We start from the raw sequence: 111,322 nt of genomic DNA on the forward strand, positions 1-111,322 counted from the left end.
TGGTGGACGTTCTCGCCCGCGGAATCGACCGCGACCGTCACCGGGAAATCGCTGACCTCGAACTCATAGATCGCTTCCATGCCGAGATCGGCAAAGCCAACGACCTTCGATCCCTTGATCGCGCGCGCGACCAGATACGCCGCCCCGCCGACCGCCATCAGATACGCGGACTTGGCCTCTGCGATCGCCTTGGTCGCATCGCCCCCGCGCTCCGCCTTGCCGACCATCGCCAGCAGGCCCTGGTCCAGCATCATCCGCGTGAACTTGTCCATCCGCGTCGCCGTGGTGGGCCCCGCAGGTCCGACGACTTCCTCGCCGACCGGATCGACCGGGCCAACGTAATAGATCACGCGACCCTTGAAATCGACCGGCAGCGGCTCGCCCGCATCGAGCATATCCTTGATCCGCTTGTGCGCCGCATCGCGCCCGGTCAGCATCTTGCCGTTGAGCAGCAGGCGGTCGCCGTGCTTCCAGGTCTGCACGATTTCGGGCGTCAGCGTGTCGAGATCGACGCGGATCGCGGCCTTGTCGGGCGTCCAGTTGACGTCGGGCCATTCCTCCAGCTTCGGCGCTTCCAGATACACCGGGCCCGAGCCGTCGAGCACGAAATGCGCGTGGCGGGTGGCGGCGCAGTTCGGGATCATCGCCACCGGCTTCGACGCGGCATGCGTCGGCCAGTCGAAGATCTTCACGTCGAGGATAGTCGAAAGCCCACCAAGCCCCTGCGCGCCGATGCCGAGCGCGTTGACCTTGTCGTAGATCTCGATCCGCAGCGCCTCGATATCGTTTTTCGGCCCGCGCGCCTTCAGCTGCGCCATGTCGATCGAGCCCATCAGCGACTGCTTGGCGAGGATCATCGACTTCTCGGCAGTGCCGCCGATGCCGATCCCGAGCATGCCGGGCGGGCACCAGCCCGCACCCATCTGCGGAATCATCTCGAGCACCCAATCGACGATCGAGTCGCTGGGGTTCATCATCTTGAACTTCGACTTGTTCTCGCTGCCGCCGCCCTTCGCCGCGACGTCGATCGAGACGGTGTTGCCGGGCACCATCTCGACATGCATCACGCTTGGCGTGTTGTCCTTGGTGTTGCGACGCGTAAAGGCGGGGTCGGCGAGGATCGACGCACGCAGCTTGTTCTCGGGGTTGAGATAGGCTTTCCGCACGCCCTCATCGACGACCTCCTGCAAGCTGCGGGTCGACTCGAGGCGACAATCCTGGCCCCATTTGACGAAGATCGTGACGATGCCGGTGTCCTGGCAGATCGGGCGGTGGCCCTCGGCGCACATCCGGCTGTTGGTCAGGATCTGCGCGATCGCATCCTTGGCGGCGGGGCTCTGTTCGGCCTCGTACGCGACGCCCAGCGCGCGGATGTAATCCATCGGGTGGTAGTAGCTGATGAACTGGAGTGCGTCGGCGACGCTTTCGATCAGGTCGGCTTCGGTGATGACGGTCATGCAGCGCCTTTACGGATACAGGTTTGCAAGCGTCTTAGCGGCGATCGCGTGATTTTTGAAGACGGGGTCGTCGCGGTGATCGGGGCGCAAACGGCCAAAGGTTACGACAAGGTCACGCCTACGTGCCCTCGCGTATCCGGTGCCGCCAAACGGAAAAGGCCGGGATGGCCTTCGCGCCACCCCGACTTTTTCTAATTATCTCAAAGTATTAGTGGGATTACATCGGTGGCGTCAGGCCGTCCTTGCCGACGGCGACCGACTTGGCGCCCTTGGAGTCGGTCGCAACGATCGCGAACAGCTTCTGGCCCTTGGCGAGGACCGTGCGCTGGGCCGGCTCGAACCGGACGATCGGCGTGCCGACGGGAACGACGACCTGTGCCTTGCCGCCCTTGTACGAGATGCTCAGCTTGGTCTCGCCGGGCTTGCCTGCCCCGCCGGTAACGGTGCCGTTAGTCATGCCGCTCTGCTGCGCGACCGTGCCGTTCGTCATCGCGCTCTGGCCATCGACGGTGCCGTTGGTCATCGCGCTCTGCCCGTCGACGGTGCCGTTGGTCATTGCGCTCGACCCGCTCGTGCCGCCGCCCGCAGCCGCGACCGCGCCGGGGACGTCCCAGGGATAATGACCCTCGCCGGTGCCGCGCATCGCCTCGGGGAAGATGACCAGTTCGACCGCGCGCAGCGCGTTGTCGGGACCAGTCGTCGCCGTACCGATGAAATCGCCGTCCTTCAGCGTCGACAGGTCGGACTTCACCACCCAGGCGAACTTGGTGTTGGCGTCGAGCGGCACGGTGGCCGACTTGCCGTCATAGGTCTGGACGGTCAGCGCGTCGGTGCCGATCGCGGTGATGACGCCGCGGACGCGGTTTACGGCCGGGGTCGCACTCGTCGCGGCGCTGGTGTTGCCCATGGCGATGTTTGCGGTCGTGGTGTTGGAGTCCGTCGAAGTCGTCTGACCACAGCCGCCAAGGACCGCAACCACACCGCTCAGCAGCATCAGCTTTTTCGTCAACATCGCATCGAATCCTTCGAGTATCGGAGCGCGCGATGCCGCAACGGCCTCGGCGATCGGGTTTTCAGCGGCCAAGGTGGCTTGGTCGGTGTAGCTCAACGCTGGGAGACGGCAACCGGGCGCATCGCGCTATCCCGTACGCAGATGGACGGAATCTCGACGCAACGGCCACTATCCGGACCACGACGCACGGCGTAGATCGTCGCGATGCAGGATATCAGGAATATCGTCGTTCTGACCGGGGCGGGCATTTCAGCGGAAAGCGGGATCGCGACGTTTCGCGGACCGGGTGGCTTGTGGGAAGGGCACCGTGTCGAAGACGTCTGCACACCCGAGGCGCTCGCGGCGGATCCGGAACTGGTGCACCGGTTCTACGATCTGCGGCGCGCGGCTCTGGCGACGGTCGAGCCAAACGCCGCGCATCGGGCGCTTGCGCGGTTGGATGCGGCTTGGGAGGGCGAGTTGCTGATCGTCACGCAGAATGTCGATAACCTGCACGAGCGGGCGGGCGCGACGCGGATGCTGCACATGCATGGGGAATTACTGTCGGCCTTGTGTGCCGTTTGCGGTGCGCGTGAGGCTTGGACGGGGGCTTTGCCGGAGGGATCGGTTTGCGGCGCGTGCGGGGCTGCGGCGTTGCGGCCGGACATCGTGTTCTTTGGCGAGATGCCGTACCAGATAGAGCGGATCGAGGCCGCGCTGGCGAAGGCGGATCTGTTCGTGTCGATCGGGACTTCGGGGGCGGTTTATCCGGCGGCGGGGTTCGTGCAGACCGCGGCGTATCACGGGGCGCGGACGCTGGAGCTGAACCTCGACCCTTCGATGGGGAGCGTGTTCTTCGAGCAGACGCGGATCGGTGCGGCGGGGGTGCTGGTGCCGGCCTGGGTCGAGGAGGTTCTGTCCTAAGCTTGTTCCCCCGCGAAGGCGGGGGCCCAGGCTGGCCCCCGCCTTCGTGGGGGAACATGCTTCTCTTAAGCGGACGCTACGCCACATCGCCCCCCCGGCGAAGGCCGGGGTCCAATTGGAGAGGTCGCAGTAACTACGCACTGCCCACCGTTATGGGCGTCCCCCAATTGGGCCCCGGCCTTCGCCGGGGTGGTGGTGGGTTGGCGACTTCAGCGCGCCTCGTGAGCGACGGAAGATTTGTTCTCCCGCGAAGGCGGGAGTCCAGTCTGGGCCCCCGCCTTCGCGGGGGAACATCCTCCCGATTGAGGTCAGTCGACCCAGTCTAGGCCCATGTCGCGGTAGACTTCGCGGTCTTCGTCCCAGCCGGGTTTGACCTTTACGTGCAGGTATAGGTGGACGGGCTTGCCGGTGATCGAGGCGAGTTCGATGCGGGAGCGGGCGCCGATTTCCTTGATGCGGACGCCGCCCTTGCCGAGCACGATCGCGCGCTGGGTGGGGCGTTCGACGAGGATCTGCTGGTGGATCTCCAACGAGCCGTCCTGGCGTTCGATATACTGCTCGGTCTCGATCGTGCTCGCATAGGGCAGTTCGGCGTGGAGCTGGAGATAGAGCTGCTCGCGCGTGACTTCGGAGGCCAGTGCGCGCTCGGTCGAGTCGGAGACCTGGTCCTCGGGATAGTGCCACGGGCCTTCGGGCATCGCCTTCGCCAGCTGCGTCTTGAAGTGAGCGAGGCCGTCGCCGGTGCCGGCGCTGATGAAGAACGTTTCGGCGAAGGGTAGCAGTGCGTTGAGTTTTTCGGCGTGGATCAACAACTTGGTCTTGTCAGCGAGGTCGACCTTGTTGAGGATCAGCCAGATCGGCTCGGTGCGGCCGACCAGCGATTCGACGATCGTGGTGACCTTGCCGCCGATCCCGCCCTTGGCATCGACCACCAGCGCGATGATGTCGGAGCCCTCCGCGCCACCCCAGGCGGCGGCGACCATCGCGCGGTCGAAGCGGCGCTTGGGCTCGAAGATGCCGGGGGTGTCGACGAGCAGGATCTGCGTGTCGCCCTCGATCGCGACGCCCATCAGCTTCGCGCGCGTCGTTTGTGCCTTGGGGCTGACGATCGCGACCTTCTGGCCGACGAGCGCGTTGACGAGCGTCGACTTGCCCGCGTTCGGCGCGCCGACGATGGCGACTAGGCCGCAATGCTTCGGGGCAGGGATTTCAGGGGTGGTAGGTTCGGTCACTTAGGCTCTTTTCGGCATCGGGATATTTGGAGGCGGTCATACAGACAAAACGCCCTCGCGTCATTCCCGCCGAACTGCGGCCCTGCCCGTCGTTGCGCGGTTCACAGTTTAAGAAAGAGAAGTTGGTTCACGCGGAGACGCGGAGCCGCGGAGATGGTGTGCATGGGGCTAGCGCCGTCTGCGATCATGCGCCGCCGATTATCTCGGAGGCGTTCGGGCACGACCGGAGTTCCAACCGCATCACCTCCGCGGCTCCGCGGCTCCGCGTGAACCATTCTTCTTAGCCGAGCTTCTCGAGCAGCGCCTTGGCCGCGGCGGTTTCGGCTTCTTGTTTGCTGGAGCCCGTCGCGGTGGCTTCGGCAAGCTTGCCGACCGAGACCAGCATCGTGAATTTGGGGGCGTGGCCGGGGCCGGTGCGTTCGACGATGGTGTATTCGGGGGGCTTGCGGTTGTGGGCGGCGGCCCATTCCTGGAGTGCGGACTTAGGGTGCTGTGGGGCTTTCGCACCGGCTTGGACACGGTCCCCCCAGGCGCCGCGGACGAAGGCGCGGGCGGCGTCGAGGCCGGCTTCCTGGTACCAGGCGCCGATCAGTGCCTCCATCACGTCGCCGAGCACGTTGTCGCTGTCGCTGGCGCCGTCGTCGCGCGCCTGTTTGCCGAGTTTGAGATGCGCGCGGACGCCGAGTTCTCGCGCGACGTCGGCGCAGACCGGGCCGGTGACGAGTGCGTTGAGGCGCTTCGACAGCGAGCCCTCGGGGTCGGTGGCGAATAGCTCGTAGAGCCACTCGGCGATGATCAGGCCGAGGACGCGGTCGCCCAAGAACTCGAGACGCTCGTAGTTCGCTGCGGCCTGGCTACCGTGCGTCAGCGCGCGCTCATAGGGGGCGAGGTTGGTCGGTGCGCGGCCGAAGAGCGTCTTCAGCCAGCCGGCGAGGTCGCTCAAAAGCCTTCCCCGATACGGCTCCAGCGCGCGGCACTGACCCAGGTCCACGGCTTCAGCCATTCGGCATCGCCGTCGGTCGAGAAGAAGTTGACGACCGCCTTGCCCTCGACGTTTTCGAGCGGGACGTAGCCCATGCCCTGCGGTGCGGGGAAGCGGCTGTCGCCACTGTCGTCGCGGTTGTCGCCCATCACGAAGATGTGGCCGGCGGGGATCGTGTAGAGCCCGGTGTCGTCGCGGTCGGGGAGTTCGGCCTGGTCGAGGACTTCGTAGCTGCGGCCGCCCGGAAGCGTTTCACGGAAGCGGGGGTAGCGGCAGATCTGGACGTTTGCGACGACGTCAACGAACGGCGCGCCGCATTTCTCGGCGTTGAAGTTCTCGGTCAGCGGGATCGTGAAGTCGGCGATGCGGAGCTTCGGGATTGCCTTGCCGTTGAGGTAGACGGTGCCCTGGCGCATCTGGACGGTCTCGCCGGGGAGGCCAATGACGCGCTTGATGACGTCGTGGTCGAGCACTTCGGGCGCGCGGAAGACGACGACGTCGCCGCGGGTCGGCGTGCTGCCGAAGATGCGGCCGGGGATTAGCGGCACGCCGGCGGGGAGCGACCAGCGCGAATAGCCGTAGTTCCACTTCGAGACGAAGAGATAGTCGCCGATCAGCAGCCGGGGGAGCATCGATTCGGACGGGATGCTGAACGGCGCGAAGATGAAGCTGCGCAGGATCAGCACGACCAGAGCGAGCTTCAGCAGGAAGCGGAACGTTTCGCCCATTTCAGAACGGGGCGTCTCAGAGCGCTTGGGTTTGGTCTTAACGTCATTTGCCATGTGCGCGGGTTTGCGCAGACCGCGCCTATCGTCAAGCGTGTGCGGGATACGTGTCACCGAAAGAGCGTTGTCGCGGTCTCGCGCTTGCAGCATGACCGGCGCGCACGTCTATTCGGAGAAGTAGCATGACCGCCGACTGGTCCAAGATCGAAGCCCTGCCCGCCACCAAGCTGACCGACCTGTTCGCAGCGGACTCGGAGCGCCTCTCGAAGCTGAGCCTCGATGTCGCGGGGATCCACTTCGACTGGTCGAAGACGCATCTGACGACGGACATGGTCACCGCGTTCGAGGAGATGACGAAGGTGCAGGACCTGTCGGGCAAGCGCCAGGCGCTGTTCTCGGGCGAGGTCGTCAACGTCACTGAGGGCCGCGCTGTCGAGCACACTGCCGAGCGCGGCGAGGGCAAGCCCGAGAGCGTCGCGATCGCGCAGGCGAGCCACGCGCGGATGCGGACGCTGATCGATGCGATCGAGGCCGAGGCGCTAGGTCCGGTGCGGCATATCCTGCACGTCGGGATTGGTGGCTCGGCGCTGGGGCCGCAGTTGCTGGTCGATGCGCTGGGGCGTGACGACAAAAGGTACGACGTGGCGATCGTCGCCAATGTCGATGGCGTTGCGCTGGAGGACGTGTTCGCGAAGTTCGATCCGGCGGCGACGTTGCTCGTGGTCGCGTCGAAGACCTTCACCACGACCGAGACGCTGATGAACGCCGAAAGCGTGCTGCAGTGGATGACCGAGCATAATGTCGAGGACCCGTATGGCCGCGTGATCGCGCTGACCGCGTCCCCTGAGAAGGCGATGGAATGGGGCGTCGACGAGACGCGCATCCTGCCGTTCGCGGAGAGCGTCGGTGGGCGGTATTCGCTGTGGTCGACGATCGGGTTTCCGGCAGCGATCGCGCTGGGCTGGGACCGGTTCGAGGAACTACTCGAGGGTGCGGCCGAGATGGATCGGCATTTCCGGCTTTCGGCGCTGCATGAGAACGCGCCGGCGCTCGCGGCGTTCGCCGACCTGTATTACACGCAGATCCGCCATGCCGAGACGCGTGCGCCGTTCGCGTATGACGAGCGGTTGCGGTTGCTGCCGAGCTATCTTCAGCAGCTTGAGATGGAGTCGAACGGCAAGTCGGTGACGGTCGACGGGCAGCCGCTCGGGCGTCCTTCGGCGGCGATCACCTGGGGTGGGGTTGGCACCGAGGCGCAGCACGCGGTGTTCCAGTTGCTCCACCAGGGCACGCATCTCGTGCCGGTCGAGTTCATCGCGGTGATCGAGCCGGGCGATACGCTGCCCGAGGAGCATCACCGGGCGCTGTTGCTGAATGCATTTGCGCAGGGTGCTGCGTTGATGGCGGGCAAGCAGGTCGAGGATCCGGCGCGGAGCTATTCGGGCGATCGGCCGTCGTCGACGTTGCTGCTCGACGATTTGGATGCGCGGACGCTGGGCGCGTTGATCGCGTTCTACGAGCACCGGGTGTTCGTGAACGGGGTACTGCTGGGGATCAACTCGTTCGACCAGTTCGGGGTGGAGCTGGGGAAGGAAATGGCGAAGGCCGCGGAGAAGGGCGGGCAGACGTTCGATCCCTCGACGGACGACCTGATCAAGCGCGCTTTTGGGTAATTCCGAGAGGAAACCTCTTTCTTGTTCCCCCGCGAAGGCGGGGGCCCAGGATACCACGCACAGCGTTTGTGATCCTGGGCTCCCGCCTTCGCGGGAGAACTAGAGGGCGCGGGAGAACTAAAGGGCGCGGGAGAACTGGAGAGGCTGAGGCGTTACATTCTCATGCCTCTACTTCTTGCCATCGCGCTCGCAGCCTCTCCTACCGTTGCACAGATGAAGTGGGAACGGCGGATATTGATTGTCTCCGCCGCAACCGCGGGAGACGCGGAGCTTGCCGAACAACGCCGCATCCTTGCTGCGTGGAAAACCAACGCCTCCGCCCGCGATCTCACTATCGTGGAAATCGTTGGGGACACGGTTCGCGGCGCAGGCGACCCAGCCGCAGCGCTCCGCCGCAAATACCACCTCCCAGCTACCTTCACCGCCATCCTCATTGGCAAGGACGGCGGCGAGAAACTGCGTAGCGCCAAGCCCTTCCCCGCCGCCGCGCTGGAGGCGACGATAGACGCGATGCCGATGCGCAAGGCGGGGCAGCGATAGGCTCAGCCGATCAGCGTGATCGCCGCGCCGGGGTTGCCGCCTCGCGCCCCCTGCCCCAGATGGCATGCAAAGCCGCTCGCCAGCGGCACGCGACCTGCGAGGACTGCCCGTGACCGAGACCACATCCGTGACCGACACCCAATTCGACTATGACCTGTTCGTCATCGGCGCAGGCTCGGGTGGCACGCGTGCATCGCGCGTCGCCGCCGCGCACGGCGCGCGCGTCGCGGTCGCCGAGGAATACCGGGTCGGCGGGACCTGCGTCATCCGCGGGTGCGTGCCGAAGAAGCTGCTGATCTACGGCGCGCATTTCGCCGAGGACCTGAAGGACGCGAAACGCTTCGGCTGGCAGGTGCCCGACGATTGTGCGTTCAGTTGGCCGACGCTGCGCGACAACGTCATGGAGGAGGTAGACCGGATCAACGGCGCCTACACGACCACGCTCCAGAACAATCACGTCGACATCATCCACCAGCGTGCGGTCGTCTCCGGCCGCAACGAAGTCACGCTCGCTGACGGCACCACGAAGACCGCCGCGAAGATCCTGATCGCGGTCGGCGCGCATCCGCTGGTGCCCAAGTTCCCCGGTGCCGAGCACGGCATCACCTCGAACGAGGTCTTCCACCTCGACGACGTGCCGAAGCGCGTGCTGATCGCGGGCGCGGGCTATATCGCCAACGAGTTCGCCGGGATCTTCCACCAGTTCGGGTCGCACGTGACGCTGGTCAACCGGACCGATGTGATCCTGCGCGGCTATGACGAGTCGATCCGCGACCGGCTGCTTCAGATATCGATGAGCAAGGGCATCGACTTTCGCTTCAACGCCACTTTCGAGAGCATTGAGAAGGATTCGGACGGCTGCCTGACGGTCAAAATGAGCGGGCACGAGCCGATCGTCGTCGACCTCGTGATGTTCGCGACCGGTCGTTTGCCTAATACGAAGGGCTTGGGGCTCGATACCGCGAACGTAGAGATGGACGCGGCTGGCGCGGTGATCGTCGACGAGGACAACAGGTCGAACTGCGACTCGATCTTCGCGGTCGGCGACGTCACCAATCGGATCCAGCTGACCCCGGTCGCGATCCGCGAGGGGCAGGCGTTTGCCGACACGTTCTTCGGCGGTAAGCCAACCCGCGTTGATTACGCTAACGTGCCCGCCGCGGTGTTCAGCCATCCGCCGATGGCTGGTGTCGGGATGACAGAGTCGCAGGCGCGCGAAGCACTAGGCTCGGTACGGGTGTATTCTAGCGACTTCCGGCCGATGAAGAACGTGCTGGCGGGCCGCAACGAGCGGTCGCTGTACAAGATGATCTGCGATGGCGAGACCGACCGGGTGGTCGGCATCCACATGATCGGGCCGGATTGTCCGGAGATCCTGCAATCGGCTGCGGTGGCGGTGAAGGCCGGGCTTACAAAGGCCGATTTCGACGCGACGGTCGCGCTGCATCCAACGATGGCGGAAGAGCTTGTCTTGATGAAGTAAGGGCGGTTCCGCTTCGAGCTTGTTCTACCGCGAAGGCAGTAACCCAGTCTGGGCCCCCGCCTTCGCGGGGGAACAATCAGGTGCCGGTAAAATTGCCCGGACGGCGCTCGCTGACCGCACGGACGCCTTCAGCGAAGTCGTCGGTCTTCTGCAACCAGGCTTGTTCGGCGAGTTCGTGATCGGTCTGTGACTGGACCAACGCGAACAAGTCTCCGCGCATCGTCTTGCGTGTCGAGCCGACCGCCAGTGGCGCGCCTGCCGCTATTTCCTTTGCGAGCGACAGCGCTTCAGCGCGCAACTGGTCCGCAGGTACTACCGCGTCCGCCAGCCCCCAGGACTCCGCTTGCTCGGCTCGGATACGACGCGCGGTCAGGGCCATCAGCAGCGCGCGCTGGCGACCGATGACGCGTTCCAGTACCGCGGAGATCCCGAAACCGGGGTGGAAACCGATCTGGACGAAGTTGGCGACGAACTTCGCGTCGGGCGAAGTCACGCGGAAATCGGCGACGAGCGCGAGGCCGAGCCCTGCCCCGACCGCTGCACCCTGGATCGCGGCGACGACCGGCGTCTCGACGGCGAACAGCTTCGCGGCGGCGACGTAGAACGGGTTGCGCTCGCCCCCCGCCCGGTCCGCAGCGACCGGATTGGCGTTGACGAGGTCCGCTCCCGCGCAAAACACTCTGCCCTCGGATTGCAGGATGATCGCGCGCACGTCGCGGTCGGCATCCGCGGCGGCGAACGCAGCCCCGGTCGCCTCGATCAGCGCGAGATCGGCGAAGTTGTACGGCGGCCGCGCGAACGTGACGATCGCGACGTGCCCGTCGCGGGTGACGTCGACGCCGTTTGTGCGAGCCTGATCGATCATTGCATTCTCCTCGAAGCGGCCTCGATATCCGCCCGCGTGCGCGCCGGATAGCGTCAAAGCACTTTCAAACGATCGTGCCACCGCCTAGATCATCTGCATACCCGACCCTCGAAAGGTTCCAGCATGCGTGAAGCCGCCATCGTCTCGACCGCCCGTACCGCTATCGGCAAGGCGTATCGCGGCGCGTTCAATGCGACCGAGGCACCGGTGCTGGCGGGGCACGTGATGAACGCGGTGGTCGAGCGCGCCGGGATCGATCCGACGCGGATCGACGAGGTGTTCTGGGGTGTCGGCAATCAATGGGGCACGCAAGGGGGGAATGCCGGGCGGATGGCGATATTCGCGGGCGGGCTGCCGGAGTCGGTGCCGGCGTTTACGCTCGATCGGAAGTGCGGATCGGGCCTGACCGCGGTGGCGCTCGCGGCGCGGACGATCATGTGCGACGAGGCGGATGTTGCGCTGGCGGGCGGGATGGAGTCGATCAGCTACACCGTGACGAAGGACGCGCCGCGGTTCGTCAACGCCAGCGTCGTGGCGAAGGAGCCTGCGGCGTATATCCCGATGATCGAGACCGCCGAGATCGTCGCGGAGAAATACGGTATCAGCCGTGAAGCGCAGGACGAGTATGCCGCGATGAGCCAGCAGCGTGCCGCTGCCGGACTGGCGAGCGGAGCGTTTGCCGAGGAAATCGTGCCGATCACGGTCGAGAAGGCGCTCTACGACAAGCAGGGCGCGCATGCCGGAAGCGAGAGCGTCACCCTGTCGCAGGACGAGGGCATTCGCGCGGGGACGACGCTGGAAGGATTGCGCGGGCTGAAGACGGTGTGGCCGGGCGGCGAGTTCTCGGGGCCGGGATCCAGCGTGACTGCGGGTAATGCGAGCCAGTTGTCAGACGGGGCATCTGCGCAACTACTGATGGATCGCAAGACCGCGGAGGCCGAGGGCAAGGACATCCTCGGCATCTACCGCGGGTTTCAGGCGGCGGGGTGCAGCCCGGCGGAGATGGGAATCGGGCCGATCTTTGCGATCCCGAAACTGCTCGAGCGGGCGGGGTTGTCGGTCGGTGACATCGGCCTGTGGGAGCTGAACGAGGCGTTCGCGTCGCAGTGCCTGTATTGCCGCGATTTTCTCGGGATCGATCCGGAGAAGTATAACGTCAACGGCGGCGCGATCGCGGTCGGGCATCCGTTCGGGATGACGGGCTCGCGGCTGGTCGGGCATGCGCTGATCGAGGGACGCAAACGCGGGGTGCGCTATGTTGTCGTGTCGATGTGCACTGCGGGGGGCATGGGCGCGGCGGGGTTGTTCGAGATCGTTTGACGCGCCCGCCAACGTGGCGTGCCCTCACCCTTCCCACGGCGAAGACGCCGCGGGCCCCTTCCCTCTCCCCCGACGGGAGAGGGGGTTGTTGCCAAGACCTTGGCGGCGGCGCAGGTTCGCGGCTTCTCGGATGGGGATGCGGGCTATGACGACGGCATTGATCACCGGCGCATCGGCGGGGTTGGGCGAAGGCTTTGCGCGGGCGCTTGCGGCCGAGGGCAATGCGCTGATCCTGACGGCGCGTCGGGTCGATCGGTTGGAGGCGCTGGCGGCCGAACTGCGTGCGGCGCACGGCGTCACGGTGCATGTATTTGCTGCCGACCTTGCGGATCAGGCTGGTCCGGACACGCTCATTGCTGCCATCGCAGCCGCCGCGTTGCCGATCGACATACTCGTCAACAATGCCGGGTTCGGTGCGCGGGGTGATTTCGCGGAGCTCGATAGCGCGCTGCAACTGGGCATGATCGACCTCAATTGCCGTGCGCTGGTGGCGCTGACGCATGCCGTGCTGCCGCAGATGATCGCGCGTGGATCGGGCGGGATCCTCAACCTTGCCTCGGTCGCGTCGTTCCAGCCGGGGCCGTGGATGGCGGTCTATTATGCGAGCAAGGCGTTCGTGCTGAGCTTTTCCGAAGCGCTGCACGAGGAGGTGAAGGGCAAGGGCGTGCGTGTGGCGGCGCTGTGCCCCGGGCCGACGCGGACCGAGTTCGCCGATGTGGCGGGGCTTGGCGATACCGCGCTGTTCGAGCGATTGGCGAGCGATCCGGCGGCGGTGGTGCGTGACGGGTTGGCGGCGCTGGCCGCAAACCGCGCGGTGAAGGTGTCGGGTGCGCTGAACTTCGCGATGGCCGAGGGGATACGGTTTACGCCACGGAGTCTTGCGCGACGGATCGCGGGGTCTTTGCAGAAGGCTCGCGGGTGACTCGGGTTGAGGGGGCCTGAACATCGGCCTCGCTTGCCGCCCCCTCCGTCAGGCTTTGCCTGCCACCTCCCCCTGGCGGGGGAGGATTGTGTTGGCACTTCACTTGTAGGGTGTGGGCTCTCAGCGGTTAGCGGCTGACCATGCCGGTTACGGTTATCTGCCCGCCACGATCGACGATCTCGCCGTCGACCATGCCGCTGATCAGCACCGTCGCGCCAGGTTCGACGATCAGCGTACCGTCGATCATCCCGGCGATCTCGGCGGTGGCGCCGGCCGGGACGACCGCGGTGCCGTCGAGCATGCCCTCGAATTTACCCTCGATCGTCAGGTCTCCGCGGTGCATGCCCTTCATGCTCGCTCAGTCGGCGAAGAGCAGGACGGGGGTCTCGAGGTACTTCTTGAGACCCTGGACGAAGCTTGCCGCGTCCCAGCCGTCGACAACGCGGTGGTCGCAGCTGATCGACAGGTTCATCAGCTTGGCGCGAACCACCTCGTCGCCTTTGAAGACCGGACGCTCGACGATCTTGTTGGGGCCGATGATCGCGACTTCGGGGCGGTTGATCACCGGGGTCGTCGCGATGCCGCCGAGCGGGCCGAGCGAGGTTACCGTGATCGTGCCGCCGCCCATCTCGCTGGGCGCGAGCTTGCCGGCGCGCGCGGCTTCGGCAAGGCGCGTGATCTCGGTCGCGAGCTGCCAGACGTTGCGGTCCTGTGCGTCGCGGATCACGGGGACAGTTAGGCCGGCGTCGGTCTGCGCGGCCATGCCGAGGTGGATTGCGCCGTGGCGGGTAACCACGCCCGCTTCGTCGTCGTAGCGCGCGTTGAGCATCGGGAAGTCGGGGATCGTCTTGCAGATCGCGACGATCATCAGCGGCAGCATGGTGAGCTTGGGGCGGCCGCCGCGGTTGGCGTTGAGGTCGGCGCGCATCGCCTCCAAAGCGGTGACGTCGATCTCGTCGACATAGGTGAAGTGCGGGATCGCGCGCTTCGACGCGGCCATGTTCTCGGCGATGCGACGGCGCATGCCGATGACCTTGATGGGCTGGTCTTGGCGAGCGCGTGAGGCGTGCGGGGGGTGGTAGCCTTCGCCCGAGCCGTAGCGGAGGTAGGCGTCGAGGTCGGCGTGGCGGACGCGGTCGGAGTCGGTCTTTACCGAGGCGAGGTCGATGCCGAGATCGCGTGCGCGGGCGCGGACTGCGGGGGATGCGAGCGCGTGCGCCACGGATGCAGCGGTCTGCGGCTCATTCCCCCCCGGCGAAGGCCGGGGTCCAAGTGGAGAGGTCGTCGTAACGTCGGACTGCGCTTCGTTACCGACACCTCCCAATTGGACCCCGGCCTCCGCCGGGGGGGTGGATGTAGCTGCGTCGACTACCTCTTCGACGCCGGGGTTCTCGGCTTCGTATTGTTCGGCGGTTTCGGCCTGGGCCGACGTCGGCGGCGCGGCGACGACTTCGTCCGCGGCATCCACTGCGTCCGTCTCGATCACCACCAGCGCGGCGCCGATCGACACCTGGTCGCCGACTTCGCCCGCGAGTTCGACGACGACACCGGTCACCGGCGATTCCATCTCGACGGTGGCCTTGTCGGTCATCATGTCGGCGATCGGCGAATCCTCTTCGACTCGGTCGCCGATGGCGACGTGCCATGCGACGATCTCGGCCTCGGAGATGCCTTCGCCGATGTCCGGCAGCTTGAAGGTGAAGCGGGCCATTATGCGTCCTTCATGATCTTTTTCAGGGCTTCGCCGATGCGGACCGGCCCCGGGAAATACGCCCATTCGAGGCTGTGCGGGTACGGCGTGTCGAACCCGGTCACGCGCTCGATCGGCGCCTCGAGATGGTAGAAACAGCGTTCCTGGACGATCGCCGACAGCTCAGCGCCGAAGCCGCTGGTGCGAGTCGCCTCGTGGACGATCATGCAGCGGCCGGTCTTCTTCACCGACGCCTCGATCGTCTCGATATCGAGCGGCACGAGCGTCCGCAGGTCGACGATCTCGGCGTCGATTCCGGCCTCGGCGACGACGGCCGCGCAGACATGGACCATCGTGCCATAGGCGAGGATGGTGAGCGCCTCGCCCGCGCGGACGATCTTCGCCTTGCCGAGCTCGATCTTGTAATAGCCGGTCGGGACTTCGCCGGCCGGATGCTTCGACCAGTTCTGCGAGGGGCGATCCCAATAGCCGTCGAACGGGCCGTTATAGATGCGCTTGGGTTCGAAGAAGAGCGTCGGATCATTGTCCTCGATCGCGGCGATCAGCAGGCCCTTCGCGTCATAGGGCGTCGACGGGATCACCGTCTTGATGCCCGACATGTGGGTGAAGAGCCCCTCCGGCGACTGGCTGTGCGTCTGGCCGCCGAAGATGCCGCCGCCGAACGGCGAGCGCACCGTGATCGGCGAAGTGAACTCGCCGGCGGAGCGGTAGCGCAGGCGTGCGGCTTCGGACACGAGCTGGTCGAGCGCGGGGTAGATGTAGTCGGCGAACTGGATCTCGGGGACGGGGCGCAGGCCGTACGCGCCCATGCCGACGGCGACGCCGATGATGCCGCATTCGGTGATCGGGGTGTCGAACACGCGGGTCTTGCCGTGCTTGGCCTGGAGCCCGGCGGTCGCGCGGAAGACGCCACCGAAATAGCCGACGTCCTCGCCCATGACGATCACGTCGGGGTCGCGCTCCATCATGATGTCCATGGCGGAGTTGATCGCCTGGATCATGTTCATGCGGGTGGTGGGTTCGGCGTCCGTTGCCTCGGACTCGGGTGCTTGCGTCATGTCGCTCATGCCTTGCGATCCCATGGACGGCCGCTGGCCGTTTCCTCGTCGAGCATCTGCTGACGCTGCTCCTTCAGATGCCACGGCAGTTCCTCGAACACGCCGTCGAACAGCGACTCGAGCGGCTGGTGGAGGCCGTGGCCGAGGATGCCGTTCTTCTCGGCCTCCTTCTGCGCGGCCTTCACCTGCTCGGCGAGTTCCTTGTCTTGCGCGGCGTGACGCTCGTCGTCCCATTCACCAATCGCGATGAGGTGGTCCTTCAAGCGCTTGATCGGATCGCCGAGCGGCCAGGCGTTGGGCTCGCCCTCACTGCGGTACTGGCCGGGATCGTCCGAGGTTGAATGGCCTTCCGCGCGGTAGGTGAAGTGCTCGATCAACGTCGGCCCCTGGTTGGTCCGCGCGCGTTCGGCGGCCCATTCGGTCGCGGCGTAGACGGCGAGCGCGTCGTTGCCGTCGACCCGCAGCCCGGCGATCCCGTAGCCGACCGCGCGTGCCGCAAAGGTCGTCGCCTCGGCGCCGGCGAACCCGGAAAAGCTGGAAATCGCCCACTGGTTGTTGACGACGTTGAAGATCACCGGCGCGCGGTAGACCGCGGCGAAGGTGCATGCCGAGTGAAAGTCGCCCTCCGCGGTCGAGCCCTCGCCGCACCAGGTCGCGGCGATCCGCGTGTCGCCCTTGGCCGCCGACGCCATCGCCCAGCCCACCGCTTGCGGATACTGCGTGGTGAGGTTGCCCGAGATCGAGAAGAACCCGGCTTCCTTGACCGAGTACATGATCGGCAACTGCTTGCCGCCGAGCCGATCAGCCGTGTTCGAATAGATCTGGTTCATCATGTCGACGAGGCTCCAGCCCCGCGCGATCAGCAGCCCCTGCTGGCGGTACGAGGGGAAGCACATGTCCTCGTAATCGAGCGCGTACGCCGCCGCGACTGCGACCGCCTCCTCACCAAGCGCCTTCATGTAGAAGCTGGTCTTGCCCTGACGCTGGGCGCGGAACATGCGTTCGTCGAATGCGCGGAGCAGCGCCATGCTGCGCAACATGCGGCGCATCACGTCGGGCGACAGCTTTGGGTCCCAAGGGCCGACCGCGTTGCCTTCGTCGTCGAGTACGCGAACTAGCGTGTATGCCAGATCGGTGAAGTCGGAGGCTTTATCGGCGGTGTCGGGGCGGCGCGCTTCGCCGGCGAGCGGCACGTCGACTTCGGCGAAGTCCACCGCGTCGCCGGGGCGGAACTTCGGCTCGGGGATATGCAGCGTAAGTGGCTGCAAATTGGCGCGCGGATGCTCGCTTGCCATCGTCATTCCATCTCCATGAGGCCGCTGTGACCGCGGAACACTCTTACCGAGGCTTGTTATTAAATTTCAACGCAGATTGCGAGGGGGAGTTGCGCATTCACGATGTGCCGCACGGATTTTTCTCCCCCTGTGCTGGAATTAGCCGCCGACAGTCTGCTCGATCACGCCAAAGATCGGATGGCGCTTGTCGTCCTCTGCCCAGATCCGGACGACGTCACCTTGTTTGAGGAACGGCGTGACGGGCTTGCCACCTTGGATCGTCTCGATCGTCCGCACTTCGGCGAGACAGGAATAGCCGACGCCGCCCTCCGCGACCGCCTTGCCGGGGCCACCATCGGGGCCGCGGTTCGAGACGGTGCCCGAACCGACGATCGTTCCCGCGCCGAGCTTCCGTGTCTTGGCGGCGTGCGCGACAAGCGTACCGAAGTCGAACGTCATGTCCTCGCCGGCCTCGGCGCGACCGAGTGGCTGGCCGTTGAGGTCGACCATCAGCTTGCGGTGCAGCTTGCCGTCCTTCCACCAGTCGCCAAGCGAGTCAGGGGTGACGAAGACCGGCGAGAACGCGCTGGCCGGCTTAGACTGGAAGAAGCCGAAGCCCTTGCCGAGTTCGCCGGGAATCAGGTTGCGCAAGCTCACGTCGTTGGTCAGCCCGACCAGCAGGATCGCCGCCAGCGCCTCATCGCGACTCGCGCCCATCGGCACGTCGCCGGTGACGACGACGATCTCGCCTTCCATGTCGCAGCCCCAGGCTTCGTCGGCGAGCGGGATCGGATCGCGGGGCCCGAGGAACCCGTCCGAGCCGCCCTGGTACATCAGCGGGTCGTGCCAGAAGCTGTCGGGCATCTCCGCCGCGCGCGCCTGTCGCACGAGCGCAACATGATTCACGTAAGCCGAGCCATCCGCCCACTGATACGCACGCGGCAACGGCGACTCGGCGTCGTGCTCGTGAAAACGCCGCATCGGAATCATCTCGTGCTCGAGATCGGTCGACAGATTCTTCAGGTCGACCGACACCCGCTCCCAGTCATCCAGTGCGGATTGCAGCGTCGGCGCGATATGCCCCGCGTCCGCGTACCAAGCGAGATCGTTCGAGACCACGACGAGCGTGCCGTCTCGTCCCCGCGTCGCATCGGGATGCTTCAGACTGGCCAGTTTCATATGCTGATCCTCTCCATATTTTCCTGACTCCTACGCCTTAGTCCCGACGCAAGTCGAGCATTCAGGTTGCACAGCCCAGATGATCAAGGGGCGACCCCAAAGCTGATTTTAGTAAGGGCGGAAGCTGCGCCCCCGCAGTATGCACGATGCCACCCCCGGATCGAGGATATCAAGCATGCCCAGATACTTCTTCGATATCGACAACCATGAGCGTTATGTCGACGACGAGGGCACGGTGCTGACAAACGCCGACGAGGCCCGTGTGCAGGCGGTGATATTCGCAGGAGACTATCTCCGCGAACATCCAGACCTCGTCCGCAACGGAAGCCGTTTCAGCGTCGCCGTCCGGGACGAGAGCGGCACGATCCTGTTGAACGTGGTGGTGACGGCTAGCGAGCCCGTTGACGCAGGCTTCTCACCGCCCTGAAAGCTGAGATCCGCGCATTTCATATCGCGTATATGCAGTTTTCATAACAACATGGGTTTTGTCCGCGAACTCAATCCTGGGATAAGGCCGAGTCCGATCCTTCGCGCTATCTCAATGGGGGTGACAGCGAGGGGAATGCTCCTGCCCGGGATGCGGAGCGTGCACGTGGATATCTCCACCGTGAGTGATCAGTTGGTTCGAAAGTTCGCGTCGCGGGTGGCGATGAGTGCTGCCGATTGCGCATTGGTAGCCGGTTTGCCGTTCAAGGTGCGGACGATCGATGCGTCGACCTACATGCTGCGCGAGGGTCAGCGTCCGACGCGGTGCGCGTTCATCATCGAAGGGCTTGCCTATCGCCAGAAGCTCACGCCCAACGGCGAGCGCGAGATCGTGTCGATCATCATGCCCGGCGAATTCGTCGACCTGCAGAACCTGTTTCTGGAGGAATCGGATCATGACATCCAGGCGCTGACGCGACTGACTCTGGCCGAAGTGCCGATTAGCACGTTGCGCGAACTGATCGTGTCCTGCCCCGCCGCCGGTCATGCCTTGTGGGTCGACGCGCTGATCGAATCGTCGATCCACCGCGAGTGGCTGTTGAACGTCGGTCGTCGCAACGCGCGGACCCGGCTTGCGCATCTGCTCTGCGAGTTTTCCGTGCGGTTCCGTAAATCGGCGGGTAACGACATGGCGTATGAGTTGCCGATGACTCAGGAACAGCTCGGCGATGCGCTCGGGCTGACGCCGGTCCACGTCAACCGCGTGCTGAAGTCGCTCGAATCAGCGGGCTTGATAGCCCGCAAAAAGCGGCAGGTCAGTGTGATCGACTGGCCCGGCCTGCGCGACACCGCGGAGTTCAACGAACGCTATCTGCATCTGAACCAGACGCGGATCTGACCCCGAACCGGGAACGCGACCGAAACGGGCGCTCGCGCACGTTGACTTTTGGCGCGCTTTGCTGCAGGTGCGCTCTATCGAGGCGTAATGCAGCGTGATTGGACCCTAGCCGGTCTTAGCTCCGCCTCGGTCGTTTCCAACGGGCTTCCCTTTTCACGCGGGGTGTCAAAACACCACCGCCCCTCGCGCGTCCTTGTGTGGATTCGCGAGCCCGGCATCTATTTGAGAGACTATTCATGTCATTTGCAAACCTCGGCCTTGCCGAGCCGCTCGTCCGTGCGCTCGAAGCCAAGGGCTATACCGAGCCGACGCCGATCCAGGCACAGTCGATCCCGATCCTGCTCGAGGGCGGCGATCTGCTCGGCATCGCGCAGACCGGCACCGGCAAGACCGCGGCATTCGTGCTGCCGTCGATCCAGCGCCTGACCGAAAACCAGAAGCGCGTCCTGCCGACGCATTGCCGCATGCTGGTGCTCGCGCCGACGCGCGAACTCGCCAGCCAGATCGCCGACAGCGCCCGCGCGTACGGTCAGTTCAGCAAGATGTCGGTGACGACCGTGTTCGGCGGCACCAGCATCAACAAGAACCGCCAGGACATGAGCCGCGGCGTCGACATCCTAGTCGCCACGCCTGGCCGCCTGATCGACCTGATCGAGCAGGGCTTCGTGAACCTGTCGATGATCGAGATCCTCGTGCTCGACGAAGCCGACCAGATGATGGACCTCGGCTTCATCCACGCGCTCAAGAAGATCGTCCGCATGCTGCCGAAGAAGCGCCAGACGCTGTTCTTCTCCGCGACCATGCCGGTCGCGATCCGTGAGCTTGCCAGCCAGTTCCTGCTCGACCCGAAGACGGTGTCGGTGAAGCCGGCCGCGACGACCGCCGAGCGCGTCGACCAGTATGTGACCTTCTGCAACCAGTCGGAAAAGCAGGCGCTGCTGACGATCACGCTGGCCGATCCTGCGATCGACCGCGCGCTCGTGTTCACGCGTACCAAGCATGGCGCCGACCGCGTCGTGAAGCTGCTCGCGGGCAACGGCATCGCGTCGAACGCGATCCACGGCAACAAGAGCCAGGGCCAGCGCGAGCGGGCGCTGGGCGAGTTCAAGCAGGGCAAGGTCAAGGTCCTGATCGCGACCGACATCGCCGCGCGCGGCATCGACGTCTCGGGCGTTTCGCACGTCATCAACTTCGAACTGCCGAACGTCGCCGAGCAGTATGTCCACCGCATCGGCCGTACCGCGCGTGCGGGCGCGAGCGGCATCGCTGTCGCGTTCTGCGCGGATGACGAGAAGGCGTACCTGCGCGACATCGAGCGGATCACCCGCCAGAAGGTCCAGGTCCGGTCGCTGCCGGACGATTTCGTCAACCTGTCGAACCAGATCAAGCAGACGCGCGTGAAGACGATGGGTGCCGATCCCGAGGTCCGGATCGACCGTCCGCGCGATCCGGCACGGCCGCGCGCGACGCATTCGCCGCGGGCTACCGGGACGACCGGGCGCAACTATGCGGGTGCTAGCCGTGGTGGCCAGGGTGGCGGCCAAGGCGGCGGCGGTCGTCCCCAGGGCGGTGGTCGTCCCGGTGGCCAGGGCGGCGGTGGTCGTCCGGCTGGTGGCGGCCGTGGTCCGAGCCGCGGCGCGGGCCCGAGCTCGGCACGCTAAGGAGCATTCGTTCGCCTCGCGGGTTTGGTGTAGACCAGCCCCGCGAGGAGAATGCTCATGGACGTTTCCACTACACCTGTCGCCGAACGTGTCGCGCGCGTGCTGGCAGGACAGCGGATCAGCGCGAATGCCGGTGGCGATGCCGAATCGGCGTCGCGGCTGATCGACGCGGCTTGGGCGGATTATCTGCCGGATGCGCTGGCGGTGCTGAAGACGTTGCGCGAGCCGGACAAGGCGATGGCCGCGGCGGGTGACCCTGCGGTCTGGGAAGCCATGATTCTGGCTGGGATCAAGGGCGCGAAGCCGGTGACGGTGGTTCTCTAAATCTTGTTTCCCCGCGTTGCGACCGAAGACCACGAGCGCGTGCACTACCCCGGCGGAGGCCGGGGCCCAATTGGCAAGGCCGACGTAACGGGGCTCGCGCCATATCAAAGCGTCCCCCAATTGGGCCCCGGCCTTTGCCGGGGTGGTGGCTTGATTTTGAGATAACTGCGTAGGTTAGCGGATCGTCGTCAGCCATTCCGCTTCGTCTGCGCGCTCCGTGCGCAGAGCGTTGGCAGGCGCGCTCTTGTCCTCGTAGCCGATCGCCATGCCGCAAAAGAGTATGCGGTCTTCGGGCATGTTTAAGACCCTCCCGACCGTTTCCGGATACATCGCCCAGCATTCCTGGGGGCAGGTCGCGAGGCCGGCTTCGACCGCCAACAGCATCAGATTTTGCAAATACATGCCGAGGTCCGACCATTGCGGCGGGCCCATTCGCTTGTCGACTGTGCAGAAATAGGCGGCGTGGGCTCCGAAGAATTCGAAGTTTCGGGCGAACCAGTCTCGGCGGGCAGCCTTGTCGTCGCGGGGGATGCCGATGTGGGCGTACATTTCTTCGCCGACCGCATAGCGGCGGTCCCGGTAGGGGGCGACTAGCTCCTTCGGGTAAATGTCGTAGGCTAACTTTTCGGTCGCCCCGGTGGCGATCTTGTCGGCCATGATGGCCTTGAGGCGGGCCAGGGGTTCGCCTTGGACTATGGCGATGTGCCAGGGCTGGAGATTGCCGCCGGTTGCGGCTCGGGATGCTTTTACGGCTAGGTCGTGGAGCAGGGTCGGGTCGACGGGGGTGTCAAGGAAACCTCGGACGGAGCGGCGAGCGGCGATGGCTTCGGTCACGTCCATGGTGTTCTCCTAAATACCCCCCACTCCGTTCGCCCTGAGCGAAGTCGAAGGGCATGAGACTCAGGTGCTTCGACTTCGCTCAGCACGAACGGGGGGTGGTGGCCCCCGCCCTATGATCAGAGCACGAACCGGCTCAGGTCGGTATTGCGGGCGATTTCCTTCAGCTGGCTGTCGACGTACGCGCCGTCGATGACGAGGTTCGAGCCGCCGCGGTCTTCGGCGTTGTAGCTTACTTCCTCGAGCAGCTTTTCCATCACCGTCTGCAGACGCCGGGCGCCGATGTTTTCGATCTCCGAGTTCACCTCGGCGGCGATGCGCGCAATTGCGGCGATGCCGTCTTCGGTGAATTCGATGCCGACGCCTTCGGTGGCGATCAGCGCCTTGTATTGCAGCGGCAGCGACGCCTTGGTGTCCGAGAGGATCGCGACGAAATCGGCTTCGGTAAGGCCCTTCAACTCGACGCGGATCGGCAGTCGGCCCTGCAATTCGGGGAGCAGGTCGCTTGGCTTGGCAACGTGGAACGCGCCCGACGCGATGAAGAGGATGTGGTCGGTCTTCATTGGGCCGTACTTGGTGGCCACGGTGGTGCCTTCGATCAACGGCAACAGGTCGCGCTGGACGCCTTCGCGGCTGATCGAACCGCCGCGGCCGTCCGAGACCGCGATCTTGTCGATCTCGTCGAGGAAGACGATGCCGTTGGCTTCCGCGTCGGCCAAGGCTGCGCGGCTGACCTCGTCCTGGTCGAGGCGCTTGTCGGCCTCTTCCTCGACGAGCTTGTCCCACGCCGCGTGGACGGTCAGCTTGCGGCGCTTCAACTGCTGGCCGCCGCCGAACGACTTCATCATCTCGCCGAGATTGATCATCTGCGGCGCGCCGCCGGGGATTTCGAACGGCGTTGTCGGCGCCTGCTCGACCTCGATCTCGACTTCGGCCGAGTTCAAATGGCCGTCGAGGAAGCGCTGCTTGAAGCTTTCGCGCGTCGCGGTGCTCGAATCCTTGCCGACCAGCGCGTCGAGCAGGCGACCCATCGCCGCCTCTTCCGCCTTGTCCTTGACGGCGATACGACGCCGTTCCTTTTCGAGGCGGATCGCTTCCTCGACGAGGTCGCGGGCGATCTGTTCGACGTCGCGGCCGACATAGCCGACCTCGGTGAACTTGGTCGCCTCGACCTTCACGAACGGTGCGTCGGCGAGCTTGGCGAGGCGGCGGCTGATCTCGGTCTTGCCGCAGCCGGTCGGTCCGATCATCAGGATGTTCTTGGGCGTGACCTCGTCGCGGAGGTCTTCGCTGAGTTGCTGGCGGCGCCAGCGGTTACGCATCGCGACGGCGACGGCGCGCTTGGCAGCGGCCTGGCCGATGATGTGGGCGTCGAGCGCGGCGACGATTGCCTTAGGGGTGAGCTGGTCGTTCATGGTTTTCTCGCTCCCCTCCCGCAGGCGGGAGGGGTTGGGGGTGGGCTCGCGCTTCCCTCGAAGGTTGGCGCTGGAGGTGAGCGGGCGCCCACCCCCTGCCCCCTCCCGCTTGCGGGAGGGGGAGAAGGAATTACGTGGTCGAATCCATCGTTTCGACCGTGAGGCGGTCGTTGGTGTAGACGCAGAGTTCGGACGCTATGCCCATTGCCTTGCGGCACAACACCTCGGCGTCGGTCTCGTATTCGACCAGCGCTCGGGCCGCTGCGAGTGCGTAGTTGCCGCCGGAGCCGATCGCGGCGACGCCGTTCTCGGGTTCCAGCACGTCGCCGTTGCCGGTTAGGATCAGCGTCACGTCCTTGTCGGCGACGATCATCATCGCTTCGAGGTTGCGGAGGAACTTGTCCGTCCGCCAGTCCTTGGCGAGTTCGACCGCGGCGCGGAGGAGTTGGCCCTGGTGCGCTTCGAGCTTGCGTTCGAGGCGTTCGAACAGCGTGAAAGCGTCCGCCGTGGCGCCGGCGAATCCGCCGATGACGCTGCCGTCACCGAGCCGGCGCACCTTGCGCGCGTTGGGTTTCATGACGGTCTGGCCCATCGAGACCTGGCCGTCGCCGATCACGACGACCTTGCCGCCGCGGCGGACCGAGAGGATCGTGGTGCCGTGCCATGTCGGCATGGCGTGGGGGTCGTTGCTCATAGGCGCGATGTAGGGTTTGGTTTTGGGGGTGCAACGCCTCTGCCCGAACGCGCGCCGTTCGTGTCGGCGGACCTCCCGTTCGTGTCGACCATCCCACTTCCGTTCGTCCCGAGTAGCAATCGAGCTTGTCGAGAGCGCGTATCGAGGGATTGGGGTTGCGCGTGTCACCTGTACCTCGATACGCGCCCTCGATACGCCCAAGGGGGCTACTCGGTCGCTACTCGGCACGAACGGTTGGGGGGGCGGTAGGCGCGCGGTTGCGGGAGTGGCGGTGAGGGGTGCGCGTCATCGCCCCTTCCCCCATTCCCTTGCCACCGTGTAGCCGAGATAGCCTGTGCCGAAGAGCGCGTACAGCGGTTCGGGGATCGCGTTCAAGTACGCGGACATACCGGCGGCGATCGCCTGTGCCGTTTGCGGGCGGACGGCGGCGATCAGGCCTGCGGGGATCGCGCCGAGCAGCAAGGTGTACATCACGTAGAGGAACGTCGGGCGGGCTCGCGTGATCCAGGGATCTGGTGCTGGATCAAGGGGTTGCGGGGTCATTGGCTGCCTCCGGCAAAAGTGAAGTATAGGAAGTGCAGACGCTGGGAGCGTTTCGTCGCGAGCATCATGTGCGGTTGGCGAGCCAGCCGTAGAGGAAGGCTTCGTTGGCGGGACGCGTCTCGGCGAGCGCGACGTAGCGTTCGCCCTGGAGCGCTTCGATCGCTTTCAGCAGCACGGTTTCGCCACCGGGTTTGCGGCGGGCGAGGAAGGCTTCGAGTGCGGTGAGGGTTGCGGGGCCGATGCGGCCGTCGAGGGTCATATCGGAATAGTCGGTGGCGCCTCGGTTGAGTGCGTTGAGCGCGCGTTGGAGGAAGGTGGCGGCGACTGCGGGGCCCATGTTGACGCCGGTGTCGAAGAGTTCTTCGGCGATCTTGGGGGCTCGCGTGGCGATCTGGTCGAAGGCGGGACGGGTCCAGTAGAGGCGGTGGTAGATGGTTTCCGCCTGGTCGCGGGGGAAGTTGCGCATGTCTCCGGGGTAGCCGTTGGTGCGGGCTACGGCTTGCGTGATGCCGTATCTGGTGGGGCCGCCTCGGTCTGCGGGGTGGTTGGTGTAGCCGCCTTCGCGGTCGATGACTGCGTCGATTAGGTGGTCGATGGTCATGGTGTGGGTCCCGCCCTGTTTGGGGGCTGGAGCGAACCATATTGGTTCGCTGTAGGACAGGGGAAATTGGTCGCCTCTCCCGCTGCGCGCTCACCGTGGTCGCCGAGGCACAACCTGCCCCCTCCCTGAAAGGGAGGGGTTGGGGGTGGGTCGGCCTGCTTGGGTCTCGACGGGTTTGTATGCGGAAGCCGACCCACCCCCTGCCCCTCCCTTCCAGGGAGGGGGGTGAGAAGTGCTCCCCTCCTCTGCACCTCCCCGGCGGAGGCCGGGGTCCAATTGGGGGACGACGATGACGGAGGACCGCGCTTCGTCATGTCCGACGTTCCAATTGGGCCCCGGCCTGCGCCGGGGTGGTGCCGTTGCGGGGTGGTGCCGTTGCTGGATGGGGGTTGGGCATCAAGTCCCCCGCCCCACCCAAACCGACGCTACGTCCGCGCGGGGTTGGCGGATCGGTGCCCCTGCGGCTATGCGCTCCCTTGAACATGCGCCGCGGGGCTGCCCGTGTGCCCCACCCGGTCGCCGCCGCGGCCGACAGGTTAGGAAGACCATGGAAGACGATTTCCGCAAAGCCGCGCTCGATTATCATCGCTATCCCAAGCCCGGTAAGCTCTCGGTCGAGGCGACCAAGCGGATGGCGACGCAGCGCGATCTGGCGCTCGCGTACTCGCCGGGCGTGGCTGCCGCGTGCGAGGAAATCGCTGCCGATCCGGACAAGGCGCGGGATTACACGGCCCGCGGAAATCTCGTTGCGGTGATCACCAACGGTACCGCGGTGCTTGGACTCGGCGCGATCGGTGCGCTGGCCTCGAAGCCGGTGATGGAGGGCAAGGCGGTGCTCTTCAAGAAATTCGCGGGGATCGACTGTTTCGACATCGAAATCGACCAGCTCGACCCGCAGGCGTTCATCGAGGCGGTCCGCGTGCTCGAGCCGACGTTCGGCGGAATCAATCTCGAGGACATCAAGGCGCCCGAATGCTTCGAGATCGAGACGAAGCTGCGCGAGGTCATGAACATCCCGGTGTTCCACGACGACCAGCACGGCACCGCGATCGTGTGTGCCGCCGCGGTCCGCAATGTGCTCGAACTGCGCGGCAAGCGGCTCGACCAGATGAAGCTGGTGACGTCGGGCGCAGGCGCGGCGGCGCTGGCGACGGTCGACCTGCTGGTGTCGATGGGGCTCAACCCCGAGAACGTCACGCTGACCGATATCGCCGGCGTGGTGCACAAGGATCGCGGTGACGCGATGCCGCCGAACATGGCGCGGTACGCGCGCACCACGAACGCGCGGACCCTGCCGGACGTGCTGGAGGGGGCGGACATCTTCCTCGGGCTGTCGGCGCCGCGCGTGCTGAAGCAGGAATGGCTGCATCTGCTCGCGCCCGATCCGCTGATCCTGGCGCTGGCGAACCCCGAGCCGGAGATCCAGCCGGCGCTGGTGCATGCGACCCGGCCCGATGCGATCATTGCCACTGGCCGCTCGGATTTTCCGAACCAGGTCAACAACGTGCTGTGCTTCCCGTTCATCTTCCGCGGCGCGCTCGACGTCGGCGCGACCGAGATCAACGAGGCGATGAAGGTGGCGGCGGTCGATGCGATCGCGGCCCTGGCTCGGGCGACCGCGTCCGATGTGGTGGTGACCGCTTACGGCGGCGCGACGCCGGTGTTCGGGCCGACCTACATCATCCCCAAGCCGTTCGATCCGCGGCTGATCCTGCACGTCGCGCCGGCGGTGGCGAAGGCGGCGATGGATTCGGGCGTGGCGACGCGGCCGATCGAGGATTTCGACGCGTACCTGCGTGACCTCGAAGTGTTCGTGTATCGCTCGGGCCAGCTGATGCGGCCGATCTTCGCGCGCGCCAAGCAGGCGGGACGCTCGATCGCGTATGGCGAGGGCGAGGACGACCGCACGCTGCGCGCGGTGCAGACGGTGATCGACGAGGGAATCGGGCGGCCCGTGCTGATCGGGCGGCGCGAGGTGATCGCCGAGAAGATCCAGTCGAGCGGGTTGCGGATGGCGATCGGCACCGACGTCGAGGTGCTCGACCCAGGTACGGACCGCGAAGTGTTCGATCCGTTGCTTGCCGGGTACAACGCGCTGGTCGGCCGTCGCGGATCGCCGCCCGATAGTGCCGAGCGGGCGCTGCGGACTCGGCCGAGCGTGGCGGCGGCGATGCTGCTGCGCGAGGGGCGCGTCGATGCGGCCTTGTGTGGTGGCATCGGCGACTGGTGGACGCAGATGACGTACGTCATGCCGCTGATTCCGCGGATGCCGGGCGTCTCGCGGCTGTATGCGATGTCGGCGGTGATCCTGCGCACTGGGAGCCTGTTCTTCTGCGATACGCATGTGACGGTCGATCCGACCGCCGAGCAGATTGCCGAGATGACGTTGCTGGCGGCCGAGGCTGTGCGCGCGTTCGCGATCGAGCCGAAGGCGGCGTTGCTGTCGCATTCGAGCTTCGGTGCGTCGCGCTCGCCCTCGGCGCAGAAGATGCGCGCGGGGCATGCGTTGTTGAAGGAGTTCGCGCCGGAGTTCGAGTTCGACGGCGAGATGCACGGCGATGCGGCGCTGTCGGAGGCGCTGCGGCGGCGGTTGGTCGCGGACAGCCCTTTGACCGGGTCGGCGAATCTGCTGGTCATGCCGAACATCGATGCGGCGAACATCGCGGTGTCGCTGTTGTCGGCGTCGACCGAGTCGCTGCCGCTGGGGCCGATGCTGCTGGGGCTCGCCAAGCCGTTGCAGATGATGGTGCCTAGCGTGACGGCGCGGGGGATCGTGAACCTTAGCGCGGTGGCCGTGGGTCATGCGGCGACGGTGAGCGAGACGGCGTAAGATCACCGGACGGGGCCGGCATCAGAGTCGGCCCCATTCCAAGTTCCGTCATCCCCGCGCAGGCGGGGATCCATACGGGCTGGCGTTGCTAGTGACAGGCAACGTTCGAGTTTATGGGTCCCTGCCTCCGCGGGGATGACGACGCGTGTAACGGAATGCGCTCCCACAAGAGCTACACGAGTTCACCGTTCATCGATGTAAGAAAATGGTCGGAGCGACAGGATTCGAACCTGCGACCCCCACACCCCCAGTGTGGTGCGCTACCAGGCTGCGCTACGCTCCGACCGAACGGGCCGCAAGGCGACCCGAGGGGGGCGCACTACGCGGGGTCTGCGCCTGATGCAAGCCCGAACACGGCAGCGAACATTGGAGCCGTGTCGGATGCGCCCGGTCGCATGACGCCCACGTCTCATCCTGTGGCGATCTGTTGCGCGAGGTTCCAAGCGATGATAGCGGGCGGACCAATGCGGGCGCGACGCGCGACGTCCGGCCCGACCCATCCTTGCGCCTTCCACGGCCCAGCCAGATACGGACCTTCATGTTCATCTCACCAGCATACGCCCAGGCCGCAGACGGCGCCGCTACGACGGCGGGAGGCGGGATCGCCTCGTTCCTGAGCCTCGCGCCGCTCTTCCTCGTGTTCGTCGTGTTCTATTTCCTGATGATCCGTCCGCAGCAAAAGCGCATGAAGGCGCTGCAGGCGTCGGTCGCCGCGGTGAAGAAGAACGACAGCGTCGTCACCTCGGGCGGAATCCTGGGCAAGGTGACCAAGGTCGAGGATAATGTCGTCGAGGTCGAGATCGCGCCGAATGTCCGCGTGCGCGTCGTCAAGGCGACGCTGACCGACATCACCAGCCCGAACACGAAGCCGGCGAACGACTGATGCTCGACTTCCCGCGCTGGAAAATCGGGTCGATCATCGGGTTGCTGGCGGCATTGTGCCTACTGGCGATCCCGAGTTTCCTCCCCGAGAGCACCACGAGCCAATGGGGGCGGATTCCGCATCCGCACATCAACCTCGGGCTCGATCTCGCCGGCGGCAGCTACCTGCTGCTCGAGGCGGACACCGCTGACCTCGCCGCGACGCGGATCGAGGCGATGCGCGACAGCGTCGCGGGGACGATGCGCAACGGGACGCCGCGGATCGAGATCGGCGACATCTCCACGCGGGGCGGCCAGCTGAGCTTCCTGCTGCGTGATCCTAGCCAGGTCGATGCGGCGCGCGAGCGTCTGCTCGCGATCACCGGCGGTGGCGCCGGGATGAGCGGCCAGCGCGAATGGGACATCAACGTCGTCGACACGAGCCGGTTCGTGCTCAAGCCGACCGAGGCCGGCCTGACCCAGGCGGTCGACACGGCGATGAAGGACGCGACCGAAGTCGTCCGCCGCCGCATCGACGAACTCGGCACGAAGGAGCCGACGATCGTTCGCCAGGGCGCGACCCGGATCGTCGTCCAGGTGCCGGGCCTGAAGAACCCGCAGGCGCTGAAGGACCTGCTCGGCAAGACCGCCAAGCTCGAATTCAAGCTGGTCGACGAGACTGCGAACCCGGCCGATCTGGTCAAGGGTATCGCACCGATCGGCAGCCAGGTTCTCCCTTATCCGGGCAACCCACGCGGCGTGCCGTTCATCGCGGTCAAGCGCTCGGTGATCATCTCGGGCGACCAGCTCGCGGATGCACGCCAGGAGTTCGAACCGCAGACCAACGCGCCGCAGGTGGCGATCACGTTCAACGCGGTCGGCGGGCGTCGCTTTGCCAAGGTGACGACGGATAACACCGGCAAGCCGTTCGCGATCATCCTCGACAACCAGGTGATCTCGGCCCCGAACATCAACGAGCCGATCCTTGGTGGTCGCGCGTCGATCTCGGGCAACTTCACCGTCGAGTCGGCGAACGCGCTGGCGATCACGCTGCGCTCGGGCAAGTTGCCGGTCGCGCTGAAGACGATCGCCGAGAGCACCGTCAGCCCCGATCTGGGCAAGGATTCGATCCGTGCCGGCGTGCTCGCGTCGATCATCGCGGCGCTCGCGGTGATCGTGTTCATGTTCGTCACCTACGGTCGGTTCGGCCTGTATGCGAACCTCGCGGTGGTCATCAACATCCTGGTCATCGTTGCCGTCATGGCGATGCTGAACGCGACGCTGACGCTGCCCGGTATCGCCGGGTTCGTGTTGACGATCGGTACCGCGGTGGATGCCAACGTGCTGATCAACGAGCGTATTCGCGAAGAGCGACGGCGCGGGCGTAGCGTGATCCAGTCGGTCGAGCTCGGCTATAAGGAAGCCTCGCGGACGATCTTCGAGGCCAACGTGACCCACGCCATCACCGGCGTGATCATGCTGTTGCTCGGCTCGGGTCCGGTGAAGGGCTTCGCGGTCGTGCTGCTGATCGGGATCTGCACGTCGGTATTCACCGCCGTCACGTTCACGCGGATGATGGTCGCGCTGTGGCTGCGGAAAAACCGCCCCACCACGATCAATATTTGAGGCGGGAGATAACCATGCGCCTGCTGAAACTCGTTCCCGACAACACGAACCTGAAGTTCGTCTCGCTCCGCAAATGGGCGTTCGGCCTGACCCTGCTACTGTCCCTGCTCGCGGTCGGGCTGGTCGTCACGAAGGGCCTCAACATGGGCGTCGACTTCGTCGGCGGCGTCCTGATCGAAGAGAAGTTCGCGACCCCGCCGTCGATCGACGCGGTTCGCACCGAAGTCGACCGGCTCGGCGTCGGCGAGGCCTCGATCCAGTCGTTCAGCGATCCCAAGACTCTGTCGATTCGCCTGCCCGTCCCCGCCGGTGACGAAGGTGCGACCAACCGCCTCGTCAAGAAGGTGTCGGACGACCTCGCGGTGAAGTTCCCCGGCGCGACGTTCTCGAAGTACGATACGATCTCGGGCAAGGTCTCGGACGAGCTGATCAGCAAGGGTCTGCTCGCGGTCGGCCTCGCGATCCTCGGCATCGCGCTATTCGCGGTGGTGCGGTTCGAGTGGCAGTTCGGCGTGTCGACCGTCGTCGCGATCGTCCACGATCTGTTGATGACGCTCGGCTTCTTCGCGCTGACGCAGTTCGAGTTCGACCTGAACATCGTCGCGGCGGTGCTGACGATCATCTCGTATTCCATCAACGACAAGATCGTGATCGACGACCGTATCCGCGAGAACATGCGCCGGTATCGGAAGATGGACATGCGCGAGATTATCGACCTGTCGGTGAACGAGACGCTGCCGCGTACGGTGATGACGTCGGTGACGATCCTTCTCGCGCTGGTCGCGATGCTGGTGCTCGGCGGCCACGTGCTGCGCGGGTTCACCGCCGCGATGATCCTGGGTATCGTCGTGGGCACGTATTCGTCGATCTACGTGTCGTCGTCGCTGCTGATCACGCTGGGGCTGCGGGCCGATCCTGCGCCGCGCAAGGGCGGCGTGCAGGACGGTGCCGAGCGGGTTGGTCCGAAGGTCGAGCGTTAAATGAGGATGGACCGCGAGAAGACCGATGGGCCGATGATCTCGGCGATCGGTCGGGCCGGGTTCAAGGTCGACGACGGCTATTATACCGCGTTGTCGATCAGCCCCGAGCGCGCGGATGGCTGGGAGCCGCCGGCGTTCGAGGCGCTCGGCGAGGCGGACGTGGCGGCATTGCTTGCGCTCGATCCGCCGCCGGAGTTCCTGTTGCTGGGTACCGGCTCCGTGCTGCGTCAGCCGCCGCTTGCGTTCAAGCGTGCTGTCGAGGCACGGGGGTTCGGGATCGAGGCTATGGACAGCCGTGCCGCCGCTCGGGCCTGGGCAGTTCTGCGCGGCGAGGGCCGCTGGATCGTGGCGGCGCTCTACCCTCTCGAAGGATAACCCGCCGCCAGCGCCGTGAGATGCGCGTAGAGCGTCGCTGTATTTCTTTGCCAAGTGAAGCCGGCTGCCATCGCCCGCGTGGCTTCGCAAGATGGAGGATCGGCCAGAAGATCGCTGATCGCCGCGGCGAACGCCAGCGGATCGCCGATCGTCACGCGACCGGCGTCGGGCGATGTGACGACCTCGCGCGCGCCGCCGGCGTCGGTAATGACGACCGGCGTACCGCAGGCGAGCGACTCGACCCAGACGTTGGCAAGCCCTTCGGACTCCGACGCCAACGCGCTGACATCGGCCGCAGCCATCAGCGCGGGCAAGTCGGCGTGCGGCAACGCGCCGAGCAGGCGAACGCGGTCGCCGACGCCGAGCCGGGCGATCAGCGCCTTCAGGTCGGCGCGAGCGGGACCATGCCCTGCGATCAGGAGCGAAACTCCGGGCAGCGCCGCAACCGCCTCGATAACGACATCATGCCCCTTGCCCGACAATAGCCCGCCGATCGCAACGACGAGCGGACCTCGCACGCCGAGTTTCGCCTTGGCCGATGCGCGATCGTCGATGGGGCGGAAGCGGCCCTGATCGACCCCGGTGTGATGCACTGATATGCGGTCGGCCGGCATGCCGAGCGCCACCATGTCCGCCTTCATCGCCGCGCTCACCGCCAGCAGTCCGGCTGCCCCCTGCCCGGCCTCGCGCACCTGTGCTGCGGTCGCGGGCGCTTCGCCCCAATAGTGGATATCGGAGCCCCGCGCCTTGATCGAGACGGGGACGCCGTAGCGCTTGCCGAGCGCGACTGCGGCGGGGCCTTCGGGGAAAAAATACGACACGTCGATCACGTCGAACGCGAAGTCCGCGCGGATTGTGTCGAGAATGGGAACGAGGGCGCGTTCCAGTGCAGCGGCATGGTGGCGCCCTTGCGTGAACGGGAGCGCGGTAAAGCGAGGACGGTGGACGTCGACGCCCTTCCAGCTTTCGCGGTGCGGCAGTTTCGCAAGCGGCGCGTAATGGCGGAAATTGCTGAGAATGCCGGGCGGGAGGCCAATCGGCGCGACTACTTTCAGGTCGACGTCTGGATGTGCCGCCAGGCTCAGCGTCTGCCGCTCGACGAAGCCACCGAAGTTCGGGCGGGTAGCGTCGGGAAACAGGGTGGAGAGGGTGAGAACGCGGAGCATTGCGCGGGGGGTATAGCGCGGACGTTAATGGGTGGTGAGTGCGAAGCGGCGGCTACCCGTCACTCCACCCCGGCGGAGGCCGGGGCCCAATTGGAGAGGTGGCAATAATAGCGTGCCACGTTTCGTTAGCAACGTTCCCCAATTGGACCCCGCCCTTCGCCGGGGTGGTGGCGATTTGGGCTGGTAACGACCTTCGATTACCCTGTTTCCCCCGCGAAGGCGGGGACCCAGACTAGGCTCCCGCCTTCGCGGGAGAACAGGGGCAGGAAGCGATCTTCTCGCCCAGCTTGATCAGATCCGCTTCGCCAACGGATACGCGAACAGCAGGTCCGCATCCGCGCTGGTCGACACGGTCTCGCTGCCCGTCATCGTCGCGCATCCGCCGGCCTTGAACGCGACGCCGGCGACTTCGCCCGAGCCGGCGATCGGGATCACCCAGCCTGTCGTGCCTTCGGGCAGGTTGACGACGTGGTCGCCGCCCTTCCAGCGCTCGAGCACGAACTTCGGCCCTTCGACCATGATCGTCCGGCCCGTCTCGATCTCGATCGGCGGCGCGACCGGCACGTACGGCGTGGGATCGGCGACCTCGATGCCGTCCTTCAGATGCAACTCACGATCGCTGCCGTAATCGTACAGGCGATAGGTGGTCTCGGAGTTCTGCTGGACCTCGATCACCGTCACGCCGCCGCCGATCGCGTGGATCGTATCCGACGCGCAGTACATGAAGTCGCCGGGCTTGACTGGCTTCCAGTCGAGCTTGTCCTCGATCGTGCCGTCGATCGCCGACTGGCGAAGTTCGTCCTTCGAGATCGGCTCCTTGGTGCCGACCGCGATCGTCGAATCGGGTTCGGCCGCGAGGATCGTCCAGCATTCGTCCTTGCCGCGCGGCAGGCCGCGCGCGTGCGCCTGATCGTCGTTCGGATGAACCTGTACCGACAGCTTCTGGCTCGTGAACAGATACTTGATTAGCAGGTCGGGCGTGGTGTTGCCGGGCTCCTGGAACCAGACTTCGCCGATCGGCGGCGAGCCGGCAGCGGGGTCCTCGAAACCGGGCCAGAGCGTGTCGCGACCCCAAGGCTTTTCGACGCGGTGGGTGTGCAACAGTGTAGCTGGCATGACATGATCCTCGACGTGAATGGCACTTGCTATGGCGGGTACCAACGCATGGCTAATGCCGTGCGATCCGGGCGGCGTGAAGGGGCAAGCGCGGCCCGGCGAAAAGGATTGTTCGCGGCTATCCGCTTACGCTAAGGATCACGCCAATGCGTATCACCCAGTCACGTGCCCTCGCGGTCACGCTCATCGCCGCGCTTGCGCTCCCCATTGCCGGTTGCGCGAGCGGTCGCGCGTCCAAGGGCGACCTGCCCTATGTCGCGCGCGATGTGGGAACGCTGTATTCGACCGCGAAGCAGCGGCTCGACCAGGGTCGCTACAAGGAGGCTGCGCAGCTGTTCGACGAAGTCGAACGCCAGCATCCCTATTCGATCTGGGCGCGCCGTGCGCAGATCATGTCGGCGTTCAGCTATTACCTCGCCAAGGACTATACCGCGTCGATCAGCTCGGCGCAGCGCTTCCTCGCGGTGCATCCGGGCAACCGCGACGCGCCCTACGCCTATTACCTGATCGCGCTCGGCTATTACGAGCAGATCACCGACGTCACGCGCGACCAGAAGATCACGCGCCAGGCGCTCGATTCGCTGGGCGAACTGATGCGCCGCTATCCGAACACGCGCTATGCGTCGGATGCGCGCCTCAAGATCGATCTGGTCAACGACCATCTCGCGGGCAAGGAGATGGAGATCGGGCGGTTCTACGAGACGCGCGGCCAATGGCTCGCGGCGAACGGCCGGTTCCGCACCGTCATCGACAAGTTCCAGCAGACCACGCACACCCCCGAAGCGCTGATGCGACTCACCGAGACGTATCTGGCGCTCGGCGTGCCCGTCGAGGCCGAGAAGGCCGGCGCGGTGCTCGGACGCAACTATCCCGGTACCGACTGGTATCAGCATGCCTACGATCTGCTGAAGAAGAACCAGGTTCCGGCCGTGCCGCCGCTGCCCGCGGGCGAGCAGGTCGTTCCGGTCGGAACCAAGGGTACGCCGTCGGTGATGGTCGAGCTCGACGAGCCCGGCTCGACACCGACCGGGCCTTCGATGCGCGCGCCCGAGAAGCCGCGCTCCGCCGGCCAGCCGTCCAACACGGGCAGCTGAGCTACGCAGCAGGAACATAGGGGGATCGCTTTGCGTGGTCGTTCGTCTATGGCGGACATACTATGCTGACCGAACTTTCCATTCGCGACGTGGTGCTGATCGAAGCGCTGGATCTGGGATTCGGCGAAGGGCTTGGCGTGCTGACCGGCGAGACCGGCGCGGGCAAGTCGATCCTGCTCGATGCGCTGGGCCTAGCGCTGGGTGGGCGCGGCGACAGCGGCCTGGTGCGGCACGGTGCCGCGCAGGCCGTCGTCACCGCGACGTTCGATGCCCCCGCCCCCGAGTCGCCGCTCGCGCTACTGTTCGAGGAGAACGGAGTGGAGATCGAGCGCGGCGAACCTCTGATCGTGAAGCGGATCGTCAAGGCGGACGGCGGCAGTCGCGGATTCGTCAACGATCAGCCGGCCTCGGCAGGACTGTTGCGCGAGATGGCGCCGCATCTGGTCGAGATCCACGGACAGCATGATGAGCGCGGGCTGCTCAACGCGCGCGGCCATCGCGCGCTGCTCGACATCTTCGGGCGGACCGAGCCGGGGGCGACGGGCAAGGCTTACGCCGCGTTTCGTGCTGCCGAGGCTGAACTTGCTGCGGCGCGCGCGGACATCGAGACGGCGGCGCGGGATCGTGAGTGGCTGGAGCATACGGTTGCCGAACTGACCGCGCTGGCGCCTGTCGCTGGCGAGGAAGAGACGCTGGCGGATACGCGGCGGTCGATGCAGCGCGCGGAAAAGATCGCGGACGACCTGGCGGCGATCGACGATTTCCTCGAGGGCAAGGACGGCGGGATGGCAAAGCTTCGCCAGGCCGCACGAGTGCTCGAGCGGATCGCGGAAGATCATGTCGCGCTCGGCAATGCGCTGGCGGCGGTCGATCGTGCGGTGATCGAGGCTTCGGTCGCGGAAGAGAGCCTGCGCGATGCGCGGGCCGAGATGGCGTATGATCCGCGCGCGCTGGAAGATGACGAGGCGCGGCTGTTCGAGCTTAGGGCGATGGCGCGCAAACACCGCGTGCAGCCGGACGACCTGGCGGCGCTGGCGGACGAGATGCGCGCACGGCTGGAGCGGCTCGATGCGGGCGAAGGCGGGATCGCGAAGATCGAGGCGCGTGTCGCAGCGGCGCGGAAGGCGTTCGACGCGGCGTCGGATGCTTTGACGAAGCGGCGGCTGGCGGCTGCCAAGCGACTCGACGTGGCGGTGGCGGGCGAGTTGGCTCCGTTGAAGCTGGATGCGGCTCGGTTCCAGACCGTCGTTGCGCCGCTGGGTGAAGAGGGCTGGTCGGCGGCGGGGAAGGACCGGGTGGAGTTCGAGATCTCGACCAATCCCGGTGCGCCGTTCGCGGCGCTGACTAAGATCGCATCGGGCGGCGAATTGTCGCGCTTCATCCTCGCGCTGAAGGTCGCGCTGGCGGAGGAAGGCGGCGCATCGACGATGGTGTTCGACGAGATCGACCGCGGCGTCGGCGGCGCGGTAGCCAGCGCGATCGGTGAGCGACTCGCGCGGCTGGCGCTGAGCACGCAGCTGCTGGTGGTGACGCACAGCCCGCAGGTCGCCGCCCGGGGTGCGAAGCATCTGCTGATCGCCAAGAGCAGCGACGGCACGGTCACGCGGACCGGCGTGCGGGCCTTGTCCGAGGACGAGCGGCGGGAGGAGATCGCGCGGATGCTTTCCGGCGCGCAGATTACGGATGAAGCGCGGGCTCAGGCGGAGCGGTTGCTCGAGCGGGCTTAAGGGTTGCGATCGCTCGAAGATTGAAGAGAAGCGCCACTCTGTTCCCCGCGAAAGGCGGGGCCCAGGATACCACCCGCAGCACCTGTAACCCTGGACTGCCGCGTTCGCGGGAGAACGTAACCCTGGACTGCCGCGAAACAGCGATTTTACGGCATCGCCTGCCGCGGATGGCCAAGGTGTATCTTCAGCACCGGCACGACAATGTAATCGCCGCCGACTTTGCGCAAACCGTGGAGAGCCCGACTGCCGAACGCGCCGTCTTCGTGGATCGCGGCGTGGACCGGTGCCTGTTCGGTGTGGATCATGTCGTCGAGCCCGGCAGCACTCGCGTCCGATCGCGGCCATAGCGATTGCTGGACCCGGTCGTCCGCGGACGAGTCGTCGTTCCAGTCGTATTCGATCGCCGGGGCCGGCTTAGGGGAGACGTGAGTCTGCTGGGCGGCGGCGGGGACCGCGCAGAGGATGGCGATGATCATAGCGGCTGTTTTCATCGCATCCCCGATTCCACCCCGGCGAAGGCCGGGGCCCAGTTGGAAAGTTTAGTTGGTGAACACGGTGCTCTCTTCCAACGACCTTGCCAACTCGGCCCGGCCTTCGCCGGGGTGATGGGCGAATTCAGGACGCGCCGGTGCCGCCGTTCGCGCCGAAGAAGCTGCCGGTGGTGTAGCTGTCGTTCGGGTCCGCCAGCGCAACATAGAGGCCCGCCAGTTCGGCCGGCTGGCCGGCGCGACCGAGTGGCGTATCCTGCCCGAACTCACCCATCTTGCCCGGCAATTGCCCGCCCGCAACCTGCAGAGGCGTCCAGATCGGGCCCGGCCCTACCGCGTTGACGCGAATACCCTGCTTGGCAAGCTGCTTGGCCAGCGCCTTGGTGAAGATCAGGATCGCGCCCTTGGTCGAGGCATAGTCGAGCAATTCCTTTTCGGGGCTGACCGAGTTGACCGACGCGGTGTTGATGATTGCCGCCCCGGGCTTCATCAGCGGGATCGCCGCCTTGCACAGGTGGAACATCGCGTAGACGTTGGTCTTCATCGTCCGGTCGAACTGTTCGAAGCTGATCTCGGCGATCGAGTCCTTCGACTGCTGGTAGGCGGCGTTGTTGACGAGGATATCGAGCCCGCCGAGTTCGCGATTGGCGCGCGCGATCAGGTCGTTGCAGAATTTCGCATCGGTCAGGTCGCCGGGGATCAGCACGACTTTGCGCCCTTCTGCGCGGAGCAGCTTGGCGACGTCCTGCGCGTCGGGTTCCTCGGTCGGGTAATAGTTGATCGCGACGTCGGCGCCTTCGCGCGAGAACGCGATCACCGCCGCGCGACCGATGCCCGAGTCGCCGCCGGTGACCAGCGCCTTGCGACCGGCCAGGCGTCCGGACCCGCGATAGCTCGCCTCGCCGCAATCGGGAACGGGGTGCATGTTGCGCTGAAGTGCAGGCCATTTCTGGCGCTGTTCGGGGAAGGGTTGCGAAGGATATTTGGTCTTCGGATCGGCGAGTGGCGCAGCACCTTGCGCGAAGGCGGGGGCGGCTGCGGCGGCGAGGCCGGTGACGGCGGCGCCCTTGAAGAGGTCTCGACGGCTGGTGTCGGTCATGATGGCGTGTCCTGCGCAAAATTGTCTTGGGATGTCAGCGCGCAAGTCGGACGAATGTTCACGCGATGTTGATCGAGGTCTTGTCGAAAGGTGGCCCCCTCCCCTAACCCGGCGCGATGCCCGACCTTCCCGCGACCGAGACCGAAGCCGCCGCCGAGCTGGAGACGCTCGCCGCGCAGATCGCGTATCATAACGCACGCTATCACACCGACGACGCGCCCGAGATCAGCGATGCCGACTATGATGCGCTGGTGCGGCGCAATGCGGCGCTGGAAGCGGCGTTTCCGGCGGCGGTTCGGAGCGATTCGCCAAGCCGGACGGTCGGCGCGGCACCGGCTGGGCACCTGGCAAAGGTCGCGCATGCCAAGGCGATGATGAGCCTCGACAATGCGTTCGCGGACGAGGAGGTCGAGGAGTTCGTAGCTCGCGTCCGCCGGTTCCTGAAGCTGGCGGACGACGCGCCGGTGGCGTTGACCGCGGAGCCGAAGATCGACGGGCTTTCGTGTTCGCTGCGGTACGAGCACGGGCGGCTGGTCCAGGCCCTCACGCGCGGCGATGGCCAGGTCGGCGAGGACGTAACCGCCAATGTCCGCACCATAAATGACATCCCGCAGCAGTTGCACGGCGAAGCGCCCGAGATCTTTGAGGTCCGCGGCGAGGTGTATATGGCGAAGGAGGACTTCGCCGCGCTCAACGCGCGGCTGCTCGCTGAGGCGGAAGAAACCGGCAGGTACGCGCGGCAATTCGCCAATCCGCGCAATGCCGCCGCGGGATCGCTCCGCCAGAAGGACGCGAGCGTCACCGCGAGCCGGACGCTCAGGTTCCTCGCGCATGGTTGGGGCGAGGCGAGCGTCGTGCCGGGCGAGACGCAGGCGGAGGTCGTCGACACCCTGCGCGGCTGGGGCTTTCCGATCGCGGAGGGGTTCGCGCGGGTCGAGGGCACCGACGCTGCACTTGCTGTGTATCGGAAGATCGAAGCCGAGCGCGCGGACCTGCCGTTCGACATCGATGGCGTGGTCTACAAGGTCGATCGGCTCGACTGGCAGGCGCGGCTCGGCCAGGTCGCCAAGGCACCGCGCTGGGCGATCGCGCACAAGTTTCCCGCCGAGCGCGCGCAGACGCTGCTGGAGCGGATCGACATCCAGGTCGGCCGGACCGGCGCGATGACTCCGGTCGCGCGGCTGTCTCCCGTGACAGTCGGCGGCGTCGTCGTGACCAACGCGACGCTGCACAATGCCGACGAGATCGAGCGCCTTGGCGTGCGGCCCGGCGACCGCGTGCTCGTCCAGCGCGCCGGCGACGTGATCCCGCAGATCGTCGAGAACCTCACCCCGGACGTCGAGCGCGAGGCTTACGTCTTTCCCCACACCTGCCCGGAATGCGGGTCGGCGGCCGAGCGCGAGGAAGGCGAGGTCGTCTATCGCTGCACCGGCGGGCTGATCTGCCCGGCGCAGCGAGTCGAGCGGCTGATCCACTTCGCCTCGCGCCACGCGTTCGACATCGGCGGGCTCGGCCAGACGCTGATCGAGGCGTTCTTCCGCGACGGGTTGATCGAGTCGCCCGCCGACATCTTCCGCCTGACCGAGGAGCAGCTCGCCGCGCGGAAGAAGGACGGGCGCGTCTGGGCGGCCAAGGTCATAGCGGCGATCGCGACCAAGCGGACGATCCTACTCGACCGCTTCTTGTTCTCGCTCGGCATCCGCCACATCGGCGAGATCACCGCGCGCGACCTTGCGCGACGCTATGTGTCGGCGCGCGCCTTGGGGTCGGTGTTGCGTCACGCCGTGTTCCTGCGCAGCCAGATCAAACCGGTCATCGGCGAAACCGAGCGGAAATTCGTGCTCCGTCGTGACAAGTTGCTGGTCGGCGCTATCGAAACCGCCGGCATCGGCCCCGAAGTGGCGAGCGCGCTGATCGGCTTCTGCGCCGAGCCGCACAATCGCCGAGTCGTGTTCGACCTGCTCCGCGAAGTGAAGCCCGCGGATGTCGTCCACGAAACCCGCGAATCGCCGGTGACCGGCCAAATTCTCGTCTTTACCGGCAGCCTCGAAACGCTCAGCCGCGACGAAGCCAAGGCACAGGCGGAAGCGCTCGGCGCGCGCGTCGCGGCGTCGGTATCGAGCAAGACCGGATTGGTGATCGCCGGACCGGGAGCAGGCTCCAAACTGAAAAAGGCGACCGACCTAGGCATCCGAGTCATCACCGAAGCCGAATGGGCGGCGATCGTCACCGCCAGCTGACCGGCGAAACGAACTGTCGGAACAGTTCCATCATGACCGAAACGGTTCGACTGCGTGGCTTTTTTGCAACGCGGTATGACCGAGTGCGGATGTGACAACTGACGACTCGCTAATGTCACATATCCGAAATATTCCGCGTGCAGGGCCGGATTAACACGACATGAAGTCGCGAAATCCAGAGCCAAAGGCTCAAAAGGGGTAATTACTGATGCGGAACAACCTATTCCTGGGTGTGGCAGCGATTGCGCTCGTTGCGCCGATGGCCGCTTCGGCACAGGAGACGACCTCGTCCATTCGCGGCACCGTGACCTCGGCTGGCATGCCTGTCGCGGGCGCGACCGTGACGATCCTGCACGTTCCATCGGGTACGCGCAGCACGATCACGACCAACGAGACTGGCGCATACACCGCGCAGGGCCTGCGCATTGGCGGCCCATTCAGCGTCAGCGTCACGGCGCCGGGCTATCCCGACACGCAGATCACCGACATCAACACGAACTTCGGCCAGCCCTACGATCTGCCGATCGAACTCGCTGCTGCCGGTGCCGGCGCCGGTGAAGAGATCGTCGTCAACGCATCACGCGTGACCAGCGCGCGGTCCGTAAGCCAGGGCCCGGTGACCGTTCTCGGCGCCGAGCAGATCAGCCGCATCGCCAGCGTCAACCGCGACATTCGCGATCTGATGAAGCGCGATCCGTTCGCCACGCTCGACACGAGCAGCACTACGGGCCGCAACGTCAGCTTCGCCGGCCAGAACTCGCGCTTCAACCGCTTCACCGTCGACGGCGTCGCGGTCAACGATAGCTTCGGCCTGAACCCGGACGGCCTGCCATCGCGTCGCGGCCCTGTGCCGCTCGATGCGATCGGCCAGTTCCAGACCAAGGTCGCGCCGTACGACATCCGCGAAGGCTTCTTCCAGGGCGGCGTGGTCAACGCGATCCTGCGCTCGGGTACCAACAATTTCCAGGGCACCGGCTTCTATACCTACAGCAGCGACAAGCTGGTCGGCGATCGTACCAAGTCGTTCATCTCGAACGTCAGCGGCAACATCCCGCAGCCCAAATTCAAGAGCGAGGATTACGGCATCCAGCTGTCCGGTCCGATCATCAAGGACAAGCTGTTCTTCATGATCGCGGCAGAGCGCGTTCGCGCCAACAACCCGGTCACGTTCGGCACGACCGAGACGAACTCGGGCACCCCGGTGGTCGGCTTGACCGACGCCATCCTTGCCAAGACGCTGGCAGCCTACAATGTTCGGTACAGCGACCGCGATCCCGGCGGCATCCTGTCGAACAACCAGGACAAGGACGATCGCATCGTCGGCAAGCTCGACGCGAATATCTCGGACACGCAGCGCCTCGCGCTGACCGGCATCTACACCAAGGATTCGCTCGCGACTCCGTCGACTAGCGGCAACACCTCGCTCGGCTTGTCGTCGAACGCCTATACCAAGCCGAACCGCGTCTATGCCGGCATCGTCCAGCTGAACTCGGACTGGTCCGACACCTTCTCGACCGAAGTCCGCGGCGTGTATCGCAACTACAAAAGCGGTCAGTTCCCGCTTAGCGAGAACAGCTCGTCCTTCTCGATCTGTACCGCTGACACCTCCGACCGATCGAACAACGGCACGGCAGTGACGACGAGCCAGTCGCAGGTCTGCCCGACCAACACCGCACAGGTCGTCATCGGACCCGGCGGCCCGAGTCAGGCGAACATCCTGAAGGTCGAGGCTTTCGGCGGATCGTTCGTCGGACGTCTGGCGATGAACAACCACAATATCCGCATCCTTGCCGAGGGCAACGACACCAAGGTTTTCAACCAGTTCGTCAACAACTTCCGCGGCACCTATTATTTCGACTCGCTGGCCGATCTTCGCGCTGGCAACGCGCAGCAGCTGACCTACCAGAACGCACCGTCGCTCAATCCGAACGACGCTGCCGCCCGGTTCCGGTATCAGACCTTCACCTTCGGCGTTCAGGACGATATCCGCGTCACCGACACGTTGAACGTTTCGGCCGGCGTGCGTTACGACCTGTTTGGCGGTAACAGCCGTCCAGCCGGGAACCCCAACTTCCTGAACCGCTACGGCTTCACCAACACCAGCTACGTTTCGGGTCGCGGCCTGTTCCAGCCGCGCGCCGGCTTCGACTTCACGCCGGTACCCCGCCTGTCGATCCGCGGCGGTGGCGGTATCTTCGGTGGCGGCACGCCGGACGTGTATGTCGGCAACAGCTTCTCGGTCTCGGGCGTACTGTCGAGCACCATCACCGCGCGTGTGACCGATGGTGGCCTTTACCAGCTCAACGGCAGCAACACCGCCGCCAATGCAGCGATCGCCCGGCAGATTCTGAACGGCGTGAACATCAACGCGGTCAACACTGCCGCCAACACGGTGATTGCGGGCAGCGACCCGACGGTCGCTTCGACGACGTCCGTCAACGCACTGGATCCGAACTTCAAGATCCCGTCGCAGTGGCGTTCGACCCTGTCGGCTACCTATCGTGCCAATCTTGGCCCGCTCGGTGACGGCTGGAACTTCGGCGTCGACGGCTTTTTCTCGAAGGTCCGCGATCAGGTCCTCGTGGTCGACATCCGCTCGATCCCGCTGACCGGCGTAGGCTCGCTCACCCCGGACGGCCGCCAGCGCTATCGCGGCTTGCTCGGCAACAACGACAACTTCCAGGATCTGATCGTCACCAACACCAGCCGGGGTCGCAGCCTCGTCGGCGTCGCACGGTTCGACAAGCAGTTCGACACGGGTATCGGCCTAGCCGGCAGCTTCACCTACCAGCATGTCAAGGATCAGTCCCCGCTGACCTCGTCGCAGGCAGGCTCGCTGTATGGCAACTCGGCCAATCTCGATCCCAACCTGCCCGCCTACGGGACCGCCAACGAGCAGGTAAAATACTCGATCCGCTACAACGTCAGCTTCGATCACGCGTTCTTCGGCGACTACAAGACGCGCTTCGACCTGTTCGGCGAGACGCGTATCGGCTCGCCCTACAGCTACACGTTCCAGGATCTGGCGGGTGGCCGTAACGGCGCGTTCGGCACCGCCGGCACGGCCGGACGCTACCTGTTCTACGTCCCCACCGGTCCCAGCGATCCGTTGGTCGCATACGACAGCGCGGTCACGCGCGATCGGATCGAGGCGATCGTCGCCGGATCAGGCCTGAAGGACTACCGTGGCAAGACGGCGCCGCGCAACGGCTTTACCTCGAAATGGTTCACCAAGCTCGACATGCACATTGAACAGCAGATCCCGGCGTTCATGGGGTCGCGTATCTCGGTGTTCGCCGACGTCGAGAACGTGCTGAACCTGGTCGATCACGACTGGGGCCAGCAGCTGCGCTCGTTCTTCCCGTACAACAAGATCGTGACGCGGGTTTCGTGCCAGGCGACGGCAGCGACGGCCACCGCGCCGGCCAACCCGTGCGGGCAGTATCTCTACTCGCAGCCGTCGAACGACCTGACGCTTGCCGACCAGCTGGTTACTGCCAACGGCTCGTCGCTCTACTCGGTTCGTGTCGGTGCGCGCTTCAGCTTCTGATGCACGCCTGACCTGATCGGTCGAACCAGGCCGCCGTTCCTTTCTGGAGCGGCGGCCTTTTTCGTTTCAGGCCGATGCTTCAAACAAAGCGGGAGCGGAGGCGATCGACTGTGAGGACCGCGAGGAGCGTTGCGCCGAACAGCGGCATGGCGATGGCGAATGTCGTGATCGCGGCGATCAGGCTCCAGCGGTAGCGGGGGCGGGTCAGCCTGACCGGCGCGCCGAGGGTGCCCGGTTTGCGGCGGCGCCACCACATCACAGTGCCGGATATGGCCAGGGTGGCGAGCAGCGTTGTGACCAGCGTGCCGAGGATCTGGTTGGTGAGACCGAAGTACGCGCCTTCGTGGATGGCTATGCCGTAGCCGACGGCGCGGTCGATCCATTGGCGCTGGGCGAAATCGCGACGGTCGAGGATCTGGCCAGTGGCGCCGTCAAGCGTCAGGCGGGTTCGCTCGGGGCGATTGGCCGCTTCCGACCCGATCGTCCACTCGGGGGAGCCGGGCTTGGGCGCGATCAGGACCGGGGCGGCCAGCGGGAGCCGCTCGGCGATCGCCACCATGCGGTTCAGTGCGCCCGGCCGCGCGGTCGGCATAGCGGACGGCCCGGGCATCGTCATGCCGCGGTGCTCGGCATGTTCATCGGTCTTTGCCTTCGGCTTGCCGGCGATCATCCAGTCGACCGGGCCGTCGGTGGTGCCGGTCGCGGTGCGGACTGCGCCGAGATAGCTGCCCCACGCATTCGCCCAAGGCAGGCCGGTGGCGATCAGAAAGACCGCGGCCAGGCTTACCCAGATGCCCGCGACTGCGTGCGTGTCGCGCCAGAACAGTCGGCGGCCGCTTCGCCAGCGGGGATAGAGGACACCGGCGAGCCCCCTCCTGCCCCTCGGCCACCAGAGATACAGGCCGGTCAGCAACATCGTGATCGTCCAGCAGGCGGCGGTCTCGACGAGCCAGCTGCCGACCTTGCCCGCGAGCAGCGTCCCGTGGAGCGCGGAGATGGTCTTCATCAGGCGCGCGTCTTCGCGGACACTGCCGAGGACCTTGGCGCGGTAGGGATCGATGTAGACGCGCGTCTCGACGCCGTCCTTGGCGATCAGGACGCGGACCGCCTGGGTCGGCGTCTCGGGGCGTTCGTATTTGCTCAGGCGCGCGCCAGGGTTCGCTGCGAGTGCGGTGGCGACGATCTGCTCGGGAGTTGCGCGTGCGCGGGTAACCGGAAGGCTGTCATAGGCACGCTCCTGCCAGGCCTCGATCTGTGGCTTCCACAGATAGATCGTGCCGGTCACCGACAGCCACAGGATGAACGGCAGGCAGAACATCCCGGCGTAGAAATGCCAGCGCCAGACCGCGTTGTACCAGGAAGTGCCCGGCGGCCTGCTCGTCACAGTTTCCATGTGAGGTCCGCCTGAACGCTGCGCTGCGGGAAGGGGTGGAACAGAAAATAGCGGTCATTGCCGACATTATCCACGCCAAGCCCGAGCGTGTAGTGATCGCCGACGCGGAACTGCGCGCGGAGATCGACGACGAGGTATTTGTAAAAGCCCTGATAGGTGTTGCCGACGACGTCGCTGTTGTCTAGCGCGCCGTACAGGCGGCTGGCGTAGCGGCCGGCGGCGGTGAGCGCGATACCGTCGGCGGGGCGCCAGGTGCCGACCAAAGTCGCCTTCCATGCGGGGACTTGCGGCAGGCGCTTGCCGACCGAGGCGGGAAACGCTGTGTTCGCGCGCGTGGTCGCGTCGGCATAGGTGACGCTGGCGGAGAGATCGAACCGGTCGATAATGTCCGTGCGCTGGACCACGGCCTCGACGCCTCTAGCGCGCGTCCGGTCGACGTTCTGGACGAAGGTGGCGAGCGTGGTCGTGCCGTTGAGCGGACCGGTCTGCGAGATCAGCGCGTCCTTCACCGATTCGTTGAACAGCGCGACGCGGACGAGGCCGTGGTCGTCGTGATGCTCAAGGCTGAGTTCCTCCGACAGCGCACGTTCGGGGCGCAGGTTCGGGTTGGGGACTGCGGCGACGGGCGTGGTGACGATCTGGTAGAGTTCGCCGACGGTCGGGAAGCGCCATGCCGTTCCGAACGAGGCGCGGGCGGTCCAGCTGGGGCTCGCGGTCCAGGCCAGCGACGCCTTGGGAGAGAAGCGCGCGGCGGTCAGTTCAGGTTGAATCGGGGCGATCGCGGGGGTCAGCGAAAAATTGCGGCCATCATAGGCGCGCCACCATTCGTAGCGGCCGCCGAGCGTCAGCGTGATGTCGGCGGTCGGCGTCCAGGCATCCTGCGCCCACACTGCAGCGGTGCGGGTCTTGCCCTTGGACTGGAGGTTCAGCACGCCGTCGCCACCCGCAGTCCAGTCGGTGGTCGTGTACCGGTCGCTGTTCAGGACGAACCGATCGAAGTGCGCGCCGGCGCTGACGACGTGGTTGCCGCCATGCCATGCGGCCTTGGCATCGAGCGTCGTCCAGCCGGTGCCGTCGAGCCGCGCGATCGTCCCTGCCCCGCCGGTCCGTGCGGCAGGTAACGCGGTGGTCGGGACGCGCTGGACGTCATGGACATAGTCGTAGAGCGTGCCGATGACCTGCCAGTCGATCGCTTTCGACGTACCGGTGGCGGAGAGCGAGTGGCTCCAGTGGCGCTGGTCCTGCGCGTAGGTGCCGCCCGAGAAGGCGCTTGGCGCGACGGTGTAGGCGCGACCGTCGATGTTGAACGACCCGGCATAGGCTGGCTGGCCGGTGGTGGCGTCAGTTAGATAGGTCTGCGCGACCGCGTCAGTGTCGTTGAGGAACAGCGCGCCGACATAGGTGAGGCGGATCGCAGACGTGACGTCGAGCGCGGCCTTCAGCTTGAAGCGATCCTGTTGCTGGTGCTCGATGCCGCTCGCGCCGAGCACGCGGATCGGGGCGTTGGTGCGGTTGACGTCGTTATAGCCGCCGGTGACGGGCGTACCGGTCGCACTGGTCCCGGTCGGGCGGGAGGCGGTGACATAGAGCAGCGGCTGGCTGTTGCTCGTGACGTGGTCGTAGCTCGCGAACAGGCTGAGCGGGCCGAACCGGTCGCCGAGCGTCGCGCCGATCTGATACGCCGGAAGCGTGTCGCGCGTGCCGTATTGATCGTAGCGCTGGACGTTGGTGCCGGCGGTCACGGTCGCCTCCAGCGTGTCCGGCAGGCGCGTGGTGATGTTGACGACGGCGCCGATCGCGTTGCCGGGATAGGCCGCCGAGAACGGTCCGTAGAGCACGTCGACGCGCGCGATCTCCTGCGGGCTGACGAGGCCCCAGCGCGGGGAGGCGTTGGTGTTGTTGTTGCCGATTAGGGCGGAGAGCAGCGCACCGTCTGCGTAGACGAGGCTGCGGGCGCTGGCGCCGACGCCATTGGTGCGGGTGGCGAGCGGCGCCTGCGTGTCGCCGATGTGGCGTTTGCGGACGAGCAGGCTCGGCAGGTACTTCAGGCTGTCCTCGGCGTTGATCGCGTTCGTGGTGGTGGCGATCGTCGCGCCATCGACGCTGGCCTGGGTAGCGGGGGCGTTCTCGATCGACTGCGATTGCTTGCGCGCGAGGATCAGGATGTCGGTCTGTTTCTTGGGGGCGTCTTCGGCGAGCTGGGCGGCCGCCGGGGTGGCGAGCGCGATCAGCGAGGCGCAGGCGAACCCACGGGTTCGCGCGTTGGGCGTAGGCATGGAATGTCCTTCGATTCTGGGCGTGGCAGCGCTTCTGGGAAGCGGCGTGCGGCGTCAGGCGAAGGTGGGCGGACCAGTCTGCGGTGGCGGCGGCGCGGCGAGGCCGTGGCCGATCGTGACGAGCGAGCGCGCCAGAACAGGCGTTGCGCGGATGCGGGCGGGGGGCAGCGGCACGGCGAGCGTCGGCGTGTCGATCGCCGGGGTGACGCCGGCGAACGCGCACGGATGCTCGGGGCCCTGGCTATGGTGCTCGGAAGATTTCGGGTGATGCATGCCGGCCATGGCATGATCCATCGGCGCCTTGGCCGATGGTATCGCCGGCCCAATGCCCGAGCAGAGTACGATACGGAAGCCCTGCGCATCGGCGACCGGCATCCACCCGGTCGGAATCAGCGCACGCACGAGCATGGCGCAGGCGAACACCAGCAGCAGCCAGCGGCGATGCGTCGCGGTCAGGGTGCGGAGGGCGGCCATGCTCGCGGCGGTTTGCGCCGGGTGGGAGGGCGCTGCAAGTGGGCGTTTGGTCCGGGGGCGGCGTGAGATGCGGTGGTGCGCTGGAGGCTGTGTTCGTCGTCGGGCCTGGGCACGGGAGAACCTGCCCTTTCCTGGGAGGGAGGGGTTGGGGATGGGTTGGTCGGCTTGGGTCACGGAGGGTGGGATGTGCGGAAGCCGACCCACCCCCTGCCCTCCCTTCCAGGGAGGGGAGCAGAAGGAAGGCGGTGTCCGTTGGATTTGCGCGCTGTCGGGAGATTCATGCCCGTGCACGCTCCTCACCTCGCTGCAGCTTTTGCGTGTCCTCGCCGCCGCGTGTAAGACCGCGGGCCAATGGCTACCTCTTCTGCCTCTTCCGGCTCGTCCGCCCTCAACTCCGCCCGGCGCCTGCCCTTCACCGCGCGGCCGTTCTTCGAGAACAAGGCGCGGGCGTTCTGGATCCTGCAGGCGGTTGGGTGGAGCGGATACCTGCTGTTGCGCGGCGTTGTTTCTATCTCGAACGGGCTGTCGCTCGACGGGGTGATCCCTGTGATCGTCGAGGCGATCGTCGGATACTGCATCACGCTGCTGCTCTCGACGATGTACGGCCAGTATCGCCGGATGAACCGGCTGGTCGGCATCTTCCTGACGATCGCGACGCTGGCCGCGGCGACGTTCCTGTATGCGGTGCTCGACGCGTTCACCTTCTCGTTCATCGCCACCGCGACGCCGGGGGTGACGCTCACGCGACTGCTGGGGTCGGTGTATGTTACCTTCACGGTGCTGTTCGGGTGGTCGGCGCTGTATTTCGGGATCAATTTCTACCTGATCGTCGAGCAGCAGATCGACCAGATGGAGCATCTAGAGAACCAGGCGTCGTCGGCGCAGCTGGCGATGCTGCGCTATCAGCTCAATCCGCATTTCCTGTTCAACACGCTGAACTCGATCTCGACTTTGGTGTTGCTCAAGCAGACCGAGCGGGCGAATGCGATGCTCAGCCGGCTGTCGTCATTCCTGCGCTATACGCTGGCGAACGAGCCGACCGCGCACGTTACCGTCGCGCAGGAGGTGGACCAGCTGAAGCTGTATCTGGAGATCGAGAAGATGCGCTTCGAGGACCGCATGCGGCCGAAGTTCGATATCGATCCGCGTGCCGAACGGGCGAGATTGCCGTCGCTGCTGCTGCAACCGCTGGTCGAAAACGCGATCAAATATGCCGTCACGCCGCAGGAGGAAGGCGCCGAAATCTGCGTCGAAGTGCGGCTCGCCGGGGAACGCGTGCAGATCGCCGTATCCGATACCGGTCCGGGCTTGATCGAGGGCCGGATCGGTTCAAGCCAATCCACAGGCGTGGGGCTCGCTAATATTAGAGACAGGTTGGCTCAGGCATATGGGCCCGACCACCGTTTCGAAACCCGCTCCACGCCCACTGGCGGATTCTCGGTCGAGATCGAGATTCCGTATCAGCTTGAAGACGTGAACAGAGAGGCCGCATGACCATCCGTACCATTCTCGTCGACGACGAGCCGCTGGCGATCCAGGGGCTGGAACTCCGACTCCAGGCCCATGAAGACGTCGAGATCATCGAAAAATGCTCGAACGGCCGCGAGGCGATTCGCGCGATCAAGACGCACAAGCCCGACCTGGTCTTCCTCGACATCCAGATGCCGGGGTTCGACGGGTTCTCCGTCGTGCAGGGACTGATGGAAGTCGAGCCGCCCTTGTTCGTGTTCGTGACCGCGTATTCGGACCATGCGTTGCGCGCGTTCGAGGCTCAAGCGGTCGATTATTTGATGAAGCCGGTCGAGGAATCGCGGCTGGCCGATACGATCGAGCGGGTTCGGCAGCGTCTGTCCGAGAAGCGCGGCGTCGAAGAAGTCGATCGGTTGCGCGAAGTGCTCGCCGATGTCGCGCCGGATGCGGCGGCGGATATGCCGGACGGCGATGCCGTGTCGGCGAACCGGTTCGAGAAGCTCATCAACATCAAGGATCGCGGGCAGATCTTCCGCGTCGATGTGGACACGATCGAGCGAATCGATGCGGCTGGTGACTATATGTGCATTTATACCGGCGATAACACGCTGATCTTGCGCGAGACTATGAAGGATCTGGAGAAGCGGTTGGATCCGCGGCGGTTCCAGCGGGTGCATCGGTCGACGATCGTGAACCTGGATCTAGTGAAGCAGGTCAAGCCGCATACTAACGGGGAATGCTTCCTGGTGCTGAATTCTGGTGCGAGCGTGAAGGTTTCTCGGTCGTATCGCGATGTGGTGGCGCGATTCGTTCACTGAGTTCGAGCCCGTCGTCCTAGCCGCGCGTCCGTCATCCTGACGAAAGTCAGGATCACGGACGTGGGGGGTGTGGTCGGGGCGAGCTTTCGGGAGCGCGCCGTTCCACGTCCGTCCCTGCCGATCGAGGTCCCGACTTTCGTCGGGATGACGTGGGTGCGCTCCCTTAGCGGGCGCTTCCCCCGTTTCCCGTGGCCATTAACCAGTCCCTAAACCCCGCGGCCTAGAGCGGGGGGATGAAGACGTCGGGTTACGGCCTTTACCGCCACGCGCTGATCAGCCTGCCCGCGTTGGTGATGGCGACGTCGTGCGTGCCGGCGGATCGGCCGGCGCCGATCGCCCGGGTCCAGCCGGAGCGGAACTCGCGAGCCTTGCTGAGCCGGATGTCGTTGCATGTGCCCGATGACATTTCGGCGAAGATCGCGACGGCGGCCCCCGATGCGCCGTTTGCGGCTGCGGCGCCGTTCGTTGCTCCGCCGTTTCTGACTTCGAACTCCGTTGATGATGCTAGCCGTGCAGCCGACTGCCTGACTGCGGCGGTGTATTACGAGGCGCGGTCGCAGTCCGAGGATGGGCAGCGGGCGGTGGCGCAGGTGGTGTTGAACCGGGTGCGCGACCGGGCCTTTCCGAACAGCGTTTGTGGGGTGGTGTATCAGGGGGCCGAGCGGCGGACCGGGTGCCAGTTCAGCTTTACGTGCGACGGTTCGATGAACCGGGCGCGCGAGCCAGGGGCTTGGGATCGGGCGCGGGCGGTGGCGAGCGCGGCGCTGGGCGGGAGCGTGTACGCGCCGGTTGGGGCGGCGACGTCGTTTCATACCACCAGCATACTGCCGTGGTGGGCATCGAGTCTTGCACGGATTACGACCGTTGGGGCGCATGTGTTCTATCGCTGGCAGGGGGCGTTGGAGCGGGCTCTGACGTTTCGGCAGGCTTATGCTGGGGTCGAGCCTGGGGTTCGGGGTGGTGGTTTCGCGAGCGGTGGTGGCGTGGCGGCGGTTGCGGCGCAGGTTGCTGGCGTTTCGGTGCATTATGGCAATCGGGACGACGTTGCGGACTCGGGTGCGGAGCCGGCCGATGCGCTGCATGGGGTGACGGTGCACCGGGGGGTGCTGCGCTCTGGTTCGACGATGGCGGGTGCGGCGATCGTGCCTACGCGGTTGGTTTCGGGGGTGCGGGTTCACGTTGGTAGGCGAGCGGCTGCACTGATCGGCGGTGGTACCGGCGACGACGCGGTAGTGTCGGACGAAACCTAACCACCCCAACGGCACCACCCCGGCGAAGGCCGGGGCCCAATTGGGAAACGTTGCTAACGGCGGATGGCGCTCCGTTACGACCACCTTTCCAATTGGGCCCCGGCCTTCGCCGGGGTGGGAATAATGCGGGATAGTTTTGGTGGCGGCACTGCCCTTCTTGTTCCCCCGCGGAGGCGGGGGTCCAGGGTCTCGAGGGTAGCGTTTGTGATCCTGGGCCCCCGCCTTCGCGGGGGAACTGCTTCTTCTTGGATCGATAGCTGACTGCTCGATCGCGGAAGATACCCCAACCCTCGCAAAACCATGCTGCATCTGCTAACGGCACGCGCATGCTGAACCTGAACAATATCACGGTGCGCCTGGGCGGACGCGTTATCCTCGATGGCGCCACCGCCGCGTTGCCGCCAGGCTCGCGCGTCGGGCTGATCGGGCGCAACGGCGCGGGCAAGTCGACGATGGTGCGCGTGATCGCAGGGCAGTTGGAGCCGGACGACGGCTCGGCGGACATGCCCAAGGGCGCGCGGATCGGCTACCTCGCGCAGGAAGCGCCGCACGGCGTGAAGACGCCGTTCGAGACCGTGCTCGAAGCCGATCTGGAGCGCGCCGCGCTGATGATCGAGAGCGAGACGAGCGAGGATCCCGACCGGCTCGGCGATGTGTACGAGCGGCTGATCGCGATCGACGCCTATACCGCGCCCGCCCGCGCCGCGCAGATCCTGCTCGGCCTCGGGTTCGACGAGGACATGCAGGCGCGCACGCTCGACAGCTTCTCGGGTGGCTGGAAGATGCGCGTCGCCCTCGCCGCTTTGCTGTTCTCGCAACCGGACCTGCTGCTGCTCGACGAGCCTTCGAACCATCTCGATCTCGAAGCGGTGATGTGGCTCGAGGACTTCCTCAAGGGCTACAAGGCGACGATCGTGGTGGTCAGCCACGAGCGCGATTTCCTCAACAACGTGGTCGATCACATCCTGCATCTGCAGGGCGGCAAGATCACGCTGTATCCAGGCGGCTACGACGCGTTCGAGCGGCAGCGTGCGGAGCGCCTCGCGCAGATCGAGGCGGCGCGGGCCAACCAGGCGGTGCAGCGCGAAAAGCTGCAGGAATATATCGCCAAGAACTCCGCGCGGGCCTCGACCGCGAAGCAGGCGCAGTCGCGGCAGAAGATGTTGTCGAAGATGCAGCCGATCGCCGAGAGCTACAACGATCCGACGCTGTCGTTCGGCTTCCCCAACCCGACCGAGCTGCGCCCGCCTTTGATCACGCTCGACATGGCGACGGTGGGCTATGCCGACGTGCCGATCCTGAAGCGGCTCAACATGCGGCTCGATCCCGACGACCGGGTCGCGCTGCTCGGGCGCAACGGCAACGGCAAGACCACGCTCGCGCGGTTGCTGGCGGCGCAGCTGACGCCGATGGACGGCGAGATGTCGTCGTCGGGCAAGATGAAGGTCGGGTATTTCACGCAGTATCAGGTCGAGGAACTCGATCCGACCGATTCGCCGATCGAGCACATGTCGCATTTGATGAAGGGCGCGACCCCGGCGGCGGTGCGCGCGCAATTGGGGCGCTTCGGCTTCTCCGGCGACAAGGCGACGACCCGGGTCGGCAAGCTGTCGGGTGGCGAGCGGGCGCGCCTGGCGCTGGCGCTGATCACGCGCGATGCGCCGCATCTGCTGATCCTCGATGAGCCTACCAACCATCTGGACGTCGATGCGCGTGAGGCGCTCGTGCAGGCGCTCAACGCCTATACCGGCGCCGTGGTGCTGGTTAGCCATGATCGGCATATGCTGGAGCTTACCGCGGATCGGCTGGTGCTGGTCGATGACGGGACGGCGAAGGAATTCGACGGCAGCCTCGACGACTACATCGCGTTCGTCTTGAAGGGCGATAGCGGCAAGGGCGATGCGGCGTCCAAGGCCGACAAGAAGGCCGGGAAGAAGGCTGCGGCCGAGGCGAAGAGCAACGACGCGGCGCTGCGCAAGGCCCTTCGCGAGATCGAGGAGCAGACCGCCAAGTTCACCAAGGAGCGTAATGCTCTGGACCGCGCGATGGTCGATCCGGCGAATGCGGAGCCGCGCTTCTCGCGGATGTCGATGGGAGATCTGAGCAAGCGTCGCGCCGAGGTGCATGCGAAGCTGGAGGCCAGCGAGGCGAAGTGGCTCGAGGCTAGCGAGGCGCTTGAGGGCGTCGAGGCTTAAGCTTCACCTCACGCCCCTCCCTGGAAGGGAAGGGTTGGGGGTGGGTCGGCCTGTTGGCGGGCTCGGGCGGTTGCGGCTCAAGCTGGCCTACCCACCCCCGGCCCCTCCCTTTCAGGGAGGGGGGAAGATCGGGTCAGCCTTCGTCTTCGTCCGTAGCCGCCGGACGCTCGAACCAAGCCTCCACAGGCCCGACCAGCTTCAGCGTCAGCGGGTTTCCGTTGCGGTCGACCTTCTTGCCGAGCGCGACTCGGATCCAGCCTTCCGAGATGCAATATTCCTCGACGTCGTGGCGGACCTTGTCCTTGAAGCGGATGCCGATGCCGCGTTCGAGCAGGTCCTGCTGGAAGAACGGGCTGCGCTGGTTGATCGACAGGCGATCGGGGGGCGTGTCGCCGGTTGCGGCCGGGGTGGCGGCGGCTTCGGTCTCGGGGGTGTTTGGCGTGTCGGTCATGGTCGCGCGTCTAGCGGCAAGCACCGGGCACGCGCCAGAAAAAAGGCACCGGACGCAAAAGAGGCGCCGGGATTGCTCCCGACGCCTCCGTGCGACCTTGTGGTCGGATCAGCTGCAGACCTGCACCGCGACCCGGTCGCCGTAATAGGGGTCGACGCGCCACTCGTTCCAGCACCGCGGACGATAATCCTCGCGGTAGTAGGTGCGTACCGGCGGGTTGTAATACGCCACCGGTGGCTGCGCGTAATAGCCGCCGTTGTAGTAGCCGCGGTCATAGTACCGATTGCGGTTGTTGCTGCTGGCAATCGCCGCACCTACGCCGAGGCCGAGGATGCCACCGAGCACCGCTGCGCCGGCCGCATTGCCGCCGCCACGATGGCCGTGCCAGCCGCCGCCGTAGCCGCGCCCATAGCCGCCGCGTCCCCAACGCTGCGCGTCGGCTGGTGCTGCTGCCGTCAGAGCTGTTGCGGCGAGTGCCACGCCGAGGCCTGCCTTCTTGAAAAATCCGTTCATCTCTTCCGAACTCCGTTACTAGTTACGCCCGGTCCGCTTGGGACAAACGCATAAGTGTCCGACCGTGTTTCAGGATTTAGGTGATTCGGCCTGAACTGGTTCGGAACGACTTGTTAACCCACGGTATAGCTCGCGGTGCTGGTCCCGTGCGGGGACACGGGCGGCGCGGCACGGCTGGGCAATGTTCACGAATATCGGGTAGGGTGCGGCGATGCGCAGGATGTTGACGACGCGAGCGATCGCCTTTGCCGTGCTCGGCGGGAGTGCGGTGCTGATCGGTGGGCTGGCCTTGTCCGGGTCTCCGGTAAAGGTACGGGTGGTCGAGGCGCCTGCGCGGGTGGCTCGGATCGCCGCGCCGGTTGCGAAAGCGGCGCCGAAGCCCGTTGCCGTCGCTGCGGAGGACCCGGCCGATGCGTATGTCGTGAAGCGGGTGCTGAACGTGCCGGAGCCTTTGCGGCATGGCGCGTATTACTGGGATACCGAGGGCGTGCCCGAGGGGCCGATCGTGATCACCGTCGACCTGGTGGCGCAGACCTTGTCGATCTTTCGCAGCGGGTACGAGATCGGGACGGCGGCCGTGATCTATGGCGCGGACGAGAAGCCGACTCCGCTTGGCGTGTTTAAGATCACGCAGAAGGACGCGCATCATGTGTCTAACCTGTACGGAGCGCCTATGCCGTACATGATGCGGCTGACCAATGACGGGGTTTCGATCCACGGTAGCGCGCTGATGGATGGAAAGTACGCGACGCATGGGTGCGTCGGGGTGCCGACTGCGTTTGCGAAGTTGATTTTTGAGCAGGTTAAGCTGGGGGATCGGGTGATCGTTACGAGCGGCGAGATGTTGGCGCGGGGTGGGCGGATTACTGCTGCCTGAGGGTGGGGGGCTTACGGTAGCGCTCCGTGCCCTCACCTTTCGCCGCCTTCGCGTCTCTTCCTCTCCCCGCGGGAGAGGAAGTTGAGAATGCCCTCATATCCTAGAAATAGCCACCACCCCGGCGAAGGCCGGGGTCCAGTTGGGGGACGTCGCTAACGAAGGGCAGCGCCGCGTTACTGCGACCTTTCCATCTGGGCCCCGGCCTTCGCCGGGGAGGTGTACCGTTTTGATTTCCGACCGCTCGCGTTGCCGTCGGCGTAGATGCAGCCCGCGGCTTTCTAGCACAAAACAAAAGGGCCGGAGGTTTCCCCCCGGCCCTTCTGCATTTCTTGCACAGCGCGCCGCGGCAAAGCCGCGTCGTCGGACCTCGCCTGAGCGAGGCCGGCCGAGCTTGTAAGCTTGGCCGGCTTCGCCGTGCCTAGCTTACGCGCTCTGCTTAGCCCGGCTGGCGCGCTTGCGCTCATTGGCATCCAGGAAGCGCTTGCGCAGGCGGATCGACTTCGGCGTGACTTCGACCATCTCGTCGTCGTCGATGTACGCAATCGCCTGCTCCAGCGTCGCGCGCTTCGGCGGGGACAGGCGGACCTGGTCGTCCTTGCCGCCCGACGCGCGGAAGTTGGTCAGCGCCTTGGTCTTCATCGGGTTGACCTCGAGGTCGTCCGGCTTTGCGTTCTCGCCGACGATCATGCCCTCATAGAGAGCCTCGCCGTGGCCCACGAACAGGATGCCGCGCTCTTCTAGCGGACCCAGTGCGTAGTTGTTCGCCTCGCCCGAACCGTTCGAGATCAGCACGCCGTTCTTGCGGCCCTCGATCGCGCCCTTGTGCGGACCGTACTTCTCGAACAGCCGGTTCATGATCCCCGTGCCGCGCGTGTCGGACAGGAATTCGCCATGATAGCCGATCATCCCGCGCGACGGCGCCGAGAAGGTGATGCGGGTCTTGCCGCCGGTCGACGGACGCATGTCGGTCAGCTCGGCCTTACGCGTGTTCATCTTCTCGACGACGGTACCCGAATGCTCCTCGTCGACGTCGATGATGACGGTCTCGTACGGCTCGGTCTTCTTGCCGTTCTCGTCCTCGCCGAACAGCACGCGCGGACGCGAAATGCCCAGCTCGAAGCCCTCGCGGCGCATCGTCTCGATCAGCACGCCCAGCTGAAGCTCGCCGCGGCCGGCGACTTCGAAGCTGTCCTTGTCGGCCGCCTCGGTCACCTTCACGGCGACGTTCGACTCGGCTTCGCGGAACAGGCGCTCGCGGATCATGCGGCTCGTCACCTTGCTGCCTTCGCGGCCCGCCATCGGCGAATCGTTCACGGCAAAACGCATCGACAGCGTGGGAGGATCGATCGGCTGCGCGTGCAGCGGCTCGGTCACCGTGATGTCGGCGATCGTGTCGGCAACCGTGGCGACCGAGAGACCTGCGAGCGAGATGATGTCGCCGGCCTTGGCTTCGTCGACGGGAACGCGCTCGAGACCACGGAACGACATGATCTTGGACGCACGACCGGTCTCGATGATCTTGCCGTCGTTATCGAGCGCGTGGATCGCCTGGTTGGTCTTCACGGTACCCGAATTGACGCGACCCGTGAGGACGCGGCCGAGGAACGGATCGCGGTCGAGCAGCGTGACGAGGAAGGTGAACGGCACGCCGGCGACTTCCACGGCGGGCGGCGGCACGTGCTTCACGATCGTCTCGAACATCGGGATCAGCGTGCCTTCGCGCGCGTCCATGTCGGTCGAGGCATAGCCGTTGCGACCCGATGCGTAGAGCACGGGGAAGTCGAGCTGGTCGTCATTCGCGTCGAGCGACACGAACAGGTCGAACACTTCGTCGAGCACTTCCTGGATGCGCGCGTCGTTGCGATCGACCTTGTTGACGACGACGATCGGCTTCAGGCCGAGTGCCAGCGCCTTGCCGGTGACGAACTTGGTCTGCGGCATCGCGCCTTCCGACGAATCGACCAGCAGGACGACGCCGTCGACCATCGACAGGATGCGCTCGACTTCGCCGCCGAAATCGGCGTGCCCGGGCGTGTCGACGATGTTGATGCGGATGCTCTCGGACTCGCCGGGAGGGGTCCAGTCGACCGAGGTCGGCTTGGCGAGAATGGTGATGCCACGCTCTTTTTCGAGGTCGTTCGAATCCATTGCGCGCTCTTCGACGCGCTGGTTGTCGCGGAAGGTGCCGGACTGGCGGAAGAGCTGGTCGACCAGCGTCGTCTTGCCGTGATCGACGTGCGCAATGATCGCCACGTTGCGGAGGCTCATGAATGTATTCTCTTGATCGAGGAACGGGGTTGGCGCGCGCCATAGCGTAATTGTTGCGCCGCGGGAAGATGCAGCGGCATTTCGTCGCCTTTAGAGGGAACCTCCGCGGCGCTTGTATGTTCCGGCGGCGAGAATAGCACGGGGATCGCGGACCGCCAGCATTGCCCTCAGCGCGGCGTGCTTGTCGGGTGCGGCGGCGTAGTAACGCTGCCAGATCCTCAGCCCCATCCAATAGCCAAGTTCGGGCGGCCAGCCGGCGGGCGGCGTGGAGTAGTTGCCGATCCAGCGCGCATAGGCCTTGGCTTCGGGCGAGCCTTCCTCGGGGTCGTCCTTGTCGGTGAGCTTGCGGGTGAGCGCGATGTCGGCCTGCATCTGGCGCCAGAGTTCGGCCTCGCGCGACGTGGCCCAGGCGGCGCGGGCGGCGTCGGGCTCCTCGCCGGTGACGAGTTGTGCGATGAAGTCCGCCGCGCCCTCGACGAGGATCGCGGTGAGCAGCGGGTCGCGGGCGAGCGTCATGCCGGCGTCCTGCTGGAAGGAATGCACCGTCTCGTGTGCGAAGAAATGGCGGAGCGTCTGGCGGAGTTTCTCGGGCGTCGGCGACATGCGGCAGAGGACTTCGAGGCCGAGCACCTGCGCGCCAGGCTTGGCGGTGCCGCCCGAGGTGTTGGCGCCGAAGACTATATAGACTTGCGGGAGCTTCACGTCGGGGAGTGCGCCGTGGAGGCCGAGATAGATCGAGCGGAGATCGGCGGTCGCGGCCTTGGCGGCGGGGAGGCAGGTCTTGATCGCCTGTGCATACCGCGTCGGGTTGGCGGCGATGGCGCGCGCGAGCGTGTCCGCGTCGACGATCCGGCCGGGGGTGAAGACGCCGATCCCGAAACTGCCCTTGTCGAGATAGTCGCGTTTGAGTTGCGCGGCGGTGGGCTTGCCCTTGGTTTTAGCGAACAGGGTTGCGAAGCGGTCGGCGTCTTCGGTGTGAATCGTGGCGGTTAGCGGGTCGGCTGGCGGGGGGCGATTCGCGGCGGCCGCGGGGAGGAGGGCGAGCGCGAGGATCAGCGGGCGGAGCATGATCCGCAGCGTATCGTGTGTTTTGGTTGCCGCCAGTCTCATTCGGCAGGTGATGTGCCCCACACCAGCCCAAAGCCGTTCCCCCGCGAAAGCGGGGGTCCAGGGTCACGAGCGGTGTCCTCCCTGGCTCCTGGGCCCCCGCGTTCGCGGGGGAACAAGAAGGAGTCGTTCGCCCTCCACTCTATCCACCCCGGCGGAGGCCGGGGCCCAATTGGGAAGGTGGTAATAACGACGTGCCGCCATCCGTTAGCAGCGTCCCCCAATTGGGCCCCGGCCTTCGCCGGGGTGGTGGCGTTCCTCGAACTCAGAATCCCTCCAGCACGATCTTCCCCTTGACCGTGTGGCTCTCGATCCGCTCATGCGCCTTCCGCAAATTCGCAGCGTCGATTCGCCCGAAATTCTCCGCGAGCGTCGTCCGGATCGTCCCCGCATCCACCAATCGCGCGACCTCGTCGAGCAACACCCCCTGCTCGCCCATGTCCGCCGTCTGGAACAGCGAGCGCGTGTACATCAGCTCCCAGTGCACCGAGATCGACTTCTGCTTGAGCGGCACGATGTCGAGCGTCTTCGGATCGTCGATCAACGCCAGCCGGCCCTGCGGCGCGAGCAGTTCGCCGATCTCGGCGATGTGCTCGTCGGTATGCGTCGTCGAGAACACGAACCCCGGTGCGCCGATCCCCAGCGCCTCGACCTGCGCAGCGAGCGGCTTGCGGTGGTCGATCACGTGATGCGCGCCGAGATCCTCGACCCAGCCGCGCGTCTCGTCGCGTGAGGCGGTGGCGATCACGGTCAGGTCGGTGAGCTGCCGCGCGAGCTGGATCGTGATTGAGCCGACCCCGCCTGCCCCGCCGATGATCAGGATCGCGTTCGCCGCGCCGGGGACGTGTTTGCGCACGTCGAGCCGGTCGAACAGCGTCTCCCACGCGGTGACCGAGGTCAGCGGCAGCGCCGCCGCCTGCGCCCAATCGAGCGAGGCCGGCTTGTGGCCGACGATGCGCTCATCGACGAGATGATATTCGGAATTAGTACCGGGTCGGTCGATCGCGCCCGCGTAGAACACGTCGTCGCCGACCTTGAACCCGGTCACGTCTGGACCGACCGCGACGACGACGCCCGATGCGTCCCAGCCGAGCACCTGCGGCTTGCCGTCCGGATCTTCGCGACGCTGGCGGATCTTGGTGTCGACCGGGTTGACCGAAACCGCCGTCACCTCGACCAGCAGGTCGCGGCCAATAGCCTCGGGCTTGGGGAGATCAAGATCGACGAGCGACTGCGGATCGTTGATCGGGAGCGACTTGGTATAGCCGATGGCGCGCATGCTGGAACTCCTGTGATGTCGCCGACAAGCTGTCCACGCGCGCGCCCGGTTTCAAGGAGAGCGGTTGGCAAGCCTGAGTGTATTATCTATATACGCCACTTGAACGCGGGGCGGGTTGCAGCCACGATGCCCCACCGAACGGAGACACGAGTATGGCGACGACCCCGAACACGCTGACGGAAGAGCCGGGCCTGGTGCTGACCCCGCCCGATCCGGTGCCCACGGTCGCGGCCGCGAAGGCGTCCGGGCTGGTGCCCGTCGATGCCGGGGTAAAGTCGCAGCTCGAGGAGCGCGTGTCCGGCTTCGTCACCGATCTCGTCGCGCAGGACGTCAATTCGCCCGAATTCGGCAAGCGGGTCGACGCCATCACCGCGATGGGCGCGAAGGAAATCCGCGACGCCGCCGGCCAGTCGAACCGTTTCCTCGATCGCCCGGTCAAGGCGATGGATCAGGAGACCGGCGTCGGCAAGGATCTCGCCGAGCTGCGCCGCGTCGTCGAGGATCTCGATCCGGGCAAGAAGGGCAACCTCACCGCGCCGCAGAAGCTGTTCGGGATCATCCCGTTCGGTGGCAAGATGCGCAACTATTTCGACGGCTACAAATCGTCGCAGACGCACATCGCGCAGATCCTGAAGAGTCTCGGCTCGGGCAAGGACGAGCTGCTGATGGACAATGCCGCGATCGATACCGAGCGCGCGAATTTGTGGGCGGCGATGGGGCGGCTCGAGCAGATGATCCATCTGTCGAAGACGATGGACGCCAAGCTGGAGGACGTCGCGAACGATCTCGACCACACCGATCCCGCCAAGGCAAAGGCGATCCGCGAGACCGCGTTGTTCTACACGCGCCAGCGCACGCAGGATCTGCTGACTCAGATGGCGGTGACCGTGCAGGGCTATCTCGCGCTCGACCTGGTCAAGAAGAACAATGTCGAGCTGGTGAAGGGCGTCGATCGCGCTTCGACCACGACCGTCTCGGCGCTGCGCACCGCGGTGACGGTGGCGCAGGCGCTGACCAACCAGAAGCTGGTGCTGGAGCAGATCACCGCGCTCAACACGACCACCGCGAACATCATCGATTCGACCGGCAAGCTGCTGAAGTCGCAGACCGCGCAGATCCACGAACAGGCGGCGTCGGCGACGATCCCGCTGGAGACGCTCCAACGCGCGTTCCAGAACATCTACGACACGATGGATGCGATCGACGTGTTCAAGCTGAAGGCGCTCGATTCGATGAAGGTCACCGTCGGCGCGCTGTCGAACGAGGTCGACAAGTCCCGTGGGTATATCGCGCGTGCTGAGGGTGCGACGCAGGGGCAGTTGGGCGGACCGTCGCCTAGCCCGTTCAAGCTGGAGGCGATGTAACCCTCGTGAGCGAAGTCGACGACGCCATCGCCAGCGCCCGCGCCTCCTGGTCGCGCATTTCCGACGACCGGACGGGCACCGTCATCGCACGCTCGCCATCGCGAGGGCGGGCGCGGCAGACGCAGGCGATCGGCAAGCGGCTGACCCGGATCGCGGTCGCCGACGTGTCGATCCTGATCGCGGCGATGGTGATCGGCTGGATCGTCCCGCTCGGGATCGGCGGCGCGATGCTGATGATGGCGCTGCTGGTCGCCGCCACGGTGTTGTTCGCGGTCTGGCCGGCGGAACGCGCGCCCACGCCCGAGCGCCTCGCGGCGGTCGATATCCGTGCCCTCCCCGCACAGACCGAACGCTGGCTGGAAGCGCAACGCCCCGCCCTCCCCGCGCCCGCAATGACTTTGGTCGACCGGATCGGCCTGCGCCTCGAAACGCTGACGCCGCAGCTCGCGACGCTGGATGCAAACACGCAGGAAGCCGTCGACGTGCGAAAGCTGATCGGCGAACAACTCCCCGCCTTCGTCAAGGATTACGAGAAGGTCCCGACGTCACTGCGCACCACGCCACGCAACGGCCGCTCGCCCGACGCCGAACTTGTCGATGGGCTAAAGCTAATCGAGCAGGAAATCGGCGAGATGACCGCGCGCCTCGCACAGAGCGACCTCGACAATCTCTCGACCCGCGGTCGCTTCCTGGAGATGAAGTACAAGGACTAAGGGGGTGAAGCGTACCCGGCTCAGCGTCTGCCGCAGAAAGGCGCGCTTCGTCTCCGAAGCCGACGCGCTCGTCGTGGCGCAGACCGGACGCGTACCGCTGAGGGCCTATCGCTGCGATCGGTGTGCGCATTTTCACCTGACCAGCCGAACCAAAGGCAAACGCATCCTTTCAGGACATCGGTAGCTAATCGTCCAGACCTAGACAGTCAGACATACAATCCAGGTTCCGGAAAGCCATTCCTTTAAGTATGAACAGTTCCGTGAGTTAGCCTTCAGCTCTTTCAATGACGATGCCGTGCTCGCTCTCCCAACGGATAATCATCGTCTCTTGCTCACGTATCAGCGTCTTGAAGGCGTTATAAACGTTGTGCGCATAGCCGATCTGCACATGCAAAAATTGCCGAATATCTTTGAGACTGAGTGGTTCGCCGTCGCCAATCGCGTAGCTTGCCCGTTTAGTGGTCGGATTGACATGGCGGGTAGCTCCGCCCGTGAAGCCAAGACCCACGTGCGCTGGAAAGCGATGGTGATATCTATTACGAAAATTGCCCGTCGCGGCTTTGTAGTCGTCCTGCGTCGCAAGCAGGTTAAGCTCTGAAATCAGTTTCGGAGTGGCACCCCAATTCGAACCGTAATGCTCGAGATTATTCGCCTTAATGCTATGATCAGCAGGGAGATCGTCGTTCCAAACAGCATGGTCCAAGGCCCGATTGGCCTGATGCATTAGATGCGCGGAAGCAAATATTACGCGTTCGCGAATCACTGCCGGAAGGTTTAGCGCTAGCGTTGCGATCGGCTCGATGAATTCGAACAGGACATTATTAAAGGCGTCTTCGTCAAGGTTGACGACTACCTTCTCCCACCCGCCGAAGCGCTGCTCCTTATTGATAAGCTGATTGATCGTGTTCGCGATTTCACGCGAAAACTCATCGAACATTTCCCGATAAGCGAGCCAAGTGCCAGACAGTTCGCTCGGCAGATGGCCCCATCTATAATCCGCATGGGGAGCGGCGAGGTCGATCGTATCAAACACCTCCAGATAGGCAAGGTAATGGTCGGCGAGAGCGCGCAGTTGATCTCTCATGGCTTGGTCACAATTTTCGGGAGGAAAGTAGGTAAGCGACTGACGGATCAGCTACGCATAAGATTAGCGTGCATCAGAGAGAGAATCTGAGCGGTTTTCTAACACCCGAGACCATTGAGAACAGAATCAATCCCTAAACGAGAACGGGAGTCCTTATATAAAGTCCAACCATCGTTTCGTGCCTGAAAGCCGCCCGTCTGCTTTCCACCCATCATTGCCGTCAAACCAGCACGGAGCGTGCCCGGTCAGCCAACCGCTCGACCGCCGCCGCGTGAATACCTGGAGTGCACGCCAGCACGCCGAACGCCTGCGGGCGCGGCTTGTTGAAGACCAGCGCCGCGCCGAGCGCATCGCTCACCGTCGCACCCGCTTCGCTTGCGACGAGGATCGCGGCGGCGATGTCCCATTCGTTGCCCCAGCGGAGCGTGGCAACGAGGTCGGCTTCGTCGGCGGCTACCATGGCGATGCGTAGGGCGATCGAGTTGGGTTTGTGGACCATGACGAGGTCGCGGTCGGCTTTGGGGAGGGCGTCTACGGGCGTGCGACTGCCGGAGAAGTCGGTGCGGTTGCCGGCCTTTAGCGGTACGCCGTTGCGCGTCGCGCCCTGCCCTGCGACCGCGTGCCAGCGTTCATCGCGGGACGGGGCTTCGAGGATGCCGATTACCGGCTTGCCGCGGTCGACCAAGGCGACCGAGACGCACCAGCCGGGACGGGCGCGGATATAGTCGCGGGTGCCGTCGATCGGGTCGACTACCCAGAGCAGGTCATGGGCTAGGCGATCGGCGTTGTCGGCGGTTTCCTCGGAGAGCCAGCCGGCCTCGGGGAGCAAAGTCGACAGCCGCGCCTTGAGCATGCGGTCGATCGCGATGTCGAGTTCACAGACCGGGCTGCCGGGGGTCTTTTCCCAACGTTGAAAGTCGGTGCCAAAGCGGTCGAGCGCCATCGCACCAGCCTCCGCGGCAATCTTAGCTACCGCATCCGCCATTGCGCGCAGCCATGCCGGCGACCGTTCCGGAGATCGCCCAGAACTGGGCCGCCGCTCAGCCACTCGCCACCGTCATGCCCTCCACGCGGAGAGTCGGCACGTTGACGCCGTAGCGGAATTCGAGGTCGTTGGCGGGGGTCATTGCGAGGAACATATCCTTGACGTTGCCGGCGATCGTGAACTCGGCGACCGGCGTGGTGATCTGGCCGTTCTCGATGCGGAAACCCGATGCGCCACGGCTGTAATCGCCGGTCACGCCGTTCGCCCCGCCGCCCATCAGTTCGGTGACGTAGACGCCCGACTCGATGTCGGCGATGAGCGTTTCAAGCGGCACATGGCCGGGCTCCATGAAGACGTTGCTGGTCGAAACGCCGGGGCCGCCGCCGACTCCGCGGGCGGCGTGGCCGGTCGGTTCGAGGCCGAGCTGGCGCGCCGAGGCGGAGTCGAGCAGCCAGCGTTCGAGCATGCCGTCCTCGATGATGTCGCTCGGCGAGACGGGCAGGCCCTCGCCGTCGAACGGGCGCGAGCGAAGGCCGTGCGGGCGGTGCGGATCGTCGCGGATGGTGATGCCGTGCGCGAAAACCTGGCTGCCGAGCGAATCGAGCAGGAAGCTGGTCTTTCGCGTGATCGCCTGGCCTGAGATCGCGCCGAGCATGTGGCCGACCAGCGATCCGCCAACGCGGCGGTCGTAGACGATCGTAGTGGCGCCGCTGACGAGACGGCCGGGGTTGAGCCGCGCGACCGCCTGTTCGCCGGCGCGGCGGCCGATCGCTTCGGGCGCTTCGAGATGCGCGCGGAGGCGGGCGCTGCTGTGCGCGTAGTCACGCTGCATGTTGCCGCCTTCGCCTGCGAGCACGCTGGCCGACACGCCGTAGCCGGTTGCGGCATAGGCGCCGGCGAACCCGTGGCTGGTGGCCAAAGCCCAGACGCTGCGCGAGGCGCTGGCGCCGCCGCCTTCGCTGTTCGAGACACCGGGGACGGCGCGGGCGGCGTCTTCGGCCTCAAGCGCGGCGTCGCGGAGTTGCTCGGGGCTGGCTTCGCCGCCGTCGTCGAGGCCTAGCATTGGGGTAATGCCGTGCAGGAGGCGATCGGCGGGGGCCAGGCCTGCCCACGGGTCCTCGGGGGCTTCGCGCGCCATCGCCACCGCGCGTTCGACCAGCGCATCCATCGCGGCGGTCGATAGGTCGGAGGTGGAGACGCTCGCGGAACGCTGGCCGACGAATACGCGCAGGCCCAGATCCTCGCTCTCGGAGCGGCCGATATCCTCCAGCTTGCCGAGGCGGATCGACACGTCGAGCGCTGCGTCGGCGGCGAAGACCGCGTCGGCGGCGTCGGCACCCGCCGCCCTCGCGCGCTGGACGATGTCGTGGGCGCGGTCGCGGGCTTGGTCTGGGGTCAGCATATCAGCGACTTAAGGATGCAGGCTCGTGCCGACAACCACGCAGGCGAGGAACATCAGCAGTCCGGCGAAACGGTTCGACCGGAAGCGGGCAAGTGCGGCGGTGCCTGCGCCCTCGTGCGTGTCGGGTTTGAGGGTGACGACTTGCCATGCGAGGTGGAGCGCGACGGGGACGAGCGCGGCGATCGCGAGCGGGTCGGGGCGCACTTGCCAGAAGGCTGCGGCCCATAACGCGACGGCGGCGACGTAGAAGATGCCGACGCCGGCCTTCACGTGCGCGCCCATGCGGAGCGCGGAGGAGCGGATGCCGATCATCGCGTCGTCCTCGCGGTCCTGCAGCGCGTAGATCGTGTCGTAGCCGATCACCCACGCGATCGAACCGGCGTAGAGCAGCCACATCGGCGTATCGAGCGCGCCGGCGATGTCGCTCCAGCCGACCAGCAGGGCCCAGGAGAAGACGATGCCGAGCCACGCCTGCGGCCACCAGGTGATGCGCTTCATGAACGGGTAGGCGGCGACGGGCGCGAGGCTGGCGAGTGCGACGATCGCGGCGAAGAAGGTGAGTTGCAGGAGGACGGCGAACCCGATCAGGCAAAGCGCGACGAGCCACGCCCAGGCGAGCTTGATCGAGACGAGCCCGCTCGGGATCGGCCGAGCGCGGGTGCGCGCGACCTGCGCGTCGAGGTCGCGGTCGACGATGTCGTTGAAGACGCACCCCGCGCCGCGCATCGCGATGCTCCCGAGGAGGAGCCATAGGATCAGATCCCAACGCTCGACTGCGCCACCAGCGAGGGCGACGCCCCAGGCGCCGGGCCAGAACAGCAGCCACCAGCCGATCGGCCTGTCGAACCGCGCTAGCAGCGCGAGGCCGCGGAGGGTTGGCGGGAGGCGGCCGACCAACCCTCGGTGTTCGCTGTCGGGGACGATTTCCGTGTGGCTCGGCTTGGTCTGCATCGCGGAGGCGTAGGAAGACGGGGTTTGGCGCGCAAGCCTTCACCGGCTAGGGTCGAGGCAGTGGCGCGTTCGGACCCTCTCGCATGATCGGCCTGTCGGTCGCGGTCGGCCGCTTCGTCGAAGCGCTGTTCTGGGGAATTTTCCGCGTCGCGGGCGCGGTCGCGGGGGTTTTGATCCTTGGCGTGGTGCTTGTGGTTATAGCGTCGGTGGTAGCCCGAAAGATGTGGGCGCGGCGGAAACGCTGAACGCCCCTTCCCGCAAAGGCGCGTCTCCAAATCCTCCCCGGCACGGGGAGGGGGACCGTTCGCCATCGGCGAAGGGTGGAGGGGGATCGCCGCGTGCGATACGCTGATAGAAGGTGCCAGACGCAGGCGCTTCTCTCCTGGAAGCCCCCCTCCACCAGCGGCGCTGGTCCCCCTCCCCGTGCCGGGGAGGATCTGCTAGGATGTCCTAATGCCCGCAACCCCAGCTTGGCCGCCGCAATCCACGCCGCGCCTCTTCGTCGATACGCCGCTCGCGGCCGGTCCGCTTTACGTAGATGGGGCAGCGGCGCATTATCTCGCAGGCGTAATGCGGATGAAAGTGGGTGATCCGGTCAAGCTGTTCGACGATCGGACCGGGGAATGGCTCGGGGTGGCGTCGAGCGTCGGGAAGCGCGATCTGGTGCTCGACGTCACCGAATTGCTGCGGCCGCGCGAGGACGTGCCCGATCTTTGGCTGTGCGCCGCGCCGCTCAAGAAGGGGCGGGTCGACTGGATGGCGGAGAAAGCGTGCGAGCTCGGCGTCGCGCGGCTAGTGCCGGTGGTCACGCGGCGGACGATCGTCGACAAGCCCAATACCGATCGCCTGCGGACGCAGATGATCGAGGCGGCCGAGCAATGCGGGCGTACCGCGCTGCCCGAGGTGGCCGAACCGGTGAAGCTCGCCGCGTTACTGCGCGACTGGCCTGGGAACCGCGCACTGTTCTTTGCCGACGAGACCGGCGGCGTGCCGGCGCTGGAGCCGATGCGGTCGCGACCCGGTCCGGCGGCGATCCTCATCGGGCCCGAAGGCGGCTTCGATACCGACGAACGCGAGGCGATTCGCGCGCATCCGAACGCGGTCGGGATCGGGCTGGGGCCGCGGATCCTTCGCGCTGAAACCGCGGCGGGCGCGGCCGTTGCCTTGTGGATGGCGGCGGCGGGCGATTGGCGCGGCGAATGAACGGTGCGACATTGCTACCGATTGGTCCGGATACCCTCTAGCACCCTCGTTCATCGGCGCGTAAGGCGCGGCGATGACGACGATTCCCGCTCCGAAAAAGACCAGCCCGACGATCGAGTCGCGCGACCAGTTGATCGCCAGCTTCGCGGGCGGCGAAAAGCCGAAGGATGCGTGGCGGATCGGCACCGAGCACGAGAAGTTCGTCTATGCGAACGGCGATCACCACGCGCCGTCCTATGACGAGCCAAGCGGCATCCGCGCGCTGCTCGGCGAGCTGGAGCAATATGGCTGGAAGCCGGTCATGGAGTGCGGCCCCGACGGCGCCGAAAACGCGATCGCCATGTCGGGTCCCGACGGCAGCATCAGCCTGGAACCCGCGGGCCAGTTCGAGCTCTCGGGCGCGCCGCTCGATTCGCTGCACGAGACCTGCGCGGAGACCGGGCGCCATCTGGAACAGGTGAAGGCGGCGGGCGAGAAACTCGGCATCGGCTTCCTCGGGCTCGGCATGTGGCCGGACAAGACGCGCGCCGAACTGCCGACGATGCCCAAGGGGCGTTATGCGATCATGCTGCGGCACATGCCGCGGGTCGGCAGCATGGGCCTCGACATGATGCTGCGGACCTGCACGATCCAGGTGAACCTGGATTACGCGTCCGAGGCGGACATGGTGAAGAAATTCCGCGTGGGGTTGGCGCTCCAGCCGCTCGCTACCGCGCTGTTCGCGAACTCGCCGTTTACCGAGGGCAAGCCCAACGGGATGCTGTCGTATCGCAGCCATATCTGGTCGGACACCGATCCGCATCGCACCGGCATGCTGCCGTTCGTGTTCGAGGACGGCTTCGGGTATGAGCGCTACGCCGAGTACGCGCTCGATGTGCCGATGTACTTCGTCTACCGCAAGGGCAAGTATATCGATGCCGCTGGGCTGTCGTTCCGCGACTTCCTCAAGGGCGAATTGTCGGTGCTGCCGGGCGAGAAGCCGACGCTCGACGACTGGACCGATCACCTGTCGACAGCGTTTCCGGAGGTCCGGCTGAAGACGTTCCTCGAGATGCGCGGTGCCGATGGCGGGCCGTGGAACCGGATCTGTGCGCTGCCGGCCCTTTGGGTCGGGTTGCTGTACGATCAGGGTGCGCTCGATGCGGCGTGGGATCTCGTCAAGGACTGGACGATCGATGAGCGCCAGGCGTTGCGCGATGCGGTGCCGAAGCTCGCGCTGAACGCGCCGATCGCGGGCGGCGGCAAGCTGCGCGATATCGCCGGCGAAGTGCTCGATATCGCGGGCGCGGGGCTGTCGGCACGGGCACGATTCAATCGGGCTGGCGACAACGAGACCGGGTTCCTCGATCCACTGCGGGAGATCGTTCGGAGCGGCAAGGTGCCGGCGGAAGTGCTGCTCGATCGCTATCACGGCGCCTGGAATGGCGACGTGTCGAAGGTCTACGACGAAGCCAGTTTCTGACTGCTCCCCTCCCGTTTACGGGGAGGGGTCGGGGGAGGGCTTGGCCGCGAGCGATCCGGTCCACGGCATAGGTCAGCCCCTCCCCTACCCCCCCCGCAAGCGGGAGGGAAATCAGCCGCGCAGCTTCGCAAACAGCCGCGGCACTAGGCCGTTGCGTGTCATCCAGTCGAAATAGGCGCGATAGTCCGGATCGAGCTTCAGATGGCGCTCCTCCGTCTTCGCGCGCCAGTAATACACCCCGCTGACAGCTGCCATCAGCAGCGTCGCACGGGCCGCGTCGACCACGCTGCCGAGCGTCAGCACGGGGATCGTGGAGATCCACCAGAACAGGTTCTTCGACAGATACGCCGGGTGCCGCGACACCGCATAGGGTCCATGCGTCAGGATTCCCCGATTGGTGAGGTTCGAAAAACGGAAGCCGAACGCCATCGTCGCCCAGGCATAGATCGCCGTCAGTCCGACCAGTACGGCGCCGATCAGCGCTAGCAGGATCGGATGCCCCTGAAACCAGTATGCCCAGTCCGACGTGCCGGGATGATAATCGAGCGGCCCGCCGGGCGTCATCAGGATGAACGGCGGATAGCACATCAGCGCGGGCGTCCATGCCGCCGCGAATGGGTTGGCGCTGCGGATGTGCGAATCGAGCGGGCGGAACGTCAGCAGATACCCGACCGTCGCGAACGCCACGTCGATCAGAAACATCAGCGTGACCAGCCAACTCGCCAACGCGACCGGATCGCGGAGAACCGCGGCGATGTCACCGCGGACGAAATCGCCAAACCCGGGCGGCACGATCGCCAGCATGAACGCGAGAAAGAACGTCTTCACGCCCCAGGCGCGCGCATGGCCGTAGATTGCCTCGGGCTCGACACCCACCTGCCCCGTCAGCCACGCCCCGAGATGCCAGGCGCCGTCGCGCGGCTCGACCAGATAGCAGTCGATCCACAGGACATAGGGGATCGATACGACGAACAGGATCGGTGCGGCATTGGTGAAACACCACATCGCGAACGCGAAATTGCCCTGCCAGTAAAAGCGGCCCGCTCCGTAGATCACTGCGATCACCGCCCAGGTCGCCCATAAGCCGGCTAACTTGGTAAGGCTTAGATCGAGGGTCTCGCGCCAGGGCTTCGCGGCAGACCAGTCGATACCGGTGCTTGGGCTCAAATGGACCTTGTCGACGAACAGCGACCAGGCGATCATCGGCATGCCGCACGCGGCGACGTTGATCAGTGCTGCATATGGTCCATCCATGCCGAACCGGCGCGCGATGCCGATCCAGACGAGTACGCCGACCAGTCCCGCCACGCCTGCACCGTGGCTGACCGCCGATTTCGGTCGAGGATCGGTTCTGGCAAGCAAGGCAATCGCTGGGTCATGATCCATGCCTGCGCCCTAGCGCATAATGGTAATGAAGGCATGAAGCATGGTCGAATGGGCACACAGGAACGCTTGCGCCGGGCGCGCGGCGACGCTAGTCGGATACTCGCTCGGACGCGTAGGGCGGGTATAGTACAATGGTAGTACAGCAGCCTTCCAAGCTGAATACACGGGTTCGATTCCCGTTACCCGCTCCAACTTAGCTGTCATCGTTCCTCGTACGGAACGCGTGTTGACCAGCCGCTACCTTCATTCCGCGATGAACTGACCCAACAGGCTGGCCATGTGCCGTCGGCCGAGCATCGTCAGTCGAACGTGCGACCGCCGTCCATCGCGTTCGTCCCGCGTCCGTTCGACCAGGTCGGCGTCCTGCAACATCGTCAGATAGCGCAACGCCGTCGCGGAGGGCGCGCGGGCGCCGATGCAGACGGCCGAGACGCTCAGCTGGCGATGTTCGTAATCGGATATGAAAAGATCGAGCAGGATATCCCATGCCGGTTCCGAAAACAGCGCTTCGCCCAGCAGCTCGTCGCGAACCTTTCTCACCCCGTAAAGACGCTTGGCAACCTCGACCAACGCCGGCGAGATCACATGTGCCGCCGGATCGCCGGCAGGCACATTCAGAACGGGCAGAAAGGCCACGCGTTTGGCGGCCGTGATCGACACCGCAGCAGTTGCGTAAGTCATAAACGTCTTCCGAATACGCTTCAGCGGAGGGTCGGGTCCTGGCGACTCCAGTCGAGATCCCAGCCACGGGCCTGGATCCTGCGCGAGTGCCTGACTGTCCCGATCACGAGAAGCAGGACGATGGGATAGCTCCAGGCAGCCGAGAGGACGGCATAGACGAGCCGGATGACGTCAGGACTGATCGCTCTGGCCAGATGGGCCCCCGTTCCCAACGCGTGGAGCGCGGTAGCCCAGGCTGGCCAGAACCGATCGGCCTTCAGCGTGATCGCGACCATCGCCGCCAGCAAGGTGAGGTCGACGATCAGCACGCCCGCTTCCAGTCCCGCGAACAGGACCGGAATATTCCGCTGAACGAGGCCGGTGAAAACGGCCGCGAGCAGCAATGCCAGTCCCGTCAATCGTTCCGGCGCGCCACCCCGAAGGAGGGCGTAGCCAGACGCGGCAACCTGTATCGTGTAGAACAGCCAGACACGGTCCAACTCTTACCTCCAAAGCAGAACCGAAACCGGCCGTTCAGGCCACCGCTGCCAGGCGAACCGGGCCGTCGGCTCGAAGCGCGCCTTCGTTCGGCGGACATTCTGCCGTATCACCGTACCCGTAGAACTGGCCGAGCCCGATCTCCGCGCGAACAGCAACCAGCGCGCGATGCGCTTCGACGAAGCGTTGGCGTGCATTGATCATGTCGAGCGAGGCCTGCGATATCATCTGCAGCGCCATCACGCCGGTACCGACCGGCAGATTGGCGGCAACGCGCTGTTGCAGCAGCGTTGATACGCAGGACGCCGCGAGCATGGCTGCATGATCGACCGCGGCCTCGGCCTTCAGAAAATCGACCGTGACCTTGTCGGTCGCGTCCCGTCGCTGTTTCAACATCGTCGTTCTCCCCGATGGCGCCGTCGTTGCGGCACCGTGTACGGGAGGATTGCGGTCTCGGTTCGATCGCAGCAGGCTGTTCAACGTCATCGCCATGTTCACCAGTGCCATCGACGTGACGGCAATCAGGCCCATCAGAGCAATCAGTCGAACCATCCTGTCGCCAACCGAAAACCGATTGCGCGCCACCCCCGTCGACCCGCCAGCTTCGGACATTCCGAAGAAGCGGCGAGCAAGCCCCCACGGCTCGATCTGAGCGCTGTCTGGGGTATCGGAGGGGGGGATGGGAACGTCGATTGGTTCGGATGGTAGCCGTTCGTATGTGGCCATGGGCTCATCGATCTGCAGTGTCTTGCGATCCGGCGCGGATCTGCCCGTCGCGCCGCGCTCATGCTCCTCCAGCCTTCGTGCTGCTTCGAAACGGGTACCGACGCCCAGGACCTGGATGGCACGCTCGATCCGCTTGTCGATTGCAGAGGGCGATACGCCGAAGACCGCGGCGATCTCCTTCGAATTATGATGCGTCAGCACTAGCCGCAGGCACGCGCGCTGGGCTTCGGTCAACTGATCGATACGTCCTGCGGTCATGCTCCAATGGTAGCGTGAACGCGCGGCGGTTGCACCTGTCACGTATATCGGGGCGGGGTTCCTTCGGCACGATCACGCAACACGTTGAAACGCGCAGAAACTCTTGGTCCTAAATGGGCAGTCTTCGCCGATCTCCTACCTGCAGTAAGCAATCGGCGAACGTCGAGCGCCTCAATCGCGGGCGAAAATCTCGTCGTGCGGGATGGTGAGGTCCAGCGAGGGCAGTGCGACGTCATGTGGCTGCGCGAACATATGGTCGCGCCACGTCGTCGGGCCGAGCCGTTGGACTACGCGGGTCAATTCATTTTCCGGGTCCGCGAAGACGATCGTGTCGACTGAGGCAAGTTCGCGATATTCAGCGAGCTTGCTGCCCTGGTCGATCTTCGCGGTCGAGCCGGACAGAACTTCGAAGATTACCGTCGGATCGCTGAATGCGCGTTGTTCCTCGCGTTCGCGCGTGGCGGGGTTGCCGCAGAAGACGCTGACGTCAGGGTAGCGTAGATCGGTATCGTTGACGCACACGCCCATGTCGGAATTATAGGCTCGGCAGCCGGTGCCGCGGAGCTTGGTACCGAGATACATCAGGATGTTACTCGCCACGCGTGAGTGCGCGGGGGTGCCGCCGGTCATCATGCGGATGACGCCGTCGACCAGCTCGAACTTGCGGTCCGTGCCAAAGTCGATCGCGAGGAACTCGTCGACCGTGATCTTCTTGTAGAGGGGATCATGCCGCATCGGTGTGTTTTACCACTTGTCCGCGGACAAAAAAAGGGCCGGGGATTGCTCCCCGGCCCTTTGCTTTGGTCGGTGTTTGGCTTGGAACCGAGCAGCGGCGAAGCCGCTGCTTTCGTCGGACGGGATCGGTGGCTTGCGCCGCCGACCCGCCGGCCGTCCTCGGGCAAGTCCGTAGCCAGAGTGGCTACGGCCGCCCTGCGGATCAGAAGTCCATGCCGCCCATGCCGCCCATGCCGCCGCCGCCCATAGGCATGGCAGGCTTGTCTTCGGCCATTTCGCTCACGGCCGCTTCGGTCGTGATCAGGAGGCCTGCGACCGATGCTGCGTTCTGCAGCGCGGTGCGGACGACCTTGGTGGGATCAATCACGCCGGCTTCCACCAGGTTCTCGTACGTGTCGGTCGCGGCGTTGAAGCCGATCGACGTGTCGTTGCCGTCGAGCAGCTTGCCCGAAACCACCGCACCGTCATGACCCGCGTTCTGCGCGATCTGGCGAACCAGAGCCGTCAGCGATTTCCGCACGATATCGATACCGCGGGTCTGGTCGTCGTTCGCACCCTCGAGGCCATCAAGCGCCTTGGTTGCATACAGCAGAGCCGTGCCGCCGCCGGGGACGATGCCTTCTTCGACGGCTGCGCGGGTTGCGTGCAGGGCGTCGTCGACGCGGTCCTTGCGCTCCTTGACCTCAACCTCGGACGAGCCACCGACCTTGATCACGGCAACGCCGCCAGCAAGCTTCGCGAGACGCTCCTGGAGCTTCTCCTTGTCGTAGTCGCTGGTCGTGTTCTCGATCTGCTGGCGGATCGCTTCGGTGCGGCCCTTGATCGTGTCGTGATCGCCGGCACCGTCGACGATGACGGTGTTGTCCTTGTCGATCGTGACGCGCTTGGCGGTGCCGAGCATGCCGAGCGTGACGGTCTCGAGCTTGATGCCGAGGTCTTCCGAGATCATCTCGCCCTTGGTCAGGATCGCGATGTCCTCGAGCATCGCCTTGCGACGATCGCCGAAGCCCGGTGCCTTGACCGCTGCGACCTTCAGGCCGCCGCGCAGCTTGTTGACGACGAGCGTGGCCAGAGCCTCACCCTCGATGTCTTCTGCGATGATCAGGAGCGGACGACCCGACTGGACGACGGCTTCCAGGATCGGGAGCATCGCCTGCAGGTTCGAGAGCTTCTTCTCGTGGATCAGGATGTAGGGATCCTGAAGCTCGACGGTCATCTTCTCGGGGTTGGTAATGAAGTACGGCGACAGATAGCCGCGGTCGAACTGCATGCCCTCGACGACGTCGAGCTCGAATTCGAGACCCTTCGCTTCCTCGACGGTGATCACGCCTTCCTTGCCGACCTTCTCCATGGCTTCGGCGATCTTCTCGCCGACTTCACGGTCGCCGTTGGCCGAGATGATGCCGACCTGCGCCACTTCCTTCGAACCCGAAACCGGCTTCGAACGCGCCTTGACGTCCTCGACGACCTTGATGACGGCGAGATCGATGCCGCGCTTCAGGTCCATCGGGTTCATGCCCGCTGCGACCGACTTCATGCCTTCGCGGACGATCGCCTGAGCGAGGACCGTCGCGGTGGTCGTGCCGTCACCGGCGATGTCGTTGGTCTTCGAGGCCACTTCGCGCAGCATCTGCGCACCCATGTTCTCGAACTTGTCCTTGAGCTCGATCTCCTTGGCGACGGTGACGCCGTCCTTGGTGATGCGCGGTGCGCCGAAGCTCTTGTCGATGACGACGTTGCGGCCCTTGGGGCCCAAGGTCACCTTGACTGCGTCGGCGAGGATGTCGACGCCGCGGAGGATGCGCTCACGCGCGTCACGACCGAATTTTACGTCTTTGGAAGCCATGCTAGCTGCCCTTTCGTATAAGTTGAAAAGTCACGATAAGGTTACACCAAGGTAACCCGGCAAAAGTCAGCCGACGATTCCAAGAATGTCGGATTCCTTCATGATGAGGAGGTCCTCACCATCAACCTTCACTTCGGTGCCCGACCATTTGCCGAACAGGATCTTGTCGCCGGTCTTGACGTCGAGCGGGGTGATCGTGCCGTTCTCGGCGCGGGTGCCGGTGCCGATGGCGACGACTTCGCCTTCCTGCGGCTTTTCCTTGGCGGTGTCGGGGATGATGATGCCGCCAGCCGTCTTCTCTTCGGCTTCGAGGCGCTTCACCAGCACGCGATCATGCAACGGACGAAAGTTCATGGGGTCCATGTCCTTTTGGATTGTGACAGATTTCTGGCACTCGAGGTTATCGAGTGCCAACGGTCGGCATATGTGCCTCGGGGTGCGGCATGTCAAAGGTTCCGCGGGCGAATTTTTTTCGGGCGGGCGTGGGTTTCGGGCACCTGCGCTCGTTTGCCCGAAACACCACCCCGGCGAAGGCCGGGGCCCAGGTGGCTAGGTCGGCGTAACGGAACGCACCGCTCCGTTGACGACGTTCCCCAACTGGGCCCGGCCTTCGCCGGGCTGGTGGAATTGGGATGCGTCGGGGCGCTTGCATTCGCAGGATAACAAGGCTGGGCGAACTCTCCCTTCTGCTCCCTTCCGCTTGCGGGAGGGGGATTGCGTGGTGATTGGGGTAGATGGGCGGGCTAGAACGCTTCCTGTGTTGGACGCGTAATACAGGGCATTTACCTGTGCGCCCCGTTGCTCTAGCTCTCATGCCATGACCGATACCGCTGCGCCGTCCTACGCCCCCTCCTATGTCGACCCTGCCCGCCCGCCGCGGCGGAAATGGCGGCTCGTCCGGGGCGTGTGGAAGTTCCTCGTGGCGATCAAGGATGCGCTCGTCCTGATCGCGATGTTGCTGTTCTTCGGGCTGATCTTCGCGGCGCTCAATGCGCGGCAGAGCACGACGGCGATCAAGGACGGGGCGCTGGTGCTCGACCTGAACGGCTCGATCGTCGAACAACCCGAGGAACAGGCCGCGTTCGCAGCACTGTCGGGGCAGAGCCGGACTCGGCAGTTTCGCCTGCGCGACGTGGTGCGCTCGATCGATACCGCGCGCACCGATGCGCGCGTGAAGGTGGTCGTGCTCGATCTCGACAGCTTCGGTGGTGCGTATCCGGCGGCGCTGGGCGAGGTCGGCGACGCGCTCGCGCGGGTGCGCGCTAGCGGCAAGCCGGTGCTGGCTTACGCGACCGCGTACACCGACGGCGGCTATCGCCTCGCGGCGAATGCGAGCGAGATCTGGGTCAACCCGCTGGGCGGCACGATCTTCATGGGGCCGGGCGGCAACCAGCTCTATTACAAGGGCCTGATCGACAAGCTCGGCGTCAACGCGCACGTGTACCGCGTCGGCCGGTACAAGTCGTTCGTCGAGCCCTACACGCGGGCGGACCAGAGCGAGGACGCGAAGGCGGCGAGCACCGCGCTGTACGGCACGTTGTTCGCGCAGTGGCGCGAGGCCGTCGCCAAGGCACGGCCCAAGGCGCAGATCGCGCAGTTCATGAGCGCGCCGGACAAGGTGATCCTCGCGGCGAACGGCAACATCGCCGAGGCAAACCTGCGCGCAGGCATCGTCGACAAGCTCGGCGATCGGACCAGCTTCGGGCGGCGCGTGGCGGAGATCGCGGGCAGCGACGCCAACAAGCCGGCGGGCAACTACACGGAGATCAAGTACGACGCGTGGGTGAAGGCCAACCCTCTCCCGACCGCGGGCGATTCGATCGGCGTGCTGACGATCGCCGGCGAGATTGTCGATGGCGAGAGCGGCCCCGGCAAGGCGGCGGGCAAGACGATCGAGAAGGCGGTGCTCGACGGCCTCGCCAAGAAGACGCTGAAGGCGCTGGTCGTGCGCGTCGACTCGCCGGGCGGATCGGTGATGGCGTCCGAGCAGATCCGGCTCGCGATCCTCGAAGCCAAGCGGCAGAAGCTTCCCGTCGTCGTGTCGATGGGCGGGCTGGCCGCGAGCGGCGGTTACTGGGTGTCGACGCCGGCGGACGTGATCTTCGCCGAGCCCGGCACGATCACCGGCTCGATCGGGATCTTCGGGGTCGTGCCGACGTTCGAGAACGCGCTCGCCAAGATCGGCGTGACCAGCGACGGGGTGAAGACCACGCCATTGTCGGGCCAGCCCGACATTACCGGCGGCACCACGCCGATGTTCGATGCGATCGCGCAGGCGGGGATCGAGAACGGCTATCGTCAGTTCGTCTCGCGCGTGGCCGCATCGCGCAAGATGACGCCGGCACGGGTCGACGAGATCGGCCAGGGCCGTGTCTGGGATGGCGGCACCGCGCGTCAGATCGGGCTGGTCGACCGGTTCGGCACGTTGCAGGACGCGATCGACGAGGCGGCCAAGCGTGCCAAACTCGATCCCGCCAAGGTGCATGCCGAGTATCTGGAGAAGAAGCCGGGCTTTCTCGCGACGATCGCGCAGGATTTCGGCAATGATGGCGACGATGATGCCGGTGGCGGCGATGCCTTCGCGCACGTCGCGGCGGATCGTCGCCAGATGCTTGCGCGTGCGGTCGGCGACATGAAGCGGCTGGCGACCTCTGGCTCGATCCAGGCACGCTGCCTGGAGTGTGGCGGGATGGGGCCGACGGCCGTGGGCATCGGCGATGCCAAGCTGCTCGACCTGCTGTTGGCGCGGATCGGGTTCTGATGACTATCCCCGCAACTGGCAACGGGGGCGGGATAGTGATCCGGGCGGCGGTGCCCGAGGATGCCGCGTCGATCGCGGCGATCTATGCACCGCACGTGCTGGTCGGGACGGTGTCGTTCGAGACCGAGGCGCCCGATGCGCGGCAGATGCGCGCGCGGATGGCAGCTTCGGATGGTCTGTATCCGTGGCTGGTCGCGACGATCGGGTCCGAGGGCGATGTGCTGGCGTTCGCCTATGCCTCGGCGTTCCACAAGCGCGAGGCGTACCGGTTCGCGTGCGAGACCACGGTATATGTCGCGGATGCGGCGCAGCGGCAGGGCGCGGGGCGGCTGTTGTACGAGGCGCTGATCGATACGCTGCGGGCTCAGGGGTTTACGCAGGCGATCGGGGCGATCGCGTTGCCGAACGATTCGTCGATCAAGCTGCATGAGGCGGTCGGGTTCCGACGCGCGGGGGTGTACCGCGAGGTGGGATACAAGAACGGGCAGTGGATTGATGTCGGGCATTGGCAGTGCGCGTTGAATGAACCTGCGATGCCGCCGGTGGAGCCGCGGCGGTTTGCGGATGTTGGGGTTGTGCGGGGGTAGAGCTTCCGCACCTCATTATAGAAGGCTCGCGCGAACACTCACACCACCCCGGCGAAGGCCGGGGTCCAATTGGTGTGGTTGTAGTAACGTAGCGCGGCCCGTCGTCAGCAACGTCCCCCAATTGGACCCCGGCCTTCGCCGGGGTGGGGGCGGTGTTGGGAGGTGCTTTCTCCAATGAGCAAAGATCAGGCCGACGAGTGGTAACTGTCGGTTCAAGCTCAACCGACCGCCCTCCCCTCCTTGTTCTCCCGCGAAGGCGGGAGCCCAGTCTGGGTCCCCGCCTTCGCGGGGACACAAGGTTATTGCGCGGCAAACTTTATGAGTTAGCGGCGGCCACCATATGCCGGCAGCGCCAGGTGAAAGCGGATCGCGGCCGCCCTCAGCGTAAACCCGGCACTTGCCGCGATGACCGCCGCCAACCCGAGCGGCACGCCCAGCAACACCAGCCCGACATAACTCGCCGCCGCCAGCGCCGCCGCGGTCACGTACAGTTCCGGACGCATCAGGATCGAGGGCTCCCCCGCCAGCACATCGCGGATGATGCCGCCGACGCACGCCGTCATCACCCCCATCAGCGCCGCGGGTACCGGCGGCACGCCATACCCCAAAGCCTTGGCTGCGCCGTACACCGCGTACGCCGCGAGCCCGACCGCGTCGAACCAGCCGAGCGCTTCGTCCTTCCACCAGCGCTCGGGCGTCACCCAGATCAACAGCGCCACCCCCAGGCACACGCTCGCCGCCCGCGCGTCATGCACCCAGAACACCGGCGCGCCGATCAACAGATCGCGCACCGTACCGCCGCCGACGCCTGTGATGAGCCCGAAGAACACGAGCGTCACGAACGTCTGCCCGCGCTTGGCAGCCGCCAGCGCACCCGACGCGGCGAACACGGCGAGCCCCGCCAGGTCGAACCACGGCGCGGCGACGGGGAGGATCTCGACGGGCAAGGGCACGGGCAACATCGCGGCGGCGTAACCGGCCTGCCATCCAGCGTAAAGCGGGACCACGGATGATGCCCGTCGGCTGTTGAGCGCAATGCCCCGATGGCGGTCCCGAAGATGAACGCCAGCATGAACGCGGTGTTGTTTTTGGTTCATGCAACTGCCGGTATAGTCCCCTCGTTATACCAGCAGATCAATTCACTAGGGAGTTACATGATGCGTAAGTTCGTTCTGGCCATGGGCCTCAGCGCAATGGTCCTGCCGACCGTCCTCGTTCCCGTGTCGGCCGCCGATGCGCGCGATCGTCGCGAATGGCGTGGTCGTGACGGCCGCGTCTATTGCAAGAAGAGCAACGGCACGACCGGTACGATCATCGGCGGCGTCGGTGGCGCACTGCTCGGCCGAACGGTCGACACCCGCGGCGACCGCACGGTCGGCACGCTGGGCGGCGCTGTTCTCGGTGGCCTCGCCGGTCGCGCGATCGACAAGGGCACGAGCAACAACAACCGTCGTTGCCGCTGATACTCATCGGCTAAATCAATGCCGCTATTTCCGTAGTTGCGCGTTGTGGAAGGGCGTCGTGGGAAACCGCGACGCCTTTTTTCTTGTCCGGTGAAGGATCAAAACGATGACCACACGCAGCGGTTCGGCGAAGTATGAAGGCCTTGGCAAGAGCGGCAAGGGTCATGTCTCGACTCAGTCGGGCGTGCTGTCCGACAGCCCCTACGGCTTCAACACGCGGTTCGAGAACGAGCCCGGCACCAACCCGGAGGAGCTGATCGCGGCCGCGCATGCATCGTGCTTCACGATGGCGCTGAGCTTCGCACTCGCCGGCAAGGGGTATGAGGCGGGGACGCTCGAGACGTCCGCCAAGGTGACGCTCGACAAGGATGGCGACGGGTTCAAGATCACCAAGTCGGCGCTGACGCTGAACGCGAAGGTCGACGGCATCTCGAAGGAAGAGTTCGAGGCGATCGCCGCGGACGCCAAGGCCAACTGCCCGGTGTCGAAGGTGCTCAACGCCGAGATCACCCTGGAGCACACCCTCGCCGCATAACGGCGGGTAGGTTTCGCAATCAGGAGGGCCCGGTGAAAACGCCGGGCCCTTCTTGCGTCAGATGATCCCGCCGCCGAGGCTGAGGCGGAGCGCGAAGATGATGATCAGCACGATGTTGAGGTTGCGGCCGCCGCTGCTCGATGACAGCGCGCCGACCGCGGCCCCGACGATGCCGATCGGGATGACGAGCCAGTTCATCCAGCCGAGCAACGGGATGAACGCGACGAGGCCAAGCACCAGGGTGACGAGGCCGATGAGGATCGAGACGATGTTCAGCATGGGGTGAACATGGCGAGTCGCGGGGGTTCGGGCAAGATCGGCGTCACACGCCCGACTGGGGACCTGCGGAAAACGCTTTCTTCACCGTCTTTCGCGCATAGGATGGTGGTGATGAGTTTTCCCCTGCGCCCCGCCCTGATCCTTTTGCCGCTTGCGCTGGCCGCGTGCGGACGGTCGTCGACCGACCAGCAGGATCTCAACAGCCTCGATGCCGAGCTGACCAACGGCGCGGTGCGCGATCCGGCGCTGACGTCGTCGTTGGGGGGGCAGATCATGGTCGATCCCCGGCTGGCACAGTCGTCCAACACCGACGCGGTGCGACCGCCGCCTCGGCCGGATAGTGGCGCGGTGCCGCCAGAGGGTCCCCTCAAGGCCGATCCGGTCGATCCGCGGACGCTGAAGCGCGCGCCGGTGGCGTCCAACGACTGTCCGGAGTGCAAGACCGCGAACGGCGCGCTGACGCTGGGGGCGCTGGCAGAGCGGCAGACGACGCCGGATGCTGGGGTCTGTGCGCAGAAGATCGGCTATTCGGCGGGGTGGGCGAACCGGTTGCCCGCCGACCTCCCGCTGTATCCGGCGGCGCGGTTGACCGAGGCTGCTGGGGCAGATCGGGACGGGTGCCGGTTGCGCGTGGTGAGTTTCGCGAGTGCTGCGCCGATGCAGAAGATGCTCGACTGGTATTTCACGAAGGCTAGCGCCGCCGGGTATTCGGCGGGGCATAGTACGGACGGCAGGCAGCATGTGCTGGGCGGGGTTCGGGGGAATGACGCTTATGTGGTGTATGTGACGGCGCGGGCTGGTGGCGGGAGCGATGTGGATATGGTTTCCAACGCTGGGCGGTGAGGGCGTGGTCTCGACCCTACTGAACGGCACACTCCCGGAGCAAGCAACCAACAAGTGCACCTCCCCGGCGGAGGCCGGGGTCCAGTTGAGAAACGTTGCTAACTGAACGCGGTCCTTAGTTATTGCCACCTTTGCAACTGGGCCCCGGCCTTCGCCGGGGTGGTGGTACGCAGGTTGGCGCGTTGGGATGGCGTCATCTCTTTCCTCCTTGTTCTCCCGCGAAGGCGGGAGCCCAGACTGGGTCCCCGCCTTCGCGGGGAAACATTTTGGGACAGGGCTCGCACGGTGATCTCGAAGTGACCAAGGGGAGACGCGCGCCTTCCACCGACCCCACCTTTCCGTTTTGCCCGATTCACGCTAGGGCGCGAGAATGCTTCCCCTTCTCTATGTCATGGTCGGTGGTGCGGTCGGGTCCGGCGCGCGCTATCTGACCGGCCGCGCGATGTTGTCGTTGCTGGGGCCCGACTATCCCTTTGGTACGCTTGCCGTGAATCTGATCGGTGGGTTGCTGATGGGGGTGCTGGTTGGCGTGCTTGCCCGCAATACCGCGTCGGAAACGTGGCGGCTGTTGCTTGGCGTAGGCGTATTGGGGGGATTCACGACGTTTTCGGCGTTCTCGCTGGACGTCGTCACGATGATCGAGCGAGGCGCGATCGGCGTCGCGTTCGGGTATGTTTTGGTGTCGGTGATCGGTTCGATCGCCGCGTTGTTCGCGGGTCTCTCCGCAGTAAGGGCCGTCGCATGACTGCGGGCAAAAGCGATAGCGATACGGGTTTTCGCGAGTTCAACGTCGGGTTCGACGATGACGGCATCCGGCTCGACCGGTGGTTCAAGCGACATCTGTCCGACACGAGCTTCACGACGGTGGCGATGTGGGCGCGCACCGGGCAGCTCCGCGTCGATGGCGCGCGTGCGACGCCGGGCGACCGGATCGCGGCAGGCCAGATGCTCCGCGTGCCGCCGCCCGAGGCCGACAAGGCCACCGCCGACGTCGACAAGCCCAGGCGCGTCCGCGAACGCGTGATCCTGTCGGACGAGGAGACCGAACTCGCCCAGAGCATGGTCATCCACAAGGATTTCCAGGCGTTCGTGCTGAACAAGCCGCCGGGCCTGGCGACGCAGGGCGGGACCAAGACGACGCAGCATGTCGACGGGCTGCTCGACGGGTTGCAGTACGACAACGAGGGTCGGCCGAAGCTGGTCCACCGGCTCGACAAGGATACGTCCGGCGCGCTGCTCGTGGCGCGGACGTCGCGGGCTGCTGCGTTCTTTGCGAAGGCGTTTTCGGGGCGGACGGCGCGGAAAGTCTATTGGGCGCTGGTGGTCGACGTGCCGTCGATCGAGGACGGCATGATCGAGCTGCCGATCGCTAAGCAGCCGGGCACCGGCGGCGAGAAGATGCACGTCGACGAGGCCGAGGGCGCACCGGCACGGACTCGGTACCGCGTGATCGAGCGCGCGGGCAACCGTGCGGCGTGGGTCGAGTTGCAGCCGTTTACCGGGCGGACTCACCAGTTGCGCGTGCACATGGCGGCGATCGGGCATCCTATCGTCGGCGATGGCAAGTACGGTGGGGCCGCTGCGTTCCTGACCGGCGGGATCTCACGGAAAATGCATCTGCACGCTCGGCGGATCAAGGTCGATCATCCGGATGGCGGGTCGATCGACGTGACCGCCGAGCTGCCGACGCATTTCGCCGAGAGCCTCAAGCAATTGGGCTTCGAGGAGAAGCTGGGCGACGACCTGGTGCTCGACGAGAAGACCGCGCCGACGCGTGAGCAGATGAAGTCGCGGGCTAAGGCGCATGCCAAGTCGGTGCGGAAGGACCGTAAGGGTGAGCGGCGTGGGCGTGGGGTTGCCGAGGAAAAGACGACGGGCAAGCCTGCGCCGAAGACGGGTGGGCCCCGGACCGGGGCAGGGTCGAAGTTCGGGGCGCCGCGGAGTGGGCCTCGGGTTGAGGGGGCCAAGCCCGCTGGGCGTGGGCGTCCGGGTGGGGCTGGGAAGCCTGGGCCTCGGAGCGGGCCTCGGACTCGATAATTGATGCTCTTCGGCTGACGCGTGCCCTCACTCTTCCACGGCCAAGCGGCCGCGGGCCCGTTCCCTCTCCCCCTAGGGGAGAGGGTGAGACGTCGGAGACGACCCTTACCTTTCACCCCACCCCGGCGAAGGCCGGGGCCCAATTGGAGGGGTTGATGTAACGGAGCGATGACTTCCGTTAGCGACGTCCCCCAATTGGGCCCCGGCCTTCGCCGGGGTGGGGTTGTTGGTTGGAAGCGCCCTAGCCCTAAGCCGTTCCCCCGCGAAGTCGGGGGTCCAGGGGCCACGATCGTCACGCTGCTTGATACCTGGGCCCCCGCCTTCGCGGGGGAACTCGGTGAGCGCAGTTAGCGCCCTACTTCAGCCAGCCCAGCAGCAACCGCCGCACGCCTTCCGTCACCGTCCCGAACACGATGTGCGACGCCGCGGTATACAGATGCGTGGTCGGCGCAGTGTTCCACGGCGCATCGCCAAGCCCCGCCGCCGGAACCGCCGCCTCGTCGAGCACCGTCGTCGTTACCGCCGCGAACGCCGTCCCGAATCCCGCGGTCACAGATGGCCGGTATTCCGCCGCCACCGCGTAGGCTATCCCCAGCCCTGCCCCGAGCGCATAGTGCACGACCTGCCCCGCGAGCGGCTTGCGATCGTCGGGGATGTCGTGGCCGACCACCACCTGCGACACCTTGTCCGCCGCCTTCTCCGTCGCCGGTTCCGCATCGCTTTCCGACGAGGACAGCGCGGCGATGCCGGCCTGGAAAAGGTCCATCGCCAATGACGCAGCCAAGCCGGCGACTAGACCCGCAGCAGCGGCGGCCCAGATGTTCGGGGTGTCGGTCTGTGCGTGCGCCATCGTTGAGTCTCCAGAGCTATCCGACACGAACCGTTCGCGGACGCGCGCGTTCCGGTTTGGCGTTCCCTCGCGTGCACGCGTGATCTACGAGGCGGCGATGCGTTGGAAAATCTCATGATCCGTCTTGCCGTGTTCGATTGCGACGGGACGCTCGTCGACAGCCAGGCGAATATCTGCGTCGCGTGCGAGCGTGCGTTCGAGGGGGCCGGGCTGATCCCGCCGCCGCGCGCGGACATTCGGCGGATCGTCGGGCTCAGCCTCGTCGAGGCGATGCAGGTGTTGCTGCCGGAGGCGGACGACGCGCTGCACCGCTCGCTCGCTACCGATTACAAGAATGCGTTCCATGCGATGCGGGCGAGTGGCGAGCTGGCCGACGAGCCGCTGTTCGAGGGGATTGCCGAGGTGATCGAGACACTCGCCGCAGACGGCTGGCTGCTCGGCGTGGCGACGGGGAAGTCGGACCGGGGTCTCGCGCATATCCTCGCCGCGCACGGGATCACCGATCGGTTCGTGACGTTGCAGACCGCGGATCGGCATCCGTCGAAGCCCGATCCGGCGATGCTGCTCGCGGCGATCGCGGAGGCTGGCGCGACCGTGGAGACGACGGCGATGATTGGCGATACGAGCTTCGACATGGCGATGGCCCGCGCGGCCGGTGTGCGCGCCGTCGGGGTCGCATGGGGGTATCACGACGTGCACGAGCTTTCCGACGCGGGCGCGGATGTCGTTGCGGCGGCGGTGCCGGACTTGCTCCACATGGTCGCGCGGCCATGACCGACGCGGACAAGCTGGCGCAGCGGCGTTGGTTCGTGCTGGTCGGCGTGCGGCTGGCGGGGGTCGCGGGCGCGTTGCTCGGGCTGATCCTAATCGCGCGCGCGCATGATCTGGGGCCGAAGATTCTCGGGACGGCGATCGTGTTGTCGGCGATGGCGATGATCGCGATCGTGCCACGCAGCCTGGCGCATCGCTGGCGGAGTCCTGACGCGTGAAGCGGTTCTGGAAAGACGTTGCGATCGATGCCGACCGGGTGGTGACGCTCGACGGCAAGCCGGTGCGAACGCCCGGGCGGCGGCCACTGGCGTTGCCGAGCGATGCGCTGGCCGAGGCGGTCGCGGAGGAATGGCGCGCGGTCGGCGAGACGATCGATCCGCGGACGATGCCGCTGACGGGTCTGGCCAATGCGGCGACCGATCCGATCGCGAACGATCCCACGCAGTTCGCCGCGCGGCTGGCGGCGTATGGCGAGAGCGACCTGCTCTGCTACCGCGCGGAGGGGCCGCCTCCGCTGGTCGAGCGGCAGGCTGCATCTTGGGATCCGCTGCTGGCGTGGGCGCGGGGGCGGTATGACGTGACGTTCGCGGTGACGGCAGGCGTGATGCACGTCGCGCAACCGGCGGCGACTGTCGCGCGGTTGCATGAGGCGGTCGTGGCGTATGATGATTTCCGGCTGGCGGGGTTGTCGCCGGTGGTGACGTTGACCGGGTCGCTGGTGATCGGGTTGGCGTTGATCAAGGGCGAGATCGACGCAGATGCGGCTTGGGCTGCCGCGGGGATCGATGAGGACTGGTCGGTCGAGATGTGGGGCGAGGACTGGCAGGCGGCGGAGTTGCGCGCGTTGAAGCGCAAGGAGTTTGGGGTCGGGGTAGAGTTTTTGGGGCTGCTCTGACGCATCGTCATCCTGGGCTCGACCCAGGATCCAGAGCCATGGACGTTGGCACTCTTGGCTCTGGATCCTGACTTTCGTCAGGATGACGGGAATCAGTAAGCGAGGATGACGGGCGGTTAGCGCGTCAGGCGGCGGATGAAGCCGATCAGGCCGGTCTGGCGCGAGCGCTTGAGGCGCTCGGCTGCCAGAATCGTCTTCACGCCGCGGATGCAACTGTCGACGTCGTCGTTGACCAGCACGTAATCATAGCCGTCCCAGTGGCTGACCTCGTTCGCCGCGCGCGACATGCGGGCCTCGATCACTTCGGTCGAGTCGGTCCCGCGGCTGGTGAGGCGGCGGTGGAGTTCCTCCATCGAGGGCGGGAAGATGAAGACGCGGACGACGTCGCCGCCGGCGATCTGGAACAGCTGTTGCGCGCCCTGCCAGTCGATGTCGAACAGCACGTCCTTGCCGGCCGCAAGCAGCTCCTCGACCTGCGCGCGGGGGGTGCCGTAGCGGTGGTTGAAGACGTGCGCCCATTCGAGGAACTCGTCGTTCGCGACCATGTCGCGAAAGCCCTCGAGGTCGGTGAAATGGTAATCCTTGCCGTCGACTTCGCCGGGTCGCATCGACCGGGTCGTGACCGAGACCGACATCTCGAGCTCGTGCTCGTCCGCGAGCAATCTGCGCGCGATGGTCGATTTGCCGGCACCGGACGGCGAGGACAGGACGAACAGGACTCCGCGACGACGGAAACCATGTGGGTCGGACGGAAGTGTGTGTGGCATGCGCGCCCTTGCCGCGGACCGCATATGGGCGTCAACCCATGCGCGGCCCGCGCGTGGTATTACGAAGGCGGATTAATAGCCGGCCTTCCGCGCCTTGTTGCGGTCATAGGCCTTCTTGGCCGCGTAACCGCCGCCGAGGATCATGCCGAGCGGGCCCATGCGGCGCATCAAGCCCATCGCCACGACGCCCTTTACTGCACCCGAAGCGCCGCCGCTGCCGTCGCGACGGCCCATCTCGCGGCCGACCAATGCACTGATGATACGTCCGATCATGCTTCTCGCTCCCCGAAAACCTGGTCCTTGAGTTCCGCTGCACCGCGCAGCACTGCCCAGCCGATCGCGTAGGTCACGGCGACGGGCACGACGATCTTGAGCACGTTGGCGGTGATCGCACCGATGATCGCGCCGTCCGCGTTGCCGTCGTCACCACTGAGCGAGTCGATGCCTGCGCCGATCAGCGCGCCTATGGTCGTTGCGCCCACGTAATTTCTCCTGTCCGTGTGGCGGGTTAGCGCGCGAGGGGCGTTTGGGTTCCCGACCTCACCAAACCCCGACCCGTCATCCTGACGAAAGTCAGGACCCAGGATTACGGAGCGCAGTGCCTTTGGCTCTGGGTCCTGACTTTCGTCAGGATGACGGTGTGGGAAAGTCAGCGGCCGAGCATCGATTCGGGTTTGACGACGCGGTCGAAGGTTTCGGCGTCGACGAGGCCGAGCGCGAGGCCCGCCTCCTTCAGCGTCAGGCCTTCGGCGTGCGCGTATTTGGCGATCTTCGCAGCGGCGTCGTAGCCGATCTCCGGGGCAAGCGCCGTCACCAGCATGAGCGAGCGGTCGAGCAGTTCGGCGATCCTGCCGCGATTGGGTTCGATGCCGTCGACGCAGCGTTCCGCGAATCCCTCCATCGCGGTCGCCAGCAGGTCGATCGAGCGGAGCACGTTGGCGCCGATCAGCGGCTTGAACACGTTCAGCTCGAGATGGCCCTGCATGCCGCCGACGGTGACCGCGACGTGGTTGCCCATCACTTGGCCCGCGACCATCGTCAGCATCTCGCACTGGGTGGGGTTTACCTTGCCGGGCATGATCGAGCTGCCCGGCTCGTTCGCGGGGAGGTCGATCTCGCCGAAGCCGCAGCGGGGTCCCGACCCGAGCAGGCGGATGTCGTTGGCGATCTTGGTGAGCGCGACCGCCAGCGTGTTGAGCGTGCCGGACAGGTGCACGAGCGGATCGTTCGACGCCAGCGCCTCGAACTTGTTGCGCGCGCTGACGAACGGCAGGCCGGTGATCGCCGCCAGTTCGTGCGCGATCGCGTCGCCGAACCCGGCGGGGGCGTTGAGGCCGGTGCCGACCGCAGTGCCGCCCTGCGCGAGGATGACCATGCCGTGACTGATTGCGGGCTCGATGCGGTGACGGCAGCGATAGAGCTGGTTCGCATAGCCGGAGAATTCCTGGCCGAGCGTCAGCGGGGTCGCGTCCTGGAGATGGGTGCGGCCGATCTTGACGATGTCGTCCCAGGCATTGGCCTTCGCGTCGAGCGCGGCGTGGAGCTTGTCGAGCGCGGGAATCAGGCGGTGGGTGGTGGCGATCGCGGCGGCGATGTGAAGCGCGGTCGGGAAGCTGTCGTTCGACGACTGGCTCATGTTGACGTGGTCGTTGGGGTGGACCGGCGACTTGCCGCCGCGGGTGCCGGTGAGGACCTCGTTGGCACGGCCGGCGATGACTTCGTTCGCGTTCATGTTCGACTGCGTGCCGCTGCCGGTCTGCCAGATGACGAGCGGGAACTGGTCGTCGAGCTTGCCGTCGATGACTTCCTGCGCGGCGGAATCGATTGCGGTGGCGATGGTTTTGTCGAGGCCGTGCGAGCGATTTACGCGGGCGGCAGCCTGTTTGACGAGGGCGAGCGCGTGGACGATCTCGATCGGCATGCGTTCGCGGGTGGCGAAGGGGAAGTTCTCGATCGAGCGTTCGGTTTGCGCGCCCCAGTATGCGGCGGCGGGGACTTCGATCGGGCCGATCGTGTCGGTTTCTGTGCGGGTGGTCATGGGGAAAGAACCTTCCGGGGCTTGCGAGGGTCCCTCGCCCCTTCGGGGAGAGGGAGGGAGGAGCCGCAGGCGACGGAAGGGTGAGGGGCCATTGGGATGAACCGTCCCGAGCCTCACTCCCCTCTCCCTTCCCGCAGCAAGTGCCGCGGGCCCCTTCCCTCTCCCCGTAGGGGCGAGGGAGTTCAGGGGGTCACTTTTTCCGTTTGAAATCCACCGCAACGACGTTCGAGCCGTCTTCAATCGGGACCGCGGTCGGGCCGTCGTTTTCCGCTTCGTCATGGTCGCCGAGTGCGTCCTCCGCACCTTCCTGCGCCTGGAAGCGGAGTTCGAAACTCACCGCGGGATCCTGGAATGCGGTGATCGCCGAGTATGGGATTACCAGCTTCGACGGCACCTGGTTGAAGCTGAGCCCGATCGAGAAGCGCTCGTCGTCGACGATGAGGTCCCAGTAGCGGTTCTGCATGACGATCGTCATCTCGTCCGGGAAACGCTCGATCAGGCGCTTGGGGATGTCGACTCCCGGCGCCTGCGTCTTGAAGGTGATGTAGAAATGATGCTCGCCGGGAAGCCCGCCGGCCTCCGCGACCGAGCCGAGCACGCGGCCGACCACGGCACGCAGGGCTTCTTGTACGATCTCGTCGTACGGAATCAGGCTATCGGGCAGTCCATCGGTCATATCCCTTGGGTAGCGCCATTCGGATGCCGGTCAAGATTGCATGCGTCGGTCAGCGCGTTATGGGAGGTGGCATGCGCACCGCCACGATCACCCGCTCCACCGCCGAGACGGCGATCGACGTCACCGTGAACCTCGATGGGACCGGCGTGTACGACGTCGAGACCGGGGTCGGTTTCTTCGATCACATGCTCGAACAATTGTCGCGCCACTCGCTGATCGATATCCGCGTACGGACCAAGGGCGATCTGCATATCGACGAGCATCACACCGTCGAGGATACCGGCATCGCGATCGGGCAAGCGTTCGCGCAGGCGCTCGGCGATAAACGCGGTATCGCGCGGTACGGCGATGCGCTGTCGCCGATGGACGAGACGCTGACTCGGGTGGCGCTGGATATTTCCGGACGGCCCTGGCTGGTGTGGAAGGATCTGTTCTCGCAGAAGCGCCTAGGCGGCATGGATACCGAGATGTTCGAGCATTTCTTCCACAGCTTCGCGCAGGCGGCCGGGATCACGCTGCACGTCGAGACGCTGTACGGTTCGAACAACCACCACATCGCCGAGGCGGCGTTCAAGGGCGTCGCGCGTGCGCTGCGCACCGCGATCGAGATCGATCCGCGCAAGGCCGACGCGATTCCGTCGACCAAGGGGATGCTGTGAGCGCGCCGTTTGCGCGGACCGACACGCCGTTGTGCGTGGTCGTGCTGACCTACGTCGCCCCACTGGACGCGATCGATGCGCGCATGAAGGAGCACGTTGCATGGCTCGCCAAGGGCTATGCAGAGGGCGTGTTTCTCGCTTCGGGCCGGCAAATTCCGCGTACCGGCGGCGTCATCCTGATCCGTGGCGAGAAGGCGGCGGTCGAGGCGGTGGTTGCGACCGATCCGTTCGTGAGCGGCGGACTTGCGACGGCTGAGATCACTGCGTTTACCGCGAGCATGGTCCTGCCCGGGATCGCCGAGTTACTGGCGTGACGCTTGCCCTGATCGATTACGGCGCGGGCAACCTGCATTCGGTCGAGAACGCGTTGCGGACGGCTGGGTGTGTCGATCTGATCGTGACTTCGGATGCGGATGCCGTTGCGAAGGCTGACCGGATCGTGTTGCCGGGCGTAGGCGCGTACGGTGCGTGTGCGGCGGCTTTGCGGGCTGTTCCGGGGATGGTCGAGGCGCTGAACCGGCGGGTGCGCGACGAGGGTACGCCGTTTCTTGGCATTTGCGTCGGCATGCAGTTGATGGCCGATGCGGGCGAGGAGATGGGGACCCATGCCGGGCTCGGCTGGATTTCGGGACGCGTGCGACGGCTGGAGCCTGGGACGATGGAAGCGAAAGTGCCGCATATGGGGTGGAACGACGTCGTTCCCTCCGTCGCGCATCCGCTGATCGAGCCGGGCGAGGCGTATTTCCTGCATAGCTTCGCGTTCGAAGGCGCTGACGTGCTCGCGACCACCGACCATGCCGGGGCGGTCACCGCGGCGATCGGTCGCGACACGATGATCGGCGTGCAGTTTCATCCTGAGAAGAGCCAGCGCTACGGCCTGGCCTTGCTCGAACGATTCCTGGAGTGGCGACCGTGAGCTTGATTATCTTTCCCGCGATCGACCTCAAGGCGGGTCAGGTGGTGCGTCTCGCCGAGGGCGATATGGACCGGGCGACCGTGTACGGCGACGATCCGGCGGCGCAGGCGATGTTGTTCGCCGAGGCGGGCGCGGAGCATCTGCACGTGGTCGATCTCGACGGCGCGTTCGCGGGGGCTTCGGTCAATGGCGATGCGGTGCGGTCGATCGTCGCGCAGTTTCCGGGGCATGTGCAGCTTGGCGGCGGGATCCGGACGCGGGCGAGCGTCGAGGGCTGGTTCGATCTGGGCGTTTCCCGCGTCGTGATCGGGACGGCGGCGCTGGAGGACCCCGAGTTCGTGCGCGGCGTGGCGAAGGATTTTCCGGGCGGGATCGTCGTCGCGGTCGACGCGAAGGACGGCATGGTCGCGACCAAGGGCTGGGCGGACGTTTCGACCACGAGCGCGGTCGATCTCGCGCGGCGCTTCGAGGATGCGGGGGTGGCGTCTTTGCTGTTCACCGATGTCGGGCGCGACGGGATGCTGAAGGGGTGCAACGTCGACGCTACGGTCGACTTGGCGCGGTCGGTGGACATTCCGGTGATCGCCAGCGGCGGGGTCAAGGGCATTGCCGAGATCCACGTTCTGGCGTTGCATGTGCGGGATGGTGTCGAGGGCGTGATTACGGGGCGGGCTTTGTACGATGGCCGGCTCGATCTTGCGGCTGCGTTGAGTGTGGCGAAGGCAGCAGGATGATTCACGCGGAGACGCGGAGACGCGGAGAGAAGTTGAGCGCCGCAGGCAGAAACTTGTTCGCGCAGAGGCGCAGAGGCGCGGAGAGTAAGAAGTTAAGCCTTGCTCCCTTCCTCTCTCTCAGCGCCTCTGCGCCTCTGCGCGAAATATTCTTCTTAGCGGCTTTGCCGCGTCTCCGCGTCTCCGCGTCTCCGCGTGAACAAAACCTTTGGCACAGCGCATGACGGTCCGCGCGCGTGTCATTCCGTGTCTCGACGTCGCCGATGGGCGTGTGGTGAAAGGCGTGAACTTCGTCGAACTGCGCGATGCTGGCGATCCGGTCGAGCAGGCGCGGGCGTATGACGCGGCGGGGGCGGACGAACTGTGTTTCCTCGATATCGGTGCCTCCCATGAGGGTCGAGGGACGATCCTCGACGTCGTGAGACGGACCGCCGCGGTATGCTTCATGCCGTTGACCGTCGGTGGCGGTGTACGGACGGCCGACGATGCGCGTGCGCTGTTACTGGCGGGGGCGGACAAGGTGGCGGTCAATTCCGCTGCGGTGGAGCGGCCAGAGCTGGTCGGGGATATTGCAGAACGGTTCGGCAGCCAGTGTTGTGTCGCGAGTGTCGATGCCCGGCGGTCGGGTGAGGGCTGGGAAGTGTTCACGCATGGCGGCCGCCGCGCGACCGGGATCGATGCGATCGCGCATGCGCTGAAGCTCGCCGAACTGGGCGCGGGCGAGTTGCTGGTCACATCGATGGACCGTGACGGGACGCGCAGTGGCTACGACCTCGAGCTGATCCGGGCGATTTCGGACCGGGTGTGCGTGCCGGTAGTGGCGAGCGGCGGAGTCGGCGGACTCGACGATTTGGTCGCGGGTATCCGTGATGGGCATGCGAGCGCGGTACTGGCGGCATCAATCTTCCATTTCGGGCAGGCGTCGATCGGCGATGCGCACGCGGCGCTGGCGGCGGCGGGGATTCCCGTACGCACGCCGGTTGGCGCGCCGCTTCTCGCCAGGGGCTGACCAGAATGCGGGCGCTTCTGGTCCTCGCGGTCGAGTCCGGACATAGCGGCGTCGCGCATCCATTGACCGGATATGAAGTGTCGGACGTGGCACTGTTCGTGTTCGCCGCCATCGCGGTCTGGCAGGTGCGGCGCGCGTTGCGGAAACGCTTTGCCAAGGCTCGCGGGCTCGATGGTGCTGTCGTGCGGAAGCGCTCGTTGAACGAGACCCCGCCGAACGAAGTCCCACCGAACAAGGATTGACCCGCCTGCGCGGCTGCGTCAGCACGCGCGCCATGGCAGACACCGTATTCGACCGCCTCGAAGCGACCATCCGCGCGCGCCGCGATGCGCCCGCCGACACCTCGTACACCGCGAGCCTGTTCGCGAAAGGCCGCCCCAAGATCGCGCAGAAACTCGGCGAAGAAGCCGTCGAGACGGTGATCGCGGCGTGCTCGGGGGACGAGGCGAGCATCGTGCCGGAAGCGGCGGACCTGATGTTTCACCTCGCGGTGCTGCTGGCGGATGCAGGGCTGAGCCTGGACGACGTGCGCGCGGAACTGGAGCGGCGCGAGGGTGTCGGCGGCTTGGTCGAGAAGGCCGGGCGGACGGGCTAAAACGCCACATCCGTCATTCCCGCGGAGGCGGGAACCCATACTGGCTGGCGCCACGAACAGATTGCGACCGTTCGAGAATATGGATCCCCGCCTTCGCGAGGATGACGAAAGTGGGTATGCTCTGGTAAAAGGACTTTGCCCTATGCCGATCGACGCCACCCAGCCTTACGACGACCAGAACATCTTCGCGAAGATCCTGCGCGGCGAGATCCCGTCGAAGCGGGTGTACGAAGACGACTTCGCGATCGCCTTCCACGACATCAATCCGCAGGCGCCGACGCATCTGCTCGTGATCCCCAGGGGCGCGTACGTGTCGTGGGACGATTTTTCCGCGCGCGCGCCCGATGCGGAGATTGCCGGGTTTGTCCGCGCGGTCGGCGAAGTGGCGCGCACGGCAGGGCTGGTCGAACCGGGCTATCGCCTGCTCGCGAACATCGGCCAGCACGGGAACCAGGAGGTGCCGCATCTGCATGTTCATGTCTTTGGCGGCCGCCCCTTTGGACCGATGCTCGCGCGATAGGGCAGCTTTGCCGCACTAAAGGATTGCACGTAATAAAATTGCCATTAGGCTTGCGGCCTTAACGAAAGACCGCGCCGCCGGGGGGCGGCCAAGGGAGATTTGATGGCCACTCGACCCGCAATGGGTCTGCTGTCGCGTATGACGCTCCGCAAGACGGTGGAGCAGGTACAGCGCGAGACGCAGACCAGCGAACTCAAGCGCACGCTCGGTGCCTGGAACCTCGTGTTCCTCGGCATCGGCTGCATCATCGGCGCGGGCATCTTCGTGCGGACCGGCAACGCCGCCGCGCTGCATGCCGGCCCCGCCGTGCTCCTCTCGTTCCTCGTCGCAGGCATCGTCTGTGCGCTCGCCGGGCTCTGCTATGCCGAGCTGTCGTCGACGCTGCCCGTCTCCGGATCGGCCTACACCTACAGCTACACCACGATCGGTGAGTTCGCCGCGTGGATCATGGGTGCGTTGCTGCTGCTCGAATACGGCCTCGCCGCATCGGTCGTCGCGGTCGGCTGGGCGGGCTATGTGGTCAGCCTGCTCGGCGATTACGGCGTCGTCATCCCGGTCGAACTGACCGGCCCGACCGGCCATCACGTCCAGAAGGCCGGCGTCGACATCCTCGTGAACGGCGCACCGATCGAATATCTGTTCAACCTGCCAGCGTTCTTGATCTGCATCGCGCTGTCGTGCCTGCTGGTCGTCGGCGTGTCCGAGAGCGCGAAGGTCAACAACGTGATCGTCGCGATCAAGATGACCGTGATCATCGCGTTCATCATCATCTGCGGCTGGTTCGTGATCCAGCATTTCGACACGCTGAAGCACAACTGGCAGCCGTTCATCCCGCCCGCGACGGGCGACAAGGGCGAGTTCGGCTGGGGCGGCGTGTTCCGCGCGGCCTCGATCGTGTTCTTCGCCTATATCGGCTTCGAAGCGGTCTCGACCGCGGGCCAGGAGGCCAAGGACCCGAAGAAGGACATGCCGGTCGGCATCATCGGCTCATTGGTGGTGTGCACGATCCTCTACATCCTCGTCTCGATCGTGATGACGCTGATCGTCAACTACAAGGAACTGAACGTTCCCGATCCGGTCGCGGTCGCAGTCGACGCGCTGGGCCCGCAATGGGCGTGGTTCGCGCAGATCATCAAGGCGGGCGCGATCATCGGCCTGACCTCGGTCGTACTGGTGCTGATGTACGGCCAGACCCGCATCTTCTACACGATGGCGCGCGACGGCCTGTTGCCGCGCGTGTTCGCGACGGTGCACAAGAAGTTCAAGACGCCGTGGGTCAACACGCTGGCGGTCGGGCTGATCACCGCGTTCGCGGCCGGGTTCTTCGACATCAACGTGCTCGGCGACATGACCTCGGTCGGCACGCTGGCGGCCTTCGCGATCGTCTGCCTGTCGGTGATCTGGCTGCGGCGCACGCATCCGGAGATTCCTCGCGGCTTCAAGGTGCCACTGTATCCGGTGCTGCCGGCACTCGGCATCGTCGCCTGCGGCGCGCTGATCCTGACGGTCGAATACCGCGTGCTGGTGTTCTTCTTCTGGTACACGCTGGCCGCGATCGTGATGTATTTCGCCTACGGGATGCGCAACAGCCGGCTCTATCATGGGCTGGACGACGAGGCTGGCCCTGAGATGGGCGAGTATGTCGGGCCAACCCACCACTGAAGTTGGGTGTCGAGCTAGGTAACAAAAAGGGCCGCGGGAGAAACCTCCCGCGGCCCTTTTTTTGTCCGTCGTATCAGAGCGTGTTCTCCCGCGAAGGCGGGAGCCCAGTCTGGGTCCCCGCCTTCGCGGGGACACCAGTCTACGTCAGCCGATGTGCTTGGCGGCGAGCGCCTTCATGTCGACCATCGGGCGGGCGCCGACGTGGCTGATGATCTCGGCCGCGCAGACAGCGCCGAGCTTCAGCGACGCCTGCAGGTCGTAGCCCTGCGCCTGGCCGTGGAGGAAGCCCGCCGCGAACAGGTCGCCCGCGCCGGTGGTGTCGACGACCTTCGCGATTGGCTCGGCCTTGACCTCGGCGCGCGTGCCGTTCTGGAGCGCGCACGCACCATGCTCGCCGCGGGTCACGACGAGGGTCGGGACCTGCGCCGAGATCTTGGCGACGGCGGCGTCAAAGTCTTCCGTCTCGGCGAGCGCGGCGAGTTCGCCTTCGTTGGCGAACAGGATGTCGATCAGGCCGTCCGACAGCAGCTGGCGGAAATCGCCGCCGTGGCGCGAGATGCAGAACACGTCGCTGAGCGTGAAGGCGACCTTCCGCCCTGCCCCGCGCGCGCAATCGATCGCGGCGCGCATCGCGGCACGCGGCTCTTCGGGATCCCAGAGATAGCCTTCGAGATACAGGATAGCGCTGTCGGCGATCATCGCGGTATCGATCGCGGCGGCGGGGAGGAACTGACCCGCGCCGAGGAAGGTGTTCATCGTGCGCTGGCCGTCGGGCGTCACGAAGATCAGGCAGCGCCCGGTGGTCGGATCGCCGGCGCGGACGGGCGTGGCGAACTCGATGCCGATGCTGCGGACGTCATGCGCGAAGACCTGGCCGAGCTGGTCGTCGGCGACCTGGCCGATGAACCCGCATTTGCCGCCGAGCGCGGCGATGCCGGCGACGGTGTTGGCAGCCGAGCCGCCGGAGATTTCCATGCCCGGGCCCATCTTGGCGTAGAGCGCGTCTGCTTCTTCCGACGAGAACATGAGCTGCATCGAACCCTTGGCGACGCCGATCTCTTCGATGAACGCGTCGTCGGCGGTGCTGAGGATGTCGACGATGGCATTGCCGATCGCGACGACGTCGTAGGTTGGGTTGGACAAGGGGCAGACTCCGGGTGCGGGAAAGCCCCGCCGTAAATGCCGGGGGGGATTGGTGCAACTGGTGTGGGGTCCCCGCTTTGGTTGGGTCTCAACAGAGCGGTTAGATCCACCACCCCGGCGGAGGCCGAGGCCAAGTTGTAAAGGTGGTCCTAATGAAACGCGGTCCGTCGTTACCGCCGTCCCCCAACTGGGCCCCGGCCTTCGCCGGGGTGGTGGTCGGGTATCGTAATAGCCTATGTGTTCCCTCGCGAACGCGGGGGTCCAGGATCTCGAGCGGTGCGCTTGGTTTAGCTGACCTCCGCCTCCGCGGGGGAACGTAATGCTTGAGAGGGAACGTCGTAGCCACCATCGGCGCCGAACGTGCGTTGACCTTGCCACCACCGCGCGCCATCCCGATCCGATGCTTCGCGCCCTCCTCCTGTCGCTCGGCCAACTCACCGATCCGCCGATCCTCCGCGTGTTCGTGAAGTCGATGGCCGTCACGCTGCTCGTCTTCGCGTTGCTCGGTGTCGGGACGTGGTGGGGCACGCAGGCTGCGCTCGCTGCGTGGCTTGGCTGGCATGCCGACGGACTCGCCGCGGCGTTCGCGCTGTTCGTCACGATCCTCGCCTTATGGCTCCTGTTCCGCGCCGTCGCGATCGCGGTCGTCGGGATCTTTGCAGACGAGGTCGTCGAAGCGGTCGAGGCGCGGCACTATCCCGAAGCCCTGCGCACCGCCCGTCCCGTGCCCTTCGCCCGCAGCCTCGCAATGGGCCTCCGCTCCGCCGCGCGCGTCGTGCTCGTCAACCTGCTCATGCTTCCCGTCTACGTCGCGCTGCTCGTCACCGGTGTTGGGACGGCGGCGGCGTTCTTCATCGTCAATGGCTGGCTGCTCGGGCGCGATCTGGGCGACATGGTCGCGGCGCGGCATATGGATGCCGCGGCGATGCGGGGCTGGCGTGCGACGACTAAGGGGAGCCGGTTCGTGCTGGGGCTTGCGAACACCGGGCTGTTCGTGGTTCCGATCCTCAACATCGCCGCGCCCGTCCTGGGTGCGGCGATGGCGACGCATTACTTCCACTCCCAGTATCTTCGCAAAGGCCGATCATGACGCGACTGACGACGATAGCGATCGCCTTGGCGCTCGGCGGCGGGCTGGCAGGTTGCGCCGCCCCGGTCGCGAAACCCGCGGTCGGCCGCCCGGCGATCCCGTATACGAGCGTCGGCCTGGAGCGCGTCCTCGGCCAGGATGCCGCCGGCCTTACCAAATTGTTCGGCCAGCCCGACGCCGACGTCCGCGAGGGCAGCGCGCGAAAACTCCAGTTCCAGAGCGGGATCTGCGTGCTCGACGCGTATCTCTATCCGAAGGGATCAGACGCCCCCCGCGTCACCTATCTCGACGCCCGCGAACCCGACGGCAGCACGATCGACCGCGCCAGCTGCGTCGCTGCGCTGACCCGGCGCGAGGGCGGACGGTAGGTCTTAGCCGACGCCGCCGCCTCGCCGATCTTCCGCGCAATCGAGATTCCGATCGCCGCGACCACGCAGCCGGCGACGATGTCGATCAGATAATGTCCGCCGATCGGGACCGCCGAGATCAGCATGGCACCGTTGAGCAGGATCGCCGGCCAGCGGACCCCACGCATCGGCCACGCCGCCCAGGCGAGGATGACCGCTGCAGCGGCATGAAAGCTGGGAAACGTTACGATGCCGTCGAGATCGACGAAGCTGATATGATGCAGCGTCCCCGCGCGCAATTCGGCGAGCAATGCCGCCTGATGCCAAGGCGTCGGGTCGCGCATCGCGGGCACATCCGCCGCCGCCAGACCGAAATACGCGTAAGCGCCGACCCCGGGAAACAGCGTGAACAGCGCGCAGGTGACGAACAATGTCACCAGCCATGCTGCCAGGAACGTCCATACCCGATCGTGCCGACCCGACAGGCCGAGCATTGCGATCAGCAACATCGGTTGCCAGCCGATGCTCTCATATACCCAGTTCGCGGCAGCCATCAGCGCATGTCGATGCGACAGCCACAACATTGCCGCCGGCCAATCGAGATTTGGGATCACCGCGCGGTCGATCGCCGCGAGCGCCGGATCGAACAACGGCCGGTCGGCCGTCCCCAAAACGAAGGTTAACAGCGTGATGCCGACACATCCGGCCATGAACAGGCCGCACCCCTGCGCGATCGTCGCGAGACGGTCTAACCCACGGCCACGCAAGCTTAGACCTGCACCGATCGGCAGACCGATGATCACGGCGGCCATGACGAATTCGTCTATCGCAATCGTCAGGTGGCGGGCCACGACACCCAGCAGTGCCATGATCCAGGCGAGCGCGACCATCGCATAGACCGGGCCCGCCCCTGCCGCCAGGATTGGTCGCGATGATGGCTCGAACCGGGCGATCGATACGATAGTCGCGCGCATGCATCCTCCCTTTGTCGCTACCCGGTAACAATGGAGAGGTTACGAAGCCGGTAAGAGCGCGATCAGGTGCCCAGCGTGTCGAGGCAGTGCAGTGCCCAATCGGCGGCGTCACGCACCACGGCGTTTTCGTCAGAGCACAGGAGTTGCACCAGAGGTGCCAAGCGTGCGTCACCGCTGTTACCCGCTGCGATCAGCGCGTTGCGGATCATCTTGTCGCGGCCGATGCGCTTGATCGGCGAGCCGGCGAAAACCTGGCGGAAACCGGCGTCGTCGAGCGCGAGGATGTCGGCGAGTTCGGGCGCGACCAGTTCGGCGCGGGGGTGGAAGGCGAGGTTCGCGTTGGCCGCCGCGGCGAACTTGTTCCAGGGGCACACGGCGAGGCAGTCGTCGCAGCCGTAGATGCGGTTGCCGATCGCGGCGCGGAACTCGTGCGGGATCGGGCCGGCGTGTTCGATCGTCAGGTAGGAGATGCAGCGGCGGGCATCGAGCTGGTAGGGCCGTGGGAATGCGTTTGTCGGGCACGCGGTCTGGCACGCGTCGCAACTACCGCAGGTGTCGACGCCGCCCTTGTCCGGTTCCAGGTCGAGCGTCGTGTAGATCGCGCCGAGGAACAGCCAGCTGCCATGCTCGCGACTGACGAGGTTGGTGTGCTTGCCCTGCCAGCCGAGCCCCGCGGCTTCGGCGAGCGGCTTCTCCATGACCGGCGCGGTGTCGACGAACACCTTCAGGTCGAACGGCGGCAGGTCGCGCCCTGCCTCCGCCGCCAGCCACCGCCCGAGCGCCTTCAACTGCCGCTTCACGACATCGTGATAATCCGGCCCCTGCGCATAGACCGAGATGCGCCCTACCCCGCCCTCGCCCGCCAAGCGCAGCGGATCGTCCTTCGGCGCGTAGCTCATGCCGAGCGCGATGACGCTGCGCACTTCGGGCCAGAGGCCGGCGGGACTCTCGCGGTGGTGCTTGCGCTCCTCCATCCAGATCATGTCGCCGTGGCGCCCATCGGCGAGCCATTGGTGGAGCCGTTCGCCCGCGCGCGGCGCCGCGCCTGCATGCGCGATCCCGCACGCGACGAAGCCCAGTTCCGCCGCTTTGGCCTTGAGCCTGTGTTCCAGCTTGTCTTGCGCCACGTCCGCCCGCTACCACGACGCCACCCTCGGGAGGAAGATTGCGCGTGAACGATGAATGGGCGGTCACCGCGAACGGGATCGTGAAGCGGTTCGGCGATCGGCGCGTGGTCGACGGGGTGGACATGATGGTGCCGCGCGGCTCGGTGTACGGCGTGCTCGGGCCGAACGGCGCGGGCAAGACGACGACGCTGCGCATGCTGCTCGGGATCATCGAGCCCGACGAGGGATCGCGCACGCTGCTCGGCTACGACAATCCGCGCGATGCGAGCGACCGGGTCGGCTACCTCCCCGAAGAGCGCGGGTTGTATCCGGCGATGAAGGCGCGCGAGGCGATCGCGTTCCTGGGGGCTCTGCGCGGGCTCGACTGGAAGACCGGGCGCGAGCGGGCGGTGGTGCTGATGGAGGCGGCAGGACTTGGCCATGCGGTCGACGAGAAGATCCGGAAGCTGTCGAAGGGCATGGCACAGCTGGTGCAGTTGCTCGGCTCGGTCGTGCACCAGCCCGACCTGCTGGTGCTCGACGAGCCGTTTTCGGGGCTCGATCCGGTCAACCAGGAGCGGCTGGAGAAGCTGATCCTCAACGAACGCGACCGCGGCGCGACGATCCTGTTCTCGACGCATATCATGAGCCACGCCGAACGGCTGTGCGACCGGCTGGCGATCATCGCCAGCGGCAAGCGGCGGTTCGAAGGCACCGTGGCCGACGCGCGCGGGATCCTGCCGCAGCGCGTGCATTATACGCCGCACCGGCCCGATCCCGCGATCCGCGGCGTGCTGCCGTCGGATGCTGTGGCGGACGGGGATAGCTGGCGGTTCGAGCTGCCGAACGAAGGAATTGAGAGCTTGCTCGTGAGACTGATCGACGCGGGATACGGGATTTCGGGACTGTCGATCGAGCGGCCCGGCTTGCACGAGGCGTTCGTCCGGATCGTCGGTCAGCATGCGGACGTCGCGAAGGAGAATGCGGCATGAGCCGTTTTCGCCGGACTCTCCGCCAGACCTTCACGATCGCCCGTCGCGACTTCATCGCCACGGTGTTCACCCCGATCTTCCTGCTGTTCCTGTTCGCGCCGGTCATCATGGGATCGTTCGGCGCGATCGGCGGGATGGGCGCGGCGAGCGTCAGCGGCGGCGCGCAGGACAAGACGCGGATCATCGCGATCGTCTCCGCCACCACCGCGCGGCCGATCGACGACGCCGACGAGCGCCTGCGCGGCATGTTCCGCGACGAGGAAGCCCCGCCCGAACTGTCGATCGTCGCGCCCAAAGCCGACCCCGCGGCGCAGGCGCGCGCGGCGTTCGAGACGAAGGATGTCGACGCGTCCGCGGTGCTGTACGGGCCGCTGAATGCGCCGCAGATCCTGTACGGGCCGCGCGGGCGTCGCTCGGCGGATTATCTCGGGCTGCTCGCACAGACGACGCTGGCCGCGCAGAAGCTCGGCGGCACGCTGCCGACGATCGCCGCGACCAAGATGCAAATCACGCGCTCGACCACCTCGGTCGGCGGCCAACACCAGTCGGCGTTCTTTGCGGTGTTCGGGATCTTCTTCCTAACGCTGTTCCTGTCGGGCCAAGTCGTGGGCACGATGGCCGAGGAGCGCAACAACAAGGTGATCGAGGTGCTCGCCGCCGCGGTGCCGCTCGAGTCGGTGTTCTTCGGCAAGCTGATCGGGATGTTCGGCGTCGCGGTGCTGTTCGTCGCGTTCTGGGGCACCGTCGTCACGCAGATCACGTCGCTGATGCCCCCCGCCGCCGCGGTCGCGCTGGGCGACCTGACACCTGCGGTGGGCGCGCCGATGTTCGCGCTACTGTTCGCGGCGTATTTCAGCATGGCGTATCTGCTGCTCGGGTCGGTGTTCCTCGGCGTCGGCGCGCAGGCCACGACGATGCGCGAAATCCAGATGCTGTCGCTGCCGATTACGATTCTGCAGGTTGCGATGTTCGGGCTGTCGTCCGCGGCGGTCTCGCATCCTGGAAGCTGGATCGCGACCGCCGCGGAACTGTTCCCGCTGTCCTCGCCGTTCGCGATGGCGGGGCGTGCGGCGAATTCGCCGGAACTGTGGCCGCATGTCGCGGCGCTAGCGTGGCAGGCGTTGTGGGTAACGACTTTCATCACGGTCGGCGCGCGGCTGTTCCGGAGGGGCGTGCTGCAATCGGGGAGCGCGCGACCGTTCTGGCGACGGAAGGCGAAGGTGGTGGCGACGGCGTAACGTCTTTGCGATCCTCCCCCGCCAGGGGGAGGTGGCTGGCACTTGCCAGTCGGAGGGGGAGGAAAGGAATAACCTCTGCTCCGTGTCCTCCCCCTCCGTCGCCTTCGGCGCCACCCCCCCCTGGCGGGGGAGGATCATTCGATCACAACCTCGGCATTCTATTGACATAAGTGTCAGCAAAGCCTCTCCTGCGGCAAAGCACGGGAGAGAGACGATGGCGACTCTGGCAAGAGACGTGGCGCAACCGACGGTCGATCCGCTCGACGTGAGCCGCGCCGAACTCTACCGCGACGACCTCTGGCAGGCGCCGTTCGCCCGGCTCCGCGCCGAAGCGCCCGTCCATTACGTCGAGCATTCCGACTATGGCCCGTACTGGTCGGTCTCCAGCTACAAGGGCATCGTCGAGGTCGAGTCGCTCCCCGACCTCTATTCCTCTGAAGCGGGCGGGATCACGATCGCCGATTTCGTCGCCGAGCGCGATGTTCGCATGCCGATGTTCATCGCGCGCGACCGCCCCGTGCATACCGGCCAGCGCCGCACCGTCGCGCCCGCCTTCACCCCCAGCGAGATGACCCGAATGTCGGGCGATATCCGGCAGCGCACAGCCGACACGCTCGACAGCCTGCCGTGGAACACGCCGTTCGACTGGGTCGATACCGTCGCGATCGAACTTACCACGCAGATGCTCGCGATCCTGTTCGACTTCCCCTGGGCGGACCGGCGCAAGCTGACGTTGTGGTCGGATTGGGCGGGCGATATCGAGATCGTCAAGAACGAGGAGCTACGCGGTCAGCGGCTCGCGTACATGTTCGAATGCGGATCGTATTTCAAAGGCTTGTGGGACGCGAAGATCGACAAGGATCCGACGCCCGACCTGATCTCGATGATGATCCACTCGGACGCGATGAGCCACATGGATCACAACGAGTTCATCGGGAACCTCATCCTGCTGATCGTCGGTGGCAACGACACGACACGCAATTCGATGTCGGCGCTCGCCTATGGCCTGGACAAGTTTCCCGAGTCGCGTGCGAAGCTGGAGGCGGATCCGGGGCTGATCCCCAACGCGGTCAGCGAGATTTTGCGCTGGCAGACCCCGCTCGCGCACATGCGCCGCACCGCGACCGCGGATGCTGAGCTGATGGGACAGCAGATCAAGGCGGGCGACAAGCTCGCGCTCTGGTACATCTCGGCGAACCGCGACGAGAGCGTGTTCGGCGCCGATGCGGACGCGATCGTGGTCGACCGCCCGAACGCGCGGCGGCATCTGGCGTTCGGCCACGGCATCCACCGCTGCGTCGGCGCGCGGCTGGCGGAGATGCAGATCGCAATTTTGCTGGAGGAGATGGCCGCGCGACGGATGCGGATCAACGTGCTGGCCGAACCGACGCGGGTCGCTGCGTGTTTCGTCCACGGCTATCGCACGCTGCCGGTGGAGATCAGTAAATACTGACGCCCAACCCCCGTCATGCTGGGCTCGGCCCAGGATCCAAAGCCGTTCGCCCGATACTTTGGATCCTGGGTCGAGCCCAAGATGACGGGGTGTTTCGGCCGCATCCTGTTCGCCGACGAAATCGTACTTATATCATGACCATGACACACATGCCCTCCGATCGCCGCGCCTTCCTCACGCTTGCCGGAGCAGGCGTCGCCGGCTTTGCGTTGTGGGGGTGTACGTCGCAACCCGCGCAGGCGGCCGAGCGGTTCGAGGTGACGCTGACCGATGCGCAGTGGCGCAAGAAGCTGTCGCCCGATGCGTATGACACGCTCCGCAAGGAGGGGACCGAGCAGCCCTATTCGAGCCCGCTCAACGGCGAGCATCGTGCGGGAATCTTCTCGTGCGGCGGGTGCGGGTTGCCGAACTATTCGTCGAAGACCAAGTTCGAGAGTGGGACGGGCTGGCCGAGCTTCTGGCAGCCGTTGCCGAACGCGGTGCGGACGCGGGTCGATTCGACGCTCGGGATGGCGCGGACCGAGGTGCATTGCCGCCGGTGCGGCGGGCATCTGGGGCATGTGTTCGACGATGGGCCGAAGCCGACGGGCAAGCGCTATTGCATGAACGGCGATGCGTTGACGTTCAGGGCGGCTTGAGGGCGCTCAATTGAACGTGTTCGCCGCATGACACTGCTGAGCAAATCAGAGTGTTCCCCCGCGAAGGCGGGGGTCCAGACTGGGCTCCCGCCTTCGCGGGAGAACAAGAAGTTTAGTAGAGCAGTGATCGCCCTTAGGGGCCCCCCGGGCCAAGGCCGGGGTCCAGTTGGGGGACGTCGTTGACGGAGGTGGCGGTCTGTTACTGCGACCTTTCCAACTGGGCCCCGGCCTTCGCCGGGGTGGTCGCCTAGTTGGACCGTCGGGGAGCGATCAGTAGCGAACCTTTGGATGTAGAGCGTGGACTGACGCAGCCACCACGCTCAGACAAACCTCAGTTCGCCTCGTTCACCAGCGTGAAGATACCGCGGGGATCGGTCGGGCCATGCTGGATCGTCGCAAGCTGCGCAGCATTGGCGCGCTGCGTTGCAGACACGGTGTGGGTAGCACTCGCCATCTGGAACGAAGGCTGCACCGGCGCATCAAGCGTATCATCAGCCGGTGCATGGCCCGAATAGATGAAGCCCTTGGTCGGATAGGCCGAGGTGCCGAGATCACCTTGCGGGCCGTACCAGACCTTGACCATGCTCCAGTCGCCGGCGGGCGAGACGTCGACCGCGCGGACGTTGGTCTCGATCGCGCCGGGGCGGGACCAGTTGGCATGCGTAAGGAGGACTTCGCGGTCGCTGACGACCTTCGAGACCATCGCGACATGGCCGACACGCATCCGCGAGGTCGGCGAGAAGGCGAGGACCGAGCCGGCCTTCGGGGTGTGGCCGCGCTCGTAGCGACCCTCGGCTTGCCCCCACCAGGTGTTGGCGTTGCCGCGGATTTCGATCCCCGAAACCGAGCGGGCGAACGTCACGCACTGCCAGAACTGAGCTGCTGCCGGTGTGGCCGTCATCAGGCCGCACGATACCACCAGCGCAAAACGCGCTGCTAACGCCTTGAAATTCATCGAGACCCCCCGGCCAAAACCCGTTTGTCGCATTCTGGCTACGGGAGGTTCGATTTAATTGGAACCCGTGCGGGAACCATATCCGACGAAGCGTGTTACCGCGCAGACCAACGCCCCGAATGGGCGCTCAGGGCGGCTCAGTTCATGAGTTTCCAACCGGTTATGCGGTCGACCGTTACCTGCGTGACCGCATGATAGCCCGGCCGCGCCTTGCCGTAGATCTCCATCGCCAGCTTGTGGCCCCAGTCGCCCGAGTCCATCATCTGCTGGAACAGCGGCGCAACGAATTTGCGGCGGCCCTGCGAGGTCAGGAACTGCTCGGCCGAGGCGTCCGCGGGCGCATAGTGATTGGCGAGCGCGAGTTGCAGCCAGGCGAAGCGGATCTCGGCATTGCCGGTGGTGTTCCAACCGAACGCGGTATCGAGCGTCTTCAACCGCTCGGCCGGGAGTTTGCGCGGGAGCTGCGTGATGAACCGCGTGATCTCCTGCGTTGTAGCCTTGCCGGGCACGCCCGAGACGGGACCGCCGGCCGCATACGCCTTGGCCGCCGCGTCGACCGCGGGGAAAGCGGCGGACGTCACGTGCACCGCGTTCGCGGGGATGCCGGGGCTGTAGACCCATGCGTCGACGCCGATCGTCTTCGCTTCGGCGGGAGTCAGCAACTTCGATTTCAGGTCGGCGAGGAAGCCGTCACTGGTCTGCGGCTGGAAGGCGTGGCGGTCGAAATAGTTGCGGAGATACGCATCCCACCGGGCGCGACCGACCTGCTTTTCGATCGTGCGGAGGAACGCGGCGCCCTTGTCATAGGCGATCTGCGTCATGCCGTCGTCGGGGTCGCGCGAGGCATCTAAATCGAGGTGGAGTTGCGTGTCCTTCGCGTCGGGGCCACCGGCGTCCTTCACCGCGGCGAGCATGTCGGTCCAGGCGAGGTCGGCCTCCATGTCGGCGCGGCGCTTGCCGTAGAGCGCCTCCATGATCCGGTTCTCGAAATAGCTGGTGAAGCCTTCGTTGAGCCAGAAATCGTCCCAGGTCGCGTTGGTCACGAGGTTGCCCGACCAGCTGTGCGCGAGTTCGTGCGCGATCAGCGAGACGAGGCTGCGGTCGCCAGCGATCGCGGTCGGCGTGGCGAAGGTGAGCGTCGGGTTCTCCATGCCGCCGAACGGGAACGACGGCGGCAGGACCAATACGTCGTAGCGGCCCCAGCGATACGGGCCGTACAGCCCTTCCGCGGCGGCGACGAACTTCTCGAGCTCGCCGAATTCGTACGCGGCCTTTGGCAGGGTCGCGGGTTCGGCCCAGATGCCGGTGCGCGGGCCGGTCGACTTGAACGCGATGTCGCCGACCGCGAGCGCGATCAGGTAGGGCGCGACGGGCTTGTCCATCTTGTATTCGAAGGTGCAGCGATCCGCCGCGCAGGTCGGTTTGCCTGCCGATAGCCCGCTCATCACCGCGGTGAGTTGCTTGGGGACGGCGATCTTCGCTTCCCAGGTCTGGCGGATGCCGGGGGAGTCCTGCGTCGGGATCCAGCTGCGGTTGAGGATCGCCTCGCCCTGGCTGAACAGGAACGGCTGCTTCTTGCCCGCGGTCTGCGCGGGGGTGAGCCATTGGAGTGCCTTCGCGTCGGGGGACGAGGCGTAGGCGATGCGGATTTTCTTCGCGCCGTTGAGCGTGACGGTGAGTGGCGCGCCGTGGACCTTATCGACCGCGCCGACCGAGTAGGGGAGCGGCTTGCCGGCGGCGTCGGTGATGTCGACGATCTTGAGGCCGTTGTCGTCGAGGACAAGCTTGGCGCCTGGCTTTGCGAGGACGTCGAGCGTGGCGATGCCGCGGATGACGTGGGTGTCGAAGTCGGCGGCAAGATCGAGCGCGACGTGCGTGACGCGCGCCTCTGCGGGGCGGGCGTAGCTGTGCGGGTCGTGCGCGTCAGGGGCGGTGAGGACTGGGGCGATCGTCTGCGCGACGGCGGGGGATGCGAGGACGAGACCGAGGGCGGTGGCTAGTGCGGGGATACGCATAGGAACTCCGATGTCGCCGTTCCCCAAGTTTGGGAAGGCCAAGTAGCGGTCCTAACGCGCCGCCCCGCATGCTGGAAGGGAGAGCCGATCGCGCTTCCGTAATCCTCCCCCGCCAGGGGGAGGTGTCGCCGAAGGTGACGGAGGGGGAGGACACGGAACGTACGTTTCGCGTGCCTCCCCCTCCGTCTGGCAAGAGCCAGCCACCTCCCCCTGGCGGGGGAGGATTACGCCTAGCTCTCGCGAACCGGTGTCGTTGCTAGTCTCGCCAACCGCGCCTCGTGCTCGACGCGGCCGAATGGAAAGCGCGAGAAGAAGAACGCGGAGACGCACGCCAGTACGACATACAGCCCCGCGTAGATCAACGTAAGCCGGTCGATCGTCTCCACCGGCACCGTCCCCGGCGTCGCCTTGGCCGGGAACCCCGCCACCGCGAGGATCATGCCTGCGAAGAATATCCCGATCCCGCTCGTGCATTTCTGGACGAAGAACGAGCCCGCGAAGAACACGCCTTCCGAGCGCCGCCCCGTCTTCGCTTCCGAATCCTCGACCACGTCCGCCATCATCGACGCGCCAAGGATGAACCCGGTGACGTTCGACGCAGTGCCGAGGATGAAGAACCCGAACAGCATCGGCAACAGCGTGGACGCGCCGACCTCCGGAAACACGCCGAGCATCCGCAGCCAATAGGGCGACGTGTTGAGCGCCGCGCCGAGCAGCACTGCGCCCATCGCCGCCTTGGGCTTGCTCCCCGTCCTGCCGAGCCGGGGCGCAGCGAGGAACGCGAGGAACACGCCCGAGAACAGCGCGATCGTCAGGTAGACGAACACCGGCCCCTTGAAGCCCCACACATAGGTGTAGAGGTAGTTCGACATCGCATAGCTGATGCCCTGGATCGTGTACGCGCACACGCCCGCCGCCATCAGGATCGCGAACGCGCGGTTCTTTACCGTCTGGCGGAGTTCGGCGAAGGACTCGCGCAGGGTCTGCTTGGCGATCGGCGGGTTCGGCAGATGCCTGATCTCGTGATGTGTCCCAAGCGCGGAGACAAGGATCGCTACGCCGATGAAGATCGCCCCCGCCAGCGCGAACCCGCCATAGCCGGCGCGGTTGAGCAGGCCATTCGGGAACGCCGCCGTCGGCGCGAGGAAATACTGGTACGCCGACAACAGCATCAGCAGCCCGCCGACCCAGCCGAACAGATAGCGATACGCCATGATCCGCGTGCGCTCGTCATACCCCGACGTGAGCTCGGGCGTCAGCGCGACCGAGGGGACCTCGTAGCAACTCACCGCGCTGCGCACGATCACCGCCATGACGAACAGCCAGACGAGCGTCTGCGGCTCCGACATTGAAGCGGGCGGGTTCCACAGCAGCAGCCAGCCGATCATGATCGGTAGCGCGGACGCGTACATCCACGGATGCCGCCGCCCCCATTTCGTCAGCGTGCGATCGGAGAAGAAGCCCACCGCAGGATCGACGAACGCATCGATCAGCAGCGCCATCATGATGACGAGGCCGACGGTGGCGGACGGGAGTCCGACGACCTGGTTGTAGAACAGCAACAGGAACGTCCCGAACCCGGCGTCCTTCACCCCGTACGCGACCGCGCCGAAGCCGTAGCTCGCCATCGTGCTGGTCGAGAGGCGGCGGGCGGGGGCGCTCATGACGCGGCGGTCACTTCAATTTGTCGAGCATGGCGAACAGCGAGGGTTGCGCAGGGTCCCAGCTCGGCCGCGTGCCGATCGTCATGCCGCCATCGACCAGAATGTGCGTGCCGGTGATGAAGCTCGCATCGTCGCTGGCGAGGAACGCGACCGCGGCGGCGATGTCCTCGCCGGTGCCGGGGCGGCGGATCGGCTGCGCGTCGGCGGCGATGTGCGCGATCATCGCGTCCGCCTGCGACGTCTTGGCGGCGTCGAGTTCGAGCGTGCGCGTGAAAATGTTGGTGACGATGAAGCCGGGGACGACGGCGTTCACGCGGATCCTGTGCTGCGCGAGATCCGCGGCGGCCTGTTTGGTGAGGTGGAGCACGCCGGCCTTGGCGGTGGAATAGGCGGTCGGTGCATAGCCGGTGCCGAGCGCGGACACCGACGAGGTGTTGACGATCGCGCCGCCGCCGCGTTTCGCCATCAGCGGTGCTGCGTAGCGGATGCCGAGCGCGACCGAGCGGAGGAGCAGCGCCTGTGTGCGATCCCAGTCCTCGGGGGAAATCTCGCCGATCGGGTCGCGCGAGCCGCCCGCGCCGG

General features: G+C 65.8%; 108 protein-coding genes, 2 tRNA genes and 1 pseudogene (2 of these 111 only partly in view). 55 read left to right on the forward strand and 56 right to left on the reverse strand.

The genetic code is table 11. The features are described from left to right. Both O6W96_RS08410 and O6W96_RS08415 read right to left on the reverse strand, forming a co-directional pair. Positions 1-1,457, reverse strand: partial view of a fumarate hydratase gene (locus O6W96_RS08410; protein WP_353469118.1) — the 5' portion only. The gene continues 61 nt to the left of window position 1, outside the view; 1,457 of the gene's 1,518 nt are visible here — the first part of the coding sequence; its start codon is at positions 1,455-1,457; the stop codon falls past the left edge of the window. Positions 1,458-1,674: 217 nt separating this feature from the next. Further along, positions 1,675-2,469 carry a hypothetical protein gene (locus O6W96_RS08415; RefSeq protein WP_353469119.1) on the reverse strand — a complete coding sequence of 265 codons (795 nt, stop codon included), beginning with the start codon at positions 2,467-2,469 and terminating at the stop codon, positions 1,675-1,677. 204 nt (positions 2,470-2,673) lie between these two features. Here O6W96_RS08415 and O6W96_RS08420 point away from each other — a divergent pair, with 204 nt between their 5' ends. Further along, on the forward strand, positions 2,674-3,372 hold the full coding sequence (locus tag O6W96_RS08420) for an NAD-dependent deacylase (RefSeq protein WP_353469120.1): 699 nt from the start codon (positions 2,674-2,676) through the stop codon (positions 3,370-3,372). A 308-nt stretch (positions 3,373-3,680) separates the two neighbouring features. Here O6W96_RS08420 and era read toward each other — a convergent pair whose 3' ends face one another. The 3 genes from era to lepB form a co-directional block, all read right to left on the reverse strand. After that, complete coding sequence (gene era, locus O6W96_RS08425) at positions 3,681-4,604, reverse strand: GTPase Era (RefSeq protein ID WP_353469121.1); 924 nt, start codon at positions 4,602-4,604, stop codon at positions 3,681-3,683. 280 nt (positions 4,605-4,884) lie between these two features. Beyond that, the gene (gene rnc, locus O6W96_RS08430) at positions 4,885-5,547 is read right to left on the reverse strand and encodes a ribonuclease III (protein WP_107954640.1); all 663 of its coding nucleotides are present in this window, start codon (positions 5,545-5,547) and stop codon (positions 4,885-4,887) included. Next, positions 5,544-6,314 (reverse strand): signal peptidase I, encoded by a 771-nt coding sequence (gene lepB, locus O6W96_RS08435; RefSeq protein WP_353469122.1) that lies wholly within the window; start codon positions 6,312-6,314, stop codon positions 5,544-5,546. Before lepB ends, rnc begins: the two co-directional genes overlap by 4 nt. Positions 6,315-6,493: 179 nt before the next feature. On the opposite strand from lepB, the gene pgi reads away from it, so the two are divergent. After that, on the forward strand, positions 6,494-7,984 hold the full coding sequence (gene pgi / locus O6W96_RS08440; RefSeq protein ID WP_353469123.1) for a glucose-6-phosphate isomerase: 1,491 nt from the start codon (positions 6,494-6,496) through the stop codon (positions 7,982-7,984). Positions 7,985-8,146: 162 nt separating this feature from the next. After that, complete coding sequence (locus O6W96_RS08445; protein ID WP_353469124.1) at positions 8,147-8,524, forward strand: DUF4174 domain-containing protein; 378 nt, start codon at positions 8,147-8,149, stop codon at positions 8,522-8,524. Between the two features lie 2 nt (positions 8,525-8,526). On the opposite strand, the gene O6W96_RS08450 is transcribed toward O6W96_RS08445, so the two are convergent. Continuing rightward, positions 8,527-8,649 (reverse strand): hypothetical protein, encoded by a 123-nt coding sequence (locus tag O6W96_RS08450; protein WP_353469125.1) that lies wholly within the window; start codon positions 8,647-8,649, stop codon positions 8,527-8,529. 2 nt (positions 8,650-8,651) lie between these two features. On the opposite strand from O6W96_RS08450, the gene gorA reads away from it, so the two are divergent. Continuing rightward, positions 8,652-10,007, forward strand: coding sequence for a glutathione-disulfide reductase (gorA, locus tag O6W96_RS08455; RefSeq protein ID WP_353469126.1), 1,356 nt, complete (start codon positions 8,652-8,654; stop codon positions 10,005-10,007). 76 nt (positions 10,008-10,083) lie between these two features. Here gorA and O6W96_RS08460 read toward each other — a convergent pair whose 3' ends face one another. Continuing rightward, the gene (locus O6W96_RS08460) at positions 10,084-10,872 is read right to left on the reverse strand and encodes an enoyl-CoA hydratase/isomerase family protein (RefSeq protein WP_353469127.1); all 789 of its coding nucleotides are present in this window, start codon (positions 10,870-10,872) and stop codon (positions 10,084-10,086) included. A 123-nt stretch (positions 10,873-10,995) separates the two neighbouring features. On the opposite strand from O6W96_RS08460, the gene O6W96_RS08465 reads away from it, so the two are divergent. Both O6W96_RS08465 and O6W96_RS08470 read left to right on the forward strand, forming a co-directional pair. Beyond that, entirely contained in the window at positions 10,996-12,192 is a 1,197-nt protein-coding gene (locus tag O6W96_RS08465; RefSeq protein ID WP_353469128.1) for a thiolase family protein, read from the forward strand. Positions 12,193-12,337: 145 nt separating this feature from the next. Then, a complete protein-coding gene (locus O6W96_RS08470) occupies positions 12,338-13,114 on the forward strand; it encodes an SDR family NAD(P)-dependent oxidoreductase (protein WP_353443538.1) in 777 nt (258 codons plus the stop codon). Positions 13,115-13,241: 127 nt separating this feature from the next. Here O6W96_RS08470 and O6W96_RS08475 read toward each other — a convergent pair whose 3' ends face one another. The 5 genes from O6W96_RS08475 to O6W96_RS08495 all read right to left on the reverse strand — a co-directional run bounded on the left by O6W96_RS08475 (position 13,242) and on the right by O6W96_RS08495 (position 18,336). Further along, a complete protein-coding gene (locus O6W96_RS08475) occupies positions 13,242-13,466 on the reverse strand; it encodes a polymer-forming cytoskeletal protein (RefSeq protein WP_353469129.1) in 225 nt (74 codons plus the stop codon). A gap of 6 nt (positions 13,467-13,472) precedes the next feature. After that, positions 13,473-14,825: a dihydrolipoamide acetyltransferase family protein gene (locus O6W96_RS08480; RefSeq protein WP_353469130.1), complete on the reverse strand. Its 1,353-nt coding sequence runs from the start codon at positions 14,823-14,825 to the stop codon at positions 13,473-13,475. Beyond that, complete coding sequence (locus O6W96_RS08485) at positions 14,825-15,832, reverse strand: alpha-ketoacid dehydrogenase subunit beta (RefSeq protein ID WP_056053047.1); 1,008 nt, start codon at positions 15,830-15,832, stop codon at positions 14,825-14,827. The genes O6W96_RS08480 and O6W96_RS08485 overlap by 1 nt, the downstream gene beginning before the upstream one ends. Before the next feature lie 56 nt (positions 15,833-15,888). Continuing rightward, positions 15,889-17,178, reverse strand: coding sequence for a thiamine pyrophosphate-dependent enzyme (locus tag O6W96_RS08490; protein WP_353469389.1), 1,290 nt, complete (start codon positions 17,176-17,178; stop codon positions 15,889-15,891). Between the two features lie 138 nt (positions 17,179-17,316). Continuing rightward, on the reverse strand, positions 17,317-18,336 hold the full coding sequence (locus O6W96_RS08495; protein WP_353469131.1) for a fumarylacetoacetate hydrolase family protein: 1,020 nt from the start codon (positions 18,334-18,336) through the stop codon (positions 17,317-17,319). A 175-nt stretch (positions 18,337-18,511) separates the two neighbouring features. Between O6W96_RS08495 and O6W96_RS08500 the strand changes: the two genes are divergently transcribed. The 4 genes from O6W96_RS08500 (at position 18,512) to O6W96_RS08515 (ending at position 21,645) form a co-directional block, all read left to right on the forward strand. Next, positions 18,512-18,763, forward strand: coding sequence for a DUF6894 family protein (locus O6W96_RS08500; RefSeq protein ID WP_353469132.1), 252 nt, complete (start codon positions 18,512-18,514; stop codon positions 18,761-18,763). Positions 18,764-18,943: 180 nt separating this feature from the next. Next, positions 18,944-19,660, forward strand: a complete 717-nt coding sequence (locus O6W96_RS08505; protein WP_353469133.1) for a Crp/Fnr family transcriptional regulator — start codon at positions 18,944-18,946, stop codon at positions 19,658-19,660. Positions 19,661-19,896: 236 nt separating this feature from the next. Next, entirely contained in the window at positions 19,897-21,321 is a 1,425-nt protein-coding gene (locus tag O6W96_RS08510) for a DEAD/DEAH box helicase (protein ID WP_353469134.1), read from the forward strand. A 57-nt stretch (positions 21,322-21,378) separates the two neighbouring features. Further along, complete coding sequence (locus O6W96_RS08515) at positions 21,379-21,645, forward strand: hypothetical protein (protein ID WP_132896051.1); 267 nt, start codon at positions 21,379-21,381, stop codon at positions 21,643-21,645. Positions 21,646-21,819: 174 nt separating this feature from the next. On the opposite strand, the gene O6W96_RS08520 is transcribed toward O6W96_RS08515, so the two are convergent. The 5 genes and pseudogenes from O6W96_RS08520 to O6W96_RS08540 all read right to left on the reverse strand — a co-directional run bounded on the left by O6W96_RS08520 (position 21,820) and on the right by O6W96_RS08540 (position 25,735). Next, the gene (locus O6W96_RS08520) at positions 21,820-22,485 is read right to left on the reverse strand and encodes a nitroreductase (protein ID WP_353469135.1); all 666 of its coding nucleotides are present in this window, start codon (positions 22,483-22,485) and stop codon (positions 21,820-21,822) included. A gap of 116 nt (positions 22,486-22,601) precedes the next feature. Next, a complete protein-coding gene (gene hslU, locus O6W96_RS08525; RefSeq protein ID WP_060526425.1) occupies positions 22,602-23,897 on the reverse strand; it encodes an ATP-dependent protease ATPase subunit HslU in 1,296 nt (431 codons plus the stop codon). A 130-nt stretch (positions 23,898-24,027) separates the two neighbouring features. Further along, positions 24,028-24,570, reverse strand: a complete 543-nt coding sequence (hslV, locus tag O6W96_RS08530; RefSeq protein WP_056066793.1) for an ATP-dependent protease subunit HslV — start codon at positions 24,568-24,570, stop codon at positions 24,028-24,030. 306 nt (positions 24,571-24,876) lie between these two features. Beyond that, positions 24,877-25,104 (reverse strand): annotated as a pseudogene (locus tag O6W96_RS08535) (3TM-type holin); the annotation flags it as partial. A 94-nt stretch (positions 25,105-25,198) separates the two neighbouring features. Beyond that, a complete protein-coding gene (locus O6W96_RS08540; RefSeq protein ID WP_353469136.1) occupies positions 25,199-25,735 on the reverse strand; it encodes a glycoside hydrolase family 108 protein in 537 nt (178 codons plus the stop codon). Positions 25,736-26,282: 547 nt separating this feature from the next. Here O6W96_RS08540 and O6W96_RS08545 point away from each other — a divergent pair. Next, the gene (locus O6W96_RS08545) at positions 26,283-28,565 is read left to right on the forward strand and encodes an NADP-dependent malic enzyme (RefSeq protein ID WP_353469137.1); all 2,283 of its coding nucleotides are present in this window, start codon (positions 26,283-26,285) and stop codon (positions 28,563-28,565) included. A gap of 206 nt (positions 28,566-28,771) precedes the next feature. Here O6W96_RS08545 and O6W96_RS08550 read toward each other — a convergent pair. Then, positions 28,772-28,848, reverse strand: a tRNA-Pro gene (locus tag O6W96_RS08550). Between the two features lie 255 nt (positions 28,849-29,103). Here O6W96_RS08550 and yajC point away from each other — a divergent pair. From yajC to O6W96_RS08570, 4 genes are read left to right on the forward strand one after another with little or no spacing between them, the layout of a single operon-like run. Further along, on the forward strand, positions 29,104-29,448 hold the full coding sequence (gene yajC / locus O6W96_RS08555) for a preprotein translocase subunit YajC (protein ID WP_056066746.1): 345 nt from the start codon (positions 29,104-29,106) through the stop codon (positions 29,446-29,448). Then, positions 29,448-31,052: a protein translocase subunit SecD gene (gene secD, locus O6W96_RS08560; protein ID WP_353469138.1), complete on the forward strand. Its 1,605-nt coding sequence runs from the start codon at positions 29,448-29,450 to the stop codon at positions 31,050-31,052. The genes yajC and secD overlap by 1 nt, the downstream gene beginning before the upstream one ends. Before the next feature lie 14 nt (positions 31,053-31,066). After that, the gene (secF, locus tag O6W96_RS08565; RefSeq protein ID WP_056489900.1) at positions 31,067-32,032 is read left to right on the forward strand and encodes a protein translocase subunit SecF; all 966 of its coding nucleotides are present in this window, start codon (positions 31,067-31,069) and stop codon (positions 32,030-32,032) included. After that, a complete protein-coding gene (locus tag O6W96_RS08570; protein ID WP_353469139.1) occupies positions 32,033-32,407 on the forward strand; it encodes an MTH938/NDUFAF3 family protein in 375 nt (124 codons plus the stop codon). It abuts the gene before it with no gap. Here the strand turns inward: O6W96_RS08570 and O6W96_RS08575 are convergent. Together O6W96_RS08575 and O6W96_RS08580 are read right to left on the reverse strand one after the other, a co-directional pair. Further along, positions 32,389-33,573, reverse strand: a complete 1,185-nt coding sequence (locus O6W96_RS08575; protein WP_353469140.1) for a glycosyltransferase — start codon at positions 33,571-33,573, stop codon at positions 32,389-32,391. The two genes, O6W96_RS08570 and O6W96_RS08575, sit on opposite strands and share 19 nt — an antisense overlap. Before the next feature lie 291 nt (positions 33,574-33,864). Beyond that, positions 33,865-34,689: a class I mannose-6-phosphate isomerase gene (locus O6W96_RS08580; protein ID WP_353469141.1), complete on the reverse strand. Its 825-nt coding sequence runs from the start codon at positions 34,687-34,689 to the stop codon at positions 33,865-33,867. Positions 34,690-34,835: 146 nt separating this feature from the next. On the opposite strand from O6W96_RS08580, the gene O6W96_RS08585 reads away from it, so the two are divergent. Beyond that, positions 34,836-35,783, forward strand: a complete 948-nt coding sequence (locus O6W96_RS08585; RefSeq protein ID WP_353469142.1) for an outer membrane protein assembly factor BamD — start codon at positions 34,836-34,838, stop codon at positions 35,781-35,783. 62 nt (positions 35,784-35,845) lie between these two features. Next, the gene (recN, locus tag O6W96_RS08590) at positions 35,846-37,510 is read left to right on the forward strand and encodes a DNA repair protein RecN (RefSeq protein ID WP_353469143.1); all 1,665 of its coding nucleotides are present in this window, start codon (positions 35,846-35,848) and stop codon (positions 37,508-37,510) included. A gap of 146 nt (positions 37,511-37,656) precedes the next feature. Here recN and O6W96_RS08595 read toward each other — a convergent pair whose 3' ends face one another. Beyond that, entirely contained in the window at positions 37,657-38,001 is a 345-nt protein-coding gene (locus O6W96_RS08595; protein WP_353469144.1) for a hypothetical protein, read from the reverse strand. Between the two features lie 124 nt (positions 38,002-38,125). Further along, entirely contained in the window at positions 38,126-39,097 is a 972-nt protein-coding gene (locus O6W96_RS08600; RefSeq protein WP_353469145.1) for an SDR family oxidoreductase, read from the reverse strand. Positions 39,098-39,213: 116 nt separating this feature from the next. Here O6W96_RS08600 and ligA point away from each other — a divergent pair, with 116 nt between their 5' ends. Continuing rightward, the gene (ligA, locus tag O6W96_RS08605; RefSeq protein WP_353469146.1) at positions 39,214-41,337 is read left to right on the forward strand and encodes an NAD-dependent DNA ligase LigA; all 2,124 of its coding nucleotides are present in this window, start codon (positions 39,214-39,216) and stop codon (positions 41,335-41,337) included. Positions 41,338-41,545: 208 nt separating this feature from the next. Continuing rightward, a complete protein-coding gene (locus O6W96_RS08610) occupies positions 41,546-44,887 on the forward strand; it encodes a TonB-dependent receptor (protein ID WP_353469147.1) in 3,342 nt (1,113 codons plus the stop codon). 79 nt (positions 44,888-44,966) lie between these two features. Here the strand turns inward: O6W96_RS08610 and O6W96_RS08615 are convergent, their stop codons facing one another. From O6W96_RS08615 to O6W96_RS08625, 3 genes are read right to left on the reverse strand one after another with little or no spacing between them, the layout of a single operon-like run. Continuing rightward, positions 44,967-46,280 carry a PepSY-associated TM helix domain-containing protein gene (locus O6W96_RS08615; protein WP_353469148.1) on the reverse strand — a complete coding sequence of 438 codons (1,314 nt, stop codon included), beginning with the start codon at positions 46,278-46,280 and terminating at the stop codon, positions 44,967-44,969. After that, on the reverse strand, positions 46,268-48,556 hold the full coding sequence (locus tag O6W96_RS08620) for a TonB-dependent receptor (protein ID WP_353469149.1): 2,289 nt from the start codon (positions 48,554-48,556) through the stop codon (positions 46,268-46,270). Before O6W96_RS08620 ends, O6W96_RS08615 begins: the two co-directional genes overlap by 13 nt. A 54-nt stretch (positions 48,557-48,610) precedes the next feature. Beyond that, the gene (locus tag O6W96_RS08625) at positions 48,611-49,030 is read right to left on the reverse strand and encodes a hypothetical protein (protein WP_353469150.1); all 420 of its coding nucleotides are present in this window, start codon (positions 49,028-49,030) and stop codon (positions 48,611-48,613) included. Positions 49,031-49,381: 351 nt separating this feature from the next. On the opposite strand from O6W96_RS08625, the gene O6W96_RS08630 reads away from it, so the two are divergent. The 4 genes from O6W96_RS08630 to O6W96_RS08645 all read left to right on the forward strand — a co-directional run bounded on the left by O6W96_RS08630 (position 49,382) and on the right by O6W96_RS08645 (position 54,763). Further along, positions 49,382-50,524, forward strand: a complete 1,143-nt coding sequence (locus tag O6W96_RS08630) for a sensor histidine kinase (protein WP_353469151.1) — start codon at positions 49,382-49,384, stop codon at positions 50,522-50,524. Then, entirely contained in the window at positions 50,521-51,318 is a 798-nt protein-coding gene (locus O6W96_RS08635) for a LytR/AlgR family response regulator transcription factor (RefSeq protein WP_031393111.1), read from the forward strand. Before O6W96_RS08630 ends, O6W96_RS08635 begins: the two co-directional genes overlap by 4 nt. Positions 51,319-51,551: 233 nt before the next feature. Then, positions 51,552-52,568, forward strand: coding sequence for a cell wall hydrolase (locus tag O6W96_RS08640; protein ID WP_353469152.1), 1,017 nt, complete (start codon positions 51,552-51,554; stop codon positions 52,566-52,568). A gap of 326 nt (positions 52,569-52,894) precedes the next feature. Then, positions 52,895-54,763: an ABC-F family ATP-binding cassette domain-containing protein gene (locus tag O6W96_RS08645; protein WP_353469153.1), complete on the forward strand. Its 1,869-nt coding sequence runs from the start codon at positions 52,895-52,897 to the stop codon at positions 54,761-54,763. 133 nt (positions 54,764-54,896) lie between these two features. On the opposite strand, the gene O6W96_RS08650 is transcribed toward O6W96_RS08645, so the two are convergent. Both O6W96_RS08650 and O6W96_RS08655 read right to left on the reverse strand, forming a co-directional pair. Further along, positions 54,897-55,214, reverse strand: coding sequence for a DUF3297 family protein (locus O6W96_RS08650; protein WP_353469154.1), 318 nt, complete (start codon positions 55,212-55,214; stop codon positions 54,897-54,899). Between the two features lie 108 nt (positions 55,215-55,322). Continuing rightward, the gene (locus O6W96_RS08655) at positions 55,323-55,727 is read right to left on the reverse strand and encodes a hypothetical protein (RefSeq protein ID WP_056489939.1); all 405 of its coding nucleotides are present in this window, start codon (positions 55,725-55,727) and stop codon (positions 55,323-55,325) included. A gap of 211 nt (positions 55,728-55,938) precedes the next feature. Here O6W96_RS08655 and O6W96_RS08660 point away from each other — a divergent pair, with 211 nt between their 5' ends. Beyond that, the gene (locus tag O6W96_RS08660) at positions 55,939-56,604 is read left to right on the forward strand and encodes a L,D-transpeptidase family protein (RefSeq protein WP_353469155.1); all 666 of its coding nucleotides are present in this window, start codon (positions 55,939-55,941) and stop codon (positions 56,602-56,604) included. 423 nt (positions 56,605-57,027) lie between these two features. Here O6W96_RS08660 and typA read toward each other — a convergent pair whose 3' ends face one another. From typA to O6W96_RS08675, 3 genes are all read right to left on the reverse strand, one after another. Continuing rightward, positions 57,028-58,872 carry a translational GTPase TypA gene (gene typA / locus O6W96_RS08665; RefSeq protein ID WP_056051990.1) on the reverse strand — a complete coding sequence of 615 codons (1,845 nt, stop codon included), beginning with the start codon at positions 58,870-58,872 and terminating at the stop codon, positions 57,028-57,030. Between the two features lie 90 nt (positions 58,873-58,962). Next, positions 58,963-59,982: a DUF2268 domain-containing putative Zn-dependent protease gene (locus O6W96_RS08670; protein WP_353469156.1), complete on the reverse strand. Its 1,020-nt coding sequence runs from the start codon at positions 59,980-59,982 to the stop codon at positions 58,963-58,965. A 262-nt stretch (positions 59,983-60,244) separates the two neighbouring features. Next, entirely contained in the window at positions 60,245-61,258 is a 1,014-nt protein-coding gene (locus O6W96_RS08675; RefSeq protein ID WP_353469157.1) for a zinc-binding alcohol dehydrogenase family protein, read from the reverse strand. Positions 61,259-61,410: 152 nt separating this feature from the next. Here O6W96_RS08675 and O6W96_RS08680 point away from each other — a divergent pair, with 152 nt between their 5' ends. Then, positions 61,411-62,622 (forward strand): toxic anion resistance protein, encoded by a 1,212-nt coding sequence (locus tag O6W96_RS08680; RefSeq protein WP_353434871.1) that lies wholly within the window; start codon positions 61,411-61,413, stop codon positions 62,620-62,622. A gap of 5 nt (positions 62,623-62,627) precedes the next feature. Beyond that, on the forward strand, positions 62,628-63,335 hold the full coding sequence (locus O6W96_RS08685; protein ID WP_353469158.1) for a hypothetical protein: 708 nt from the start codon (positions 62,628-62,630) through the stop codon (positions 63,333-63,335). A gap of 265 nt (positions 63,336-63,600) precedes the next feature. Here O6W96_RS08685 and O6W96_RS08690 read toward each other — a convergent pair whose 3' ends face one another. The 4 genes from O6W96_RS08690 to ubiA all read right to left on the reverse strand — a co-directional run bounded on the left by O6W96_RS08690 (position 63,601) and on the right by ubiA (position 67,757). Next, complete coding sequence (locus tag O6W96_RS08690; protein ID WP_353469159.1) at positions 63,601-64,419, reverse strand: hypothetical protein; 819 nt, start codon at positions 64,417-64,419, stop codon at positions 63,601-63,603. A 220-nt stretch (positions 64,420-64,639) separates the two neighbouring features. Beyond that, positions 64,640-65,404, reverse strand: a complete 765-nt coding sequence (locus O6W96_RS08695) for a 3'(2'),5'-bisphosphate nucleotidase CysQ (protein WP_353469160.1) — start codon at positions 65,402-65,404, stop codon at positions 64,640-64,642. 55 nt (positions 65,405-65,459) lie between these two features. Beyond that, positions 65,460-66,806 (reverse strand): TldD/PmbA family protein, encoded by a 1,347-nt coding sequence (locus tag O6W96_RS08700; protein WP_353469161.1) that lies wholly within the window; start codon positions 66,804-66,806, stop codon positions 65,460-65,462. Between the two features lie 9 nt (positions 66,807-66,815). Continuing rightward, complete coding sequence (ubiA, locus tag O6W96_RS08705; RefSeq protein WP_353469162.1) at positions 66,816-67,757, reverse strand: 4-hydroxybenzoate octaprenyltransferase; 942 nt, start codon at positions 67,755-67,757, stop codon at positions 66,816-66,818. Positions 67,758-67,840: 83 nt separating this feature from the next. Here ubiA and O6W96_RS08710 point away from each other — a divergent pair, with 83 nt between their 5' ends. The 3 genes from O6W96_RS08710 (at position 67,841) to O6W96_RS08720 (ending at position 70,422) form a co-directional block, all read left to right on the forward strand. After that, on the forward strand, positions 67,841-68,002 hold the full coding sequence (locus O6W96_RS08710) for a hypothetical protein (protein WP_353469163.1): 162 nt from the start codon (positions 67,841-67,843) through the stop codon (positions 68,000-68,002). A 208-nt stretch (positions 68,003-68,210) separates the two neighbouring features. After that, complete coding sequence (locus O6W96_RS08715) at positions 68,211-68,960, forward strand: 16S rRNA (uracil(1498)-N(3))-methyltransferase (protein WP_353469164.1); 750 nt, start codon at positions 68,211-68,213, stop codon at positions 68,958-68,960. 73 nt (positions 68,961-69,033) lie between these two features. Continuing rightward, positions 69,034-70,422: a glutamate--cysteine ligase gene (locus O6W96_RS08720; protein WP_353469165.1), complete on the forward strand. Its 1,389-nt coding sequence runs from the start codon at positions 69,034-69,036 to the stop codon at positions 70,420-70,422. Positions 70,423-70,533: 111 nt separating this feature from the next. On the opposite strand, the gene O6W96_RS08725 is transcribed toward O6W96_RS08720, so the two are convergent. Further along, positions 70,534-71,808, reverse strand: a complete 1,275-nt coding sequence (locus tag O6W96_RS08725; protein ID WP_353469166.1) for a methyltransferase family protein — start codon at positions 71,806-71,808, stop codon at positions 70,534-70,536. Between the two features lie 117 nt (positions 71,809-71,925). Here O6W96_RS08725 and O6W96_RS08730 point away from each other — a divergent pair. Beyond that, positions 71,926-71,999, forward strand: a tRNA-Gly gene (locus O6W96_RS08730). A gap of 52 nt (positions 72,000-72,051) precedes the next feature. Here O6W96_RS08730 and O6W96_RS08735 read toward each other — a convergent pair. The 6 genes from O6W96_RS08735 to groES form a co-directional block, all read right to left on the reverse strand. After that, on the reverse strand, positions 72,052-72,489 hold the full coding sequence (locus O6W96_RS08735; RefSeq protein ID WP_353469167.1) for a hypothetical protein: 438 nt from the start codon (positions 72,487-72,489) through the stop codon (positions 72,052-72,054). Positions 72,490-72,509: 20 nt separating this feature from the next. Further along, positions 72,510-72,968 (reverse strand): hypothetical protein, encoded by a 459-nt coding sequence (locus O6W96_RS08740; protein ID WP_353469168.1) that lies wholly within the window; start codon positions 72,966-72,968, stop codon positions 72,510-72,512. A 34-nt stretch (positions 72,969-73,002) separates the two neighbouring features. Then, on the reverse strand, positions 73,003-73,950 hold the full coding sequence (locus tag O6W96_RS08745) for a sigma factor-like helix-turn-helix DNA-binding protein (protein ID WP_353469169.1): 948 nt from the start codon (positions 73,948-73,950) through the stop codon (positions 73,003-73,005). A gap of 171 nt (positions 73,951-74,121) precedes the next feature. Next, positions 74,122-74,685: a Uma2 family endonuclease gene (locus tag O6W96_RS08750; protein WP_353469170.1), complete on the reverse strand. Its 564-nt coding sequence runs from the start codon at positions 74,683-74,685 to the stop codon at positions 74,122-74,124. Positions 74,686-74,887: 202 nt separating this feature from the next. After that, complete coding sequence (gene groL, locus O6W96_RS08755) at positions 74,888-76,531, reverse strand: chaperonin GroEL (RefSeq protein WP_056065680.1); 1,644 nt, start codon at positions 76,529-76,531, stop codon at positions 74,888-74,890. 66 nt (positions 76,532-76,597) lie between these two features. Continuing rightward, positions 76,598-76,885: a co-chaperone GroES gene (gene groES / locus O6W96_RS08760; protein ID WP_056052039.1), complete on the reverse strand. Its 288-nt coding sequence runs from the start codon at positions 76,883-76,885 to the stop codon at positions 76,598-76,600. Between the two features lie 463 nt (positions 76,886-77,348). Between groES and sppA the strand changes: the two genes are divergently transcribed. Together sppA and O6W96_RS08770 are read left to right on the forward strand one after the other, a co-directional pair. Continuing rightward, positions 77,349-79,292 carry a signal peptide peptidase SppA gene (sppA, locus tag O6W96_RS08765; protein WP_353469172.1) on the forward strand — a complete coding sequence of 648 codons (1,944 nt, stop codon included), beginning with the start codon at positions 77,349-77,351 and terminating at the stop codon, positions 79,290-79,292. Continuing rightward, the gene (locus O6W96_RS08770; protein ID WP_353469173.1) at positions 79,292-79,879 is read left to right on the forward strand and encodes a GNAT family N-acetyltransferase; all 588 of its coding nucleotides are present in this window, start codon (positions 79,292-79,294) and stop codon (positions 79,877-79,879) included. The genes sppA and O6W96_RS08770 overlap by 1 nt, the downstream gene beginning before the upstream one ends. A gap of 323 nt (positions 79,880-80,202) precedes the next feature. On the opposite strand, the gene O6W96_RS08775 is transcribed toward O6W96_RS08770, so the two are convergent. After that, a complete protein-coding gene (locus O6W96_RS08775) occupies positions 80,203-80,841 on the reverse strand; it encodes a trimeric intracellular cation channel family protein (protein WP_353469390.1) in 639 nt (212 codons plus the stop codon). Positions 80,842-81,036: 195 nt separating this feature from the next. Between O6W96_RS08775 and O6W96_RS08780 the strand changes: the two genes are divergently transcribed. Further along, positions 81,037-81,342 (forward strand): glycine zipper 2TM domain-containing protein, encoded by a 306-nt coding sequence (locus O6W96_RS08780; protein ID WP_056065671.1) that lies wholly within the window; start codon positions 81,037-81,039, stop codon positions 81,340-81,342. 106 nt (positions 81,343-81,448) lie between these two features. Further along, positions 81,449-81,877 (forward strand): OsmC family protein, encoded by a 429-nt coding sequence (locus O6W96_RS08785; protein WP_133020776.1) that lies wholly within the window; start codon positions 81,449-81,451, stop codon positions 81,875-81,877. Positions 81,878-81,934: 57 nt separating this feature from the next. On the opposite strand, the gene O6W96_RS08790 is transcribed toward O6W96_RS08785, so the two are convergent. Next, entirely contained in the window at positions 81,935-82,156 is a 222-nt protein-coding gene (locus O6W96_RS08790; protein ID WP_056052052.1) for a hypothetical protein, read from the reverse strand. Positions 82,157-82,267: 111 nt separating this feature from the next. On the opposite strand from O6W96_RS08790, the gene O6W96_RS08795 reads away from it, so the two are divergent. The 3 genes from O6W96_RS08795 to O6W96_RS08805 all read left to right on the forward strand — a co-directional run bounded on the left by O6W96_RS08795 (position 82,268) and on the right by O6W96_RS08805 (position 85,036). Beyond that, positions 82,268-82,999, forward strand: coding sequence for a hypothetical protein (locus tag O6W96_RS08795; RefSeq protein ID WP_353469174.1), 732 nt, complete (start codon positions 82,268-82,270; stop codon positions 82,997-82,999). Between the two features lie 370 nt (positions 83,000-83,369). Beyond that, entirely contained in the window at positions 83,370-83,744 is a 375-nt protein-coding gene (crcB, locus tag O6W96_RS08800) for a fluoride efflux transporter CrcB (RefSeq protein ID WP_353469175.1), read from the forward strand. Continuing rightward, entirely contained in the window at positions 83,741-85,036 is a 1,296-nt protein-coding gene (locus O6W96_RS08805) for an RluA family pseudouridine synthase (RefSeq protein WP_353469176.1), read from the forward strand. Before crcB ends, O6W96_RS08805 begins: the two co-directional genes overlap by 4 nt. Before the next feature lie 355 nt (positions 85,037-85,391). On the opposite strand, the gene O6W96_RS08810 is transcribed toward O6W96_RS08805, so the two are convergent. Continuing rightward, positions 85,392-85,886, reverse strand: coding sequence for a DUF1440 domain-containing protein (locus O6W96_RS08810; RefSeq protein WP_353469177.1), 495 nt, complete (start codon positions 85,884-85,886; stop codon positions 85,392-85,394). A 114-nt stretch (positions 85,887-86,000) separates the two neighbouring features. Here O6W96_RS08810 and O6W96_RS08815 point away from each other — a divergent pair, with 114 nt between their 5' ends. Genes O6W96_RS08815 through O6W96_RS08825 form a run of 3 tightly spaced genes read left to right on the forward strand, consistent with a single transcriptional unit; the run spans position 86,001 to position 87,552 of the window. Further along, positions 86,001-86,660 (forward strand): HAD-IA family hydrolase, encoded by a 660-nt coding sequence (locus tag O6W96_RS08815; RefSeq protein ID WP_353469178.1) that lies wholly within the window; start codon positions 86,001-86,003, stop codon positions 86,658-86,660. Further along, on the forward strand, positions 86,657-86,875 hold the full coding sequence (locus O6W96_RS08820; RefSeq protein ID WP_056489735.1) for a hypothetical protein: 219 nt from the start codon (positions 86,657-86,659) through the stop codon (positions 86,873-86,875). Before O6W96_RS08815 ends, O6W96_RS08820 begins: the two co-directional genes overlap by 4 nt. Further along, positions 86,872-87,552, forward strand: a complete 681-nt coding sequence (locus O6W96_RS08825) for an ATP12 family chaperone protein (protein ID WP_353469179.1) — start codon at positions 86,872-86,874, stop codon at positions 87,550-87,552. Before O6W96_RS08820 ends, O6W96_RS08825 begins: the two co-directional genes overlap by 4 nt. A 116-nt stretch (positions 87,553-87,668) precedes the next feature. Here the strand turns inward: O6W96_RS08825 and gmk are convergent, their stop codons facing one another. From gmk to O6W96_RS08850, 5 genes are all read right to left on the reverse strand, one after another. Next, on the reverse strand, positions 87,669-88,319 hold the full coding sequence (gene gmk / locus O6W96_RS08830) for a guanylate kinase (protein WP_093398679.1): 651 nt from the start codon (positions 88,317-88,319) through the stop codon (positions 87,669-87,671). Between the two features lie 72 nt (positions 88,320-88,391). After that, complete coding sequence (locus O6W96_RS08835) at positions 88,392-88,592, reverse strand: hypothetical protein (protein ID WP_056052077.1); 201 nt, start codon at positions 88,590-88,592, stop codon at positions 88,392-88,394. Next, positions 88,589-88,801 (reverse strand): hypothetical protein, encoded by a 213-nt coding sequence (locus O6W96_RS08840; protein ID WP_353469180.1) that lies wholly within the window; start codon positions 88,799-88,801, stop codon positions 88,589-88,591. Before O6W96_RS08840 ends, O6W96_RS08835 begins: the two co-directional genes overlap by 4 nt. Positions 88,802-88,968: 167 nt before the next feature. Continuing rightward, positions 88,969-90,357 (reverse strand): class II fumarate hydratase, encoded by a 1,389-nt coding sequence (gene fumC / locus O6W96_RS08845; RefSeq protein ID WP_353469181.1) that lies wholly within the window; start codon positions 90,355-90,357, stop codon positions 88,969-88,971. A gap of 190 nt (positions 90,358-90,547) precedes the next feature. Further along, positions 90,548-91,033: an SspB family protein gene (locus tag O6W96_RS08850; protein ID WP_056489744.1), complete on the reverse strand. Its 486-nt coding sequence runs from the start codon at positions 91,031-91,033 to the stop codon at positions 90,548-90,550. Positions 91,034-91,104: 71 nt separating this feature from the next. Here O6W96_RS08850 and hisB point away from each other — a divergent pair, with 71 nt between their 5' ends. From hisB to O6W96_RS08895, 9 genes are all read left to right on the forward strand, one after another. Beyond that, complete coding sequence (hisB, locus tag O6W96_RS08855; protein ID WP_120301289.1) at positions 91,105-91,692, forward strand: imidazoleglycerol-phosphate dehydratase HisB; 588 nt, start codon at positions 91,105-91,107, stop codon at positions 91,690-91,692. Continuing rightward, on the forward strand, positions 91,689-92,006 hold the full coding sequence (locus O6W96_RS08860; protein WP_353469182.1) for a YciI family protein: 318 nt from the start codon (positions 91,689-91,691) through the stop codon (positions 92,004-92,006). Before hisB ends, O6W96_RS08860 begins: the two co-directional genes overlap by 4 nt. Continuing rightward, positions 92,003-92,608: an imidazole glycerol phosphate synthase subunit HisH gene (gene hisH / locus O6W96_RS08865; RefSeq protein ID WP_353469183.1), complete on the forward strand. Its 606-nt coding sequence runs from the start codon at positions 92,003-92,005 to the stop codon at positions 92,606-92,608. The genes O6W96_RS08860 and hisH overlap by 4 nt, the downstream gene beginning before the upstream one ends. After that, positions 92,605-93,342, forward strand: coding sequence for a 1-(5-phosphoribosyl)-5-[(5-phosphoribosylamino)methylideneamino]imidazole-4-carboxamide isomerase (hisA, locus tag O6W96_RS08870; protein WP_353469184.1), 738 nt, complete (start codon positions 92,605-92,607; stop codon positions 93,340-93,342). Before hisH ends, hisA begins: the two co-directional genes overlap by 4 nt. A 217-nt stretch (positions 93,343-93,559) precedes the next feature. Continuing rightward, positions 93,560-94,348 carry an imidazole glycerol phosphate synthase subunit HisF gene (hisF, locus tag O6W96_RS08875; protein WP_353469185.1) on the forward strand — a complete coding sequence of 263 codons (789 nt, stop codon included), beginning with the start codon at positions 93,560-93,562 and terminating at the stop codon, positions 94,346-94,348. A 5-nt stretch (positions 94,349-94,353) separates the two neighbouring features. Beyond that, positions 94,354-94,590 carry a hypothetical protein gene (locus O6W96_RS08880; RefSeq protein WP_353469186.1) on the forward strand — a complete coding sequence of 79 codons (237 nt, stop codon included), beginning with the start codon at positions 94,354-94,356 and terminating at the stop codon, positions 94,588-94,590. Positions 94,591-94,622: 32 nt separating this feature from the next. Continuing rightward, positions 94,623-94,943, forward strand: coding sequence for a phosphoribosyl-ATP diphosphatase (locus O6W96_RS08885; protein ID WP_353469187.1), 321 nt, complete (start codon positions 94,623-94,625; stop codon positions 94,941-94,943). 142 nt (positions 94,944-95,085) lie between these two features. Then, positions 95,086-95,463: a histidine triad nucleotide-binding protein gene (locus O6W96_RS08890; RefSeq protein WP_353469188.1), complete on the forward strand. Its 378-nt coding sequence runs from the start codon at positions 95,086-95,088 to the stop codon at positions 95,461-95,463. Between the two features lie 102 nt (positions 95,464-95,565). Beyond that, positions 95,566-97,125: an amino acid permease gene (locus O6W96_RS08895; protein ID WP_353469189.1), complete on the forward strand. Its 1,560-nt coding sequence runs from the start codon at positions 95,566-95,568 to the stop codon at positions 97,123-97,125. A gap of 144 nt (positions 97,126-97,269) precedes the next feature. Here the strand turns inward: O6W96_RS08895 and O6W96_RS08900 are convergent, their stop codons facing one another. Beyond that, on the reverse strand, positions 97,270-98,268 hold the full coding sequence (locus O6W96_RS08900) for an adenosine kinase (protein ID WP_353469190.1): 999 nt from the start codon (positions 98,266-98,268) through the stop codon (positions 97,270-97,272). A 400-nt stretch (positions 98,269-98,668) separates the two neighbouring features. On the opposite strand from O6W96_RS08900, the gene O6W96_RS08905 reads away from it, so the two are divergent. Continuing rightward, the gene (locus O6W96_RS08905) at positions 98,669-99,358 is read left to right on the forward strand and encodes an EI24 domain-containing protein (protein ID WP_353469191.1); all 690 of its coding nucleotides are present in this window, start codon (positions 98,669-98,671) and stop codon (positions 99,356-99,358) included. Further along, the gene (locus O6W96_RS08910) at positions 99,355-99,726 is read left to right on the forward strand and encodes a hypothetical protein (protein WP_056052121.1); all 372 of its coding nucleotides are present in this window, start codon (positions 99,355-99,357) and stop codon (positions 99,724-99,726) included. The genes O6W96_RS08905 and O6W96_RS08910 overlap by 4 nt, the downstream gene beginning before the upstream one ends. On the opposite strand, the gene O6W96_RS08915 is transcribed toward O6W96_RS08910, so the two are convergent. Further along, positions 99,639-100,679, reverse strand: a complete 1,041-nt coding sequence (locus tag O6W96_RS08915) for a phosphatase PAP2 family protein (protein ID WP_353469192.1) — start codon at positions 100,677-100,679, stop codon at positions 99,639-99,641. The genes O6W96_RS08910 and O6W96_RS08915 overlap by 88 nt on opposite strands. Positions 100,680-100,741: 62 nt before the next feature. Continuing rightward, complete coding sequence (queG, locus tag O6W96_RS08920; protein ID WP_353469193.1) at positions 100,742-101,806, reverse strand: tRNA epoxyqueuosine(34) reductase QueG; 1,065 nt, start codon at positions 101,804-101,806, stop codon at positions 100,742-100,744. A 44-nt stretch (positions 101,807-101,850) separates the two neighbouring features. Here queG and O6W96_RS08925 point away from each other — a divergent pair, with 44 nt between their 5' ends. The 4 genes from O6W96_RS08925 to msrB all read left to right on the forward strand — a co-directional run bounded on the left by O6W96_RS08925 (position 101,851) and on the right by msrB (position 106,106). Further along, on the forward strand, positions 101,851-102,777 hold the full coding sequence (locus O6W96_RS08925) for an ABC transporter ATP-binding protein (protein ID WP_353469194.1): 927 nt from the start codon (positions 101,851-101,853) through the stop codon (positions 102,775-102,777). Then, positions 102,774-104,015, forward strand: coding sequence for an ABC transporter permease (locus tag O6W96_RS08930; protein ID WP_353469195.1), 1,242 nt, complete (start codon positions 102,774-102,776; stop codon positions 104,013-104,015). The genes O6W96_RS08925 and O6W96_RS08930 overlap by 4 nt, the downstream gene beginning before the upstream one ends. A 214-nt stretch (positions 104,016-104,229) precedes the next feature. Further along, on the forward strand, positions 104,230-105,468 hold the full coding sequence (locus O6W96_RS08935; protein ID WP_353469196.1) for a cytochrome P450: 1,239 nt from the start codon (positions 104,230-104,232) through the stop codon (positions 105,466-105,468). 149 nt (positions 105,469-105,617) lie between these two features. Continuing rightward, positions 105,618-106,106 (forward strand): peptide-methionine (R)-S-oxide reductase MsrB, encoded by a 489-nt coding sequence (gene msrB, locus O6W96_RS08940; protein WP_353469391.1) that lies wholly within the window; start codon positions 105,618-105,620, stop codon positions 106,104-106,106. 331 nt (positions 106,107-106,437) lie between these two features. Here the strand turns inward: msrB and O6W96_RS08945 are convergent, their stop codons facing one another. The 4 genes from O6W96_RS08945 to O6W96_RS08960 form a co-directional block, all read right to left on the reverse strand. Continuing rightward, positions 106,438-107,061 carry a CHAP domain-containing protein gene (locus O6W96_RS08945; protein WP_353469197.1) on the reverse strand — a complete coding sequence of 208 codons (624 nt, stop codon included), beginning with the start codon at positions 107,059-107,061 and terminating at the stop codon, positions 106,438-106,440. Between the two features lie 137 nt (positions 107,062-107,198). Next, the gene (locus tag O6W96_RS08950) at positions 107,199-109,076 is read right to left on the reverse strand and encodes a M1 family metallopeptidase (protein ID WP_353469198.1); all 1,878 of its coding nucleotides are present in this window, start codon (positions 109,074-109,076) and stop codon (positions 107,199-107,201) included. A 230-nt stretch (positions 109,077-109,306) separates the two neighbouring features. Beyond that, positions 109,307-110,740, reverse strand: a complete 1,434-nt coding sequence (locus O6W96_RS08955; RefSeq protein ID WP_353469199.1) for an MFS transporter — start codon at positions 110,738-110,740, stop codon at positions 109,307-109,309. A 10-nt stretch (positions 110,741-110,750) separates the two neighbouring features. Next, positions 110,751-111,322 carry the 3' portion of an SDR family NAD(P)-dependent oxidoreductase gene (locus O6W96_RS08960; RefSeq protein WP_353469200.1) on the reverse strand. Its footprint extends 256 nt past the window's final position, so 572 of the gene's 828 nt are visible here — the last part of the coding sequence; its start codon lies off the right edge, out of view; it ends in the stop codon at positions 110,751-110,753.

It is taken from the genome of Sphingomonas faeni, from assembly GCF_040407495.1.
Classification (GTDB): Bacteria; Pseudomonadota; Alphaproteobacteria; order Sphingomonadales; family Sphingomonadaceae; genus Sphingomonas; species Sphingomonas faeni_D.

What these genes read in the sequence shown, in the direction of transcription:
- O6W96_RS08415 (WP_353469119.1), bottom strand. Translation starts at nt 2,469, where the DNA reads ATGTTGACGAAAAAGCTGATGCTGCTGAGCGGTGTGGTTGCGGTCCTT.
- O6W96_RS08420 (WP_353469120.1), top strand. Translation starts at nt 2,674, where the DNA reads ATGCAGGATATCAGGAATATCGTCGTTCTGACCGGGGCGGGCATTTCA.
- lepB (WP_353469122.1), bottom strand. Translation starts at nt 6,314, where the DNA reads ATGGGCGAAACGTTCCGCTTCCTGCTGAAGCTCGCTCTGGTCGTGCTG.
- pgi (WP_353469123.1), top strand. Translation starts at nt 6,494, where the DNA reads ATGACCGCCGACTGGTCCAAGATCGAAGCCCTGCCCGCCACCAAGCTG.
- O6W96_RS08445 (WP_353469124.1), top strand. Translation starts at nt 8,147, where the DNA reads ATGCCTCTACTTCTTGCCATCGCGCTCGCAGCCTCTCCTACCGTTGCA.
- O6W96_RS08450 (WP_353469125.1), bottom strand. Translation starts at nt 8,649, where the DNA reads ATGTGGTCTCGGTCACGGGCAGTCCTCGCAGGTCGCGTGCCGCTGGCG.
- O6W96_RS08460 (WP_353469127.1), bottom strand. Translation starts at nt 10,872, where the DNA reads ATGATCGATCAGGCTCGCACAAACGGCGTCGACGTCACCCGCGACGGG.
- O6W96_RS08465 (WP_353469128.1), top strand. Translation starts at nt 10,996, where the DNA reads ATGCGTGAAGCCGCCATCGTCTCGACCGCCCGTACCGCTATCGGCAAG.
- O6W96_RS08470 (WP_353443538.1), top strand. Translation starts at nt 12,338, where the DNA reads ATGACGACGGCATTGATCACCGGCGCATCGGCGGGGTTGGGCGAAGGC.
- O6W96_RS08475 (WP_353469129.1), bottom strand. Translation starts at nt 13,466, where the DNA reads ATGAAGGGCATGCACCGCGGAGACCTGACGATCGAGGGTAAATTCGAG.
- O6W96_RS08480 (WP_353469130.1), bottom strand. Translation starts at nt 14,825, where the DNA reads ATGGCCCGCTTCACCTTCAAGCTGCCGGACATCGGCGAAGGCATCTCC.
- O6W96_RS08485 (WP_056053047.1), bottom strand. Translation starts at nt 15,832, where the DNA reads ATGAACATGATCCAGGCGATCAACTCCGCCATGGACATCATGATGGAG.
- O6W96_RS08490 (WP_353469389.1), bottom strand. Translation starts at nt 17,178, where the DNA reads ATGGCAAGCGAGCATCCGCGCGCCAATTTGCAGCCACTTACGCTGCAT.
- O6W96_RS08495 (WP_353469131.1), bottom strand. Translation starts at nt 18,336, where the DNA reads ATGAAACTGGCCAGTCTGAAGCATCCCGATGCGACGCGGGGACGAGAC.
- O6W96_RS08500 (WP_353469132.1), top strand. Translation starts at nt 18,512, where the DNA reads ATGCCCAGATACTTCTTCGATATCGACAACCATGAGCGTTATGTCGAC.
- O6W96_RS08510 (WP_353469134.1), top strand. Translation starts at nt 19,897, where the DNA reads ATGTCATTTGCAAACCTCGGCCTTGCCGAGCCGCTCGTCCGTGCGCTC.
- O6W96_RS08515 (WP_132896051.1), top strand. Translation starts at nt 21,379, where the DNA reads ATGGACGTTTCCACTACACCTGTCGCCGAACGTGTCGCGCGCGTGCTG.
- O6W96_RS08520 (WP_353469135.1), bottom strand. Translation starts at nt 22,485, where the DNA reads ATGGACGTGACCGAAGCCATCGCCGCTCGCCGCTCCGTCCGAGGTTTC.
- hslU (WP_060526425.1), bottom strand. Translation starts at nt 23,897, where the DNA reads ATGAACGACCAGCTCACCCCTAAGGCAATCGTCGCCGCGCTCGACGCC.
- hslV (WP_056066793.1), bottom strand. Translation starts at nt 24,570, where the DNA reads ATGCCGACATGGCACGGCACCACGATCCTCTCGGTCCGCCGCGGCGGC.
- O6W96_RS08540 (WP_353469136.1), bottom strand. Translation starts at nt 25,735, where the DNA reads ATGACCATCGACCACCTAATCGACGCAGTCATCGACCGCGAAGGCGGC.
- O6W96_RS08545 (WP_353469137.1), top strand. Translation starts at nt 26,283, where the DNA reads ATGGAAGACGATTTCCGCAAAGCCGCGCTCGATTATCATCGCTATCCC.
- yajC (WP_056066746.1), top strand. Translation starts at nt 29,104, where the DNA reads ATGTTCATCTCACCAGCATACGCCCAGGCCGCAGACGGCGCCGCTACG.
- secD (WP_353469138.1), top strand. Translation starts at nt 29,448, where the DNA reads ATGCTCGACTTCCCGCGCTGGAAAATCGGGTCGATCATCGGGTTGCTG.
- secF (WP_056489900.1), top strand. Translation starts at nt 31,067, where the DNA reads ATGCGCCTGCTGAAACTCGTTCCCGACAACACGAACCTGAAGTTCGTC.
- O6W96_RS08570 (WP_353469139.1), top strand. Translation starts at nt 32,033, where the DNA reads ATGAGGATGGACCGCGAGAAGACCGATGGGCCGATGATCTCGGCGATC.
- O6W96_RS08575 (WP_353469140.1), bottom strand. Translation starts at nt 33,573, where the DNA reads ATGCTCCGCGTTCTCACCCTCTCCACCCTGTTTCCCGACGCTACCCGC.
- O6W96_RS08580 (WP_353469141.1), bottom strand. Translation starts at nt 34,689, where the DNA reads ATGCCAGCTACACTGTTGCACACCCACCGCGTCGAAAAGCCTTGGGGT.
- O6W96_RS08585 (WP_353469142.1), top strand. Translation starts at nt 34,836, where the DNA reads ATGCGTATCACCCAGTCACGTGCCCTCGCGGTCACGCTCATCGCCGCG.
- recN (WP_353469143.1), top strand. Translation starts at nt 35,846, where the DNA reads ATGCTGACCGAACTTTCCATTCGCGACGTGGTGCTGATCGAAGCGCTG.
- O6W96_RS08595 (WP_353469144.1), bottom strand. Translation starts at nt 38,001, where the DNA reads ATGAAAACAGCCGCTATGATCATCGCCATCCTCTGCGCGGTCCCCGCC.
- O6W96_RS08600 (WP_353469145.1), bottom strand. Translation starts at nt 39,097, where the DNA reads ATGACCGACACCAGCCGTCGAGACCTCTTCAAGGGCGCCGCCGTCACC.
- ligA (WP_353469146.1), top strand. Translation starts at nt 39,214, where the DNA reads ATGCCCGACCTTCCCGCGACCGAGACCGAAGCCGCCGCCGAGCTGGAG.
- O6W96_RS08610 (WP_353469147.1), top strand. Translation starts at nt 41,546, where the DNA reads ATGCGGAACAACCTATTCCTGGGTGTGGCAGCGATTGCGCTCGTTGCG.
- O6W96_RS08615 (WP_353469148.1), bottom strand. Translation starts at nt 46,280, where the DNA reads ATGGAAACTGTGACGAGCAGGCCGCCGGGCACTTCCTGGTACAACGCG.
- O6W96_RS08620 (WP_353469149.1), bottom strand. Translation starts at nt 48,556, where the DNA reads ATGCCTACGCCCAACGCGCGAACCCGTGGGTTCGCCTGCGCCTCGCTG.
- O6W96_RS08625 (WP_353469150.1), bottom strand. Translation starts at nt 49,030, where the DNA reads ATGGCCGCCCTCCGCACCCTGACCGCGACGCATCGCCGCTGGCTGCTG.
- O6W96_RS08630 (WP_353469151.1), top strand. Translation starts at nt 49,382, where the DNA reads ATGGCTACCTCTTCTGCCTCTTCCGGCTCGTCCGCCCTCAACTCCGCC.
- O6W96_RS08635 (WP_031393111.1), top strand. Translation starts at nt 50,521, where the DNA reads ATGACCATCCGTACCATTCTCGTCGACGACGAGCCGCTGGCGATCCAG.
- O6W96_RS08640 (WP_353469152.1), top strand. Translation starts at nt 51,552, where the DNA reads ATGAAGACGTCGGGTTACGGCCTTTACCGCCACGCGCTGATCAGCCTG.
- O6W96_RS08645 (WP_353469153.1), top strand. Translation starts at nt 52,895, where the DNA reads ATGCTGAACCTGAACAATATCACGGTGCGCCTGGGCGGACGCGTTATC.
- O6W96_RS08650 (WP_353469154.1), bottom strand. Translation starts at nt 55,214, where the DNA reads ATGACCGACACGCCAAACACCCCCGAGACCGAAGCCGCCGCCACCCCG.
- O6W96_RS08655 (WP_056489939.1), bottom strand. Translation starts at nt 55,727, where the DNA reads ATGAACGGATTTTTCAAGAAGGCAGGCCTCGGCGTGGCACTCGCCGCA.
- O6W96_RS08660 (WP_353469155.1), top strand. Translation starts at nt 55,939, where the DNA reads ATGCGCAGGATGTTGACGACGCGAGCGATCGCCTTTGCCGTGCTCGGC.
- typA (WP_056051990.1), bottom strand. Translation starts at nt 58,872, where the DNA reads ATGAGCCTCCGCAACGTGGCGATCATTGCGCACGTCGATCACGGCAAG.
- O6W96_RS08670 (WP_353469156.1), bottom strand. Translation starts at nt 59,982, where the DNA reads ATGAGACTGGCGGCAACCAAAACACACGATACGCTGCGGATCATGCTC.
- O6W96_RS08675 (WP_353469157.1), bottom strand. Translation starts at nt 61,258, where the DNA reads ATGCGCGCCATCGGCTATACCAAGTCGCTCCCGATCAACGATCCGCAG.
- O6W96_RS08680 (WP_353434871.1), top strand. Translation starts at nt 61,411, where the DNA reads ATGGCGACGACCCCGAACACGCTGACGGAAGAGCCGGGCCTGGTGCTG.
- O6W96_RS08690 (WP_353469159.1), bottom strand. Translation starts at nt 64,419, where the DNA reads ATGAGAGATCAACTGCGCGCTCTCGCCGACCATTACCTTGCCTATCTG.
- O6W96_RS08695 (WP_353469160.1), bottom strand. Translation starts at nt 65,404, where the DNA reads ATGGCGGATGCGGTAGCTAAGATTGCCGCGGAGGCTGGTGCGATGGCG.
- O6W96_RS08700 (WP_353469161.1), bottom strand. Translation starts at nt 66,806, where the DNA reads ATGCTGACCCCAGACCAAGCCCGCGACCGCGCCCACGACATCGTCCAG.
- ubiA (WP_353469162.1), bottom strand. Translation starts at nt 67,757, where the DNA reads ATGCAGACCAAGCCGAGCCACACGGAAATCGTCCCCGACAGCGAACAC.
- O6W96_RS08710 (WP_353469163.1), top strand. Translation starts at nt 67,841, where the DNA reads ATGATCGGCCTGTCGGTCGCGGTCGGCCGCTTCGTCGAAGCGCTGTTC.
- O6W96_RS08715 (WP_353469164.1), top strand. Translation starts at nt 68,211, where the DNA reads ATGCCCGCAACCCCAGCTTGGCCGCCGCAATCCACGCCGCGCCTCTTC.
- O6W96_RS08720 (WP_353469165.1), top strand. Translation starts at nt 69,034, where the DNA reads ATGACGACGATTCCCGCTCCGAAAAAGACCAGCCCGACGATCGAGTCG.
- O6W96_RS08725 (WP_353469166.1), bottom strand. Translation starts at nt 71,808, where the DNA reads ATGGATCATGACCCAGCGATTGCCTTGCTTGCCAGAACCGATCCTCGA.
- O6W96_RS08735 (WP_353469167.1), bottom strand. Translation starts at nt 72,489, where the DNA reads ATGACTTACGCAACTGCTGCGGTGTCGATCACGGCCGCCAAACGCGTG.
- O6W96_RS08745 (WP_353469169.1), bottom strand. Translation starts at nt 73,950, where the DNA reads ATGACCGCAGGACGTATCGATCAGTTGACCGAAGCCCAGCGCGCGTGC.
- O6W96_RS08750 (WP_353469170.1), bottom strand. Translation starts at nt 74,685, where the DNA reads ATGCGGCATGATCCCCTCTACAAGAAGATCACGGTCGACGAGTTCCTC.
- groL (WP_056065680.1), bottom strand. Translation starts at nt 76,531, where the DNA reads ATGGCTTCCAAAGACGTAAAATTCGGTCGTGACGCGCGTGAGCGCATC.
- groES (WP_056052039.1), bottom strand. Translation starts at nt 76,885, where the DNA reads ATGAACTTTCGTCCGTTGCATGATCGCGTGCTGGTGAAGCGCCTCGAA.
- sppA (WP_353469172.1), top strand. Translation starts at nt 77,349, where the DNA reads ATGACCGATACCGCTGCGCCGTCCTACGCCCCCTCCTATGTCGACCCT.
- O6W96_RS08770 (WP_353469173.1), top strand. Translation starts at nt 79,292, where the DNA reads ATGACTATCCCCGCAACTGGCAACGGGGGCGGGATAGTGATCCGGGCG.
- O6W96_RS08775 (WP_353469390.1), bottom strand. Translation starts at nt 80,841, where the DNA reads ATGTTGCCCGTGCCCTTGCCCGTCGAGATCCTCCCCGTCGCCGCGCCG.
- O6W96_RS08780 (WP_056065671.1), top strand. Translation starts at nt 81,037, where the DNA reads ATGCGTAAGTTCGTTCTGGCCATGGGCCTCAGCGCAATGGTCCTGCCG.
- O6W96_RS08785 (WP_133020776.1), top strand. Translation starts at nt 81,449, where the DNA reads ATGACCACACGCAGCGGTTCGGCGAAGTATGAAGGCCTTGGCAAGAGC.
- O6W96_RS08790 (WP_056052052.1), bottom strand. Translation starts at nt 82,156, where the DNA reads ATGCTGAACATCGTCTCGATCCTCATCGGCCTCGTCACCCTGGTGCTT.
- O6W96_RS08795 (WP_353469174.1), top strand. Translation starts at nt 82,268, where the DNA reads ATGAGTTTTCCCCTGCGCCCCGCCCTGATCCTTTTGCCGCTTGCGCTG.
- crcB (WP_353469175.1), top strand. Translation starts at nt 83,370, where the DNA reads ATGCTTCCCCTTCTCTATGTCATGGTCGGTGGTGCGGTCGGGTCCGGC.
- O6W96_RS08805 (WP_353469176.1), top strand. Translation starts at nt 83,741, where the DNA reads ATGACTGCGGGCAAAAGCGATAGCGATACGGGTTTTCGCGAGTTCAAC.
- O6W96_RS08810 (WP_353469177.1), bottom strand. Translation starts at nt 85,886, where the DNA reads ATGGCGCACGCACAGACCGACACCCCGAACATCTGGGCCGCCGCTGCT.
- O6W96_RS08815 (WP_353469178.1), top strand. Translation starts at nt 86,001, where the DNA reads ATGATCCGTCTTGCCGTGTTCGATTGCGACGGGACGCTCGTCGACAGC.
- O6W96_RS08820 (WP_056489735.1), top strand. Translation starts at nt 86,657, where the DNA reads ATGACCGACGCGGACAAGCTGGCGCAGCGGCGTTGGTTCGTGCTGGTC.
- gmk (WP_093398679.1), bottom strand. Translation starts at nt 88,319, where the DNA reads ATGCCACACACACTTCCGTCCGACCCACATGGTTTCCGTCGTCGCGGA.
- O6W96_RS08835 (WP_056052077.1), bottom strand. Translation starts at nt 88,592, where the DNA reads ATGATCGGACGTATCATCAGTGCATTGGTCGGCCGCGAGATGGGCCGT.
- fumC (WP_353469181.1), bottom strand. Translation starts at nt 90,357, where the DNA reads ATGACCACCCGCACAGAAACCGACACGATCGGCCCGATCGAAGTCCCC.
- O6W96_RS08850 (WP_056489744.1), bottom strand. Translation starts at nt 91,033, where the DNA reads ATGACCGATGGACTGCCCGATAGCCTGATTCCGTACGACGAGATCGTA.
- hisB (WP_120301289.1), top strand. Translation starts at nt 91,105, where the DNA reads ATGCGCACCGCCACGATCACCCGCTCCACCGCCGAGACGGCGATCGAC.
- hisF (WP_353469185.1), top strand. Translation starts at nt 93,560, where the DNA reads ATGACGGTCCGCGCGCGTGTCATTCCGTGTCTCGACGTCGCCGATGGG.
- O6W96_RS08880 (WP_353469186.1), top strand. Translation starts at nt 94,354, where the DNA reads ATGCGGGCGCTTCTGGTCCTCGCGGTCGAGTCCGGACATAGCGGCGTC.
- O6W96_RS08885 (WP_353469187.1), top strand. Translation starts at nt 94,623, where the DNA reads ATGGCAGACACCGTATTCGACCGCCTCGAAGCGACCATCCGCGCGCGC.
- O6W96_RS08890 (WP_353469188.1), top strand. Translation starts at nt 95,086, where the DNA reads ATGCCGATCGACGCCACCCAGCCTTACGACGACCAGAACATCTTCGCG.
- O6W96_RS08895 (WP_353469189.1), top strand. Translation starts at nt 95,566, where the DNA reads ATGGCCACTCGACCCGCAATGGGTCTGCTGTCGCGTATGACGCTCCGC.
- O6W96_RS08905 (WP_353469191.1), top strand. Translation starts at nt 98,669, where the DNA reads ATGCTTCGCGCCCTCCTCCTGTCGCTCGGCCAACTCACCGATCCGCCG.
- O6W96_RS08910 (WP_056052121.1), top strand. Translation starts at nt 99,355, where the DNA reads ATGACGCGACTGACGACGATAGCGATCGCCTTGGCGCTCGGCGGCGGG.
- O6W96_RS08915 (WP_353469192.1), bottom strand. Translation starts at nt 100,679, where the DNA reads ATGCGCGCGACTATCGTATCGATCGCCCGGTTCGAGCCATCATCGCGA.
- O6W96_RS08930 (WP_353469195.1), top strand. Translation starts at nt 102,774, where the DNA reads ATGAGCCGTTTTCGCCGGACTCTCCGCCAGACCTTCACGATCGCCCGT.
- O6W96_RS08935 (WP_353469196.1), top strand. Translation starts at nt 104,230, where the DNA reads ATGGCGACTCTGGCAAGAGACGTGGCGCAACCGACGGTCGATCCGCTC.
- msrB (WP_353469391.1), top strand. Translation starts at nt 105,618, where the DNA reads ATGCCCTCCGATCGCCGCGCCTTCCTCACGCTTGCCGGAGCAGGCGTC.
- O6W96_RS08945 (WP_353469197.1), bottom strand. Translation starts at nt 107,061, where the DNA reads ATGAATTTCAAGGCGTTAGCAGCGCGTTTTGCGCTGGTGGTATCGTGC.
- O6W96_RS08950 (WP_353469198.1), bottom strand. Translation starts at nt 109,076, where the DNA reads ATGCGTATCCCCGCACTAGCCACCGCCCTCGGTCTCGTCCTCGCATCC.
- O6W96_RS08955 (WP_353469199.1), bottom strand. Translation starts at nt 110,740, where the DNA reads ATGAGCGCCCCCGCCCGCCGCCTCTCGACCAGCACGATGGCGAGCTAC.